The organism is Streptomyces sp. NPDC026659, assembly GCF_040638245.1.
Taxonomy (GTDB): Bacteria; Actinomycetota; Actinomycetes; order Streptomycetales; family Streptomycetaceae; genus Streptomyces.
Window position 1 is genome coordinate 1 of the sequence record NZ_JBEZXY010000013.1, and the last position, 112,676, is coordinate 112,676.

Below are 112,676 nucleotides of genomic sequence, written 5' to 3' on the forward strand. Positions count from 1 at the left end.
GGGTAGATGTCCTGGTACTTCTTCGGCGGGTTCTCGGCGTAGGCGATGGTGCCGTCGGGGCGGTGGTGGAACCACTGGGGGTGCTTCTCCACCCACGGGTGGTCCGGCGAGCACTGGAGGGCGAAATCGAGCGCGACTTCAAGGCCCAACTCGCGCGCACGGCCCACGAAGTGGTCGAAGTCCTCCAGCGTCCCCAGCTGCGGATGGATGCTGTCGTGGCCGCCCTCCGGCGAACCGATCGCCCACGGCACACCGACATCTTCCGGCGTCGCGGTGAGCGTGTTGTTGCGGCCCTTGCGGTGCGTGGTCCCGATCGGATGGATCGGCGGGAGGTAGACCACGTCGAAGCCCATCTCCGCGATGGCCTCCAAGCGCCGTTCGGCGGTGCGGAAGGTGCCGTGCGGCTGCTCGACCGTCCCCTCCGAGCGCGGGAAGAACTCGTACCAGGAGCCGTACAGCGCGCGCTCGCGCTCGACCAGCAGGGGCAGCGGATCGGACGCGGTCACCAACTCCCGCAGCGGATAACGCTCCAGGAGGTCCGCCACCTCGGCCGACAGGGCGCCCTTCAGCCGGTCGTCCACCCCGAGGGTGTCGTCGCCGAGGTCGCGGGCGGCCGCAAGGACCAGGTCGCGTTCCGCGCCCTTGGGGACTCCGGCGGCGGCGCGCTCGTACAGCTCGGCGCCCTCCTCCAGGACCAGGCCGGTGTCGATGCCCGCCGGGATCTTGATACCGGCCGCGTGCCGCCAGGTCGCCAGCGGATGACTCCACGCCTCGACCCGGTAGGTCCAGCGGCCCGTCATGTCCGGGGTGACCTCGGCACCCCACACGTCACTGCCGGGGGACAGCTCACGCATCGGCAGCCAAGGGCCGCGCCGGCCCTTGGGATTGCGCAGGACCACGTTGGCGCCCACCACGTCGTGCCCCTCGCGGAACACGGTGGCGGTCACCAGGAACGTCTCCCCGGTCACCGCCTTCGCCGGGCGCCTTCCGCATTCCACGGACGGCCGGACATCACGTACCGGTACGCGGCCGATGGCCGGAGTCCTGCGCATGGATCTCACCTCCGCCGTGCGCGAAGCCGGGCACACGGGCCCGGCTTCGCGATCCGATCCACAAGCCGGCTGCTGCCGTCCCGTGGGGAACGCCATGTACGGTGCCAGGTCAGGGCCGTGGCGCCGTGGAACGCCGCTCCGGGGACTGCGCGCGTCGCGCCGCCCTGTCCCCTCGCGGCCGGCCGTCCTGCTCGCGCAGATAGCCGGTCAGGGTGGAGCGCAGATACCGCTCGGCCGCGTCCGCGGCCTCCCTGGCGCACCGCTTTCCCATCAGCACGCACAGGGTGTAGCCCGAATCCTCGAAGGTGCCCCGGACCGTGCGGTCGTGGGGCGAGGCGAGCATCACGCGCTCCCACGCCCGGTAACGCCGCAACTGCCGGGCCACTTCGGCCTTGGCCGGTAGCAGCATGGCCCTTTTCACCTTTCCCGCTCTCGACCGGGCGCGGTCCCGAGGATCGGGTGGCACCGCGCACGGAAGCGCACGGCGCCATGACGTCGATCGAGGTTTTCACTCATGGTGCACGCGTACACACGCATCGTCCTGTTGGAGCTTCAACGACCCGGCCGTTCGTGACGCTCGTGTTGCACGAATGGCGTAGCCCCCGCACTGTGGGAGTGACTCAGAAGCGATCGGCGCTCACGCCACGTGACCGGGAATCCGTCCCGATCGGGGCGACGGGCGGGAGCTTCGCCGGTGAGGAGCAAGCGACGATGAAGGCAGTGCCCTGCTACTACCACCTCGACGTGGAAGTCGGCCCGGAACGGGTGGGACAGGTCAGCCGCATCCTGGCCGCCCATCTGCGCTACTGGGACCTCGAGAACCTCGTCGGTCCCGTCCGTCACGGCACCCGGTTGCTGCTGCGGGCGATCGACCGGCACGCCACGGACAAGGCCACCTCGATCGAGATGTGGTGGACCGGCCAGCATCTGATCACCGCCGTCGGCGGCGACGACCGGGAGCTGCGCCCCGACCAGGACCTGCGGGCCTGTCTCGCGGACCTCGCGGCGATGAGCGACGGCTGGGGGTGCTGCGCCACCGCGGGCGGCGGCAAGGTCATCTGGTTCTCCCAGCGCGCCCGCTCCGACCAGCGCGTCCCGCTGGTCGCCACCGCGCCGGTGCCCAGCCTGCGCCGGGTGCTGGACCTGCCGCGCGCGCTGCCCGTGGCCGCCCTCGCCGCCCCCGACACCCTGGCGGGCGCCCGGTGACGGCGCGCAAGTCCCGGAAAGGGGTGCCCGTGTGGAGCGGGCACCCCTATCCGTTGGGCGCCTCCTACGACGGGCAGGGCACGAACTTCGCGCTCTTCAGCGAGGTCGCCGAGCGCGTCGACCTCAGCCTCGTGGACGACGCCGGGCGCGAGACGCGCGTCCCGCTGCACGAGGTCGACGGCTTCGTCCGGCACGCCTACCTGCCCGGCGTCGGCCCCGGGCAGCGCTACGGCTACCGGGTGCACGGCCCCTGGCAGCCCTCGCTCGGCAACCGCTGCAACCCCGCCAAGCTGCTGCTCGACCCCTACGCCCGCGCCGTCGACGGCCAGACGGACAACGACGCCTCGCTCTACGAACGCGACCCCGAGGGACCGGACCCGGCCGACAGCGCCGGGCACTCGATGCTCGGCGTGGTCACCGACCCCTCCTTCGACTGGGGCGACGACCGGCCGCCGGACATCCCGTACTCCGAGTCCGTCATCTACGAGGCCCACGTACGCGGCCTGACCCGCACCCACCCCGAGGTCCCCGAGCGGCTGCGCGGCACCTACGCGGGCCTTGCCCACCCCGCCGTCACCGGGCACCTCACCTCGCTCGGCGTCACCGCGGTCGAGCTGATGCCGGTCCACCAGTTCGCGCAGGACGGCGTGCTGCGCGACCGGGGCCTCACCAACTACTGGGGCTACAACACCATCGGCTTCTTCGCCCCGCACAACGCCTACGCCGCCCTCGGCTCGCGCGGGCAGCAGGTCGACGAGTTCAAGGCCATGGTGAAGGCGCTGCACGCGGCCGGTCTCGAGGTCATCCTCGACGTGGTCTACAACCACACCGCCGAGGGCAACGAGAAGGGCCCCACCCTCTCCTTCCGGGGCATCGACAACGCCTCGTACTACCGCCTGGTCGACGGCGACTGGGCGCACTACTACGACACCACCGGCACCGGCAACAGCCTGCTGATGCGCCACCCCTACGTGCTCCAGCTCATCATGGACTCGCTGCGCTACTGGGTCACCGAGATGCACGTGGACGGCTTCCGCTTCGACCTCGCGGCCACGCTGGCCCGGCAGTTCCACGAGGTGGACCGGCTCTCGGCGTTCTTCGACCTGATCCAGCAGGACCCGGTGATCAGCCGCGTCAAGCTGATCGCCGAGCCGTGGGACCTGGGCGAGGGTGGTTACCAGGTCGGCAACTTCCCCCAGCTCTGGTCGGAGTGGAACGGCAAGTACCGTGACGCCGTACGGGACTTCTGGCGTGCCGAGCCCGGCTCGCTCGGGGAGTTCGCCTCCCGGCTCACCGGCTCCTCCGACCTCTACCAGGCCAGCAGGCGAAGACCCCGGGCCAGCGTCAACTTCGTCACCGCGCACGACGGTTTCACCCTGCGCGACCTCGTGTCGTACAACGACAAGCACAACGAGGCCAACGGCGAGGACAACCAGGACGGCGAGAGCGTCAACCGGTCCTGGAACTGCGGGGTCGAGGGCGAGACCGACGACGCCGGCGTGCTCGAACTGCGCGCCCGCCAGCAGCGCAATCTGCTGGCCACGCTGCTGCTGAGCCAGGGCATTCCGATGCTCGCCCACGGCGACGAACTCGGCCGCACCCAGGGGGGCAACAACAACGCCTACTGCCAGGACAACGAGGTCTCCTGGGTGGACTGGGACCTCGACGGCGAACAGCGGTCCCTGGCCGAGTTCACCCGCCGGATCATCGCCCTGCGCGCCGGGCACCCGGTGCTGCGCAGGCGCCGGTTCTTCCACGGCGAGACCCCGGCCAAGGCCGACCGGCGGCTGCCCGACCTGGTGTGGCTGCGGCCCGACGCGCGCGAGATGGCCGACCAGGACTGGCAGCGCGACGACGCGTACTCGGTGGGCGTGTTCCTCAACGGCGACGCCATCGCCGAACGCGACGCCTACGGACGGCGCGTGGTCGACGACTCCTTCCTGATCCTCCTCAACGGCTACTGGGAGCCGGTCGACTTCCGACTGCCCGGGGTGTCCTACGGCGAGCGCTGGACCACCCTGATCGACACCGCCGACCCCGACGGCGTGCCCGACGAACGCGAGCGCAAGGCGGGCAGCGGGCTCCGGGTCGAGGCCCGCAGCCTGATCCTGCTCTCCCGGCCCTCCCGGGGCGGCTGAAGCCCGCCCACACGTGTGAGGGGCGCCCACCGGCCGGTGGGCGCCCCTCACACGTGTGCGCGTCAGCCGCGCGGGTCGCGCGAGGTCACCGTGAACTGCGCCCCGTCCGGGTCGCGCAGCACGGCCTCGGTCGCCTGCTCGCTGAGCACGCTGCCGCCGTGCTTCTCGGCGCCGCGCGCACAGCGGGCCACGTCGGACACCGCGAAGTGCACCTGCCAGTGCGGCCGCACCGAGGGGTCGGGAGCCGCCTCCACCGCGCCCGAGTCGATACGCGCCACCACGTCGCCCTGGCTGCGCAGCACCACCTCGCCGCCCTCGTACTCGACCTCGCAGCAGCCCGGCGCCCCGGTCGCCCAGTCCAGCACCTCGCCGTAGAAGATCGCGGAGTCGAAGGCGTCGCGAGTGTGCAGCCGGATGAAGGTGGGGGCCGAGCGGCGCCAGGTCTCCCAGTTGGAGACCAGCTCGCCCTGCCAGACCCCGAAGGTGGCGCCGTCGCGGTCGGCGAGCAGGGCGGCCCGGCCCGGCGGGAAGGACAGCGGGCCCACCGCCGCCGTGCCGCCGCGCTCGCGCGCCCGGGACACCGCCACGTCGGCGTCCGGCACCGCGAAGTACGGCGTCCAGGCCACCGCCGTCTGCAACATCGAGGCCACCGCGGCGATGCCGGCCACCGGCACCCCGTTCGCCAGCGCGACCCGGAACCGGTCGCCCAGCTCCGCCTCGCGCCAGGTCCAGCCGAGCACGGCCGTGTAGAACTCCTCGGTGGCCTGCAGATCGCGGCTGGTCAGGCTCACCCAGCAGGGGGCGCCGAAGAAGGAATGCGTCGAGGGGGAGTCCTTCCGCTTCCTCGGTTCACCGCTGACGGCTGTGTCGTGATTCATGGCAGTCGCGTCCTGCTCTCGGGGCCGGGCGGCCACCGGTCCGCACCAGTGTCCGGCCGGACGGGGGTCGAATGCCTCCCGAGTACCCCGGCGCGGCCCGGCCAGGCAGGGGCGTACGGCACCGCCCCCGCACGGCTGCGCGGGACTGCCGTGCGGCAGCGGGTGGGTAGACCGAACGGGTGAAAGAAGAGGGTGACGGGGGAGCCCCGAAGGGGTGAATCACTCAGCCCGCTTCCGCGAGCAGTTCCTCGCGCAGCCGGTCGAAGCAGCCCGTGAGCAGCCGGGACACGTGCATCTGGGAGATGCCGAGCTGGTCGGCGATGCGGCTCTGGGTCATGCCCCGGAAGAACCGCAGGTAGAGGATGGTGCGCTCGCGCTCCGGCAGCGCGGCGAGGAACGGGGAGACGGCCACCCGGTCCACCACCAGGTCGAACCCCGGGTCCGGCTCTCCGAGGCAGTCACCGAGCGCGAAGCCCTCGGTCCCGGCCACCTCGGCGTCCAGCGAGAGCGCGGAGAAGCACTCCAGCGCCTCCATGCCGGTGCGTACCTCGTCCTCGGTGAGGCCGGTGCGCTGGGCGATCTCCTCGACGCCGGGGGCGCGGCCCGAGGTGGTCTGGGACAGCTCCTTCCACGCGACGCGGACCCGGTTGCGCAGGTCCTGGACCCGCCGGGGCACGTGCAGCGTCCACATGTGGTCGCGGAAGTGCCGCTTGATCTCGCCGGTGATGGTCGGGACCGCGTACGCCTCGAAGGCGCGGCCGCGCTCCGGGTCGTAGTGGTCGACCGCCTTCACCAGGCCGAGCGCCGCCACCTGGTAGAGATCCTCCAGGGACTCGCCGCGGCCGCGGAAGCGCACCGCGATCCGCTCGGCCATGGGCAGCCACAGCCGCACCAGCTCGTCCCTGAGTTCCCGGCGCCGTGGCCCGTCGGGCAGCCCGGCGAGCCGCTCGAAGGCTTCCGCCGTGTCCGGAGCGTCGTCATGGGGGTGGGTCTTCGTGCTGTCAGTGACAGCCATCGCGCGCACTTCTCTCAGCGGGGGCTGGGTCCACGGACGTGCCCTCTGCGGGGCACCGTTGGTTCGCCTTCCCGATGTCCGGCAAACCAAAACAAGTATGTACACAAGCCGCCAAACGGTGCGAAGTGCTTGACCTGTCTTTGACGTTCCTTACCTCTGCAACAGAGGTAATCTCCAGGAGTGGACGAGGAAAAAGGCGAGGAAAAGGGCGAACCCGACGCCTTCCCGGAAGAGCTGGCCGACACGCTGGTGCGCGTCCAGCGGCTGATCCGGCGACGGCTGCGCGGCCGACTCACCGAGCCCCGGCTGCGCGGCGCCGAGGTCGAGCTGCTGCGGCTGGTCGAGGAGCGGCCCGGCCTCGGAGTCTCGGACGCCGCCCGCGCCCTGCACCTGGCCGGGAACTCCGTGTCCACCCTGGTCAACCGGCTCGTCCGGGACGGCTACCTGCTCCGCGAGACCGACCCCGCCGACCGCCGCGCCGCCCGGCTGCGGCTCACCCCGGCCGCGTCGGAACGGCTCGGGGAGTGGCGCCGCCGCCGCGCCGAACTGGTCGGCCAGGAGGTGGCCCGTCTCGACGCCGACGACCGCGCGGCCCTGCGCGCCGCACTCCCCGCGCTGCGCAGGCTGGCCACCGCCCTGCACGAGGAGTCGGAGGACACCGGCACGGACCGGCGAACGCCGGGGAAAGCCGAGGAATCATGACGAGCGACGACCCGCCGCCCCCCGGCGCGGCCCTGACCTGCACCGGCCTGACCTACGCCTTCGGCGGCACCCGGGCCGTCGACGGGCTCGATCTGACCGTCCGCGAGGGCGAGGTGTTCGGGCTGCTCGGACCCAACGGAGCGGGCAAGACCACCGCCATCCGCTGTGTCACCACCCTGCTCCCGGTCCCGGCCGGTGCCGTCCGCGTCTTCGGGCACGACGCCGCCCGCGCGCGCATGGACGTGCGCCGCACCATCGGCTACGTCCCCCAGCGGCTCTCGGCCGACAGCGGACTGACCGGACGCGAGAACGTCGTCCTCTTCGCCCGCGTCTTCGACGTACCGCGCCGCGAGCGCGCCGGGCGCGTCGCCCACGCCCTGGCCGCCGTCGGCCTCACCGAGGCCGCCGACCGGCTCGCGGGCACCTACTCCGGTGGCATGGTCCGCCGCCTCGAACTCGCCCAGGCCCTGGTCAGCGAGCCCCGGCTGCTCATCCTCGACGAGCCCACCATCGGGCTCGACCCCATCGCCCGCACCGGCGTCTGGGAGCACATCGACTCCGTACGCGCCGCCACCGGCATGACCGTCCTGCTCACCACCCACTACATGGACGAGGCCGACCAGTACTGCGACCGGGTCGGCCTCATGCACCACGGCCGCGTCCGCGCCCTGGGCACCCCCGCCGAACTGCGCCGGGGCCTGGCCGAACGGCTGGGCACCGACACCGTGCCCACGCTGGAGGACGTCTTCCGGGACGTCGCCGGAAGCGGCCTGGACGACCGAACGGGAGGAGATTTCCGCGATGTCCGGAGCACCCGCCGCACCGCGCGCCGAGTCGGCTGACCGCGCCCCCGCGCCGAGCGGGCCACCCCGCCCGCGATCCGGCCTCCTGCTGCTGCCCGCCCGGGTCGCCGCGATGTGCGCCGTCGAACTGCAGAAACTGCGCCACGACCGCACCGAGCTGTACACGCGCGCCGTCCAGCCCGCCCTCTGGCTGCTGATCTTCGGCCAGACCTTCACCCGCATCCGGGCGATCCCCACCGGGGGCATCCCCTACATCGACTTCCTGGCGCCCGGCATCATCGCCCAGTCCGCGATGTTCATCGCGATCTTCTACGGCATCCAGATCATCTGGGAACGCGACGCGGGCACCCTGGACAAACTGCTCGTCACGCCCACCCCGCGCTCGGCGCTGATCACGGGCAAGGCGTTCGCGGCCGGGGTGAAGTCGCTGATCCAGGCCGTCGTCGTGATCGTGATCGCCGCCCTGCTCGGGGTCACCCTCACCTGGAACCCGCTGAAGCTGCTCGGGGTCGCCGTCGTCGTGGTCCTCGGTGCCGCGTTCTTCTCGTGTCTGTCCATGACCATCGCGGGCATCGTGCTCAGCCGCGACCGGCTGATGGGCTTCGGGCAGGCGATCACCATGCCGCTGTTCTTCGGCTCCAACGCGCTCTACCCCGTCTCGGTGATGCCGGGCTGGCTCCAGGCGGTCAGTCGGGTGAACCCGCTCAGCTATCAGGTGGACGCCCTGCGCGGGCTGCTGCTCGGCACCCCGGCCCACCTTCCGGCCGACTTCGGCGTGCTCGCGCTGGCCGCCGTCCTCGGGATCACGGCCGCCTCCTCGCTGCTCGGCCGGCTGGTGCGCTGACCGGAAACCGGGCCTGGACACGAGGCGTGTCGGCGCGGCCCGGACGTGATGTGCGGCACGCGGGCCGTATGGCATGGAACCCCCTCCCATGCCGTTCCTCCTGCGCACGGCTTGATCACCGATCAAACCGGGCGAACCGCCAGGCCACGCCGTATTCGGCTTATTTGACAGTGCGCTCGGCCCACAGATAAACAGCAGCTCCCGGATGGTCGAGAGGGGAACCGTGTACGAGCCGAACGTGGTCGGTGACTGGCAGGAGTACGACGACTTCGCCGGTCTGCGCGTCCGCGTCCACAGCCTGGAGCGAGCCGAACCGCCGCGCGGGCGGGACGACGCCGCCGCCGGGCTCACCTATTTCGGTCTCCGGGTGACCTTCGAGAACCGGGGCACGCGGTCCTACGGCGTGCAGCTGGAGGACGGTCAGATCGACGTCCGGGTCGGCCCCGACGGCGAGGGCGCCTTCATCGACTGGCGCAACTCGCAGTTCATCGAGGGCTTCGACGTGCACCCGTTGCGCCGGGCCACCGCCTTCCTCTGCGCGGCCGCTCCCGAGGCGGCACTCACCCATGTCGACGTGCAGGTCCAGCCGCGCGTGGACGAGGAGTGGGCCGACCGCCGTCTGTGGACCGGCGGTGTGGGAATCACCGAGACGCCGCCGGCCGCGGCCGCCGCGAGCGCCGGGGCCGGAAGCCTCGCGCACGAACTGGCCGCCTTCCTCAGGGACCAGGCCGAGCCCGGCAGCGCCTGAGAAGTCCGCGCGGAGGGGCGGTTCACCGGCAGCGGTGAACCGCCCCCGCTCTGTCAGGCGTTCGGGTCGAACGGAATCCCGGACGGCTTCGCCGCGGTGAGGTGCGAGGCGAAACTCGCCTCCTTCAGCGGGAAGTTGGCGCTACCGAAGTCGTACGAGCTGAGCTTGTCGCGCAGCCCGGGCGGGTAGCCGTTCCAGCCCACCAGCGGCGGGTACTGCCAGGTGTGCTTGTGGTTCTCCGGCGGCTCGTCGTTGGCGGTGCCCAGCCGGAAGCAGTGGGTGCTGATGCCGTCCTTGTGGTAGACGGCCTTGGGGTGCGTGCCCTCGAAGCGGACCTCGGAGACGGGGTGCACGGTGAACTTGCCGTGGTTGGACGTCGAGACGTACTTGACCTGGCCGTCCTGCACCCAGACCGCCACATGCTCCCAGTCGTTGCGGTGGCCGCCGAGGCTGACACCGGGCAGCGCCTGGTCCTTCTCGAAGTACAGGGTGTACAGATAGCCGCACCAGCCGTTGTTGCACTTGTAGCGCGAGTAGCTGTTGGTGTTGTCCAGGTCGGACGCGTCGTGGCAGTTGCCGTTGAGCGCGCCGGTCGGGTTCAGGCCCGGGTTGATCGTGCCGTCGGGGCCTATCGCCGGGGTGGAGTAGCAGCCGTCGGTGTCGTAGTCGAACGCGGGCTGGTACTTCAGCTCGTCGGCCTCGGCGTTCTGCGGCAGGGCCTGCGGCGGACCGCCGGCGGCGAAGGCGGGGGTGGCGAGCACGAGCGTGGCGGCGCCGGTGAGCGCGGCCAGCCATCTGCCGCGTCGCCGAGGGGACGTGAACGAAGCCACTGAGTCTCCAACTCGGTTGGGGGGTAAGGGAGTTCAGCATCCTGGCACATGTGTGCGCCCCCGTGTCACCCCGGGTGTCCCACCGGTGAACCCTGGCCGACGGATCACCTTCCGTCTCAGCCGTTGCCCTCCGGCACATCCGCCGCCGACTCCTCGGGCGTCAGATCCGGGCGCAGCCGCAGCCACGTCGGCTGACGCAGCAGGCCCGCGCGGGTGCGGGTGCTGTAGCCGACCTCGCCGACCAGCCGGGGCAGCACCCAGCGCGCCTCGGCGATCCTCGGCGCCGGGTCGAAGGGGCACTGCTCGCTCGTCAACTCGCCCAGCAACGCGGCGAGTTCGATGCGTTGCGCCTCGCTCCAGCCGGTGCCCACCCGGCCTGCGTACCGCAGCCGGCCGCCGTCGCGCTGCCCGAGGAGCACCGCCCCGGGCAGCCCCGTCAGGCGCCCCTTGCCGGGCAGCCAGCCGCCCACGATCACGTCCGCGCTCCGCTGGTTGCGGATCTTGATCCAGGCGCGGGAGCGCATCCCCGGCTCGTATGCCGAGTCCAGCCGCTTGCACACCAGCCCCTCCAGGCCGTGCTCCCGGGTCGCGCGCAGCGCCTCGGTGCCGTGCCCCACCAGCGCGCCCGGCACCGACCAGTGGGGCCCGTCGAGCGCCAGTGCCTCCAGCGCGGTCCGCCGCCGGGCGTACGGCGTGCGCAGCAGGGGTTCGCCCAGGAAGGGCACGTCGAACAGCACCAGATGGACCGGCACCTGTCCGGCCCGGCGGGCCGCCAGCGCGGGGGAGTGGGCGAGGCCCATCCGGCCCTGGAGCAACTGGAAGTCGGCCCGGCCCTGTTCGTCCAGGGCCAGCACCTCGCCGTCCAGCACGGCCGGGGTGGTGCCCAACGCCGTTCTCAGCGAGGCGAGTTCGGGATAGGCGGCGGTGATGTCCTCGCCCGAGCGGGCGCGCAGCAGCACACTTCCGTTGCCGGGCAGGTACACCATCACCCGCTGGCCGTCCTGCTTGGTCTCGTACGCCCACCGGTGGTCCTGCGCCGGGGGCGGCAGCGTGCCGGGAGTGGCGAGCATCGGCGCGACGAGGGGCAGGGTGGTCACGGCTGAAGATCTCGACCGCAGGACGCGCTTCCACGCACGTCAGGGCGGGGTTTCCCCCGAACGGCCCGCGCTCTCGGACCCCGCGCGGTGCCCCGTGATCCGCGCGGTGTGTACCGTGCAGTAATATCCGGCGTCAGGTCACCTGAGGAGGCACCGTGCCCCGGTCCGAACGCTCACCCCTGCTGCTGGCCGGTCTGCTGGCCGCCGCCGGGGTCGCCCACTTCGCCGCCCCGCGCCCGTTCGACGCGACCATCCCGAAGGCGCTGCCCGGCTCCCGCCGGGCCTGGACGTACGGCAGCGGAGCCGTCGAACTCGCCCTCGCCGCGGGCATCGCCGCGCGGCGCACCCGGCCCCTGGCCGCGAAGGCCGCCGCCGTGTTCTTCGTCGGGGTGTTCCCCGCCAACGTGAAGATGGCCGTGGACTGGCGGCACCGCCCGGCCCGACAGCGGGGCGCCGCCTTCGCCCGGCTGCCGCTCCAGGTGCCGCTGGTTCTCTGGGCCCGTGGTGTGGCCCGTACCGGGGAGGGGCGCGCATGAGCACCGAGATCAGGATCGGCGACACCGCCCCGGACTTCGCCCTCCCCGACGAGACCGGCGCCACCCGCCGTCTGAGCGAACTGCTCGCGGACGGCCCCGTGGTGCTCTTCTTCTACCCGGCCGCCCTCACCCCCGGCTGCACCGCCGAGGCCTGCCACTTCCGCGACCTCGCCGCCGAGTTCGCCGAAGCCGGGGCGCGTCCCGTCGGCATCAGCGGCGACGAGGTGGACCGGCAGCGGGAGTTCGCCGACAAGCACACCCTCGGGATGCCGCTGCTCTCCGACGCCGACGGCACCGTCCGCGAGGGCTTCGGCGTCAAGCGGGGCTTCACGCTCGCCCCCACCAAGCGGGCCACCTTCGTCATCGCGCCCGACCGCACCGTCCTGGAGGTCGTCCGCAGCGAACTGCGTATGAACACCCACGCGGACCGCGCCCTGGCCGCGCTACGGGCTGCCCGCGCCCAGGGATGACCGCATGCCGGCGCGAAGAGCATTGCCTCCGGCCGTCGCCACAATGCGCGTGATGCCCGCCGACTTTGATCTTTGTCGGCGGGCTGTCTCGCGAGGTCATCGAGCGGAACGGCGCTTCGGCGTTTTCTGGCGCCGAGAAAGAGAGGTGACGCCGCCTCAGATGGTCGGGGTGTCGTCGACAACCGGCCGGTGAATCTCAACGACCGGCTTCCACCCCGTGGTGAATTCGATGAAATCCGCACGGGTGGGGTAGGTGTCGATCGCGCGACGGTCACGCTTGGGGGTCTCGCCCCCCTTGCGTCCCCGGGGAACCTGCTCCTCGAAGATGTCGACCTTCACGTCGGGAACCTCCTTGAGGCCCTGGCGCCAGATCTGCACGACGTCGGCGCCGAACGCCTGCCGGGCCGCGGCGTAAAGGGCGCTGAGGGCCCCCTTGTCCCCACCGGGGACGAAGAGCGCCAGGTCCAGCACGACGCCGGCGGACTGGAGGACCTCGATGGTCACCGAGCCGTTCTCGTCGGCCAGGTAGATTCCGGCTTCATTCTCGTCGTCGGGAAGGCAGGAGACCTCTTCCTGGAATATGGTCCTCGCCGCGACCGAGCCACCCTCGAAATCCTCACCGGACTTGGTCAGAAAAGCAGGGACATAGCAGCCGGGAAGCTTGAGTTCTGCCGTGTCGGCGGAAACGAAGATCCTGTCCTTCATGCCGAGCTCCGTCACCTCTTCCAATGAGAGGCGGCGAGCGGCAATCTTCTCCGTGTTCACGATTTCCCTTTCACGTTGCTCTGTCCCTTTGAACGAGGACACTACCACGAAACCCTGAGGTCAACTGCCCTGTAATCGTTGGGTAAATGACCTCTGATGAGCTGCGCGGGAGGATGTCGAAGCGAGTCCCGCTCGGCCTGGAACGCGCGGTTGCATTTCGGTGCGTTGGGTGGCGTGGAGGAAGTAAGAGAGGGTTTACGGTAGATATCGCCCATAGTGTCTTCGGGGGGTGAGGCAAGGCTTTTCATTACCCCCGGGCGCTGTCGCCAGAACGGGTGTCCGGCTGACACGATCACCCTGGGACCACGGACGAAAACCAGGGAGCGCACACATGACGACGGACAGCGTGGTGGACCCGGCCAAGGGCGTGGAGGTCCTGCCCGTAGCCGGGCACATCGGGGCCGAGATCACCGGCGTGGACCTCGCCGAGCCGCTCGACGACGCGGTGGCGGAGCTGATCAGGGCGGCGGTGCTGCGCTGGAAGGTGGTGTTCTTCCGGGACCAGCACCTCGACCACGCCGCGCACATCGCCTTCGCCCGCCGCTTCGGCGAGCCGGTCGTCCTCGGCCGCCGGGGCAGCGCCTCGCCCGAGGGATTCCCCGAGGTGGAGACCACCGCCGACCGGCTGGAACTCGGCGGACGCTTCGGCATGGAGCACGACGAGTGGCTGCGCCGCCGCCGGCACACGCTGCTGCGCGGCTGGCACTGCGACCACGGCGCCCGCATCGACCCGCCCGCCGCCACCATCCTGCGCGCCGAGACCGTACCGCCCTACGGCGGCGACACCACCTGGGCCAACCTGGCCGCCGCCTACGCGGGCCTGTCCGCGCCGGTGCGCGCCTTCGTGGACGGCCTGCGCGCCGAACACCGGCTCGGCGTCGGCTACCAGCCCCGCCCCGGCGACGACGCCTACCTCCGCCGCCTCCTGGACCACCAGGTGGCCTCCGTGCACCCGCTGGTCCGCGTCCACCCGGAGACCGGCGAACGGGTGCTCTTCGTCAACGGCTACTACGTCGAGCAGATCGAGGGCGTCTCCCGCCCCGAGAGCGCGGCCCTGCTGGAGATGCTCCTGGAGCAGGTCGTACGGCCCGAGTACACCGTCCGCTTCCGCTGGGAGCCGGGCAGCGTCGCCTTCTGGGACAACCGGGCCACCGTGCACCTCGCGCCCGGCGACAACGCCCACCTCGGCCATCCCCGGATCATGCACCGGGTGATGCTCGCGGGCGACGTGCCGGTGGGGGTGGACGGGACGCCGTCCGAGGCGCTGACCGGCACGGAGCCCGGACGCTGGTGATCAGCCGCCGACGTGCCCGGGGTCGGGGCGCCCCAGCGCCGGACCGAGCTTCGTCGCCATGTCGGTCAGGATCTGCACGTAGTCCTCGCGCCGGAAGGTGAACGGCAGCGCGAACGCCACCTCGTCCACCTCGCGGAACGCGGCGTGCGCGTGCAGCCGCTCGGCGATCTCCTCGCTGGTGCCCACCAGGTCGGGCGCGAACAGCAGCCGCGCCGGGCCCTGCGGGGAGGTTGTGCGAGGCAGCCGGGCGGCGGCGAACTCGGCGTACCGCTCCCGCTGTTCGGCCGTCGCGGAGTCGGTCGGGATCACCACCAGACCCTGGGAGACCCGGGCCGCCTCCCCCTCGGGGTGCCGGGCGCGGAACTCCCGGATCTGGGCCAGCTGGATCGCCGCGAAGTCCGGCGCCCCGTCGGGGTCCTCGGCCTTGACGACGCTGCTGGTGAGCAGGTTCATGCCCTGCTCACCGGCCCAGCGCGCCGAGGCCAGGCTGCCGCCGCCGTACCACATGCGCCGGGCGAGACCGGGGGAGTGCGGCTGGACGACGTCGGAGTACTGCTCGAAGCCCTCGGCGCCCTTGAAGTCCGTGGCGGGCTCACCGGCGACGAGGTCGAGCAGCCGCCGCACCCGCCCGTACCCGAAGTCCTCCACCTCGGCGGAGACCGGATACAGCGCCTCCTTGACCTGGTCGTAGTGGATCGGCGGCCCCACACTGACCCCGGGATTGAGGCGCCCGCCGGACAGCACGTCCACCGTGGCCAGGTCCTCGGCGAGGCGCAGCGGGTTCTCCCACCCCAGCGGGATCACCGCCGTACCCAGTTCGATGCGCCGGGTGCGCTGCGAGGCGGCCGCCAGCACGGCCACCGGCGAGGAGATGCCGTACTGAAGATGCCGATGGCGCACCCAGGCGCTGTCGAACCCCAGTCGCTCGCCCAGTTCGATGATCTCCAGCGTGTCCGCGTGCCCCCGTCCCGGATTCGCCGCGTCGAACAGCCCGATCGTCAGAAACCCCAGCTTGCGCAGCGGACGCGACATCGACGCCACGGCCTCCTCCACCACTCGGACGGCACTCCGGACCCACTCGGCCGGGAACGAGCCCGATTCTCGCAGTCGAATGTGACAACCGTGTGATCGGATCCGGCGCACGCTCAGCCCGCGGACGCCTCCCGCAGGCCGCCGGCCACGCGGCGGTGGGCCCGGGTCAGCGACACGACCGTCAGCAGGAGGATCAGGTCAAGGAGGGCCACGGAGACCAGCGGCGGCAGCCAGACGGCGGCGAAGGCCGCCGGGACGCAGGCCGCGCCCGCCAGCAGACGTTCGGTCCAGGCGCCGCGCGCCGTGGCGCGGAAGAACCAGGCCGTGGCCGCCAGGTACAGGGCGAGGCCACCGAAGAGCAGCAGCGCCAGGGCGACCGAGCCGTGGCCCAGCGGATGCGCGACGACCAGCTCGCTGCCCACCGCCATCGCCACCAGCGCGGCCAGCACCACATACGCGCTGTTCACGCCCATCCGGACCGAGCGCAGCGGGTTGTCCGTGGTGGCGACGGCCGTACGGAACACGTCCTCGCCGCCGCCGAAGTACACCGACCACAGGCAGACCAGTGCGGTGAAGACACCGGCCCCCGCGAGAACGGTCGACCATTCCACCGGGGCGTCGGCCAGCGCCCGCCCGGCCGTCAGCACGGTCTCGCCCAGAACGATGATGAAGAACAGACGCAGCCGCTCCACCATGTGGTCCGCGTCGAAGCCCAGCTGACGGCTGCCCAGCACCCGGCCCGGCAGCGGATGCGCCAGCCAGGTCCCGGTCACGTCGATCAGCGCGGCCGCCGCCCACCACCACAGCCGGGGCCCGGACCCGACGCACGCCCCGACGATCCACAGCGGGGCCGCCACCGTGATCCACACCAAGGTCCGCCGGAAGTGCTCGCGCAGCCCCTCGCTGTGTCCGGCCGTCGCCGTCACCCCGGCCACGAAGAACAGGATCACCAGCAGCGGCACCATGAACGCCCACGCCCGGTCCGCGAACGCGGCCGGGATCGCCGCGTTCATGTAGAGCCCGAGCCCCATGACGATCAGCACCATCCACCGGGTGACCGCGCGGTCGATGTCGAGCAGCGTCGCCACCATACTGGTGTACGCCCAGGTCCCGAAGACCCCCACCAGCAGCACCGCCGTCTGTGCCGCCCCCCGCCAGGTGAGGTGCTCCAGCAGATGGTGGGAGAGCTGTGAGACCGCGAAGGCGAAGACGAGGTCGTAGAACAGCTCCAGCGGGGAGACCTCCCGCCGCAGCCGCAGCGACTCGGACACGCTCATCACTCTTTTCTCCTTGATTCGTTCTTCGCGCTTCACGGTGCCGGTGATCCCGGTGGTGTGCCGGTTCCGGCCGGTCACCAGGCATTTCCGCAAGAATGGCACGGCGCCCGGCCACAGCCGCGAAGCCCGCCCCGTCCGACCGCCCGACCCCGCGTCCCGCGCCCCGCGCTGCCACACTGGAGACATGAGCGGCGTCAGCGGCGACCCGAAGGAGCTCGGCACCTTTCTGCGGGCCCGGCGGGCCGAGCTGGACCCGGCGCAGGTGGGGCTGCCCGACACCGGTACCCCGCGCCGGGTGGCGGGACTGCGCCGCGAGGAGGTCGCCCGGCTGGCGTCGATCAGCACCGACTACTACACGCGGGTCGAGCAGGGCCGGATGCGGGCCTCGGCGCCCGTCCTCGACGCGCTCGCCCGTGCCCTGCGGCTCAGCGGTGACCAGCGGGCCTATCTGTTCGGGCTGGCCGGTCGGAGGCCGTTCGACCCGCCCCCGGGACCGGGCCGCGCCGTCACCCCGCACACCCGCAGACTGCTGGACCAGCTGACCGCGTCACCGGCTCTGGTCCTGTCCGGCACCATGGACGTGCTCGCGTGGAACCGGCTCGCCGCCGCCCTGCTCACCGACTTCGGCCGGCACCCCGAGCGCGACCGCAACTACGTCTGGCTGCTGTTCTCCGACCCCGAGATGCGCGCCCGCTACGACGACTGGCGCGCCGGGGCCCGCTCCTGCGTGGCGTATCTGCGGCTGCACACCGCGCGCCGCCCCGACGACCCCCGGCTGCGCGCGCTGCTGGCCCGGATGTCCGTCTACAGCGACTTCCAGCGCTGGTGGCAGGCGCGCGAGGTCGCCGTCCAGGGCACCGGGAGCAAGGTGTTCCGCCACCCCGTGGCCGGCATCCTCGTCCTCGACTGGGACACGCTGACCAGCTCCAACGCGCCCGACCAGCACATCATCGTCTGGACGGCCCGGCCGGGCAGCTCCTCCGAGGAGGCCCTGCGGCGCCTCGCCCAGTCCCCGGCCGCGCGCCGCGCCTGACCGTCGCCCCGTCCTCACCCGTCTTGCCATTTCTTTGACGAGTCGTCAAAGAGGCTTTACCGACAGAGGTTTGAGGATCACCAGCGTGTTACGGGCACTTTGCGAGCCCTAGGGAAAACCCTCGGTTGCCCTCGTCATGGATGACATGTCCTGGTCAGCGGTGCCATTCTCGCCCCGTACGCACATCCTTCCCACGCTCTTCACGCTTCACCTCTCGTCGCACAGCACGGTCCCGCACAGCTCAGCTCGCCCGGGCAGCACACCCGTCTGCCCGGTCTGTCACCGGCCGCGCCCCCGGCGGCCGCAGCAGGAGGAGTACGAGTGAGACGCCTTCCCCACGGACGCCTTTCCCGCAGAGGCGCCACGGTCGGAGCCGCCCTGGTCTCCACCGCGGCCTTCCTGGCCGTCGGCATCCAGGCGAACCCCGCGGCAGCCCGGCCCGCCGCCCCCCACCCCAGTCCGCTGCGCACCGGCGCTCTGGAGGCCAAGCTCAGTCCGGCCCAGCACGCCGCGCTCCTCGAGAGCGCCAAGGGCCGCACGACCGAGACCGCCCGCACCCTCGGCCTCGGCGCCAAGGAGAAGCTGGTCGTCCGGGACGTCGTCAAGGACAACGACGGTACCGTGCACACCCGTTACGAGCGGACCTACGACGGACTGCCGGTCCTCGGCGGCGACCTCGTGGTGCACACCCCGCCCGCCTCCCTGGCGGCGAACACCGTGAGCACCACGTTCAACAACAAGCGGACCATCGCGGTCGCCTCCACCACCGCGACCGTCACCAAGTCCGCCGCGCAGTCCACGGCGCTCAAGACCGCCAAGGCCCTGAAGGCGGACAAGCCCGCCGCCGACAGCGCGCGCAAGGTGATCTGGGCCGGTTCCGGCACTCCGACGCTCGCCTGGGAGTCCGTGATCACCGGCTTCCAGGACGACGGCACGCCGAGCAAGCTGCACGTCGTCACCGACGCCACCTCCGGCAAGGAGCTGTACCGATACCAGGCGATCCAGACCGGTATCGGCAACACCCAGTACAGCGGCCAGGTCACGCTGACCACCGCGCAGTCGGGCTCCAACTACACCCTCACCGACAGCACGCGCGGCGGCCACAAGACGTACAACCTCAACCACGGCACCTCCGGCACCGGCACCCTGTTCTCCCAGACCAACGACACCTGGGGCAACGGCACCACGTCCAACGCGGCCACGGCCGGCGCGGACGCGGCCTACGGCGCCCAGGAGACCTGGGACTTCTACAAGAACACGTTCGGCCGCAGCGGCATCAAGAACGACGGTGTCGGCGCCTACTCGCGCGCGCACTACGGCAACGCGTACGTGAACGCGTTCTGGGACGACTCCTGCTTCTGCATGACCTACGGCGACGGCTCGGGCAACAACGACCCGCTGACCTCGCTGGACGTCGCGGGCCACGAGATGAGCCACGGCGTCACCTCCAACACCGCCGGGCTCAACTACACCGGCGAGTCGGGCGGGTTGAACGAGGCCACCTCCGACATCTTCGGCACCGGTGTGGAGTTCTACGCGAACAACACCACCGACCCCGGTGACTACCTCATCGGCGAGAAGATCGACATCAACGGCGACGGCACCCCGCTGCGCTACATGGACAAGCCCAGCAAGGACGGCGCGTCCAAGGACAGTTGGTCCTCCAGCCTCGGCGGCCTGGACGTGCACTACTCCTCGGGCCCGGCGAACCACTTCTTCTACCTGCTCAGCGAGGGCAGCGGCACCAAGGTCATCAACGGTGTCACCTACAACAGCCCGACCTCCGACGGCGTTGCCGTCACCGGGATCGGCCGCGCCAAGGCGCTCCAGATCTGGTACAAGGCGCTGACGACGTACATGACGTCCAGCACCAACTACGCCGCTGCCCGCACCGCCGCCCTGAACGCGGCCACCGCGCTCTACGGCGCCAACTCGGCCGAGTACGCGGCCGTCGGCAACGCCTTCGCCGGGATCAACGTCGGCGGCCACATCAACCCGCCGGCGGACGGGGTGACCGTCACGAACCCGGGCAGCCAGTCCGCCACCGTGGGCACCGCGGTCAGCCTCCAGATACAGGCGAGCAGCACCAACAGCGGCGCGCTCAGCTACAGCGCCTCGGGGCTGCCGGCCGGGCTGTCCATCAACAGCTCCACTGGTCTGATCTCCGGCACGCCCACCACCGCGGGCACCTCCAGCACCACGGTCACGGTCACCGACTCGGCGGGCAAGACCGGCACGGCCGCCTTCTCCTGGACGGTCAGCGCCACCGGCGGCGGCTGCTCCGCGACCCAGCTCCTGGCCAACCCCGGCTTCGAGTCGGGCAACACGGGCTGGACGGCGAGCAGCGGCGTCATCACCACCGACAGCGGCCAGGCCAGCCACGGCGGTTCGTACAAGGCGTGGCTCGACGGCTACGGCTCCTCGCACACCGACACGCTGTCCCAGTCGGTGACGATCCCCTCGGGCTGCAAGGCGACGCTCACCTTCTGGCTGCACATCGACTCGGCGGAGACCACCACCAGCACGCAGTACGACAAGCTCACGCTGACCGCCGGTTCGACCACGCTGGCCACGTACTCGAACCTCAACAAGGCCACGGGGTACACCCAGAAGACCTTCGACCTGTCCTCGCTGGCGGGCCAGACGGTCGCCCTGAAGTTCAACGGGGTCGAGGACTCCTCGCTCCAGACCAGCTTCGTGGTGGACGACACCGCCCTCACGACGAGCTGACCCCCGCACACCGCGACGCGGCCCCCGTGCACGGAACTTCCGTGCACGGGGGCCGCGTCGTGTGCGGGTCGGGTGCGCTCAGCTCAGCGGGTCGAGCGTGAGGTACGCCGTCTGCGGGTTGCCGTCGTTGACCAGCGACTCGTGGTTGCCGACGTCGTCGAACGCGAAGGCGTACGCCTTGCCGTCGGCCATCTGCGCGTGAATGGCCTTGGCGTACTGGTTCGTCACCCCGTCCTGGTAGAAGCCGGCGTCCGAGGAGTCCGGCTGGTTGGGGTTGGTGAGCAGGGTGGAGCGGTTGTAACCGGCGCACAGAGTACGGGAGATGGGGCCCCGCACCTGGTCGTTGGGCGCGTCCAGCAGGTTGTGGCAGCCGAAGATGCTGCCCGCGTCCGGCTTCTGGAAGCTGGTCACGACCGCGCCGGAGGAATTGGTGAAGTTCATGACGTTGCCCGAAACCCGCCCGAAGTACTTGGTGTTGGGCTGGTCCGTGAACGGCGTGACGGTCAGGGTCTGCGAGGAGTACTTCTGCCAGACCCGGTTGACGTAGTCGTCCATCACGTTGGAGGGCAGCGCCCCGGTCTCCACGCCGTACAGCGGGGAGAGCGCGCGCAGTACGGTGCCGTCCGAGCGGGTCTGGACCAGGCCGGACCAGCCCGACTTGCCGCGCAGCGTGTTCAACACGTTCGTGTAGCCACCGGACTTGAGGTGGCCCGTGTTGACGGTCGACCCGTCGCCGCGCTTCACCCCGACCGCGTACGGCGCCGAGAACATGTCGACCTGCGTGCTGTTGAGCCACAGGCCGCCGTCGTTGAGCGTGTACTCGGACCAGCTGAACAGGGTGTCGCGGTTGGGGTCCGAGGGGTTCTGCACGGCCGGCTGGACCAGACCGCCGGTGGTGAGCCGGAAGTCCAGCTTCTTGCCGTAGGAGAAGTAGATCCGGCCGGAGAACTTCGGTATCCGGATCGTGGTGGTCTGGCCGGGGCCGGGCCCGGCGATCGACGCGTCGGGCGCGGGGGTCGGCGGGTTGCCGCCCGCGGGCCAGGCGTGGAAGCCACCGTTCGCGTCGGCCCAGCCCTGCCGTCCCGAGGACAGCTGGGTGCCCAGGTCGTAGATGTAGACCTGGTCACCCCGGCCCGAGTTGTTGGTGATCTGGAGCGGGATCGTGTCCGGCACCGCCGCACTGGCGTGCTCCGGCACCGAGAACACGACCACCCCGCCGACCATGGCGGCCACGGCCGCCGCGCTTGTCGCGAACCGCGGGATTCTTCGAGTCAACTCTCCACCTCCGTGTGGGGATCGGGGCGGAACGGAAATTGGTCCGTACCTGCATGAGAGCGCTCTCAGAGTGCGGGCGGAAGGGGGGACTGTCAATTACTCCGGCCGGACACGTTCCGTGATCATGTGCTCGTCGTCCCACTCGGGTACCGTCACGCCGCCGCTCTCCCAGTCCCGCCGGAGAACCGCGTACCCGACCGCGTCGTGGACCGAGCCGCCGGTGCCGGGCCACGCGTCGCGGTAGTGCGCCTCCTTGACGTACCCGCACCGCTGGAAGGCGCGCCGCATCGCCGCGTTGTCCTGCCGGGTGGTGCCCTCGATCCGCCGGACGCGCGGGCACTCCTCGAACAGATACCGTGTGAGCCAGGTCAGGGCGGTGCCGCCGATGCCTGTGGCGCGCCACCGGGACCGGACGCGCAGATCGAACAGGGGGGTGTCGTCGGCCAGATCCATCAGGCGGATCAGTCCCGCCGTGCTGTCGCCCGCCATGATCCAGAAGGCCCGGTTCTCCTCGCCGTCGTACCTGCCCGCGGAGATCCACCGCCGGACCTCGTCCCCGTCGGGCGCGGCCGAGGCGTGGAACGGCCAGGTGTCGCCGGTGAGGAAGTCCACGAGGGCGTCGGCCTCGGAGGGGGCGAAGCGGCGGAAGGTGAGGTCCATCGCAGCACCTTAGGGAGCGCGCGGGTGTGGCCGGTATCGAATTGTTCGCCGGGTGACGCCGCTTCAGAACGTGCGGTGCAGCAGGTCCAGCAGGGCCCGCCAGTGGCGTTCGTCCGCCTTCGCGTCGCGCTCCGCCTGATCCGGCTTCAGCGAGCCGACCAGCGGGCCGAGCCACCGCCGGATGGACGGGTCGGCGCCCGGGTCGATGTACTCCGGCAGCTTCACGACCGGGGCCGGGCCCGAGCGGTAGAACACGTTCGGCACCAGGACCGTGTACCCCTAGGGGGTGTCTCCCCGAGCTTCGCGGGCCCGCGACTCCCCCAGCCTCCGGCCGGGAGGTGCCCCCAGGCACGGCACCTCGCCGCACGGCCGAATCGCCCAAGTACGTCCAGTACGAGGGCGACTCGACCGCACGCCGAGGCACCGCACCAGACTCCGCGGGCTGATCCACGAAGCCCGGGGAGACACCCCCTAGGCGGCCGGCCGGTCCGCGATCTCCCGCAGCCGGGGCCGCCGCCCCACGTGCCCGGCCCGGCGCCTCACTCGAACAGCGACGCGTCCCCCGCGCCCCGGCGCACGATCTCCGGTTCCCCGCCGGAGAAGTCCACCACCGTGGTCGGCTCCGTGCCGCACTCCCCGGAGTCCACCACCGCGTCCACCACATGGTCGAGCCGGTCCTTGATCTCCCAGCCCTGCGTCGGCGGCTCCTCCTCGTCCGGCAGCAGCAGCGTGCTGGACACCAGCGGCTCGCCCAGCTCCGCAAGGAGTGCCTGCGTCACCACATGGTCCGGGATGCGCACGCCCACCGTCCGCTTCTTCGGATGCAGCAGCTTGCGCGGCACCTCGGGGGTGGCGGGCAGGATGAAGGTGTAACTCCCGGGCGTCGCCGCCTTGATCGCACGGAACACGTCGTTGTCGATCCGCACGAACTGCCCGAGCTGCGCGAAGTCCCGGCACATCAGCGTGAAATGGTGCCGGTCGTCCAGCTGACGGATGGAACGGATGCGCTCCATGCCGTCCTTGCTGCCCAGTTGGCAGCCCAGCGCGTAACAGGAGTCCGTGGGATACGCGATCAGCGCCCCCGACCGCACCGCGTCGGCGATCTGCGCGATGGCGCGCGGCTGCGGGTTCTCGGGATGCACGTCGTAGTACTTCGCCATCCGCCGAGCTTATGCCGTCCCCGTGTTCCGCGGGCGCACCCCGCCCGCGCGGTCCCGGCCGCGCCGTGTTCTGCGGCACACACAGGCGTCGTTCGCCCCCTCTTCGGGTAACGTCCACCGACGAAACCCGAGGTCAGCACCGATATGAGGAGCGCAGCGACGTGGCCGCCCGAGCAGCCGACGGCCCCCGGGAGCCGTACGGCCCCGACGCCCCCTGGGCGGAGCAACTGCTCGACCAGCTCCGCCCCGCCGTCCGCGACCCGCGCCGCGTCGTCGCCTGGCTCGCCCGGAGCGTCCACGCCTCGGTGAGCCTCCAGGACGAGCGCGGCACCGTCCTCGCGGGCGACCCCCTGCCGCTCGACCCCGGGCTCGTCGGCCGCGTCGCCCGGGGCGGTCTCTCCTCGGCCGCGCTGGAGGAGGGCGGCCGCCACATCCGGCTCACCACGACCACCGGCGCCGCCCTGGCCGTCGCCCGCACGGAGCGCTTCGACCGGCGCGCCGCCGACATCGTCCACCGCACCGCCACCGTTCTGGCCCTTCTGCTGCGCGAGGCCGAACTCGCCGACGCCGGACGCCGGTTGCGCCGCGCCTCGGCCGACCTGCGCCTGGCGATCCTGCAACTGCTGATGGTCGAGGAGGTCGTCTCCGCCCGCCGTGTCGCCGCCGGACTCTGGCCCGGACTGCTCGAACAGGACACCGCCCGCGTCTACGTCGTCGAGGCGTCCCCCGCCGAACGCGACGCCCTCGCCGAGGGCTGCGCCGAGGCCACCGAGGGCGGCGCGCTCGTCGTGCGCTGCCCCGCCATGGACGGCCACGTCATCGTCGTCAGCCCCGCGCCCGCCGCCGGACAGCGGCTGCGTGCCCTCCTCGGCGACCGCCCCGGCGTCTACCTCGGCGGCAGCACCCGTCAGCGCCTCGCCCGCACCGCCACCGCCTACGGCCAGGCCGTCAGCGCCCTCGCCGTCGCCCGCCACCGACCCGACCGCAGCGCCGTCTACGCCGAACGCACCCACCCCGAGCGGCTGTTGGACCCCATTGCCCTGCGCTCCTGGTCCGCCGCACTGCTTCGCCCGCTCGACACGCTGCCCCACCACATACGCGCCGAACTCCTCGCCACCACCCGGCTCGGCCTCGACTTCACCGCCGTCAACGCGGCCAAGGTGCTCGGCGTCAGCCGCAACACCGTCCGCGCCCGCATGGACCGCGTCGCCGCCCTGCTCGGCACCGACCTGACCGACCTCACCGCCCGCGCCGCCGTGCGCCTCGCCCTCGTCACCGAGGCCACGCACGGCCCGTACGACCCCGCCGCCGCACGGCCCCGCACGCCCGCCGGACTCGGCGGACTGCTCGGCTCGCCCTCGCTGCGCGACTGGGCCGACACCCTGCTCGGCCGCCTCGACGACGACGGCCGGGACCTGCGCGGCACCCTGCGCGCCTGGATCGCCGCCGGGGCCAACGCCGAACGCGCCGCCCGCGAACGGGGCGTCCACGCGCAGACCGTGCGCGAGCACGTCCGGGCCGCCGAACCCGTCCTGGAACGGCAGTTGCTGGCCGGCGGCACCGATCTGTACGAGGTGGTCCTCGCCCATCTGGCCTGCGGCGACCTCCAGTTGCCCCCGCACTGCGGTTCGAACGGGGATCAAGCGGACGCGGCTGTGCACAGGTGAGTGATTCCGGCCCCGGACCGGGCACGGACGCGATGGTCACCGGTGCGCGTCGCGCGTAGATTCGACGGTCGGCGGGGCACCACCGGGGCGGGGGACCGGTCGTGCCCCGCCCTCTTCTTCCCGTCCGGCTTTTTCCCGCCCGGGTTTCCGGTCGCTCAGTGCGCCGCGGGCTGCGCGGGCAGGTCGAAGACGTGCCCGGGGGAGATGATCCGCGTGATCGCCTCGCCGAACAGGGTGCTCGGCTCCTGGCCGTCGTGGTCGATGTCGGTGTTGAGCAGCACCACCAGCGTGGTCCGCGCCGAGGGCAGATAGACGGTCAGCGACTCGTACCCCGGCAGCGAACCGTTGTGCCCGATCCAGCCGCGTACGTCGAAGATGCCGAGCCCGTACCCCGCGCCCGGCACTCCCGTCGGCGGGGTCACCAGGCGCTGGCGCTGCGTGGACGCGTCGATCATCCGCCTGCCGTCGGGGAGTTCACCGGTCGCCACCGTGGGCGCCCACACGCGCAGATCGTCCAGCGTCGAGACCATCGCGCCCGCCGCCCAGCCCCAGGACGGGTTCCAGCCCGCCGTCTCCTCGACCTTCCCGTCGGCCGTCTGGTTCGTGTACCCCTGCGGATGCGGCTTCGGGAACTGGGCGCCGGACGGGAACGACGTACGGTTCATCCCGGCCGGGTCCAGGATGTGCTCCTGGATGTAGTCCCCGAGCTGCTGCCCGCTCCGCTGCTCCACGACCAGTCCGAGCAGGATCAGATTGGTGTTGGAGTAGTCGAACTTCTTCCCCGGCTGGAAGAGCACCGGGTGCTTGAAGGAGTAGTCCAGCAGCTCGCGCGGGGTGAAGGAGCGCTGCGGATCGGAGGTCAGCGCCTTGAAGAAGTCCGGGTCGTCCGAGTAGTTGTACAACCCGCTGCGCATTCCGGCCAGTTGCCGCAGGCTGATCCTGTCGCCGTTCGGGACGCCGCCGATGTACTTCGCGATCGGGTCGTCCAGCGAGACCTTTCCCTGGTCCACCAGCTGGAGCAGCGCGGTCACCGTGAAGGTCTTGGTCTCGCTGCCGATCCGCGTGTACAGGTCCGGGGCCATCCGGCGCCCGTCGCCCTTGTCGGCCACCCCGAAGGAGCGGACGTAACCGCCCTGGTCCGGCGTCCAGATGCCGACCGTCACGCCCGGCACATCCGCCTCGTCCATCACCTTGCGCACGGCACTGTCCAACTGGTCCGCGACCTCGGGAGTCAACTCGCGCACACCGCTGTCCGAGGGGGAGGGACTGGGCGCGGCGGCCGGTGCCGACACGGGAGCAACGGCTCCCGCCGGAGCGGCGGCGAGCGGAAGGGCGAGCGCCACGGCGGCCAGAGCGGCGGCGGCTCCCCGGCGCGGACGTACGGGCGAACGGGGCATGGGCTGCCTCCAAGCACGTGAGACGCGACCGTGCGGTGGGCGAGACGTCGACGACCCGGAACCCCCAGCATAGGAGCGCTCACCCGGCCGCGCCCGTCGGCACCGGCGCCAGCACCAGCACCGTGGCGTCGTCACGCACCTCGTACCCGAGCCGTCGTACGTCCGTCCACACCGCGCTCGGCAGCTCGGGCGCGCCGTGCCAGGACAGCGCGGCCATCCGCTCGGGCAGCGGATAGAAGGCGCCGTCGGCGTTGCGCGCCTCCCACAGCCCGTCGGAGGCGATCAGCAGCCGGTCGCCGGGCCGGAGGTCCACCGTCACCTCCTTCGGCGGATCGACCCCGACCAGACCGATGCCCAGCGGCGGCCCCGGCGTCACGGTCGTCTCCCAGGCGCGGCCCGAGCGCAGCAGCACCGGGGGCGGATGCCCGCACGCCACCACCCGCACCGACCGCATGTCGGCAGAGAACTCCAGCAGCACGGCCGTCGCGAACAGCTCCGCGTGCCGCACCCCGGCCGAGTCCACCGTGAGCCTGCGGTCCATCCGCGCGGCCACCGCCTCCAGGTCCGGCTGGTCCAGCGTCGCCTCGCGGAACGCGCCGAGCAGCGCCACCACCGTGGCGACCGCCTCCAGGCCGTGTCCCCGTACGTCCCCCATCACCGCGCGCACCCCGAACGGGCCGTCGCGCACGTCGTAGAAGTCCCCGCCCACCAGCGTCCCGCCCTGCGCGGCCCGCGAGAAACCCGCGCACGCGACCGTGCCGACCCGCTCCGGCAGCTCCGGCAGTACGGCCCGTTGCACCGCCTCGCCGATCGCGCGCTCGGTGCCGAGCTGGGCGTCGCGGTGGCTGCGCACGTAGGAGACGAACACACTCAGCAGGGCGACGAACACGATGGTGAGCAGATCGGTGTCGCCGGGCCGGTTCAGATGGGTCACCGGCAGGAGCAGTGCCATCACCACGAGGACACCCAGCAGGGCGGTCGCCAGCGGCCCGTACGACAGCACCGCGAGCGGCGGGATCGCGCCGAGCAGGAAACCCAGATCCTCCGCATGCGAGGTCACGAGCGTGGCCAGGGACACCGCGACCAGCAGCAGCACCGGGAGCACCCGCACCCAGCGCGGCGGCGGCGCACCCCGCAGCCAGCCGCGACGTTCCCGGCTCCGGCGCCCTGACCGGCCGCGCAACGATCTCACACGGCCACGCTACGCCGGGGCCGCCACCGGGGCCTTTTCCGCACACCCGGCCGGGGCAAGGGGCCTCCCGACCGGGGTCGCCCGGCCCGTCCCTCCCCGGCCGGGGCCGCCCGTCGGTCCGCCGTCCTCCGCTGCCTAGCGTGCCGGATCGGCGGTCAGTCTCGCCTGTGCCGCCGACAGGATCTCGGTGATCCTGAGTCCGAACGCCGCGTCGCAGGGATGCGGGCGGCCCGTGCGCGCCGACTCCCGGAGCGCGTCGACGGCGCGGGTGAGCGCGGGGACCGCGCCCTCCGAGCTGCGGGGGAGCAGGGAGACGCCCGCCTCGCCGCGCAGCTCCACGTCGGCGCCCGCCGCGGCGGGAGGTGCCGTCAGGCTCAGGGTGAGGGTGCTGGACGCGCCCGTCGCGTGGTCGAGCACCAGGTGGACGGTGTCCGAGGGACCGTGCACCGCCGACAGGACCTCGCGCACGTCACCGAGGACCGGCAGCAGCACCGACAGCGCGTGCGGGCCCACGTCCCACAGCGCCCCCTTCTCCCGCCGCCAGGGCGACGCCGCGAACGGGCTGCCGCTCGTGAACACCGCCCCCAGCCACTGCGCCCGCGCCGTGAACCAGCCCGACTCGGCGGCCTGTTCCTCGATCCACGCCTCCGGCTCCTTCTGGAACCGGGTGGTGAGGAACACCACCGAGGCGACCCCGGCCCGCTCCGCCGCCCCGGCCACCTCGCGCGCCTCGGCGACGTCCACCGCCAGCGGCTTGTCCAGGAGCAGATGGCAGCCCGCGCGGGCCGCCCGCACCGCGAGCCCCGCCTGTACCGACGGCGGCAGTGCCATCGCCACCGCGTCCACCTCGGCCAGCAGCTCGTCCACGTCCTCGTACGCCCGGACGCCGTACTCCCCGGCCAGCTCGGCGGCCGCCTCAGGGCGGCGCCCCCACACCCCGGCGAAGTCCACGGCCGTGTGGCCCGCGAGCGCGGGCGCGTGCGCCGCCCGCGCCCAGGGGCCCGTCCCCAGCAGTCCGATGCGCATGTCGGGTTCCTCTCCTTCGAGCCGGTCGTCACGGCGTCACGGCGCCATGTCCCTCTCCTCCTTGAGATACGTCCGCTCCGGCTCTTCGTCTCCGGCCAGCCAGTTCGCGATGGTCCGGGCGATCGGCTGACCGGTCTCCAGCTCCACGAAGCCGAACTGGCCCGACTGATTGCACTCCAGGAACCACCACACCCCGTCCGCGTCCTCCGCGAAGTCGAAGGCGCCGTAGGCGAGTTCCGCGCCGCGCAGATACCGGTGCACGCCCTCGGCCACCCGCGGCGGCACCTCGACGGGCAGCCACGGCGAGACCGACGGGGCGAACCGCACGTCCACATCGTCGGGATGGGCGTCCGGATCGGCGGGCTTGCGCGCCGCGAGCAGGCGGTTCCCGACGGCCGTCAGCCGGATGTCGGCCCGCTTGGCGACACGCTGCTGGAGCAGCGTCGGACCGTAGGCGACGGCCGTGAAGTCGGCGTCCGGCGCGACCCGGCTGGTCGGCACCGCACGCGGCGGCTCCTGCGGATGCGCCCCCGAGACCGGCTTGACCACCAGATCCGGGAAGCGCCCCGCGAACTCCCGTGCCGCATCGGGGTGGGTCGTGATCAGCGTGGCGGGCACGGCGAACCCGCTGCGCCGCGCGAGATGCAGCTGCCAGGGTTTGTACCGGGCGCGCCGGGCCGCGTCCGGATGGTTCATCCAGCGTGCCCCGGCGCACCGCAGCATCCCGTACAGCGCCTGGGTCGACTCCTCGGTCAGCCAGTCGGACGGCCGGGCAGCGCGGGCGGCCGCCCGGCCCGGCCGGCGCACCCACACGGAGCGCAGCGCGCCGATGCTCACCAGGCGGCCGCCGACGGACAGGTGCCCGTCGGCGGACCCACCCGTCAACTCGGCCGACAGCGCCACCCCGTTGGTGAGATCGGCGGGATCGAGCCGGACGACGGGTACGCCCGTCTCGCCGAGTCGGAGGACCACCATGTCCGCCGTCACGTCCTCGTCACTGGTGAGGATGAGCACGGTCATCGTCCGGGGCCCCGCGCTTCAGTCGTCGAAGTGGGTCTTGGAGCCCGCCGTGGAGGTGGTGGTCCCCAGGGCGTGCAGCGTCGCGTGATCGGTGGCGGCGATCCTTCCGTCCGGGAGGACGTTCAACTGGAGCCCGGCGTCGTACACGTACGGGGTGATGGCATCCAACTGCACAGCGGGTCGTGCGTAGTTGAGCGTGAACGGTTGCATGGTGGTCCTCCCTGATTCGTTCTTTCACGTCCTTATACGAATCGAACGATTGGTTGGTTTCCTCACACTCCGTGACCGGTGTCCGGAGGCGGTGCGGGCAGCGCCCTTCGGCGTCAGCCAGAAAGACGCCGGGGACGGGAAAGCGGCTGCGCCAAATCGCCGCGGGTTCGGCGGAGTTCAGATGCCCGCGCGTCGACTCGGCACGCCCGGACGCCGGTTCAGCCGGCCAGCGCGGTACGGGCCGCCGTCAGGGCCTGATCCGCGAAGGACCGGCCGAACAGCACCGCGTGCACCAGCAGCGGGAAGAGCTGATGTATGCCGACCCGGTGGCGCCAGCCGTCGGCGAGCGGGGCCGTCCGCTCGTACCCGGCGAGCACGCTGTCCCACTCGGGACAGCCGAACAGCGCCAGCATCGCGAGGTCGGTCTCGCGGTGCCCGCCGTGCGCGGCCGGGTCGATGAGACGGACCTCACCGTCCGCGCCCCAGAGCACGTTGCCCTGCCACAGGTCGCCGTGCAGCCGCGCGGGCGGCTCGGCGGGCCCGGCGAGTTCGGGCAGCCGCTCGCACACCGCCTCGACCACGGACGCCTCGCCCGGCCGGACCGTTCCCGAGTCCACCGCCGCGCGCAGATAGGGCAGCACCCGGTGCTCGGCGTACCAGCGCGGCCAGTCGTCGCCCGGGACGTTGCGCATGGGCGCACGGCCGATGAACGCCTCCCGGGGCCCGTCCGGCGGCGTCGCGCCGAACGCGGGTGCCCCGGAGGCGTGCAGCTCCGCCAGCGCCCGGCCGAAACGCAGCGCGGCTTCGGCATCCGGGCGCCCGGTCGGCACGTACTCGGTGACGAGCCAGCGCTCGTCGGCGCCGAGCACCCCGGGCACCCGTACCGCCCCGGCCGCGCCGAGCCAGCGCAGCCCGGCCGCCTCCGCGCGCACCGCGCCCGGGCCGTCACCGCGCTTGACCATCACCGCCGTACCGTCCTCGAGCATCACCACCGCGGGCGACCCGGACGGCGCCGGGCCGTTCACGGGACGGCGCCCGGTGAGCCGGGACGCCACCGCCCCTGGAGCCTCGCCTCGCTCGATCACGCCCACAGGGTACGACCCGTCAGAGGTGCCTCATGGGCGGAACTTCGCGCTTTACTACGACGAAATCCGGCCAAAATTGTGTCGGTGCGGCGAGGCCCTCCGCCTCCGGCGTGATCACCGTTGACCCGTCCGGGGGCGCTCGCGGCGTGTCGCTGGGACAGACGGGTGGAGAGGTGACCCGGCTGGGCGGCCTGGATCGCGCGCCGGGGCGCCCTGCTTGACGGTGGATCGTGTCGGGGCCGGGTCCTGACAGCCGATGAGGTATCCGCTGCCCGGCCACGGCGGAAGGACACCGATATGCGTTCTGCCCGCATTCTTCTCGCCACGGCGGCCGCCTCCGCCGCCTTCGCCCTCGCCACCCCCGGAGCCGCGCTCGCCGGGGACGACGGAGGCCGGGGCGACTCCTCGTACAACAAGCAGGACAGCGGCTCCGGCGGTGACCACGACAAGGGGTCCGGCAAGGGCTCCGGCGACAACCAGGACAAGGGCTCCGGCAACGGTTCCGGCAAGGACTCGGGCGGCGGCTACGGCGACGACGGCGGCTACGACGAGCCCCGAGGCGGCGTGCACACCGGCGGCGGCGCCCTCGCCTCCGTCCTGAGCAGCAGTGGCAGCAGCAGCGGAGACGACTGGAGCTCCAGCGGCAGTGGGAGCGGGAGCGGCGACAGCCGCTTCGACCCCGAGACCTACAAGGACAAGGGGGACAGCGGCAAGAGCGACTCCGGCGGCGGCAAGGGGGACGGCGGCAAGGGGGACAACGGCGACGAGCCGCGCGGCGGCATGCACACCGGTGGCGGCGGCCTCGCCGACGACTCCGGCATGTCGACGGGCGGCCTCGCGGTGCTCGTCGCGGGCGCGGCCGGGGCGTACGTGCTGCGGCGCCGGAAGGCCGCCGGTTCGGCCTCCTGACCGAGCCGCCTTCCCCGCCCCTGTCGTCGGACTCCCTACGCCCGCCCACCGCGGTCGACGGGAGTCCGGCGACAGGGCCCGGGGCCACGGCCGCCGGTACCCACCCGGTCCGGCGGCCGGCGCCCCGGTCCCGAACCGCGCTGCCGTGACCGAGTGAGGTGGTGTCCGATGGCAGCAGATCCCTCCCCGCGCCGGGCCGACGAACAGGCCGCCCGCGGGGGCCGGCTGACGTTGTGGGGCGTGGCGATCGTCGTCCTCGTGCTCAGCATGCTCGGCGGCCACCACGGCACCGGCACCGTCGCGGGCGGCACCCGCGCCGCCGGTACGGCGGCCGCCACCGGGCCGGCTGGCCCGGCGCTGCCCCGGTCCGCGCCGACCCGGCTGATCGTCCCGAAGATCGGGGTGAACGCCCCCTTCACCGCCCTCGTCCTCGGCTCCGACGGCCGCCTGGAGCCGCCGCCCGCCGACAACACCAACCTGGTCGGCTGGTACAGCAAGGGCGTCTCGCCCGGGGAGAAGGGGACCTCGGTCATCGCCGGGCACGTGGACACGAAGACCTCCGCCGCCGTCTTCGCGGGCCTCGAGGACCTGCTCCCGGGCGACCGGTTCACCGTCGAGCGGGCCGACGGACGCACCGCGCGGTTCGTCGTGGACAGCGCCGAGACCTTCGAGAAGGACGACTTCCCGAGCGACCGCGTGTACGACAACGCGGCCCGCCCCGAGGTGCGGCTCATCACCTGCGCGGGCGACTACGACCACACGGCCAAGGACTACACGGAGAACCTGGTGGTCTTCGCGCACTTGGTGTGACGCTCGGCGGGCGGCGGGCACGCTCAGTGTGCCTATGCCGCCGGCAGGCCGCCCGGGGCGAGGGCGAGCGCGGCGAACCGCTCGCCGATGCGCCGGTGGGCCGCCCCGTCCGGGTGCAGCCCGTCGGGCAGCGGCAGCTCCGCGAAGTCGTCCGCGCCGTACAGTTCGCGCCCGTCGAGAAGGTGCAAGTGGCGGTCCTCGGCGGCCCGTTGGCGCACGATGCGGGCCAGCTCCGCGCGGATCACGTTCAGGGTCAGCCCGCCCCGGTTCCGCTCCGCCGGGTCACCGGCCGCCCGGAACGCGAGCCGTCCCTCGCTCAGTGCGGTGAGGTCGGGCAGGGTCGGCCCCGGTGTGTCCTCGTGCATCGGGCACAGGATCGGCGAGACGACGAGCAGCGGCGTCTCGGGGTGGCCCTCGCGGATGGTGTCGAGGAAACCGTGCACGGCGGGCCCGAACGCGCGCAGCCGCATCAGATCGGTGTTGACCAGGTTGATGCCCAGCTTGACGCTGATCACGTCGGCGGGCGTGTCGCGCAGCGCGCGGGCGGTGAACGGGTCCAGCAGGGCGCTGCCGCCGAGACCGAGGTTGATCAGCTCCACCCCGCCGAGCGCGGCGGCGACGGCGGGCCAGGTGCCCGTCGGGGACGCGGCGTCCGAGCCGTGGCTGATCGAGCTGCCGTGGTGCAGCCACACCGGACGATCCCGCTCCCGTACGGGGGTGACGGGCGCGTCGGTGCGCAGCGCGACCAGTTCGGTGGTCTCGTTGTGCGGCAGCCAGATCTCCACGGCCTTGTCCTCGGGGGACAGCCCGGTGAAGCGGGCGGTGCCCACCGGGCCGGGGCGCTGCTCGGCGGTGCCGGCCGCCATGTCGATGAGCAGGGTGTTTCCGCCGGGGACGGAGGCGCTGCCCGCCGGGCGTCCGTCCACCAGCAGCTCGTACACGCCCTCGGGGCGCGGCGGCGCACCGGCGTAGACCCGCTTGGTGGGCACGGTGTCCAGCTCGACGGTGGTGGCCCGGGTGCGGAACACCAGCCGTACGCCCGCGGGTTGGGACTCCGCCATGTGCAACTGGGGGTCCGTGCACTGGGCGCGGGCCCGCGCGGGCAGCCGGTGGGGGAGCAACCCCCGCTCGGTGCGCTCCAGTTCGAGGGCGCCGCGTACGAGGTCGGCGGTGAGGGGGGTGGTGGTCAGGTCGTCGGACTCGGTGGTCATCGGTACTGCCTGTCGGAAGAGGGATCCATGGGTCGGGGCGCGGGGGACGCGGTCAAGTCGCTCAGGCGGAGGGCCAGTTGCGCAGCAGGGCATCGAGGGCGTCGAGGCTGCGGTCCCACGACTCCTGCGAGCCGGGGGAGCTGTGGCTGAACGCGCCCGCCGACTCCAGCCCGACCCAGCCGCTGAACACGCTGCCCAACAGCCGTACCGCGTGCGTCTGTTCGGGTTCGGGGAGGTCGTAGCCGCGCAGGATCGCCCGGGTCATCCGCGCGTGCCGTCCGCCCGCGCTCGCGGCGGCGTCCTCCGGGTCGAGCCGGTACGAGGCCGCCGCGAAGCGGCCGGGGTGGGCGCGGGCGTAGTCGCGGTAGGCGTTCGCGAAACCGGTCAGCGCGTCCTTGCCCGCCCGCCCCGCGAGCGCCTCGGAGGCACGGTCGGCCAGCTCCTCCAGCGCGAGCAGCGCGATCCGGGTCCGCAGGTCGTGGTTGCCCCGCACGTGCGAGTACAGGCTCGCCACCTTCACGTCGAACCGCCGGGCCAGCGCCGACACCGTGACCTGGTCGAACCCGGCCTCGTCGGCCAGCTCCGCCCCGGCCAGGACCAGCCGCTCCGTGCTCAGACCCGCACGCGCCATGGGACACCTCCTGGGAAGACAGGACGATTATGCGGGTGCCTAAAGGTGTTAGGCAAATGGGAATCTTCATTAGTTGGAGCTCTGTATGAGTGATGCGGACAGCACGACGGCCGCCGACCGGGGTTTCCGGTCGGCGGCCGTCGTGGGGGATCGCCGGTGCGAGCGCGGTCGGAGTGTCAGACCGTGGTCGCCGGGAACGTCGGGTACTCCACGCCCGACACGTGCTGGACGATCCGGACCACCTGGCAGGAGTAGCCGAACTCGTTGTCGTACCAGAGGTAGAGGATCGCGTTGTCCCCGTCGACCTTGAGGGCGCCGCCGTCGACGATCGAGGCGTGCCGCGAGCCGATGAAGTCGCTGGAGACCGCGTCGGGTGCCGTGGTGAAGTCGATCTGCCGCTTGAGCGGGGAGGTCAGCGACACCTCGCGCAGGTAGTCGTGCACCTCTTCACGGGTCGTCTCGCGGCCGAGCCGGAGGTTCAGGATCGCGATCGAGACGTCCGGCACCGGCACCCGGATGGAGCTGCCGGTGATCGGCGCCTTCAGGTCCGGCAGCGCCTTCGACACGGCGGACGCGGCACCGGTCTCGGTGATCACCATGTTGAGCGGCGCGGAACGGCCCCGGCGCTCTGCCTTGTGGTAATTGTCCAGCAGATTCTGGTCGTTGGTGAAGGAGTGGACCGTCTCCACATGGCCGCGCAGCACGCCGAACTCGTCGTCCATCGCCTTCAGCGGCGGCACGATGGCGTTGGTGGTGCACGAGGCGCAGGACAGGACGCGCTCGTCCGGCTTGATCGTGTCGTGGTTGACGCCGTGCACGATGTTCGGCACGTCACCCTTGCCGGGCGCGGTCAGGACGACCTTGTCGATGCCGGGCCGCAGATGCTTCGACAGACCCTCGCGGTCGCGCCAGTTGCCGGTGTTATCGATGAGGATGGCGTTCCGGATGCCGTACTCGGTGTAGTCCACGGCCGACGGGTCGTCCGCGTAGATCACCTGGATCGTGTTGCCGTTCGCGATGATCGTGCCCGCGTCCTCGTCCACGGTGATGGTGCCCTGGAACTGGCCGTGGATGGAGTCGCGGCGCAGCAGCGAGGCGCGCTTGACCAGGTCGCCGCCCGCCCGGGCGCCACCGCCGCGCACCACGACCGCGCGCAGCCGCAGCCCGTTGCCCGACCCGGCCTTCTCGATCAGCAGCCGGGCGACGAGCCGGCCGATGCGGCCGAAGCCGTAGAGCACCACGTCACGCGGCTCGCGGCGCTCGATCCTGTCGGCGCCGGTGGCCCCGGCGACCGTCTCGGCGGTGAACTCCGCCACGCTCAGTCCCCGGTCGTCCGCCTGGTACAGCGCGGCGAGCATCCCGAGGTCGATCTGGGACGGCCCGAGGTCGAGGCCGGCCAGTGCCTGGAGGAACGGCATGGTCTCGGTGACCGACAGCTCCGCGCCCGCGATCTGCCGGGCGAAACGGTGCGTCTTGAGGATGCTGACCACCGACTTGTTCACCAGGGAGCGGCTGTGCAGCAGGACGGTCACGTCCCGCTCGCGGTGCAGCTTCCCGATGATCGGGATCATCGACTCCGCGATCTCCTCGCGGTTCTTCCAGTTCGTGAACGAGTCGTCGTTGACAGTCACAGATCTATCTTTCGAGCTAGGCGGCGCTCATATGGTGAGCACACCCTACTTCTACCTGTTCACGGCGCTGCCGGGGGGTGGCGTTCGCGCGCGGAGACCCGGCATCAGGCCCCGAATCCCCGGTCGCCGCCCCTGAAACCGGGCCGCCGTTCCTGAATCAGGGTGGAACAGCGGGCGACACCCGGGCCGCGCGTTGCACCGCCCCTGCCCCGTGACCATGGTCGGTGCGTGATCACGTCCTCCGTGCCCCGGCCCGAGCCGGTCGCCCCCGTCCGCCCTCCGCGCACCCGCCCCCTGCGCGCCCGCGCGCTGCCCGGCGCCGTCCGCGCCCGGATGCCTGACGGCGCCCTCACCGCCCTCGCGCTGTTCACCGGCGTCCGGCTGGCCGGGACCGCCGCCGTGATCATCGGCAACCTCCTCGCGGGCCGCCCCCCGGTCCACGATCTCGCCCACGCCTGGGACGCCCGCTGGTATCTGCACATCGCCGAGCACGGCTACGGGAACCTCATCTGGATCACCCCGACCGGCGGCGTCCAGAGCGACTGGGCCTTCTTCCCGCTCTACCCCGTGCTGATCAGGGCCGTCACCGAGGTTCTCCCGCTCCCCCCCGGCGCCGCCGCTCTGCTGATCTCCTGGACCGCCGCCCTCGTCGCCGCCCTCGGCGTCTACCGCGTCGGCCATCTGCTGCACGGCCGCGCCGTCGCCACCGCGCTGGTCGGGCTGTGGGCCGTCCTGCCGCACGCCGTCGAGCTGACCATCGCCTACACCGAGTCGCTCTTCGCCGCACTCGCCGCCTGGTCCCTGTACTGCGTACTGCGCCGCCGCTGGCTGTGGGCGGGCACGCTCGCCCTGTTCGCCGGGCTCGCCCGGCCCACCGGCTTCGCCGTGGCGGCCGCGGTCTGCGTCGCCGCCGGACACGAGGTCCTGCGCCGTCACGGCCGGGTGCCACCCGCACTCTGGACCGGCGTCGCACTCTCCCCGCTGGGCTGGCTCGGCTACGTCCTCTGGGTCGGTTTGCGCACCGGCGACGTGCCCGGTGGCTACTTCACCGTGCAGAGCGCCTGGGGCTCCCGCTTCGACCTCGGCGCGGGCGCCGTCCGCTTCCTCGGCGCCCTCTTCGCGCACGGCGGGAAATTCGTCTACCCGATGGCCCTGCTCGTCGTCGTGATCTCGCTCGTCCTGTTCGGGCTGCTCTGTCTGGACCGTGCGCCGCTGGTTCTCGTGGTCTTCAGCGCCGTCCTCGTCCTCCTCGTGGTCTGCGGCTCCGGCTCCTTCTCCTCCAAGCCGCGCTTCCTGCTCCCGGCCTTCCCGCTGCTCATCCCGCCCGCCCGGGCGCTGGCCCGCGCCTGGGGCCCCCGCCGTGCCCAGGTCCTGCTGATCGGCGGCGCCCTGGCCGCCGTCTCCCTGGTCTGCGGCGCGTACGTCATCGTGGTGGCCCACGCCCCGCTGTGACCCTGTGACCCTGTGACCCGTACGGCCGACACGGCCGGGCGCGATCGACGGCGCCGGTGCGAGGACCGCGATCGGGGGTAGGAGGGCAGGCCCGAGGAGCCGAGGAGAGGAACGCCATGACCACGTACGTCATCACCGTGCCCGGTACCTTCACCGACGGGATCGAGCCCGACGCCCGCGCGCGGCTCGGCCACGCGCTGCGCCCGGCCGACCCGCACACCACCACCATGGGCAGCGACGAGGACCTCGACGCCCTCACCGTCAACGAGGACGACACCTTCACCCTCCGCCTGACCGTCGAGGCGGACAGCGGCCCGCACGCCGAGCAGGAGGCCCGGAGCCTCGCCGGTGCGGCCCTGCGCGCCGCCGGACTCGACGAGCGGACCGCGCCGCTCGGGCCCGCCGTGATCACGGGCATCGATTCACAGGTGCACTGACCGGCCTTACCGGGTATTCACCCCATGAGACGACAAGACACCAGGAAATCACTCAAAAGGTGGTCCCGGTGTCTCCGCCCAGCCGGAAGTGACCGATGTTCCGCAAGCGCTCCACGGACGACGGCGACGAACTGCTGGCCCGACTCGGCTCGCTCACCGCGCAGGCGCGCGAGCGCGCGGAGCTGCAGCGCACCCAGGTCGAGCTGGCCATCGCCCTGCAACGCGGCATGCTGCCCCGCGACCTGCCCCGCCTCCCGGGACTCCATCTGGCGGTGCGCTACGCCCCCGCCTACCAGGGCCTGAACGTCGGCGGCGACTGGTACGACGCCTTCGCCATGCCCGACGGCCGGATCGGCCTGTCCATCGGCGACGTCCAGGGCCACAACATCGAGGCCGCCGCCTTCATGGGCCAGGTACGGGCCGCCCTGCGCGCCCTCGCCTCCGTCACCAGCGAACCCGGCGAGCTCCTCGCCCGCACCAACGACCTGCTGCTCACCCTCGGCAGCGACCTCTTCGCCACCTGCACCTTCCTGCGCCTGGACCCCGCCACCGGCGTCCTGGAGAGCGCACGGGCCGGACACATCCCCTTCGTCTGGGCCACGGCCGACGGCAAGTCCGGCATCGTCCACGACCTGGGCGGACCGCCGCTCGGCATCCAGAGCGGCATGGAGTACCGCGTCACCCGGCACCGGCTGACCACCGGGGGAGTGTTCGTCCTGCTCACCGACGGCGTGGTGGAGGGCCCCTCGCTCAGCATCGACGAGGGGCTCGACCAGGTCGTACGGCTCGCGGGCATCGCCGCCGTCGCCGGCCTGGAGGTGCACGCGCTCGCCGCGGCCGTGATCAAGGGCGCGGAGAACATCGGGCACGAGGACGACGCCGCCGTGCTCGTCGTCGGCCACGACGGCCCGGACAGCGCCGCGTAGGGACGGCCGCCTCGGCGTGCGGGGCGGTTGCCCCGCCGTGCAGGGTGGCTGCCGCGCGGACGGACGGGCCCATCCGGCCCCGCCGTTTCAGCCGTAGGGCCGGTCGGCGCGCCTCTCGCGTGGCCGGGGGCGCGGCACCGGTGTGAGAGTGCTGATGTGGTGGCATTCCTGGACGCGCGCCGGGCGGCCGGCCCGGCCCTCCAGACGCTGGCCGTCGCCGCCTGCTACTTCGCGGCGGGCTGGCTCGGACTCATGCGCCCCCTCGTCGTGGACGGCGTCGTCGTCACCCCCATCTGGCCGCCGACCGGCGTCTCCGTCGCCGCCCTGCTCATCCTCGGACTGCGCTGCTGGCCGGGGATCACCCTCGGGGCGGTCCTGATCGTCGCCTACCTCGGCATCCCCGCGCCGTACTCGCTCGGCTACCTGCTGGGCAACACGGCCGCACCCCTGTGCGCGGCAGTGCTGCTGCGCCGTACCGGATTCCGCACCGACCTGAGCCGGCTGCGCGACGGCGTCGCCCTGGTGTTCATCGGCGCGCTGGGTGCCATGCTGATCAGCGCCACCATCGGCGTCGGCCTGCTCGTGGTCACCGACGCGCTGCCCCCGCACTCGTTCCTGACCGTCTGGCTCGCCTGGTGGGTGGGCGACGCGATGGGCGTCCTGCTCGTCACGCCGCTGCTGCTTCTGCTCCGCCAGGCACGCAGGCCCCCGACCACGCGCTGGAAGGAGGCCCTGGCCCTCGCCGTGGCCGCGTGCTGCGTCGTGCCCCTGGCCGTCTACAGCTCGTTCAGCCTGCTGTTCCTCGTCTACCCGGTCATCATCTGGGGCGCGCTGCGGTTCGAACTGGCCGGCAGCGTGGGCTGCGCGCTGCTCACCTCCGTGCTGGCCGCCCGCGCCGCCACCGAGGGCACCGGGGCGTTCGCCGAGCTGAGCCGCGTCGAGGTCATGGCCAAGCTCCAGGGCTTCAACGGCACGATGGCGCTGACCGCGCTCCTGCTGTCCGCCGTGATCACCGAGCAGCGCCACACCCGGCGCTCCGTCGAGCACGCCTGCCAGGAACTGGTCGAGGTGCTGGAACACCTCACCACCGGCGACGGCCCGCCGCCGAGACCCGCGCCCCACACCCCCTACGCCCCGGACCGGCCCACACCGCCCGGCGGGGGGCCGTGACGGGGGCTCCTCAGCGCTTGGGCGGGGTCGTAAGGGGGAGCGTGGCGGTCACCTGCTTGCCCCCGTGCAGCGGTGTGACCTCCAGCGCGGCGCACAGTAGGGTCACCAGCCGCAGCCCGTGGCCGCCGATCCGTCCGGGGTCGGGCGGCTGGGGGCGGGGCGGATCGGGGGAGCCGTCCGTGACGCCGATGCGCAGCGTGCTCCCGTCCGGGGACAGCTCCAGCAGCAGCGTGAATGGTCCCGCCGCGTGCTTGAACGCGTTGGTCACCAACTCGCTGACCACCAGCTGGGCGTCCTGCACCACCCGGCGGGCCGGTACCGGCCGCACCCGGGCCAGCAGGCCGCCGACCGCCTCCCGCGCCTCGGAGAGCGAGGGCACACCGGCGTCCCACTCCCGCTTCACGCGCGGCGGCGCTGCCGCGCCGGTCCGCGCGGGCAACCGTGTCCCCGTCGTCGTCTGCGTCCTGAAGGGGAGGTCCATGGGTCGTCGCCCTTCTCCTCAGGGGCCGCCCCCGATCCCTTCCTCGCGATCACGGAGGGCCGTGCCGTCCCTGTTGCGGTTACCCGCTGTTCCGCCGGACAAGAGCATCCGGCCACCAATCGCCCGATCGCACATCCGTCCCAGGTCAGCGCCGGTGCGCGCGGCGGCGGACCTGGCCGGGAACCACACACGGAACCGCACACACGAGCGGGCCCGGAGCCCCCTGAGGGGGAACTCCGGACCCGCCCGGCACCGGTGCGGTGCGGTGTGGCGCCGGTTCAGTGTTTGAACGTGTCCTTCGCCTTCTCCTTGGCCTGGCGGGCGTCCCCGCGCGCGCCTTCCAAACGGCCCTCGGCCTCCATCTTCTCGTTGCCGACGGCACGGCCCATCGTCTCCTTGAGCTTGCCCTTGGCCTGTTCCGCCTTGGCCTTGGCCTTCTGGTCGCCAGCCATGGGGTTCACATCCCAACGTCTCTCGGGTCCGCTGTCCCCCTCCGCCTGTCCGCTGCGCCCGGGTCCAAACACGCCCGGCACTCCCGCCTCGGCGGCACCGTCACGCAGCCGGAGTTCCGGGCTCCCGGCGTTGCCGACGGCGCCGGACCACATGGCGTACGACCAGGGCGGCGACCACCACGGCCACTCCGATCAGCACATAGCGCTGGTAGCGGACGATCTCGTCGTACACCGTCGTGATGTGGCTGCCCGCCACATAGGCGACCGTGCACCACAGGCCCACCCACAGGGCCGCGCCGAGTGCGTTGAAGGCGAGGAAGCGCGGCCAGGGCATCCGTGTGGTGCCCGCGATCACCCCGTTGGCCTGGCGCAGCCCCTCGACGAACCGGGCCACGGTGACGATCTTGCCGCCGTGCCGCTGGAAGAACGCCTCGGCGGCCTGGAAACGCTTGGGCGTCAGGAAGACGTACTTGCCCCAGCGCTCCACGAAGACCCGGCCACCGGTACGGCCGATCAGATAGCCGATGTTGTCCCCGAGCACGGCCGCGACGAACGCGATGGCCGCCACGGCCACGATGTTCAGCTCGCCCGCGCCCGCGTAGACGCCTGCCGCCAGCAGAATCGTCTCGCCGGGTGCGGGCACCCCGAAGTCCTCCAGGAAGACGACGGCACCCACCGCCCAGTAGCCGTAGTGGCCGAGCAGCGGGGCCAGATCGGCCAGCGGGCCGGGCAACGGAGGCGCCATGCCCCAACGGTACGCCGCACCGCCCCACTCGCCCGCACTGACCTGCGGTAAGGCCGCTGAGGAGCCTTGCCGCAGGTCTCCGTGGACGCCAGGGGTGTCGTCCCTAGGCGCGGCCGACCGGGTCCGCCGCGGGCTCCGCGGCCTCGGCCGCCTCCGCCGGCACCTGCGCCTGCGCCGGTCGTGCGCGTCGCCACCGGGTCAGCCGCAGCGCCACCACGTCGGTGTAGCGGGCGGTCAGCGGGCCGACGACGACCAGGATCAGCACATACGCCGTGGCCAGTGGGCCGAGCCGGGAATCGATCCCCGAGGTGACGGCGAGACCGGCGATGACGATGGAGAACTCCCCCCGCGCCACCAGCATGCCGCCAGCCCGCCACCGGCCGCGTACGGACACCCCCGCTCTCCGCGCCGCCCAGTAGCCGGTGGCGATCTTGGTGAGGGCGGTGACGACGGCCAGCGCGAGCGCGGGCAGCAGCACCGGCGGAATGCTGGCCGGGTCGGTGTGCAGGCCGAAGAACACGAAGAACACGGCCGCGAACAGGTCTCGCAGCGGCGCCAGCAGATTGTGGGCGCCCTCGGCGACCTCGCCGGAGAGCGCGATGCCCACCAGGAAGGCGCCCACCGCGGCCGACACCTGGAGCTTCTGCGCCACGCCCGCGACCAGCAGGGTCAGGCCCAGCACGACCAGCAGCAGCTTCTCCGGGTCGTCGCTGGAGACGAACCGGGAGATGACGCGGCCGTAGCGCACCGCGACCAGCAGGACGAGACCGGCGACGCCGAGCGCCACGGCGAGCGTGACGCTGCCCGCCGCGAGGCCGGTCCCGGCCAGCAGCGCGGTGATCACCGGCAGATAGACCGCCATCGACAGGTCCTCGAGGACGAGGATGCTGAGGATCACCGGGGTCTCACGGTTGCCGAGGCGCCCCAGGTCGCCGAGAACCTTGGCGATGACGCCGGAGGACGAGATCCAGGTGATGCCCGCGAGGACCACGGCGGCGATGGGGCCCCAGCCGAGTATCAGGGCCATCGCGGCGCCGGGCAGCGCGTTGAGCGCGGCGTCCACCAGCCCCGCCGGGTACTGCGTCCGCAGGTTGGAGACGAGATCGCCCGCCGTGTACTCCAGGCCCAGCATGAGCAGCAGCAGGATCACGCCGATCTCGGCGCCGATCGCGACGAACTCCTCGCTCGCGCCGAGCGGCAGCAGACCGCCCTCCCCGAAGGCGAGGCCCGCCAGCAGATAGAGGGGGATGGGCGAGAAGCGCAGCCGGGCGGCGAGGCGGCCGAGCAGCCCGAGGGCCAGGATGATGGCGCCGAACTCGATCAGGAAGACCGCGGAGGAGTGCATCCCGATCACTCCCTGCCGAGGACGGCGGCGGCCGCGTCGACGCCCTCGCGGGTGCCGATCACGATGAGCGTGTCCCCGCCGGCCAGCCGGAAGCCGGGGCCGGGGGAGGGGATGGCGTCCGCGCGGCGCAGCACCGCCACGATCGACACGCCGGTCTCGGTGCGCATCCGGGTCTCGCCGAGCAGCCGCCCGTTCCAGTGCGAGACCGAGGACAGCGAGATCCCCTCCGCCACCAGGCCCAGTTCGGTCGTGGACAGCAGGCTCGGGCTGTGGTGCGTCGGCTTCAGCGCCCCCGCGAGGGCGTCCGCCTCCGCGCCGGTCAGCTGGACCGAGAGCGCGCAGGCGTCGGGGTCGTCCTCGCGGTAGGCACTGAGGGTGCGTGACCCGTCCCGGTGGGCCACCACCGACAGGCGGCGCCGTTCCTTGGTGGTGAGGTCGTACCGCACGCCGATTCCCGGCAGTGGTGTCCTACTCGTGCGTGCGGCGCCCATGGCGACCCCCCTGACTGACTTGACTGTCTCTTGAGTTGGCCATTACCGGCACCTTACCTTGACGGTGCATGGCCACACGGAGAAACGGGCTGGTCAGGGGGTGTATCTACGTATTCGTCCCCCTGTTTCGGAGGTCGACCGACCACCGAAACAGGGGGATGGTGAAACGCCTGGGGCGCGGGGAGCCGGAGAGGCTCAGCCGCCTATGGTGCCCAGCCGGGCCTCCCGCCACAGGTCGATGCCGCCGTCGGTGGCGTACTTGTCGATCTCGGCCAGTTCCTCGGCGCTGAACTCGAGGTTCTCCAGCGCCGCCACGTTCTGCTCCAGCTGCTCCACCCGCGAGGCGCCGATGACCAGCGAGGTCACGCGCTCGTCCCGCAGCGCCCAGGCCAGCGCCATCTGCGCCAGGGTCTGTCCGCGCCGGGCCGCGATGTCGTTCAGGGCGCGCAGCCGGCCCCGCATCTCCGCGGTCAGCCAGGCCGGGTCGAAGGACTTGCCCTGCGCGGCCCGCGAGTCCTGCGGCACCCCGTCGAGGTAGCGGCCGGTCAGCAGGCCCTGCGCCAGCGCGGTGAAGCCGATGACGCCGAAGCCCTCCTCCTCGGCCGCCTCCAGCAGGCCGTCCGTCTCGATCCAGCGGTTGAGCATGCTGTACGACGGCTGGTGGATCAGCATCGGCGTGCCCAGCTCACGGAGGATGGCCGCGGCCTGCCGGGTGCGCTCGGCGTCGTAGGAGGAGATGCCCACATAGAGCGCCTTGCCCTGGCGGACGGCCGTGTCGAGCGCCCCCATGGTCTCCTCGAGCGGGGTGCTGGCGTCCAGCCGGTGGGAGTAGAAGATGTCCACATAGTCCAGGCCCATACGCTTCAGCGACTGGTCCAGGGAGGCCAGCACATACTTCCGCGAGCCACCGCCCTGACCGTAGGGTCCGGGCCACATGTCCCAGCCCGCCTTGGTGGAGATCACCATCTCGTCGCGGTACGGCGCGAGGTCCTGCTTCATCAGCCGACCGAAGTTGATCTCCGCCGAGCCGTAGGGCGGGCCGTAGTTGTTCGCCAGGTCGTGGTGGGTGATCCCGAGGTCGAAGGCGCGCAGCGCGATCTCGCGCTGGGACTCGAAGGGGCGGTCGTCGCCGAAGTTGTGCCAGTAGCCCAGGGACAGCAGGGGGAGGTCCAGCCCCGAGCGGCCGGTGCGCCGGTAGCGCATGGTGCCGTCGTAACGAGCGGGGTCCGCGACGTGGTTCATCGGGTGTTCTCCGGGTGGTGCCGTAGGGGGTGCCCCGAGACAAAAAGGGGCTGGTCCACCCTGCGCCTTCAAGATTCGGAAGTCCAACCGCCGTCTGTCATGGAATTGAGCGCCCCGGCTTCTTAATCACCTGTCGGGCTGCATTACCGGTGTGCGGTGAGGCGGGCTGCATCACCCATGTGCGGTCGGCCCAGCATTTCCCATCCGCGAGTGTGCGGTTCCCCCATGTGCCTGTTGTCGGTGTGACGTGTGCGGCCCGGGGCACCAGGATGAGGCACAGGGCAATGACCCGGTGCCGCCGGGGTGCGCGCACAACGGCAGTACCGGTGGTGAAGGGAGCGGCACGTGAGCGATGCGATGTCCGACGGTCAACGACCGCACGGGACGGGAACGAAGGCATCGCAGGCCGTCATGGCGCTGCCGCACCAGGTCCGTGAGGAGCTGACCCGCAGACTGCGCCGCAACCGGGGCGCCTTCGGCAAGGAGGACGTCCAGGTTGTCGAGCCGCCCCTGCTGAAGCGGGCCGTCGGCGCCTCGGCGCTCGGCAACTGCATGGAGTGGTTCGACTTCGGCGTCTACAGCTATCTCGCCGCCACCATCGGCAAGGTCTTCTTCCCCGGTGCCTCCCCGGGCGCGCAGGTCATCTCCTCGTTCGCCACCTTCGCCGCCGCGTTCGTCGTACGGCCCCTCGGCGGCCTCTTCTTCGGCCCGCTGGGCGACCGGCTCGGGCGGCAGAAGGTGCTGGCCACCACCATGATCATGATGGCCCTCGGCACCTTCGCCATCGGCGTCATCCCCGGTTACGCCTCGATCGGCATCGCCGCGCCGATCCTGCTCCTGGTGGCCCGCATGGTGCAGGGCTTCTCCACCGGAGGGGAGTACGGCGGCGCGACCACCTTCGTCGCCGAGTACTCACCCGACCGCAGGCGCGGGTTCCTCTCCAGCTGGCTCGACTTCGGCACCTTCGTCGGCTACGCCCTCGGCTCGGCCCTGGTGACGGCGCTCAACCTGTGGCTCACCGACGCCCAGATGCTCTCCTGGGGCTGGCGCATCCCGTTCCTGGTCGCCGGGCCGCTCGGTGTCATCGGCCTCTACATGCGGCTCAAGCTGGAGGAGTCCCCGGCCTTCCAGCAGCAGCTGGACGAACACGAGAAGAGCCTGGCGCAGGAGTCGGCGGGCAGCGAGTTCAAGGACATCATCCAGCGGCACTGGCGCGGACTGCTCATCTGCATGGGCCTGGTCCTGCTCTACAACGTCACCAACTACATGGTCACCGGCTATCTGCCGACCTACCAGACCGAGACGCTGAAACGTTCCAGCAGCTCCGCCGACGTCCTCGTGCTCATCGGCATGGTGTGGATCGTCATCCTCATCACCTTCCTCGGCCGCCTCAGCGACCGGGTGGGCCGACGCCCGCTGTACGGCTGGGCGGCGGCCGCGATGATCATCCTCGCCATCCCGGCGTTCCTGCTGATCAAGGCCCACGGGACCTGGCCGCCGATCCTCGGCGTGCTCATCCTCGCCACCCTGCTCGCCTGCTTCGCCGCCCCCAGCGCGGCCACCCTGCCCGCCCTGTTCCCCACCGCCGTCCGCTACGCGGCCATGGGCATCGGCTTCAACTTCGCCGTCGCGGCCTTCGGCGGTACGACCCCGCTGGTCACCGCCGCGCTGGTCGACATCACGGGCGACGATCTGATGCCCGCGTACTACCTGATGCTGGCGGGCTTCATCGGCCTCGTGACGGTCAAGTTCCTCCCCGAGACCGCGCAGGTGCCGCTCAACGGCTCCCGGCCGATGGTCGGCTCCCGGGAGGAACGGCGCGAGCTGATCACGACGTCGAAGGAGCTGTACGCGCTCGCGCAGGAGCGGGCGGGGACGGGGCGGGGCTGACGGCGGGGGCGGTTTCTGCGGTTGTTCAGGCTCCCGACGGCGTGGCGGCCCTGAGCCGCCACCCCTGTCCGCCGCAGTCGTGCCGCAACGGCGGGAAGCGGTGGCCCTTCACGTCGGTGCTGTACTCGTGCGCCCGGGCGCAGTCGCACTCGTAGATCCCGGAGGCGGGGACGACGTCTCCCGGGTGGTACAGCTGGGCAGCGGTCTCGTCACTCATGATTTCTGTGTACAGCGACCCGTGGGACGGCGCGAGCGGAGCGGTGTGCCGTGAGGCCGGCCCCAGACCCGCCAGCAGTTGTCCGAGCACGCGCGCCGCGTCCCGCCGACGGTCCGGCCGGGCGGACCACACGGCGGGCAGAACCACTCCGGCGAAGGCGCTCAGGAGGGTCAAGGACAGCAACAGCGCGGGCAGTTCGGCGGAAAGCCGGGACATGGGCTCGTCTCCTTCTTGATGCGGTGGCACGTGGCGTGTCCCAATGACCCTGGCAACAAGGGGACTTTCTGTCCGGGAACGCGGAAGTATGCGAAACAGCTGAGGCGTTGACGCAGGCCGGACCGCACACGTCCGGTCGTCCGCGCCGAAGCGGGCCGAAGACACGGAGGTGTGCGGTGGGGGAGACGTCCGGCGCGGTGGCGGACTTCTGCGGACTGCTCCGACGGCTGGTCCGTGGTTGCGGAGTCCCGCAGAGCGACCTGGCACGGGCCCTGCACCGCAGCGAGCCGACGGTCTCGGCACTCCTCAACGCGCGACGCGCCACGCCACCCTCCTGGGACGACGTGCTCGGCGTGGTGGAGTACTGCCGCACGCGCGGCGGTCCTCGCCCGCCCGCCGGACTGACCTTCGACCGGGGCTGGTGGCGGCTGCGGCTGGAGGAGGTCGAGGCGAACGTCGCCGCAGTTCCCGTACCGCGGGCCGGGAGGCAGCGCCCCGCGAACCACCCTTCCGCCGCGCCGCCACCGCCCGTCGAGGTCGCCCCCGACTTCGCCGGGGCGGTCGAGATCCTGGTCGGCGGACGCCCGGCCTTCCACGGTCTGGCCGAAGAGATCCTGGAACCGCTGCGGCTGACCGGCGGCACAGCGGCCGACCTGCGCCCAGTGCTGGAGGGGTTCGCGGAACGGGTCCGGTCGAGCCACGGCACCGCCCGCACCGCCCTGCTGTGCGCGGCCGACCTGGCGGTCCTCGTGACCGCGTTCTGCCAGGCCGTCGCGCAGTACGGCATCGTGTACGAGCCCGAGCTGGACGCGACGCGCGACGGTGCGCCCACCGCCGACATCGTGACCGAGCTGGAACACGTCACCCTCGGCTCCGTGAGGGTAGGCACCCCGGACGAACGCCGCCACGAGATCGAGACGACCTACTCGTACGCGGCCGACCTCGTCCATGGAACCGGCGCCCGTGACATCGACCCCGGAGACCTGGCCCGGACCGCCTGGCGCCGCTACGAGACCCTGCTCGACCACGTCCTCTGGGACTGCCCCGAGCTCCGCCTCACCTCCCGTACCGAGGACCCGCCCGAGGCCGTGGAGCAGCCGACCTCCGCCGACCGGAAACTTCCCACAGCGCTCACCGCCCTGGCCGACCTGCTGGAACAGTTCGCCGACGGTGGCAAAGCACCCGACCACCATCGTCATCTCCTACGCGCGCCCCTCGCGGCCGGCGAAGCGGTGGGGCCGCGCATCCCCACCCTCGGGGCCGGTTACGTCGACCCCGCCTTCCGTGTCGCCTCGTACACCGGCTCCCACGGCTTGTCCCGCGACGACTGGTGGCTCCGTATGCCGCTGCGGGACGACCTCGCGGAGTTTCTGGCGGCGTACCTGCTGACCGATGACGCCACACATGGCCCCCTGGTGGTCCTCGGCCACCCCGGTAGCGGCAAGTCCCTCCTCACGAAACTGATCGCCGCCCACCTCCCGGCCTCGGAGTTCTTCTGTCTTCGCGTCGAACTCCGCCATCTGTCGGCGGACTTGGACGTGCGGGACCAGATCGAGGAAGCCCTGTGGCGCTCGACCGGCCGCCGCACCTCCTGGGCCGAGGTCACGGGCCCCGACTCCGGCGTCGTCCGGGTCGTGCTCCTGGACGGCTTCGACGAACTGCTCCAGGCTGCCGCGGACCAGGCCGACCGACAGCGCCACCACGACTACCTGCTGGGAGTGGAACGCTTTCAACGCGACGAGACCGACCATGGCCGACCGACCGCTGTCGTCGTCACCAGCCGCACGGTGGTGGCCGATCAGGCTCGAACTCCCTCCAGCGGCGCGGTGATCCGCCTGGAACCGTTCGACGATGCCCGTGTCGCACACTGGCTGCGGACGTGGAACGCCACGAACCGCCGGTACTTCCTCGACACAGGTCTGCGCCCGTTGGCACCGGAGACGCTCCGACCGCACCGCGAACTCGCCGCCCAGCCACTGCTGTTGATGATGCTGGCCCTGTACGACGCCTCGGACAACGTGCTCTCGCGGCAGGAGGGCGCCGGGATCGACCGGCTGGGGCTGTACGAAAGGCTGTTGGCGGAGTTCGTCCGCCGCCAGGTCGGCAAGCACCAAGGCGCACGACCGACCTGGACGGAAGCAGCCGTCGAGCGTGAGCTGCAACGCCTCTCGGTCATCGCGATCGGCATGTTCAACCGCCGCAAGCAGAGCATCACCGCGCACGAGGCGGAAGACGATCTGGCCGTCCTCCTTGGCGGTGAGGTTCCCGAATCCTCCTCGCTGCTGTTCGGCCGCTTCTTCTTCATCCACGAGTCCCAGGCGGTCGTGACGCACACGGAACTGCGTTCCTACGAATTCCTGCACGCCACCTTCGGGGAGTACCTCCTCACCCGCCTGATCACCGACGAGCTGCACTGCCTTCTGATCGGCGGCGACGACACCGACGACGGCCGTCTCCACGCGTTGCTCTCCCACGTACCGCTGAGCGACCGCGCGGAGGCCCTGGCCGACGTCGGGGAGTTGCTCGCCCCGCTGCCTTCCCAACACCGTTCCGAACTGGTGGAGTTACTGGGCCTTCTCTTCCGGCGGACTGTCGAGGACGACTCCCGCCGCACCCACGTCCTCTACCATCCGGCCCCGCCCCACCGCACCCGACAGGACGCGGTGTACACCGCGAACCTGCTGCTCCTGGCCGCCCGGGCGGCAAACCCCCTGCCGCTCTCCCGGATCGTCGGCGGCGACGCCACCATGGACCGCTGGCAACGTCAGACCCACCTGTGGCGTTCACAGTTCGGGGAGGCATCCTGGACCGCCTTCATCACCTCGCTCCGCGTCCAGCCCGCCGACCGTGACGCACGCGACCTCGCCGTCCTGCCCGGCACCGAGCCCGCCGCGCTCGACCCGGCCTGGGGGCTCGACCTGATCCACCTCGAAAAACCTACGGGCACCGCACGCATCGTCGAGCAACAGCCGCTCCCCACACGCCTGCACGCCCTCGCGGCCTTCACCTGGGACACCGACCTCCAGTGTCTGCTCCAAGCCGTGGCACCCCTGCTCGACCGCGTACCGGACGCCTTCACCACGTACCGCTTCGACGGCGACAACAGCATCTCCGCGGCCCACGACCTGATCGCCCTCCTCTGCCGCCCCGACCCACGGACACCGTACGGACTGCACCCGGACATCCTCGACGGCCTACGGGAACTACCCGGAGACAACCGGGCCCTCGCCGTCGACCTCGTAGCCCGTCATCTCCGCGACGCTGCAAGGGACTTGCCGCCCGAAACCGCCGTCGCCCTGCTGGACGCCCTGACCTCGCCCCAGCACACCGGGTCCGGAGAGGTCGCCGCCCGGACCTGGCTGGTGCTGGCCGACTGCCTCGCGCGGCTGGCCGCCCGCCGGGATGTCTCCCACGCGGAACTCCGCCGGATCACCAGCAGGTTCCGTCGCGAGGCGCCCGCGCTGGACAATGACGGAACGGCCGAACTGAGACTGGAGAGCCTGCTCGAGGAGGCGAGCACCACGCACCTCTGGCGAGGCGCCCACCGGGCCGACACCGAGACGACCCTCGCCGCCGCCCTCACCCTCCACGACCACATCCCGGAGGACCGCCGCCCGCCCACGCTCGTGATCGGCCTGCTCCGTCTCGCCCGCGATCTCGGGGCCGACGACTGGCTGGCCGTGCACGCCGAGCGCCTGCTCCTGACCCTGGACCAGGACGGGCTGTGGCAGCTGAGGCCCACGGACGTCGACTGGATGCGCCCCGTCGTGCGGGACCGGGGGCTCCGCGCGGAGCTGGACCGCGTCGTCGCGGCCTGGCGGTGACGGGAAGGTCAAGCCCACACCACTCGACCGGGGTGCGGGGCAGAACGACTTCGGGGGGCGGGTCGTTGGGTCTTAGGCAGGTGGATGTTGTGTCTCCGATGGGATGTGCCGGTGGTGTCGAGTTCGCTGCGGGAGCTGATCAGGAGTAGGTTGGATCGGTTTGGCTGGTCCTATGGCGATGTGGCCCGGCGCGGAGGCATCTCACGCTCCACGGTGCATCACCTGGCGACGGCAGCCCGGCTCGCGCGGATGCCGCAGGAGGCGACGCTGGAGGGTCTGGCCCGGGGCCTCGGCGTTCCGGTGGAGCCGCTGCGGCGCGCGGCGGCCGAGGCGGCGGGCGTCAGCCTCTACTACGAGTCGGTGCCCGAACAGGCCGACCCCGAGGTGGAGATCCTCATCGCGAGCGTGTGCCGGCTCAGCGCGGCGGACCGACGGCATGTGGCGGTCCTGGTGGAATCCCTGCTGACGGCGGGAGCGGAAGAAGGGGAAGAGGAGGGAGGGGCGGAAGGGGCGGAGGAAGCGGGGTAGCCGACGGTCCCGTGGTGCGCGGGCCGGTGATCCAGCCGATGACCGTCTGGACGGTGGCGGCGTCCAGTTCCGCGATGTCGAAGACGGCCTGGATGTCGGTGGCACCGAGCGGGGCGCGCAGGGTGTCGAGCGCGCTGTAGAGGCGGATGCGATGGGCCTGCGGTCCGGCGTTGTCCGACACAGGGTGAACGGGGAGGTACGGGCGCGCTGTACCGAGCGGGGCTGCTGCTGTGTTCATACCTGTCCGTCAGGGGTTGGGGGCGGCGGTGCGGCCGGTCCTGCCGTGGATGCGGGCCTGCCGCATGAGATGTTCGACGGTGCCGTGGCTGACCGTGACGCCGTAGCGGTCGTGGAGTTCCTGGTGGATGCGGCGGTAGCCATAAGACGCGCCCGACTCGTGATGGATCGTCAGAATCAGCTGGGTGAGCCAGGCGTGGCGCAGGGCGCGGGGTGACGGCGGTCGCTTCCGGTAGGCGTAGTAGCCGGACTCGGAGACACCGAGCAGAGCGACGAGTCTGCTGATCGGGTGTCCGTGCGCGGCTACTTGAGAGACGACCGCGTAGCGCCTTTTGGGGGCATCGCGTCTTTCAGGGCCTCGATCGTTCTGCGGTGCATGAGGATCTCCCGCTCCAGCTCCGCGATGCGGCTGCGGGTCTGCGCCGCCTCGGGCCGCGGGATGCGGGTCCTGCGCCAGCGGTAGACGGTCTGCGGCGAGATCCGCAGACGTTGCGCGATCTCCCTGGCGGGACGCCCTTGCGAGAGGAGGTCCATGGCGAGGTCGCGCAGCTCGGGGTGGTGTGGGCTCACTGGGTCACGTCTCCGGTGTCGGGGTTCATGCCGGTCGCCCGGTAACTCGTACGGGCGGAGCCTGACTTCTCTTCCGGTTCGGGTTGTGCGGGGGCCGACATCCGCCCGGCGGTACGGGCGGTTCCCGCCGGGGGCGCGGGGCCCGGCACCGCGTGCGCGGCCGCCGGGCCCCGCTCGGGCCGGCCGGGGTCAGCGCATGTGGCGGTGCATGGTCACGGTGGGCGCGAAGTTGGTGCGCGGGTCACGCGCGTCGCCCCGCGGGGCACGCGCCGTCTCGCGGTCGAGGATGACCTTGACCTGCTGCGCGAGCGCGTCCGCCCGCTCCCTGATCCGGGCGATGGGCAGACGCGAGGTGTGCAGCGCCTCCACCTGCCGCTCGATACCGGCGAGTTCGGACCGCGACGCCTTGCTGAGATGGAACTCGCGCGGAGTGGCCACCACGAACTGGTAGGCCGCCGACAGGGTTTCGCAGCCCGCGCAGTGCTCGTTCAACGCCCGGCTGAGGTTGGTGGCGTTGATGAGCCGGGCGTTGCTGCCCGCCGTCGTCACGATCTGGAAGGACAGCGCGACCGAACGGCACGGGGCGTCGGCCGAGCAGCCCGCCGAGACGGCGGTGGCACGGTTGTTGGCGGTGACGGCGACCGTCGGGCCGTACTCGTGGATACGGAAACTCTCGTCGAAGTCGTACATGTGGGTCCTGTCGGCACGGGAGTTGGCGAGGTCCACCGCGACCGCCGCCCGGCCGGCCGTACCGCTCGGGGCGGTGGGCGCGGTCGGGAGGGTGACGGCGGTGGCGGGAACGGTGGCGGTGGCGGCCAGCGCGGCGGTGGCCGCCACGCCGATTCCGGCCATCCGGCTCCTGAGAAAGCCGGTGTATGGCTTGCGGTGTTTCATGACTGGCTCCTGTGGTGGGGGCGGTGTCCGTCCGTGGGCTCGGTCGGGCTCGCCGGGGCGGACGTGGGCGGGACGGTGGTCGGAAGGGGCGGCGCCGACGCGGACTCGGAGGGGTCCGGCTCGTCCGAGGAGGACGGCGAGGGCCGGTCCGGCGGCGCGGTCGTGGGACGGGCCGAGGCGGAGCGCGGCGGCTCGTCCGGCGTCGCGGTCGCGGTGACCGGCGGTACGGCGCGCCGCGCGGGGCGGCTGGGGGCGACGGTCGTACGGCGCGGCAGCGGGCGTACGGCGGAAGGAGTGGCCGACGGCCACGACACGGGGGGCGAAGGGGAGACGGAAGGCTCGGGCGTCGGCTGCGGGGGCCGGGTCGTGGGCGCGGCCGGTTGCAGGACCGGCGTGACCGGCGCCGCCGCCGGGAGCGGCCGGGGTGTGAGCCCCTGCCACCACGCGAACGTCAGACCGAGGATGCCCACGCCGACCGAGGCCGCCAGGACCAGGCGCTTCGCGGGCCGGTCCTGGGTCGACCGGAGCGCGGCACGTGCCAGACGGACTCCGATCCGGCAGGCCAGATAGATGCCGCCGGCCAGCGGGCACAGCAGCATCAGCGTGCCGATGACACCCACGACCCCGGCGCCCGGACGACCGTCGGCGAAGGCGGCGTAGGTGCCGTCGCACTGGTGGGCGAGACTGCGTACCGCGGTGGTCAGCAGCCGGGGCAGGTTCCACAGGACGTACGCCGTCTCGGCGGCCAGCACCGGGATCACGGCCAGGACCCAGGCGGTGACCGTGATCCGCGCGGGGCGGTTGAGATCGTGTGCCCCGGAGCCCGTACGACGGCGGCGGCCCGGCACCATGTCCAGCAGGACCGGCTTGATCCTGCCGAACAGGTCCGGCACGCCCGCGAGGTCACCCAGGATGTAGTAGCCGTCCAGCCGGACGATCGGCATCAGCTGCTCGAGGACCTCGAAGTGCGTGAGGTACAGGGCCGCGAGGAAGACGGGCTGCCCGGTCAGGGCGTAGCCGGCCGCCAGCACCAGCATGAAGACGGCGTTGAAGTACACCCCGCCCAGGCCGGTGCGCAGCCGGCCGGCCCGGCCCGCCCGGTACACGTCGGTCACGTCCGTGTACATCGACGGCCAGATCAGGAAGATGCCGCAGCCGATCTTCCCCGGTGCAGCGCCGCTGTAGCGGCAGGCCGAGGCGTGCCCGAACTCGTGGAAGAGCAGCGATGCCACGGTGAGCACGAACAGCGTGATCATCCACACCGGCTGCTCCAGGACCCGCAGCAGCGGGGTGATCGCGCCGTGGACGGCGAACAGCCAGACGTCGACCGCGGCCACCCCGGCCAGCACCAGCGCGACCATCGGCGGCCGGTGCAGCCACGCCAACGCGGAGGCGATCCGCGCCACTTGCTCCTCGCGGAAGATCACCCGGTGGCCGCGCAGCGCCAGCATCAGATCGGAGCGCGGAAGCTTGGCCTCCTGCTCCTGGCCGGGGCCGGGGAGGGTGACCCCGAGCGGGGTGAGCCGCCGCTCCACCAGATACATGACGTTCTGCGCGGTGACCTCGGCGCCGTAGCGGCCGCTGACCCGGTGGGACACGGCCTCGGCGGTGCGTACACCGTCGACGGACCCGACGACCAGGTACAGCAGCCGGGACAGCATCAGCATCTGGCCGTCCGCCCGCCGCACCATGTACTTGCGCTCGGTGAACCCCGATCCCCGGTATTCACCGAGCAGTTCGAGACCCGGGCTGGGGTGGGGGACATGGAGGGCGGCGGTTTCGGGGTCGGGCACCGGGTCCGCCGTCGGCGTCGTCACGGTCGGCTCCGCCGGCTCCGCCGCGAACTCCTGGCCGTGGTTCAGGCTCTGATCCTGCTCGTCGTCCCGGTCCTCGCTCCGGTCCTCGCTCCGGTCCTCGCTCCGGTCCTGGACCTGGTCCGGGCCGGGACGGGGAGCGGGTACCCGCACCCTGCCCATGAGCGGGTCGTCTCCGGACGGCGTCATGGTGATCTCCACTGCGGGGGAAGTCGATGGGGCGCGTGAGCCGGTACTCCGCGCCCGGGGGGTGATGCCCGAACGGTTCTCCTCCGCGGCCGTACCCGGGGGGGCAGGCGCGAAGGAGAACCGTTTACGCAGGGGCAGAGCCCGCTGCTGTCGAGCAGCACTCGGGAGGGCGGTGCGAGGACGGGCCGGGCAGATCCGTTTCCTCGCACCGCCCGGCTTGTTACTGGTGGACGCTGATGCCCTGAGCGGCCGAGGACTGGGCCACGGCGAGCGGCGAGTACTGGTTCACCGCGGCGGACTCGTTGTGGGCGTCGATGGTCGCGACCTTCTTGGTCACGCTCGTCAGCTTGGTGAGGTTGAACGAGAACCGGCCCAGCGCCTCGCGGGACGGAAGCAGTTCGGCGGTCTCGGCCTCGAGCTGGTCGATGTTCATCTGGATGCACCTTTCATCGTTGAACGGATGTGTATGTGAAAGGAGTTGGCTCGTTGGGGACGCATGGGTGTCCCCGCCTGTCCTGTCACTCCGCTCCCCGGCGTCCGCCGCCGCGCCGGCCCGCCCAGGGGGTAGCGGGCGAGCCGGCGGACAGCGGCGGACGAACCGGTTCGCGGCCCTGCTTCCCCCGTGACCGGGCCATAAGGAGCCCGGTCACGGGGGTCTGAACGGCGAGCCTGCGAGAAGGGAACGCGCAGTAATACAGCCAACTCGCTGTCCAGAGTCTCTGGACGTTTCGTCCGGAGGCGTCGGACAGTAGCCGAAAGGGATCTGACAGTGCAAATCCTCTATATCGGACATAGTTTCAAAATAGACACTCTGTTCCCTTGGGTGGCGGGAGGCTGTGCGGGTGGGTGGCGAGAGCCGCGCCGGCGCCTCCGCCACGCCGACGCGTCGATCGCTGGAGCACGCGCGGTTCGCCCGTGAGGCAACGGAAGTGACGGGTCGTCGGACGACCGTGGACGTACCTCGAAAGACATAGGGCGGTATCAACGCACCCCCATATCGGCGACCATTTGTTTTCTCGATGCGGTACTCCGTGACAGGCGGGGCGGTGAAGTGGCCGCATTCACCCCGACGATCGCCGTTGGTCAACTCCGATGAAACGGTCGGGGCTTCCGCAAATTCACCTGCTCGGACGCTGGGTGTCGAATCGTCAGGGGTGTGGAGGCAATTCCCCCGAACCCGCCGCTGAGCTGCTGATTCCGTACCCATGTCAAAGCGCCTCGCGAAGAATGGGCGCTCGTGAGGCTTGCCTGAGGCGCGAGAAAGGTGATGTAGCGTCAGCCGCATCAACAGGGCCGAACCCGAAACCCTGATGTCCGAAAGGAATTTAGGTGAAGACCTTCGCTAAGGCGGTGGCCGGAGCAGTCTTGACGGCCGGCGTTGTCGTGGTGCCGCTCTCGACGCAGGCGGCCGCCGCTCCGATCTCCGCCGCCTCGACCCCGGTGGCGTCGGCGTACCGCACGCTGCCCGCGCAGAACCACGACCACTGGCGGAACGACGACTACCGCCACGGTCGTTACTACTACAACGGCCGCGACTGCCGTCGCTACGACGACTGGCGCCGGTACGACGACCGGCGCCGCCACTGCGACGACCGCAACGGCTGGGACCGCTACGACAACTACCGGGACTGCTTCCCGCGCTGGCGCCGGTAGTCCGGAGAAGACCCGCGCCGCCCGCCACCGGAAGGACCGGTGGCGGGCGGCGCCGTCATGCGGGAAACGTTTGCGCTTGTGAGCGCGTGGCAGGCCGAATCGTCAGTCGACCCGCACCTCGAACACGGACAGGACATCTCCGTCCGTCGTCACGAATCTGTCGGGAACTCCCGTCCCCCACCCCGCCGTCACTTTCTCGAACACGCTGAATTCCGCCGCGTCCAGAACGGCGCGGGCCGCATTGATCAAATCAGTATTGATCAAATCCGTCCGCTGTGATCCGGTAGCCGCCGGAAACGACTGTTCCGAGATCAACACCACCGGCTCACCAGTACTGCCGCGGACCACCGCCGTCACCGAAGCTCCGTGCACGAACAGCACGAGCAACCCCTCTCGCCGGAACGGAAATTCCCGAACCATCGATCCCGGCAACGCAAGAGAATAGCCAACAGGTGGCCGGAAACAGAGCAAACGGCGCAACAGCCCCCCGATAAAACACATAAGCGATTCCGCTTGTGGTCATGAGTGGCTCACGCGCCCGTCTCTCCCTCAGGGCGTCGGGGCGGCGTCACGCGGTCCTCGCCGAAGAGATGCCGCACGGGCGGGTGGTGGTGGCGCGGACATGGGGGAGGGCGTGCACGCGGGCGCTCTGCCGGTCGCCTGGGGTGATGGCTTCGTGCAAACCCCGGTGCTCGGCGAGGGGTTCGGACCACTTCGTGTTCCGCCGGGTGAGCGGGCGCAGTCGGCCGTCGACCGGTTCCATGAGCGAGACGAGGGGGTTGTTGCCCGCTGTCGCCCGAATACGGTCGTGCAAGCGGGTGTTGACGTCCGTGATCGCCCCAAGCTCCTTGCCGGGCAACGGACATGGGGCCGCCCCACACCGTGTCGGTGGTGCGGGGCGGCTCGGACCGGGGCGCGGGTGTCAGCCCGTGGGGGCGGTGGCGAGGCGGCGCAGTTCCCTCTTGTCGGGCTTGCCCACGTCGGTCAGGGGCAGCTCGGACGGGAAGGTGATGCGGGCGGGCTCGTACATCGCGCCGCGTGCCGCGCGGACCATCGCGCGCAGCTCGTCCGCGCCGGTGGTGGCGCCGGGGGCGAGCAGCACGGCGGCGTGGACCTGCTCCATGCGGTCCTCGTCGCGGACACCGAACACCGCGCTCTGCCCGACGTCCGGGTGGCTGTTGAGCAGGTCTTCGAGCTCGGTGGTGTACACATGGCCGCCGACCACGACGATCATGTCCTTGATGCGGTCCACGACGGTGAGGTAGCCGTCGTCGTCGCGGAAGCCGATGTCACCGGTGTGCAGCCAGCCGTCCTTCAGGACCTCGGCGGTCAGTTCGGGCTGCTTCCAGTAGCCCTCCATCGCCATGGCGGAGCGCACGCAGATCTCGCCGTGCTCGCCGTTGGGCAGTGCGGTGCCGTCCTCGTCGCGGATCTCCACGTCGACGCCGGGCACGATCCGTCCGGCGGTGCGCAGCCGCTCGGGGCGGTCCGGGTCGTGGTCGGCGGGGGAGAGGATGCTGATGATGCCGGCCTCGTTCTGGCCGTAGCCCTGCATCAGGACCGGACCCAGGCGCCGCACCGCCTCGGCGATCCGGGTGGGGGACGCCTGGCAGCCGCCGTACACCACCTGGCGCAGCGAAGAGGTGTCGGTGCGCTCCATGTGTGCGTGGTCCAGGAGCTGGTACAGCAGGGGCGGCAGCAGCCACATGTGGGTGATGCGCTCGCGCTCGATGGTGTCGAGCACCTCGCCGGGATCGAAGTCGTCGAGCAGGACGACGGTGCCGCCGGTCTCCAGCACACCGTCGGCGAGCATTGCGGCCGCGTGCGCGATGGTGGTGACGATGAGCTGCCGGGGCGGTGTGCTGCCGTCGTCGTCCGGACGCGCGGTACGCAGCTCCTGCACCTGCCGGTAGGTGGTGCATATCCCCTTGGGGTGACCGGTGGTGCCGCCGGTGTGCCGGATGGCGCAGACGGCGTCGGGCGCGGCCTGGCTGGGGAAGGGCTCGGGGGACTGGAGGGCGGCCAGGGCGAGAAGGTCCTGGTCGTCGGGTGCGTCCTGATCGGTGCCGGCCGGTCCGAGGGTGAGCACCGACTTCACGTCGACGGCCTCGACGATCTCCTCCGCTCGGCCGCTCATCCGAGGATCGACCACGAGCGCCCGGGTCTCCACGTCACGCACGATGGCGGCCTGTACGTCCGCCGAGAGCTTGCCGTACAGGTGATTGACCTGCGCGCCGATCAGGTTCGCGGCGTACCGCAGCGCGATCGCCTCGGGCAGGTTGCCACTGAGCAGGGTGACGGTCTGTCCCCGCTCGATTCCCTGCGCCTGAAGCGCCCACGCCATCCGGTGCACGAGGTCGTGGAACTCCCCGGCGGTGATACGGCGACCACCGTGCACGAGCGCTTCCCTGCCGGGTTCGGCCCGCAGGCCCTCGAGGATGTCCTCCACATGGCTGCGGAAGCGGGGGGCGACATCGGACATGTGCTGGACCTCCTGAACCGACCCGTCGGCTGGACGTGCCGGTCTTTGTGACTGTTCTCTGTGGGGGGACGGGAGCGGGACCCGCACGACTACCATCGCGCCACCCTGCTCCACGTGTGGTGATGGCCCCTGACCTGCAAAAAGGTTGCCTGGGCCGACCAAGATCGACTTTATGCCGCGGGGGTGGGACGGGGCCAGCCGAGTGGAAGGCCGACGTCGGTATTCGGCCCGGCGCGGGGAGACGGGAACGAGTCACGGGGCGTCGAGGGAACGGCTGTTCGCAACCTCTGCCGGAGACGGGGTGCGGTTCGAGTGGCCGGAATCATGCGATGGGGCTGGGCTGGTTTCCGTGATCGGATGCCTGTCATCGTGAGCGTGCGGCTACCGGCTGCCCGGCTACCCGGGGGTCCGGCTGCCCGGGGGTCCGGCTGTTCGGCTGTTCGGAATCGAGGGAGTGCTGGTCAAGCCCATTCGACATGTGCTGCACGTCGCCGAGTTGACCTCGCGGGAATCGGCTGAACTGGGGCGCGAGACGATGACCCGGTTCAACACCTCCGGTCCAGAACTGCAGTTGGCCATGGGCAGGGCGGGCCGCTCGATACCCTCGCGGGCATGTTCTTCGACTGGTACGACGCCGCGGCCCGGGACGCACCGACAACGGCGCGGTTGGTGGAGGTGCTGAACCGCGCGGAGTACGTCGTGATCGTCGAGGCATCGCCCGACGAGGTGGACGCCGCCGACCGGGCACGGACCGTGGTGACCGGTGCGGAGATCGCCGACTTGGCCCGGCGGCTGGCCATCGTGGACGGCGGGAACGGCGACCGGTGCCGGTGTGCGGGCCGGCCGACGATCATGGTGTACGACTCGGACGGCGAGCGGCTCGCCTGCTGGACGCTTCACCACCAAACCGGCCTGCGGAGCGTCGGCGCGTTCGACGCCGACCTGCGGGACGGTCCGGCGCTCACGGAATGGCTCGCCGAGCGAGGTCTGACCGGATCGCGGGATGCCCAGGCGGAGTCGGCTGTTCAACGGGCAGAGAGCGAACGACGCCGGATGCGCTGGGTACATGCGGCGCCGGCCGGTCTCTCCGACGCGGCCGCGGACGTGGCCCGACTGCCGGGTCGCGAAGCCTCGCCGGACAGCGCGCCCGGCGCCGAGGACCGCCTCGCCGCTCTGACCCGCCACCACTACCCCGAGGGGATCGAGCGGGCTCGCGCCCTGCTGGCCTGGGCCGGGACAGCCGCCAGGGAGTCGACCGGCGGACTGCTGTGGTACGACCTGACGGTGCAGCGGCAGCTGTTCGCCGAGCACCCCGACCACGTCGTCGCCGCGCTGGTGACCCAGGTCCCGAGCCGGGCCCAACTCGACGGCGCGGCCCAGCTCTTCGGCTCCCTCGAATGGACCAGGGAACACGGCAGGGGATTGCCCGAGCCGCTGAGATCGACGCTCATCGAACACATCCGGGCGAGCGGCACCGATTCCATGCGGTTCCGGTTGCGCCACGGGTATTACGGTGCCGAAGGAGAAGCCCCTTGAACAGCCCTTTCCGGCCCGGCCGGACGGTCGTACGACGGGACGTACACCACAGCGGCCGGGTACGCCACGTATGGAGCGAGCACGCGTTGCGTGTCCTCGCCGACACCGGAGACGCCCTGGAAACGGGCTGCGCGCCGGGAGCGGAGACCAGGTGGCCCGCGCTGTACGTCAAGTCCCTTGTGGAGGGCGATCGTTCCCAGCGCACCAGTGCGTTCGACGCTCTGGCGGCCGGGACTTGGGAGCAGACCCCCGGCCGCTGGCGGGAGACCGAGCTGCGGGCCTGGAAGCCGGCCACCTCCTGGTTCAGCGTCAACGCCTTCTACACCGGGGCCGGGCTGCGGAACTGGTACGTGAACTTCGAACGCCCCATGCTCCGCACCCCCGACGGATTCGACACCTTCGATCTCGCCGTGGACCTTCTCGTCACCCCCGACCTCGCCCACTGGGAATGGAAGGACGAGGACGAGTACGCCCACGCCCGCAGGCTCGGCCTCATCACCGATGCCGACCACCGCGCCGTCGACGCGGCACGCGGCGAGGTTGTGGCGATGCTCGGGGAACGGGCGGGGCCGTTCGCGGAAGCGGTGACCTGGTCGACGTGGCGATGGAACCGGACCTGGCCGATTCCGTGCCTGCCGCGGCGGACGGAGGCGTGAAGGGACCCGATTCCGGCTGACCACCGGAAACGCCCCGTCCTGCCCTTCCTTTGCTGATCGCGGTCGGTGCCGGGTTCCGAGTGCCCGAGGGTGCGGCCTTGACAGTCTGCATATCGCTTATCGATAGTATCGATAAGCGATATGCAGACCTTGAGCTACGGGGGGAACCGTGGGTGCGAAGTCCTGGTGGAACCGGACCGACAACCGGCTGCTGGAGGCCGTTCTGGGCCTGGCCGTTCTACTCGTCGGCGTCTTCGGAGTGCTGATCCCGGTCCTCGGGGTGGTTGGCCTGATCGACCCCGTCGAGACCCGTGACGTCGAGCTCGAGGCCACGACCCGGGTGCCCGGCACGCTGAAAACCGCCGCGGCGGACTGGGGCATGACCTTCACCGGCACCCACCGGGCCGAACTCGGCTTCAGCCACCCGGACTTCGGTCAGCGCCTGCTGCTCGCGCTGCCGGAGATCGTCGGCAGTCTGCTCCTGCTCCTCGTTCTGGTCCTTCTCTTCCGGATCGCCAGGACCCTGAGGGACGGCGATGTCTTCGTGCCGAAGAACGCCCGCCGGCTGAGCGCCATAGGGCTCACGGTGCTGGTGCAGGCCGTCCTTTCTCCCGTACTGCCGGCGCTGACCACGGCGCTTCTGGTGCGCGCCAGCGGTGTGACCGACGAGATCCCCTTCGCCTTCACCTTCTCCGGCAAATACCTCCTGCTCGCCCTCCTCGTCCTCGCCCTGGGCGAGGTCTTCCGGCAGGGCACGAAACTCCGCGCCGATACCGAGGGACTTGTCTGATGCCACCGGAGGACGAACACCGGGTCAAGGTCCACCTCGACCGGCTGCTGGCCGAGCGCGGCATGACCCTGTCCCAACTGGCGGCCAGGGTCGACGTGACGGTCGTCAACCTGTCCGTCCTCAAGAACGACCGCGCGAAGGCGATCCGCTTCTCCACCCTCACCGCGATCTGCCGCGAACTGAACTGCCAGCCCGGCGACCTGCTCAGCATCCGCGAGGACTGAACCGCCCACCGCGGTAACCACGCTTCCTGGACAAGGGACTACTCATGAAGACGACCTCTGGCCGGCGTCCGGCACGGTCCGGTGCGATCGCGGTGTGTGCCGCCACCCTCGCGGCGTGCGGGATGACCTCGCGCTCCTACAGCGTGTCGGCGGTTCCGGGAGGTGAAAGCGCCGCGTGCACCACTGTGGTGAACAACTCCCCCCACGAACTGGGCGGCCGCGAGCGCACCGAATCCGACGTGAAGGGGACGGCCGTGTGGGGAGACGGAGATGTGATCCTCCGCTGCGGAAGAATCTCGAACGTCCCGGAGCCAGCCCCCTGTTCGTCGGTCAACGGGGTCGACTGGGTCGTGAACGCGGCGAACACCCACGACGGCACGAAGACAGTGCTGACCTACGGACGTACTCCCGCGGCCGAGATCACGCTGTCGGAACGCATCAAGAACAAGGACGCCGTCATCGGCGAGATGTCCGGGATCGTGGCGGGGCTGCCAGAACAGAAGACGTGCGCGCGGCGGGGCTGAGGGCCGGCGCAGGAACCGCCCCCGTTCCCGGCGTGAGGGGAACGGGGGCGGTCGGCGAGGCGTGAGGAATGCGCCGCAGGCTGATTCGGGTGGCTAGCTGATGGACTTGATGCTGCCCCAGCCGCCGCTGCCGACCTGGATGCTCGGGCCGTCGATCGGGCCGTGGATGTCGGAGCCGCCCTTGTAGAACTTCAGGGTGCCGTCGCCCGCGGTGGCCCACATGTCGGCGACCCCGTTGCGGTCGGCGTCGGCGGCACCGGCGATCAGCGGCCGGTTGGTGACGGTGTAGCCGGTACCGAACTCGGTGCGGTCGCTGAAGGTGCCGTTGGGCTGGCCGAGGTAGTTGTACAGGATGCCGTCGCGGGTGTCCCGGGCGAGGAGGTCGACGCGGCCGTCCTTGTCGGCGTCGCCATGGGCGGTCAGGGTCATGACATCCCAGCCGCTGCTGCCGATGAGAACGGGCGCGCCCACGGACGGGGTCGTCCCGGAAGTGCCCGGGTACCGGTACAGCTTGTTGTCGTAGGTGGCGAGGAGATCGGGCTTCCCGTCGAGCGTGGTGTCGCCGATGCCGACGATGCGGGCGGTGGTGGACAGAGTGCCGATCTTGATCGCCGTCGCGAGCGTGCCGTCGCCGCGGTTGGGGTAGACGCGCAGTTCGCCGCCGACGACGGCGACGATGTCCTCCATGCCGTCACCGTTCCAGTCGCCGCGGTGCGTCACCGAGGCGCCGGTCCAGCCACCGGAGCCGATCTGCACCCTTGCCCCCAGAGCGCCGGTGCCGGTGCCGGGGTAGAGGAAGAGCTTCCCGGTGTTGTCGACGGCGACGAGGTCGGGCTTGTTGTCGCCGTTCATGTCACCCGGCACCGGCGTGACGATGCCGGTGATCCAGGCGCGTACGTCGTCGACGCGGGTGGCGACGGCGCCCGTGCGCGTTTCGGTGGCGGGGGTGCCCAGGCAGCCGCCCTGCCAGGACCTGCTCGCCACGCCGACCAGTTCCTGCGTCTGGCCGTTGGTGCGCAGGACCGGACCACCGGCGTCGCCCTGGCAGATCAACGCGTCGCCCGCCGGGGTCAGGGCGATGTCCGTGGAGCTGTCCCCGGTGGCGGTGAACGCGCCGGTGTGCAGGGTGTCAGGGACCCAGGTGGTCTTCGTCCGGCCGAAACCGGCGGCCGTGACGGCCTCGTCGGCCGAAACCGGCGTGGTGGCGAGGGCGACCGGCTTCACACCGGCGACACCGGCGTTGAGCTTGACCAGGACGAGATCGCGGTCGGGCGCGGGCACGAGTTCGATCGCGGTGCGTACGGCGCCGGTCGAGGTCTGGTTCAGGTCGGTGCGGCCGACGGTGACGGTGGTGGCGGCGGAGGGCGCGCCGGCCGCGGGGTGGCCGGTGGGGTCGAAACAGGAACCCGAGGTGAGCACCCAGCGCTGGGAGACGAGAACCCCGGAGCAGGAGTGCTCGGAGTCACCGACGACGATGCGGGCGGTGAAGTTCTGACTCGCGTCGGCGGCCGGGCCTTCCAGGGCCTGGGCCGGGGAGCCGAACAGGCTCAGACCCACGGCCCCGATGAGGGCCGAAACCTGGGTGCTTCTTCGGAACTGAGACATACGCGGTTCTCCAGAAAGGTGAACAGAAATATGAACAGAAAGGTGAAGGCGAGGAGGAGTCGGTGCGCTGGAAGATGCCTTCCCGGCGAGAATTGCCGGGTGGCCCGATGCCACGCAATGACGTACGAGTAATCACAACGCCCATGGCAAAAATCCCCCCGGCCCTGATTACAGCTTCAACCTAGGTGGATGTCTACCCGGATAAATCGGGCCCAAGTTCCGATGGGCGTCAAAGGCGCCCATCGGGGAGCGCCTGTGGCGCATTTGTGGCAGGAATTCGGCGAGGTTTGATTGGTGTGCGGATCGGTTGCAGGAAATGGGTAACGAACCGGAAACGATCACGTCTCCGAAGCGGGCCCGGAAACGAGAGGCCCCCCACCGCCGAAGCGGTGAGGGGCCCACGGTCCCGTCGCCTACAACTCCTTGATCCGGATGTCCCGGTAGGAGATCACGTCCGACGTGCTGTGCACCTGCAGGCCGATGTAGCCCGTCGCGTAGCGGCGCCCGTCCGTGCCCGGGTCACCCGCACGCGGCGGGGTGAAGACCTGGCCGCCGACGTTGTCGAACTCGTTGATGACGACGCCGTTGCGCAGGACCGTGAAGTGCTGGCCCTCCGCGCGGATCTCGTAGTCGTTCCAGGTGCCCTTCGGGGTGACGCCCGCGCCGCCGAGGCCCACGCGGTCGAAGCCGTAGACCGAGCCGGTCTTGTACATGTCGCCGGTGGGGCTGTCGAGGATCTGGATCTCGTGGCCGTAGTTGATGGCGACCCACTCGGGGCGGGACTCCTCGGGGTGGTTGTGGACGTTGGGGAAGCGGATGAAGACACCGCCGTTGGCGTTGCCCGTGCCCGGCGCGTCGTCGCGGAAGCGGAGTTTCAGCGAGAAGTCGCCGTACTTGCGCTCCGGGAACCACAGCATGCCCATGCCCGGCACGGTCGTGCTGCTGGTGATGGCGCCGTCGGCGGAGAGGGAGAACTGGCCGCCGCCGACCTGCTCCCACTTGGACAGGGACGCCTCCGTGCCGTCGAACAGGTCGCGGTACCCGGTCGTCTGACCCGGCTTGCCGATCTTCGACTGCTTGGCGGCCTTGGTGATCCTGTTGAACTCGCGCTGGTCGATGACACTGTCGGCCAGGAGCCCGTCGAGCACGCTGTCGACGTGCTTGAGGAACAGGGCCTGCGACGACCAGTCCTTCTCGTCCTCGATCAGCTCGTTGATCGTGCACCGGCTGCGGGTCATCCGGTTCGGCACACCCGAGTCGACGGTGCCCACGATGACCGTCAGCCGCTCGTCGTACTCGGGACAGGCCGGCGCCGGAACGCCACCGCCCTGCGCGATGGTGAAGGTGACGTTCTTGGCGGCCGAGGTGTTGCCCGCCTTGTCCGTCGCCCGGTAGGCGAGCGTGTGGAAGCCGAGCCGGTCCACGATCACGGCGGCCGAGTACTCCAGGTACGGGCCCCCGTCCAGGGAGTACTCGACACGGGCCACTCCGGACGCGGAGTCCGAGGCGGTGACCGTCACCTTCGCGCTCGTGACGTACGCGCCGTTGGAGTTCCTCGTTCCGCTCAGCGCGACGGAGGTCTCCGGCGCCGTCGTGTCCTGCGCGGGCGGCGCCACGACGGTGAAGGCCACGGACTTCGCGGCCGCCGCGTTGCCCGCCCTGTCGGTCGCCCGGTAGCGCACGGTGTGCGTACCCACCTCGTGCACCATCACCGGCGCGGTGTACGGCTGCCAGGCACCGTCCGCACCGAGCGCGTACTCGATGGTGTTGACGCCCGATCCGGTGTCGGAAGCCGTCACGGTGACCGTGGCCATCGTCAGATAGTCGCCGTTGGCGTCCCTCTCGCCGCTCACCGTCGCGGAGGTCTCCGGCGCGGTCGTGTCGTCGGTCGGCGGAGCGACCACGCTGAAGGCCACGGACTTCGCGGCCGCCACGTTGCCCGCCTGGTCGGTGGCTCGGTAGCGCAGGGTGTGCGAGCCGACCTGGTCGACGACGACCGGCGCGGTGTACGCCTGCCACGGGCCGTCCTCGCCGACCGCGTACTCGATCGACTTCACGCCGGACGCGTCGTCGGACGCGGACACCGTCACCGTGGCCGAGCCGACATAGGCGCCGTCGGCGTTCTTCTGCCCCTCGACCTTCGCCGAGGCGGTCGGCGCCGTGGTGTCGTCGCCGCCGGGTTCGGTCACCGTCAGGATGCCCTGCATCTGGCCGTGGCCGGGGATGCTGCAGAAGTAGCGGTAGCGGCCGGGCGTCAGCGTCACGTCGACGGTGTGCTTGCCGCCGCTGTCGTCACCGGGGTTGGCCAGGATGTTGACCGGGACGTCGTGGTTGTACTCGGGGTCCGACACGTCGAAGGTCAGCGTGTGCGGCATACCGATGTCGTTGCCGGTCGCGGCGCTGTTCTCGAAGACGAGGGTCGCCGGACCGGCCACCGCCGTCGTCGGGAAACGCGTGTACTGGTCGGTGCGTGAACTCGTCGTCCACGTCAGGATTTGCGCCGCCGCCGCTGCCGGGCGGTCGCCGTCACGTCCGTACGCGGTCGTCGAGGTGAGCCCCAGCATCAGTAACAGCGCGCCCACCAGCGCGGTGTACAGGCGGAGAGGTCGATGTCTCACTGTGCCGCCTTCCTGGCCAGATCCTTCGCGGCGGGAGTGGCCGCGCCGCCGGTGTACGTCACGCGCCACAGCGCGGACTGGGAGTCGGAGGTGAAGAAGCCGCGGCCGTAGTCCAGGACGTAGAGCGAACCGTCCGGCGCGAACTTCCAGTCCATGAGGTTGCGGATGCCGCCCTGACCGACCGGGACGATCTTCTTCAGCGACTCCGCCGTGACGGGCAGACCGCCCTTGCCGACGGTCTTCGGGTCGGTGAGGACCGCGTGGCGCGGGTTGTCGGCGTCGTAGAAGTCACCGACGAACCACTTGCCGTCCCAGTACTGCGGCCACGCCTCCGCACCCGCCGTCGCCGCGTCGTAGCGGTAGACCGGGCCGTCCATCGTGGCCTGGCCGCCGCCCTTGAGCCACGGCAGGAGATAGGTGGCCTCCTCGTTCTTGTAACTGGGCACGCCCGCGGAGTTGCGCGGGAAGTCGGGGGCGCCGCCCTGCGGGGAGTACCAGATGGTGTTGCCCGTGATGGGCGGCAGGTTCACCAGGCCGTCGTTGTTCGGGGACTCGTTCTTCGGGGCGTTGCAGTCGTACCAGCCCAGCGGCTTACTCGGGTCCGGCAGATTGCGGTCGCGGTAGGGCTGCTTGTTGCCCATGCAGAACGGCCAGCCGTGGTTGCCCGCCTTGGTGATCGCGGCGAACGTGTCGTACTTCGCCGGACCCCATGTGGTGCTCGGCGCGCCCGCGTCGGGGCCGACCCAGCCCGCGTAGAGGATGTCGGTCTTCTTGTCGACGGAGATCCGCGCCGGGTTGCGGACGCCCATCACGTAGATCTCGCCCCGGGTCTTGCCGCCGCCCTCGTCCTGCTCCTTGCCGGTGAAGAGGTTGCCCTCGGGCAGCGTGTACGTGCCGTCCGGCTCCGGGTGGATGCGCAGGATCTTGCCGTTGAGGTTGTTCGTGTTGCCCGCCGTGCGGCGGGCGTCGGCGAAGGACAGGCCCTTGTAGTTGGGCTGCGGGTTGTTGCCCGAGTAACCGTCGCTGAACCCGGAGGAGTTGTTGTCACCGGTGGCGATGTAGAGGTTGCCCTTGGAGTCCCAGGCCATCCCGCCGCCCGCGTGGCAGCAACTGTGCACCTGCACGGGCCACTTGAGCAGCACCTTCTCCGACGCCAGGTCCAGCTTGTTCGTGGCGCGGTCCAACGTGAAGCGGGAGACGCGGCGTTCGGCGATCTGCTTGTCGCGGTCGAGGCCGGAGTGCGGGGTGTAGTGCAGATACACCCAGCCGTTGGACTCGAAGCCGGGGTCCAGTTCGATGCCGAGCAACCCCTCCTCGACCTTGGTCAGTTCGTCGCCGCCGCCCTTGTTGCCGAAGACGGTCAGCGCGCCCGCGAGCGTCACCTTCTTCGTCGCGGGGTCGTAGACGTGGATCTGGCCGATGCCCTTGCCGATGTCGGGGTTGTTCCAGTCGGTGACGACCGGAGCGCCGTTCACACCGCCGCCCCGGCCGATGTACAGCACCCGTCCGTCGGGCGCGACGACCATGCCGTGCGGCTCGCCGATCTGGTCCTGCTGACCGGGCTGGTTCGGCTGAGTGACGCGCACCGCCGAGTAGTTGGCGTCGATGGTCGCCTTGCAGTCGGCGCGCGAGAGCCGGGTGGTCCACAGCAGCGCGCCCCGCAGATGGTCGCGGAAGTCGGTCTCCGCGAACGACTCGACCGTGCCGCCCATTCCGGTGTAGAAGGACCGGCCGCCGGCGTAGTCCCGGCACCAGGAGACCGGGTGGTCCACGCCGTTGGCACCGGACCCCGGCTGGTAGCTGCTCTCCCGCACCTTGGCGACGGTGTGCACCTTGCCGGTCGGGTTGCTCGCCCAGTTGAACCACGTGTCGGGCCGCTTCCACTCCAGCGGCAGGTCCTTCGTGGCCGGATGACTCCGGTCGGGGACCTCGACGACGGCGCGCTGTACGGCAGTTGGGCTCGCGCTCGCGGGACGGGCGCCGATCAGGCCGGTGAACCAGTCGGAGTACGGCTCCGTCCTGGCCGCGTCGTGGATGCCGAGGAAGCCGCCGCCCGCGTTGAGGTAAGCCTCGAGACCGGCCTCCTGCTCGGGATCGAGGACGTCTCCGCCCCCGGTCAGGAAGACCACGGCGTTGAAGGTGCCCAACCGCTTGTCGTTGGTGAAGACCGAGGCGTCGTCCGTGGCCACGGTCTTGAAGCGCTGTTCGGCGGGGCCGGTCAGGCCGATGGATTCGATGGCCTCGATGCCCGCGTCCACGGTCGGCGACTCCTCGGTGGCCGAGGCGTGGAACACGAGGACTTTGACGTTCTTGCCACCCGGCGGCGACGGCAGCGCCGACGCCTTCGGGTCCGGTAACGGCCTGGCCATGGCGGCCGTACCACCGCTCAGCAGCGATGCCGCCAGGGCCCCGGCCATCAGCGCCGCGGCCGCTCCGCGCCGGGATCTCGACCGGTGATGCGGTGCGCTCTGCATGGGTCACCCACCCTCCGTGGTCTCAGCAACAGCGCCAGAAACTAGACGCCTTTCAACGACCCGCCAATAGCTACGGACGGAATCTCACCAACTTTGTCCTGGGTGTGGATAAACGGGGGTCGCGGCTCTACCGTGGCCGCCGTCCCCACGGGCATCCCCGATCCCCGCCCGTCTCCTCACGACACTGGAGAGACCGGAATGGCTCTGGACAGAAGGACGTTCGGGCGACGTGTGCTGGCCGGTGGCGTGGTCGCCGCGACCGGTGCGGCAACGTTGTCGATGGCCTCGGCCCCCTCCGCCGCGGAACCGTCACCGCCCACGGCGCCGGCCGGCGGCCAGGTGCGCCACCTCAAGCTCTACGCCGAGAAACTGCCGGGCGGGCAGCTCGGATACGGCCTGGAGAAGGGCAAGGCCACCGTGCCGGGCCCGCTCATCGAGCTGGTCGAGGGCGACACCCTGCACATCGAGTTCGAGAACACGACCGACGCCGACGCCAGTCTCCACGTCCACGGCGTGGACTACGACATCGCCAACGACGGTACCCGGATGACGGGCAGCCACGTCGAACCCGGCGGCACCCGCACCTACACCTGGCGCACCCACGCACCGGGACGGCGCAAGGACGGCACCTGGCAGCCGGGCAGCGCCGGTTACTGGCACTACCACGACCACGTCGTGGGCACCGACCACGGGACCGGCGGCATCCGCAAGGGTCTGTACGGCCCGGTGGTCGTGCGCAGGAAGGGCGACATCCTGCCGGACAAGCAGTTCACGATCGTCTTCAACGACATGACGATCAACAACAGGGCGGCGGGGGAGACCCCGAACTTCGAGGCCACGGTGGGCGACCGCGTCGAGATCGTCATGATCACGCACGGCGAGTACTACCACACCTTCCACATGCACGGTCACCGCTGGGCCGACAACCGCACGGGCCTGCTGACCGGCCCCGACGACCCCAGCCGCGTGATCGACAACAAGATCACCGGACCGGCGGACTCCTTCGGCTTCCAGGTCATCGCGGGCGAACACGTCGGCGCGGGCGCCTGGATGTACCACTGCCATGTGCAGAGCCACTCCGACATGGGGATGGCCGGCCTGTTCCTGGTGGCGAAGCCGGACGGGACCGTGCCGGGCCACACGGGACACCACACCGCCGCGCGGCACGAGCACTGATGTCCGCACGCGGCTTTGTCCTGTGAGTGGAGAAAGTGGGTACGAATTCCTGCGCTACTTCTTCCCAGTCCCGGCAGCCGCTGCTACGTTCCCCCCGAAAGAACGCGACGGACGGCCGAATCGGGGCGGGAGGGAATCGTGAGACGCATGACGGCACGACCCGCCAACGCCCACCAGGCCAGGCTGCTGCGCCTGTTGCGCGACCATGGTCCCAACTCGCGTGCGCAGCTGGGCGATCAGGTTGAGCTGTCGCGGTCCAAGCTGGCCGTGGAGGTGGACCGTCTCCTGCAGACGGGGCTGATCGTGGCCGACGGACTCGCCGCCTCGCGCGGCGGGCGCCGTTCCCACAATCTGCGGCTCGCCCCGAGCCTGCGCTTCCTCGGCATCGACATCGGCGCGACCTCGGTCGACGTCGCCGTCACCAACGCCGAACTGGAGGTGCTGGGCCACCTCAACCAGCCCCTGGACGTACGCGAGGGCCCGGTCGTGGTCTTCGAGCACGTCCTCGCCATGGCGGCGAAGCTGAGATCCTCCGGACTGGCGGAGGGGTTCGACGGCGCCGGGATCGGCGTCCCGGGCCCGGTCCGCTTCCCGGAAGGGGTGCCCGTCGCCCCGCCGATCATGCCCGGCTGGGACGGCTTCCCCGTGCGGGAGGCGCTCAGCCAGGAACTCGGCTGCCCCGTCATGGTCGACAACGACGTCAACCTGATGGCGATGGGCGAGCAGCAGGCAGGCGTCGCCCGCTCGGTCGGCGACTTCCTCTGTGTCAAGATCGGCACCGGCATCGGCTGCGGCATCGTCGTCGGCGGCGAGGTCTACCGGGGGGCCACGGGCAGCGCGGGCGACATCGGGCACATCCAGGCCGTGCCCGACGGACACCCCTGTGCCTGCGGCAACCGCGGCTGCCTGGAAGCCCACTTCAGCGGAGCGGCGCTCGCCCGCGACGCGATGGAGGCGGCCGGGCAGGGCCTGTCGGCCGAGCTGGCCGCACGGCTGGAGGCGCAAGGCACCCTGAGCGCCGTCGACATCGCCGCCGCGGCCGCCGCGGGTGACACCGTCTCGCTCGACCTCATCCGGGAGGGCGGCACCCGCACCGGCCAGGTCATCGCGGGCCTGGTCAGCTTCTTCAACCCCGGTCTCGTGGTGATCGGCGGCGGGGTGACCGGCCTCGGCCACACCCTGCTCGCCGCGATCCGCACCCAGGTCTACCGCCAGTCGCTGCCGCTCGCGACCGGCAACCTGCCCATCGTCCTGGGCGAGTTGGGCCAGAACGCCGGAGTCATCGGCGCGGCCCGCCTCATCAGCGACCACCTGTTCTCCCCAGCGTGACCGCCGCCGTCCGGCACCTGACCGCCGGACGGCCCGCAGGAACAGCGCCACGGAAAGTGCCGCGCAAGCACGGCCCCGCACACCCCGCGCAAGCATCGTCTGCCGCACAGCGCCCCGCACTTCGCACAGCGCACGTCCGTACCGCGTACCACCCGCTCTGCCCCGGTCCGCCCGACCCGTCGGCGCACCGCCCTGAAACAGGCCCGCACGCCCGCCGAGGGGAACCCACATGGCATCGGAACCACCCCTGCTCAGCATGACCGGCATCACCAAGGCGTTCCCCGGAGTCCGGGCGCTCGACGGCGTCGACCTCGACGTGCAGGAGGGCGAGGTCCACTGCCTGCTCGGCCAGAACGGCGCGGGCAAGTCCACGCTCATCAAGGTCCTGGCCGGAGCCCACCAGCCCGACACCGGCGTCATCCGCTGGCGCGGCGACCCCGTCGTCCTCCGCTCGCCGATGGCCGCCATGCGCCTCGGCATCGCCACCATCTACCAGGAACTCGACCTGGTGGAACACCTGTCGGTCGCCGAGAACGTCCACCTCGGCCACGAGCCCACCACCGCCGGATTCGTCGTACGGGGTCGCACCGCACGCGCGAACACAGCCGCTCTCCTGCGCCGCTTGGGGCACCCCGAGATCGAACCCGCGCGCCTGGTGGGGGAGTTGTCCGCCGCCCAGCAGCAGATCGTCTCCATGGCACGGGCGTTGTCCCACGACGTACGGCTCATCGTGATGGACGAACCGTCCGCCGCGCTCGACCCCGACGAGGTGGACAACCTCTTCCGCGTGGTCGCCGGACTCACCGCCGAGGGCGTCGCCGTCGTTTACATCTCGCACCGCCTGGACGAGATCCGCCGCATCGGCGACCGCGTGACCGTGCTGAAGGACGGCCGGGCCGTGGCCCGCGGGCTGCCCGCGAAGACGACCCCGACCCGCGAGGTCGTCACCCTCATGACGGGTCGGGACGTCGAGTACGTCTTCCCCGACCGGCCTGCCGAACCCCCTTCCGGAGAGCCGGTGTTGCAGGTCCGCGGGCTCGCCCGCAGCGGTGAGTTCGCCCCGTTCGACCTGGAGGTGCGGCCGGGCGAGATCGTCGGAATAGCCGGGCTCGTCGGTTCCGGCCGGTCCGAGATCCTGGAGACGGTCTACGGCGCCCGCAGGCCCGACACCGGCCAGGTCCTGGTCGGCGGCCGCCCGGTCCGCCCCGGCAGCGTGCGCGCGGCCGTGCGGGCGGGCATCGGCCTCGCCCCCGAGGAACGCAAGGCCCAGGCCCTGCTTATGCTGGAGTCCGTCACCCGCAACGTCTCGGTGTCCACCCTCTCCCGGTTCGCGCGCGGAGGCTGGATCGACCGGAACGCCGAGCGGAGTGCCGCGCGCGCCGCTACCCGCGAACTCTCCCTGCGCCCCGACAACCCCGCCGTCCCCGTGCGCACCCTCTCCGGCGGCAACCAGCAGAAGGCCGTCCTCGCCCGCTGGCTGCTGCGCGGCTGCCGCGTGCTGCTGCTCGACGAGCCCACCCGGGGCGTCGACGTCGGCGCCCGCGCCGAGCTGTACGCCGTGGTGTGCCGCCTCGCCGACGAGGGCCTCGCCGTCCTGCTGGTCTCCAGCGAGGTCCCCGAGGTGCTCGGCCTCGCCGACCGCGTCCTGGTGCTGCGCGAGGGCCGCGTCGTCCACACGGCGCCCGCCCGCGAACTCGACGAGCACCGTGTCCTCGACCTCGTCATGGAAGGAAGCCCGGCGTCATGACGCAGCCCGCCTCCCCGCCCCGGACCGGCACCGGCAAGGTGCCCGCGGCCGCCCCGCCCCCCGCCTGGCGCGCGCTCGCGGCCCGCGCCGACGTCCGCACCCTCTCCCTGCTCGGGGTCCTCGCCGTCCTGATCGTGATCGGCGGGGTCACCAAGCCGGACGAGTTCCTCGACACGCGCAACCTCCAACTCGTCCTCACCCAGGCATCGGTGATCGGTGTCGTCACCGTCGGCATGACCTTCGTCATCACCTCCGGCGGCATCGACCTGTCCGTCGGCGCGATCGTCGCCCTCGCCTCGGTGTGGGCGACGACGGTGGCGACCCAGGACTTCGGGTTCGCGGGTATCCTCTTCACGGCGGTGATCGTCGGCGTGGGCTGCGGCCTGGTCAACGGACTGCTCGTCGCCTACGGCGGCCTGGTCCCGTTCATCGCCACGCTCGCCATGCTGGCCTCGGCGCGCGGACTGGCCCTCCAGATCACCGACGGGCGCACGCAGATCGTCACCGTCGACCCGGTCCTGAGCCTCGGCGAGCGCGACGCCTACGTCCTCGGCATCCCTCCGCTGGTCCTGGTCTTCGCCGTCGTCACCGTCATCGGCTGGCTGGTGCTCAACCGCACCACCTTCGGCCGCCGCACCGTCGCCGTCGGCGGCAACGCCGAGGCCGCCCGGCTCGCCGGCATCGACGTACGCCGCCAGCGCCTCTACCTCTATCTGCTGTCCGGGCTGTGCTGCGGGATCGCCGCCTTCCTGCTGATCATCCTGTCCGGCTCCGGCCAGAACACCAACGGCAACCTCTACGAGCTGGACGCCATCGCCGCCGCGATCATCGGCGGCACGCTGCTCACCGGGGGACGCGGCACCATCACCGGCTCCGTGCTCGGCGTCCTGATCTTCACCACGATCACCGACATCTTCGCCCTGAACAACCTCCAGACCGACGTCCAGCAGATCGCCAAGGGCGCGATCATCGTCGCCGCCGTGCTGGTCCAGCGCCGGACCGCTACCTCGACCTGAGCACGTCCGCGGCCCGAGCACCCCCGAAGCCCGGCCCGAGCACATCCGAGCCCCGAGAAAGGTTCACCGCCATGTCGCACCTCCCCAGTCGCAGAGGACTGCTGTTCGGGAGCGCCGCCGTCTCCGCGGGCGTCGTGCTCGCCGGGTGTACGAGCAACGAGTCCAAGGACGAGAAGACCGGCGCGAACGACCAGCCGGTCGCCGACGACAAGCCCGGCAAGCGCGTCACCATCGGCTTCGCCGGTCCGCAGGCCGACCACGGCTGGCTCAACGCCATCAACGACAACGCCAAGAGCCGCGCCGGGAAGTACTCCGACGTCACGCTGGAGATCACCGAGGGCTCCAACGACACCGCCGCGCAGATCGGCCAGATCGAGACCCTCATCAACAAGAAGGTCGACGTGCTGGTGGTGCTGCCCGCCGACGGCAAGGCCCTTACCCAGGTCGGGCTGAAGGCGATGCGCGCGGGCATCCCGGTCGTCAACCTCGACCGGGTCTTCAACAGCCCCCAGGCGTACCGCTGCTGGATCGGCGGCGACAACTACGGCATGGGCCTCAACGCCGGTCACTACATCGGCGAGAAGCTCAAGGGGAAGACGAACGCCCGCGTGGTCGAGCTGGCCGGGCTCGACAACCTGGAGCTGACCCAGCAGCGGACCAAGGGCTTCGACGACGCGCTCAAGAACTACCCGAACATCAAGAAGGTCGCGCGCCAGGCAGCCGAGTTCACCGTCGAGTCCGGACAGGCCAAGATGGCCCAACTCCTCCAGGCGCAGCCCAAGTTCGACGCCCTCTGGAACCACGACGACGACCAGGGCGTGGGCGCGCTGCGCGCCATCGAGCAGGCCGGACGCGACGACTTCCTGATGGTCGGCGGCGCCGGTGCGCTCGCCGCGTTCCAGGCGATCAAGCGGGGCGACAGCGTGCTCAAGGCGACCGTCCTCTACCCGCCGACGATGGCCGCCTCCGCGATCGACCTCGCCCGCGCCCTCGGCCAGAACAAGGGCATCGGCGGCCTCGCCGAGTTCGAGATCCCCGCCTCCCTCACCCTCTACTCGGCCGTCGTCGACAAGGACAACGTCGACCAGTACATGCCCACCGGCTTCCGGTGACGGGGCCCTTGCCGCACCCGCACGGCACCACCCCGTACGAGGACGAGGAGAGGACCCACCGCATGGCACAGCCGCAGCAGTCAGCAGGGGCGCAGGCCACCGGCCCGGACCGGCCGGAGGGGGACGAGGGCCGCGCGGAGACGGACGAGGACCGTCCGTCCGGGGACGAGGGCCGCCCGGAGACGGACGAGGACCGCCCCGCCGCCGGCAAACCGCCGCTGCGCGTCGGCATGGTCGGCTACGCCTTCATGGGCGCCGCCCACTCCCAGGGCTGGCGCACCGCGGGCCGCGTCTTCGACCTGCCCCGCCGCCCGGTCCTGTCCGTGCTCTGCGGCCGCGACGGCGCGGCCGCCCGCGCCGCCGCCGACCGGCACGGCTGGGCGGCGACCGAGACCGACTGGCGCGCCCTGATCGCCCGCGACGACGTCGACCTCGTCGACATCTGCACCCCCGGCGACAGTCACGCCGAGATCGCGGTCGCCGCCCTCGCCGCGGGCAAGCACGTGCTGTGCGAGAAGCCCCTCGCCAACACGGTCGAGGAGGCGGAGGCGATGGCCCGTGCGGCCGAAGAGGCGTACGAACGCGGCCAGTTGGCGATGGTCGGCTTCAACTACCGCCGCGTTCCCGCCGTCGCCCTCGCCCGGCGGATGATCACCGAGGGACGGCTCGGCCCCCTGCGGCACGTCCGGGTGGCGTACCTCCAGGACTGGCTGGTGGACCCGGAGTTCCCGCTGACCTGGCGGCTGCGCAAGGAGGCGGCCGGATCGGGCGCGCTCGGCGATCTGGGCGCGCACATCGTCGACGTCGCCCAGTACCTCGCGGGTGAGACGCTCTCCGGGGTCTCGGCCCTCACCGAGACCTTCGTACGACAGCGGCCGTTGCCGAGCGCGCCCACCAGCGGCCTGGCCGCCGTCAACGCAGCCGGGACCGGTCAGGTCACCGTGGACGACGCCGCCGTGTTCACCGCCCGCTTCCCCTCCGGCGCCCTCGCCTCCTTCGAGGCCACCCGCTACGCCACCGGCCGCAAAAACGCCCTGCGCCTCGAACTCAACGGCGAGCGCGGCTCGTTGGCCTTCGACCTGGAACGGCTCAACGAGCTGCAGTACCACGACGCGACCGAGGGCGGCACGCACGCGGGCTTCCGCCGCATCCTCGTCACCGAGCCCGACCACCCCTACCTGGACGCCTGGTGGCCGCCGGGGCACGGACTCGGCTACGAGCACACCTTCGTCCACCAGGTCCGCGACCTCGTGCACGCCATCGCCGAGGGCCGCAGGCCCGAGCCGTCCTTCGCCGAAGGACTCCAGGTGCAGCGCGTGCTCGCCGCCGTCGAGGAGAGCGCGGCGAAGAACTCCGTCTACACCCCGATCGCGGTCTGAGGAGGGCCCCGCCATGCCCCGCACCTTCACCCTGTTCACCGGCCAGTGGGCCGACCTCCCGCTGGAGGAGGTCTGCCGACTCGCCCGCGACTTCGGCTACGACGGCCTCGAACTCGCCTGCTGGGGGGACCACTTCGAGGTCGACAAGGCGCTCGCCGACCCGTCGTACGTGGAGTCGCGCCATCAACTCCTCGACAAGTACGGCCTGAAGTGCTGGGCGATCTCCAACCACCTTGTCGGACAGGCCGTCTGCGACGCCATCATCGACGAACGCCACCAGGCCATCCTGCCCGCCCGGATCTGGGGCGACGGCGACGCCGAGGGCGTACGGAGGCGGGCCGCCGCCGAGATCGCGGACACCGCCCGCGCCGCCGCGGCCTTCGGCGTCGACACCGTGATCGGCTTCACCGGCTCGGCCATCTGGCACCTCGTCGCCATGTTCCCGCCCGCGTCCGAGGCGATGATCGAGCGCGGCTACGACGACTTCGCCGAGCGCTGGAACCCGATCCTCGACGTGTTCGACACGGAGGGCGTGCGCTTCGCCCACGAGGTCCACCCCAGCGAGATCGCCTACGACTACTGGACAACGCAGCGCGCACTGGCCGCAGTCGACCACCGTGCCGCCTTCGGCCTCAACTTCGACCCCTCCCACTTCGTGTGGCAGGACCTCGACCCGGTCGGCTTCCTCTGGGACTTCCGCGACCGGATCTACCACGTCGACTGCAAGGAGGCCCGCAAGCGCCTCGACGGCCGCAACGGGCGCCTCGGCTCCCATCTGCCCTGGGGCGACCCGCGCCGAGGCTGGGACTTCGTCTCCGCCGGACACGGCGACGTGCCCTGGGAGGACGTCTTCCGGATGCTGCGGTCCATCGACTACCGGGGTCCGATCTCCGTGGAGTGGGAGGACGCCGGCATGGACCGGCTCCAGGGCGCCCCCGAGGCCCTGACCCGCCTCAAGGCGTACGACTTCGACCCGCCGTCGGCCTCCTTCGACGCGGCCTTCGGCAACTGACCCCCACGGGCTCCCCGCCCCAGCAACTCCCCGTTCCGACCGGGATGACGGCGCATCCCGGCGCACCCGCACCCGCCCGTACGACCCGCCCCATCTGGAGGCACACGTGCACGGGAACGACCGCCCCACAGGTACCCCCACCCGGCCGCCACGGCTGCGTACCGCCCTGGCCCTGTCCGTCGCGGCGCTGCTCATCGGCGCCGCCCCCGCCCTCACCGCACCCGGCGCCGCCGTCGCCGCCCCCGCCGACCGGGGTGGCACGGTGGCCGCCGAGGACTTCCAGCAGGTCGCGCTCGCCCAGGGCGCGGCGGAGGTCGGCGAGCCCATGAGCCTCGCCGTCCTGCCCGACCGCTCGGTCCTGCACACCTCCCGCGACGGCGAACTCCGCCTCACCGACGCCACCGGCACCACCCGGACCGCGGGCAGACTCGCCGTCTACTCCCACGACGAGGAAGGACTCCAGGGCGTCGGTGTGGACCCGCACTTCACCGACAACCGGTTCGTCTACCTCTACTACGCGCCCCCGCTGAACACCCCGCCCGGCGACGCCCCCGAGACCGGAACCGCCGCCGACTTCGCCCCCTTCGACGGCGTCAACCGCCTCTCCCGCTTCGTCCTGAAGACCGACGGCACCCTCGACACCGCCAGCGAGAAGAAGATCCTGGACGTGCCGACCTCGCGCGGCATCTGCTGCCACGTCGGCGGGGACATCGACTTCGACAAGGACGGCAACCTCTACCTGTCGACCGGCGACGACTCCAACCCCTTCCAGTCCGACGGCTTCACCCCCATCGACGAACGCGCCGACCGCAACCCCGCCTTCGACGCCCAGCGCACCTCCGGCAACACCAACGACCTGCGCGGCAAGATCCTGCGGATCAAGGTCAACGAGGACGGCTCCTACGCGATCCCGGACGGCAACCTCTTCGCCCCCGGCACCGCGAAGACACGCCCCGAGATCTACGCCATGGGCTTCCGCAACCCGTTCCGCTTCAGCGTCGACAAGCCGACCGGCATCCTCTACGTCGGTGACTACGGCCCCGACGCCGGTGCCGCCGACCCCGCCCGAGGCCCCGGCGGCCAGGTCGAGTTCGCCCGCGTGACCGGCCCCGGCAACTTCGGCTGGCCGTACTGCACCGGCAAGAACGACGCCTACGTGGACTACGACTTCGGCACGAAGACCTCCGGCGCGGCCTTCGACTGCGCCGCCCCGAAGAACACCTCCCCCCACAACACGGGCCTGACCGACCTGCCTCCGGCACAGCCCGCCTGGATTCCCTACGACGGCGCGTCCGTACCGGAGTTCGGCGACGGCTCCGAGTCCCCGATGGGCGGCCCCGTCTACCACTACGACCCCGCGCTCGACTCCCCGGTGAAGTTCCCCGAGGCGTACGACGGGAACTTCTTCGCCGGTGAGTTCGGCCGCCGCTGGATCAAGCGCATCGACACCGGCGCCGACGGAACCGTGCGGTCGATCAACGCCTTCCCCTGGACCGGCACCCAGGTGATGGACATGGCCTTCGGCCCCGACGGCGCCCTGTACGTCCTGGACTACGGCACCGCCTGGTTCGGCGGCGACGAGAACTCGGCCCTGTACCGCATCGAGAACGCCACCGACGGCCACTCTCCCGTCGCCAAGGCCGCCGCCGACAGGACCTCCGGACAGGCCGCGCTGAAGGTCCGCTTCTCCTCGGCCGGCACCACCGACCAGGACGGCGACACCCTCACCCACCACTGGGACTTCGGCGACGGCAGCAGTTCCAGCGCCGCGAACCCCACGCACACGTACCGCAAGAACGGCACCTACACCGCGACCCTGACCGCCGAGGACTCCTCCGGCCGCACCGGCAGCGCCGCCGTACGCATCGTCGTCGGCAACACCGCGCCCACCGTGACGCTGCAACTCCCGCAGGACGGACAGCTGTTCAGCTTCGGTGACGCCGTGCCGTTCACCGTGAGGGTCACCGACCCCGAGGACGGCAGGAACATCGACTGCGCCAAGGTCACCGTCCACTTCGTCCTCGGCCACGACACCCACGGCCACCCGCTGACCTCCGCCCAGGGCTGCTCGGGCACCATCCAGACCAGCGCGGACGGCGGCCACGACGAGGACGAGAACATCTTCGGCGTGTTCGACGCGGAGTACACCGACAACGGAGGCGGCGGCCAGGCCCCGCTCACCACCCACGACCAGAACGTCGCCCAGCCCCGCCACCGCCAGGCCGAGCACTTCACCGACTCCTCGGGCATCACCCTCCAGTCCAAGGACACCGCGCACGGTGGCAAGACGGTCGGCGACATCCACAACGGCGACTGGATCTCCTTCACGCCCTACGCGCTGGGCAACGCCAAGAAGATCACCGCACGGATCTCCTCCGGCGGTACGGGCGGCACGCTCGAGGTCCGCGCCGGATCGGCCACGGGCACCCTGCTCGGCAAGGCCACCGTGCCGGTGACGGGCAGCTGGGAGACCTTCCAGGACGTGAGCGCCGACCTGTCCCGCGCGCCGAGGAGCACGACCACGCTCTACCTGGTCTTCAAGGGCGGCACCGGCGCCCTCTTCGACGTGGACGACTTCACCTTCACCACCGGCTGAGCGGAGGTCACCCCCATGCGCACCACACGTACGCGCACCACACGTCTGCTCACCACACGTCTGCTCACCACGGCGGCCGTGGGAGCCGCGCTGCTGCTCGGCAGCGTCACCGGCCCGGCCACCGCGCGCCCCACGGACAGCGGACGGGTCCTGGTCTTCTCCAAGACCGCCGGATTCCGCCACGACTCCATCCCCGACGGCATCGAGGCCGTGCGGCAGCTCGGCGCGACGGACGGCCTCACGGTCGACGCCACCGAGGACGCGGGCGCCTTCACCGCCCGCAACCTGCGCCGCTACGACGCCGTCGTGTTCCTCTCCACCACCGGCGACGTCCTGAACCCCGCCCAGCAGCGGGCCTTCGAGGGCTACATCCGCCAGGGCGGCGGCTACCTGGGCGTCCACGCGGCCGCCGACACCGAGTACGACTGGCCGTTCTACGGCGGTCTCGCCGGGGCGTACTTCCAGTCGCACCCGGCGATCCAGCCCGCCACGGTCGTGGTCGAGGACCACGCCCACCCCTCGACCGCCCACCTGCCCGCCCGGTGGGAGCGCACCGACGAGTGGTACAACTACCGCTCCGACCCGCGCGACCGGGCCCATGTCCTGGCCTCGCTGGACGAGTCCACGTACTCCGGCGGCACCATGAACGGCGACCACCCCATCGCCTGGTGCCAGGAGTACCAGGGCGGCCGCGCCTTCTACACCGGCGGCGGCCACACCAAGGAGTCCTACGCCGACCCCGCCTTCCGCGCCCACCTGCTGGGCGGCCTGCGCTGGGCGACCGGCGCCGCACAGGCCGACTGCCGCCCGGAGAACGGCTACCGCCCCCTCTTCGACGGCACTGCGGCCTCCTTGGAGAACTGGCAGCAGGCCGGGCCCGGCTCCTTCACCCTGGCCGACGACGGCACGCTGACCTCGACCGGCGGCATGGGCCTGCTCTGGTACGCCGCCTCGGGCCTCTCGTCGTACTCCCTGAAACTCGACTGGAAGGTCACCGGTGACGGCAACTCCGGCGTGTTCGTGGGCTTCCCGCCCTCGGACGACCCCTGGTCCGCCGTCGACAACGGCTACGAGGTCCAGATCGACGCCACCGACGTCCCGGAGAAGACCACCGGGGCCGTGTACGGCTTCCAGTCCGCCGACCTGGCGGCACGGGACCGCGCGCTGAACCCGCCGGGGGAGTGGAACACGTACGAGATCCGGGTGGAGGGCGAACGCCTCCGCGTCTGGCTCAACGGCGTGCGGATCAACGACTTCACCAACACCGACCCGGCCCGCAGCCTGCGGGACGGACACATCGGCCTCCAGAACCACGGGGCCGGTGACCAGGTGTCGTTCCGTGACGTCCGGATCAAGGAACTGCCCGCTCAGGGCCGCTGACCGGCGGCGGGCGGGAGGCGCCGTACTCCCGCCCGCCGTCCCCCCCACCTCATCGCTGCCCGAGCGCGTCCGCGCCCGACAAGGAGGCCGACCATGTCCGCGTCCCGTTCCCGAGGCCCCGCCGGAGTGTGGTTCATCGGCGCCCGAGGCTCCGTCGCGACCACCGTCGTCGCGGGCTGCGCCGCGATCACCGCAGGGCTGCACCCGCCCACCGGCATGGTCACCGAGACCGCCCTGTTCACCGGCTGCGACCTGCCCGAACTGCCCTCCCTCGTTTTCGGCGGCCACGACACCCTCAATTGCCCGCTGCCCAAACGGGCCGAGGAACTCGCGGCCGGCGGCGTGCTGCCACCCGGCCTCCCCGCGGCCGTCGCCGCCGAACTCGCCGCCGCCGACCGCGAGATCGTCCCGGGCGGCCCGCTCCCGGACGACGACCGCGACGAGCAGCGGCTGATCGACGCCTTCGCCGCCGACATCCGCGACTTCACCGCCCGCCGCGCGCCCGCCGGGACCGTCGTCGTCAACGTGGCCTCCACCGAGCCCGCCGCCGACGGCGACACCCTCCCGCCGAGCTCGCTCTACGCGGCCGCCGCCCTGCGCGCGGGCTGCCCCTACGTCAACTTCACCCCCTCCACCGGCCTCCACCACCCGGCACTGGCGTCGGTTGCGGCGGAGAGCGGCCTGCCGTACGCGGGCCGGGACGGCAAGACCGGCCAGACCCTCCTGCGCTCAGTACTCGGGCCGATGTTCGCGCAGCGCGCCCTCGCGGTACGGGCCTGGTCCGGCACCAACCTGCTCGGCGGCGGCGACGGCGCCGCCCTGGCCGACCCCGCCGCTGCTGCCGCCAAGAACGCGGGCAAGGAACGCGTCCTCACCGACACCCTCGGCACACCGGTGCAGGGCCAGGTGCACATCGACGACGTGCCCGCCCTCGGCGACTGGAAGACCGCCTGGGACCACATCGCCTTCGACGGCTTCCTCGGCACCCGCATGGTCCTCCAGACCATCTGGCAGGGCTGCGACTCGGCGCTGGCCGCTCCGCTGGTGCTCGACCTGGCCCGGCTGGCGCTGCGGGCCCGGGAGGCGGGGCTGTCGGGCCCGCTCGGGGAACTGGGCTTCTATTTCAAGGACCCGGTGGGGGAAGGGCCTTCGGCTCTGGGCGAGCAGTACGCGGCGCTCGCACGCTTCGCCGACCGGCTGCGCGCCGACGCCGGGCACGCGGGGGAGGGGCGGTGATCGGCGACGGGGGTGTGGGCGGACCGGTGAGGCCCGGGTCGCCTGCGCGGCTTGCGGGCGGATCGGGGGCGCTTGGCGGAGCTGCGGCGGGCGGAGGCGGCGGGAGTACGTCCGGGAAGGCTGAGGTAGAAGGGGCGCACGGGGGGCTCGTGGGGACGAGGGCCGGAATCGGGGGCGGCGCGGGAATGCCCGAGGGAGTCCCGGCGTCCGGGCCCGAGGCTCTGCGCGGGACGGGATTGCCCGGCGCCGCCCCTGCCGATGAGGACCGTCCTGTCGTTCCGGAGTCCCCACATCCCCGCCAGGGCACGGGGAGCCGCTTCGCCGTCTGGGCCGAACTCCTCCGTCTGCCCGCCCTGTTCACCGTCCCCGGCGACCTCCTGGCCGGAAGCGCCACCGCCCCCGGCCGCCCCGGCCCCCGCGTCCTGTGGGCCATCGGTTCCTCCCTTTGCCTGTACGAGGCGGGCATGGCCCTCAACGACTGGGCCGACCGCGCCGAGGACGCCGTCGAACGCCCGCACCGCCCCCTGCCCTCGGGCCGCATCCGCCCCGCTGCCGCCCTCACCGCGGCCTGCGCCCTGACCGCCACGGGCCTCGCCCTCGCCGCACGGTCCGGCCGCCCCGCGCTCGCCGTCGCCGCGCCCCTGGCGGCGACCGTCTGGGCATACGACCTCGGCCTCAAGCGCACCCCAGCGGGCCCCGCCGCGATGGCGACGGCCCGCGCCCTCGACCTCCTGCTCGGCGCCGCCGCCACCTCGGGCCGCGTCCGGTCCGCACTTCCCTCCGCCGCCCTCCTCGGCACGCACACGCTCGCGCTCACCGCGGTCTCCCGCCACGAGACGGAGGGCGGAGCCCCACTGGCGCCCTTGACCGCACTCGCCACCACCGGCGTCCTGACGCGTCTGCTGAGCCGAAAGTCCACATGGGATCAACAGCCTTTGAATGTAGGCAAGTTGCACTCATTCCGGTCATCTGCCCCCGCTACCCTGCCCGCCGCCTGCGCCCTCGCCTACGCCGCCACCGCCGCCCGCCCCTACCTCCACGCCACCCTCAACCCCTCACCTCCGCTCACCCAACGCGCCGTCGGCGGAGGCATCCGCGCCACCATCCCCCTCCAAGCCGCACTCTGCGCCCGCTCCTCCGCGCCGTTCAGCGCAGTGATCACTGCGGCCCTGGCCCCCCTTGCCGCACGGTTCGCGAAGAAGGTGAGCGTGACATGAGGCCCGTGATCCGGCCGCGCACCGGGGGCGAGCGGGTCGCCACTCCCGCCGACCGTGCCGTCCTCTGCCTTCTCCGCGGCAGCAGCGGCTTTGCCGATCTCGTTCCGGTCACCGTATCGCCGTCCCCGCCCACCGTCCGCATCGCGAAGAAGGTGAGCACCGCATGACCTCCGCGACCCGGCCCCGTACCGGCGACCAGCGGCCCACTGCCCCCGCCGCCCCCGCCGCCCTCCGCTTCGGCTACGGCACCAACGGCCTGGCCGACCTCCGCCTCGACGATGCCCTCGCCCTCCTCGCCGACCTCGGCTACGACGGCGTCGGCCTGACTCTCGACCACATGCATCTGGACCCGCTCGCCCCGGACCTGGCCGCCCGCACCCGGCGGCTCGCCCACCGCCTGGCCGCGCTCGACCTGGAGGTCACCGTGGAGACCGGGGCCCGCTATGTCCTCGACCCGCGCCGCAAACACGGCCCCTCCCTCCTCGCCCCCGACCCCGCCGACCGGGCACGCCGTGCCGACCTGCTGATCCGCGCCGTTCAGGTGGCCGCCGACCTCGGCGCCCACGCCGTGCACTGCTTCAGCGGCACGCTCCCGCCCGGTACGGACGAGGACACGGCCTGGGACCGGCTGGCCGGGGCGCTGACCCCGGTCCTGGAAGCCGCCACCGCCGCCGACGTTCCCCTCGCCGTCGAACCCGAGCCCGGCCACCTGCTCGCCACCCTTGCCGACTTCCACCACCTCCGCGACCTCCTCGGCGACCCCGCTCACCTCGGCCTCACGCTCGACATCGGCCACTGCCAGTGCCTCGAACCCCTCTCTCCCGCCGACTGCGTTCGCGCCGCCGCTCCCTGGCTACGCCACGTCCAGATCGAGGACATGCGGCGCGGCCGACACGAACACCTGCCTTTCGGGGATGGTGAGATCGACTTCCCCGCCGTCCTCGCGGCCCTCGCCGCCACCTCCTACCGGGGCCTCACCGTGGTCGAACTGCCCCGCCACTCCCACGCCGGCCCCCACTTCGCCGAGATCTCCCTGCCCTTCCTCCAGGCGGCCGCACCCGCCGGCGAAGGGAGCAACGCATGACCACCTCCTCCCACACCACCCCGACGCCCGACAGCGCGCCCGTCGAGGCAAGCCCGCCGTCTCCGTTCCAAGACCTACGGACCCACCTCGCACCTCCCGCCCGTGACTGGCTGGACCGCGCCCTGGAGGAAGCCGCCGATCCCGCCGCGCCCCAAGCCTCCCTGTCCGCCTGGGAGTTGCGCCTCGCCGAGGCCGGTCGGCGATGTGGTCCCGCGTACGCCGACACCGCCCGGACACTCCTCCTGCACGTGGCCCGTCCCGCCCCGGCCGACCTTGCCCGCCTCTACCACCGGGGCACCGCCGACGAACGCCGTGCCGTCCTGCTCGCGCTGGCCGACCTCGTACCGGGCCCCGACGCCCTTCCGCTCGTCGAGGACGCGCTGCGCACCAACGACACCCGGCTCCTGGCCGCCGCCGTCGGTCCCTACGCCGCCCGCCATCTGGAGCCGCACCTGTGGCGGCACGCCGTCCTGAAGTGTCTGTTCACCGGCGTACCCGTCGCCCGCGTCGCCCAGCTCGCCGCGCGTGCCCGAGGTGACGGTGAACTCGCCCGTATGCTCGCCGACTTCGCCGCCGAGCGCACCGCAGCGGGCCGCCCCGTCCCCGAGGACCTGCACCACGTCCTGGCCCTGACCGAGCCCGGCCCGCCGCCGCACTCCACGGACGACCGCGACCCCCACCGCAAGGAGTCCTGATGCGCCTCTTCGACCCCCACATCCACATGACCTCCCGCACCACCGACGACTACGAGGCCATGCACGCCGCAGGCGTCCGCGCCGTGGTCGAGCCCTCCTTCTGGCTCGGCCAGCCCCGCACCTCGGCCGCCTCCTTCCTCGACTACTTCGACTCCCTCCTGGGCTGGGAGCCCTTCCGCGCCGCCCAGTACGGCATCGCCCACCACTGCACCCTCGCTCTCAACCCCAAGGAGGCCAACGACCCCCGCTGCACCCCCGTCCTCGACGAACTGCCCCGCTATCTCGTCAAGGACCGGGTCGTCGCCGTCGGCGAGATCGGCTACGACTCGATGACCTCCGCCGAGGACACCGCGCTCGCCACCCAGCTCCAGCTCGCCGCCGAGCACGGCCTGCCCGCCCTCGTCCACACCCCCCACCGGGACAAGCTCACCGGCCTGCGCCGCACCCTCGACGCCGTCCGGGAGTCCGCGCTCGACCCCGAACGCGTCCTGGTCGACCACCTCAACGAGACCACCGTCAAGGAGGCCAAGGACAGCGGCTGCTGGCTCGGCTTCTCCGTCTATCCCGACACGAAGATGGACGAGGAACGGATGGTCGCGATCCTCCGCACCTACGGCCCCGAACAGGTCCTGGTCAACTCCGCCGCCGACTGGGGCAGAAGCGACCCCCTGAAGACCCGCAGGGTGGCCGACCTGATGCTGAAGGAGGGCTTCACCGAGGACGACGTCGACCTCGTCCTGTGGCGCAACCCCGTCGCCTTCTACGGCCTCAGCGGGCGGTTGGACCTGGACGTCACCGCGACCGGGCCCACCCACGAGGGCAACTCCATCCTGCGCGGCGTCCCCCGGGACACGACGCCCCACGCCGCCGACGCTGCCCACGCCGCCCCCACCATCGACGCCGCCCCCACCGTCGTACCCGCCGGGGAGGAGTGACCCGTGCGCTTCCGTCACCCCGACGGCTCCCTCGTCCACCTCGCCTACTGCACCAACGTCCACCCCGCCGAGACCCTCGACTCCGTGGTCGCCCAGCTGCGCGACCACTGCGAACCCGTCCGCCGCCGTCTCGGCCGTGACCGTCTCGGCATCGGCCTCTGGCTCGCCAAGGACGCCGCCCTCGCCCTGGAGAACGACCCCTGCGCCGTCGGCGCCCTCCGCGCCGAGGTCGACCGGCGCGGCCTGGAGGTCGTCACCCTCAACGGCTTCCCCTACGAGGGTTTCGGCTCCCAGCAGGTCAAGTACCGCGTCTACAAGCCCGACTGGGCCGACCCCGAACGGCTCCGCCACACCACCGCCCTGGCCCGCATCCTCGCCGGACTCCTCCCCGACGACATCCCCGAGGGCAGCATCTCCACCCTGCCCCTCGCCTGGCGCACCGTCGCCGATCCGGCCCGCATGGAAACCGCCCGCGCCGCGCTGCGCACCCTCGGCGAACGCCTCGACGCCTTGGCCGACATGACCGGCCGTTCCATCCGGGTCGGCGTCGAACCCGAACCCGGCTGTGTCATCGAGACCACGGCCGACGCCCTCACCCCCCTCACCGACATCGCGCACCCCCGCATCGGCATCTGCGTCGACACCTGCCACCTCGCCACCTCCTTCGAAGATCCGCACACCGCCCTGGACGCCCTTGCCCACGCCGGCGTCCCGGTCGTCAAATCCCAGCTCTCCGCCGCACTCCACGCCGAGCACCCGCACCGCCCGGAGGTCCGCGAGGCCCTCGCCGCCTTCGTCGAGCCCCGTTTCCTGCACCAGACCCGCACGCTCACCGCGACCGGACGACGCGGCACCGACGACCTCGGCGAGGCGCTGCAGGACGGCTCCCTGCCCGACACCGCGCCGTGGCGCACCCACGTCCACGTCCCCCTGCACGCGGCCCCCGCCGCGCCCCTCACCTCCACCCTTCCCGTCCTCAGCGCCGCCCTGACCCGCCTTGTCGGCGGCCCGCACCCGCTCACCCGCCACCTGGAGGTCGAGACCTACACCTGGCAGGCCCTCCCCGCCACGCTCAGGCCCCGCACCCGCGCCCAGCTCGCCGACGGCATCGCCTCCGAACTCGCCCTCGCCCGCGACCTGCTCACCGACCTCGGTCTGAAGGAGCTGCCGTGACCGACCGACCGGCGCCCCCGCCGAGGCCTGAGACTCACCGACCGGCGCCCCGGCCGGTGCCCGAAACCCACCGACCCGCGACCCCGCCTGAGCCCGCGCCCCACCGACCGACGGCGCCGCCACAGCCCGCGTCGGGTCGGCTGACCCCCCTGCTCGTCCTGGACGTCGTCGGCCTCACCCCTCGTCTCCTTCAGCGCATGCCCCGCCTCCGCGAACTCGCCGCCCAGGGCTCCCGCGCCCACCTCGGCACCGTCCTGCCCGCCGTCACCTGCGCCGCCCAGTCCACCTTCCTGACCGGCGTCATGCCCTCCGAACACGGCATCGTCGGCAACGGCTGGTACTTCCGCGAGCTGGGCGACGTATTGCTGTGGCGCCAGCACAACGGCCTGGTGGCCGGGGACAAGCTCTGGGACGCCGCCCGTCGTGCCCACCCCGGCTACACCGTGGCCAACATCTGCTGGTGGTACGCCATGGGCGCCGACACCGACATCACCGTCACCCCCCGTCCCGTCTACTACGCCGACGGCCGCAAGGAACCCGACTGTTACACCCGGCCTCCCGATCTGCACGACGAACTCACCGCGAAGTTCGGCACGTTCCCTCTCTTCCAGTTCTGGGGGCCCGGCGCCGGCCTCGCCTCCAGTCGCTGGATCATCGACGCGACCCGCCACATCCAGCGCACCCGCCACCCCGACCTGACCCTCTGCTACCTCCCGCACCTCGACTACGACCTCCAGCGCTACGGTCCCGACGACCCGCGCGCCCTGACCGCGGCCGCCGACCTGGACACCGCGGTCGTACCGCTCCTGGACGACGCCCGCGCCGAAGGCCGTACCGTCGTCGTCCTCTCGGAGTACGGCATCACCCGGGCCGACCGCCCCGTCGACATCAACCGCGCCCTGCGCCGCGCCGGGCTGCTGGAGGTGCACACACAGGACGGGATGGAATACCTGGACCCGATGGCGTCCCGTGCCTTCGCGGTCGCCGACCACCAGATCGCCCACGTCTACGTGCGCGGCCCCGAGGACCTCGACGCCACCTGGGCCGCCCTCGCCGACCTGCCCGGCATCGCTCAACTCCTGGACGACGAAGGCAAGAAGGCCCACCACCTCGACCACCCGCGCTCCGGCGAGCTCGTTGCCGTGGCGGAGCCGGACGCCTGGTTCACGTACTACTACTGGCTCGACGACGCCAGGGCGCCCGACTTCGCGCGGCTGGTGGAGATCCACCGCAAACCCGGCTACGACCCGGTCGAACTCTTCATGGACCCCCTCGACCCCTACGTCAAGGTCAAGGCTGCGGCCGCACTGGCCCGCAAAAAGCTCGGCATGCGCTACCGGATGGCGGTCGTACCCCTCGACCCGTCACCTATTCGGGGCAGCCACGGACGCCTTCCCGCGAGCGACGACGACGGTCCGCTCCTCATCTGCTCCACCCCCCGTGCCGTGGGCGACCGCCTCGCGGCCACCGATGTGAAACCACTCCTGCTCAGACTCGCAGGCCTCACCTGACGACCCGTCATCGGATCTGTCCTGTGCACCTGGTCCCCAGTGAAGCACTCACCACCGACAACGCCCGCCCACACCCAGGAGTTCCCGCATGAGCCGCATTTCGCACAATGACCCCGAACTCGCCCACCGTCTCTCCAGAAGGGGCATGCTGGGCGTTGCCGCGGGCGCCACGGCCGCCGCGCTGCTGGGAGCCGCCGCCGGACCGGCCTCGGCGTCCACCACCGCACCGGCGGCGTCCGCCGTCGGCCGGGGCCGTCCCGTCCTGCCTCCCGGCCGCCTCGGCATCCAGCTCTACAGCCTGCGCGACAAGGTCGGCACCCTCGGCTTCGCGCCCGTTTTCGCCGAGCTGGAGCAGTACGGCTACGACGAGATCGAGTTCGCCGGCTACACCCAGGGCTCGGCCGGCCCCATCACCCTCGCCCGCCTCAAGCGCCTCGCCAGGGACCACGGCCTGACCCCGATCGGCAGCCACGTCGGCTACTACTCCGACGACCCGAACGCCTACACCTTCGCCCAGAACCTCAACCAGGTCCTCGACGACGCCCAGGCCCTCGGCCTCAAGCACATCGGCACCGCGTCCGGCCCCTTCCGCTACGGCTCGACCGTCGACGCCTGGAAGCGCGCCGCCCAGGAGTTCAACGCCTACGGCGCCGCGGCCAGGGCGCGCGGCATGAAGTTCTACCAGCACAACCACTCCGACGAGTTCGCCTTCGCCGCCGACAACCCCAAGGTCCGCCTCTACGACGTCCTGCTCGCCGAGACCGACCCCGACCTCGTGTACCTGGAGATGGACATCTACTGGGCCTACGCAGGGCAGTTCCGCTTCTCCAAGCGCCCCGACGGCACCCCGGCCCCCTTCGAACCCCTCGACTACGTCCTCGCCCACCCCCACCGCTACCCCCTCTTCCACGTCAAGGACGGCGTGAGCGACCCCTCGAACGAGTTCGGCTACCGCATGACGGACGTCGGCGACGGCGACATCGACTACCAGCGCTTCATCTCCGCCGTCACCCGTCTGCGCGGCGGACGCCAGTCCCACCACTGGCAGGCCGAACACGACAACCCGACCGACTCCTTCCGCTTCGCGCGCCGCTCCAGTGAATACCTGCACTCGCTGCGCGAGAAGTGCTGACCGACGCACCTCACCGGAGGACCACTTGTCGGCAGGCAGGACGGCTACCGGAGCGTCCGGTGTCGCCCGCCTGCCGACGCGAGAATCAAGGTCGATGCGTCCTGGACGCGGATGGTGGAGGCGGAGGAGTCGTCCTGACCTATCCCCAACGTGTCCGCTCACGTGCCCAGTCCAGGGCAGCTTCACCCTGAGCACGCTGGAAGCCCCGCACCGTCGGCAGCCCCGGCGGCGGGGGCTGGGCGGACTGGTGAAGGAAATAGCCGGCCATGGCGATGAGTACGGTGGTCACGTCCTCGCGGTCGGCGCCGCGAGCGCGGAGATGCTGATCGAGAACACTCATCGCCTCCGGGGTGCCATGCATGATCACGCTCGGGCCCATCGCCACGACGTCGAACCACGAGGCGCCGACCGCGGCCCACGGCCAGTCGACCACCATGACGCGGTCATCGGTCAGCAGGATGTTGTCCGCACGCAGATCACCATGGATCAAGGCACTCCCGGCCGCGGCGGCGCTCCAGACGGTTTCCCGAGCGACCAGGCGTCCCAGATTGCGCCGCGCCCAGGGGTCGAGCCACGCCAGGTCGTCCGCCCCCTGCGTGGCAGCCGCGGAAAGCCGACGCCAGCCCTGGAACTTCTCACCGAAACGGGCGGCAACCGTCGGCGCCTCGATCGGCGATGGATCGAGCAGCACGGACAACTCGGCAGCGGCCGCGAGGACACGGTGGAGCTCGTCCATCTGCCACGGCTGAGCCGGTGCTTCACCCTCCACGTCTTCGAGGACCAGGGCGACCCACCCCTCGATGTCGAAGGCCATCAGCAGTGACGGCACTGGAGCCGTGTCCGGGAATGCCGCAGTGATCCTGGCCTCCGCCCGGTGCAGGTCAGGAGTCTCGGGGTTGGGCTCAGGACCCACCGCCTTCACGAAGACCCGCCGACCATCGGCGAGGCGCACGCGAGCGGCAACACCGGGCGAGAAGCCGCCGGCCTGGGTCACGGCGTCCTCCACAGGGGAGCCCAGGGCTGTCTCGACCCGGCCCCTCACCCTGGAGGGAACAGCCCACCAGTCCACGCGCTCGCCTGCGGCCACAGGAGCTCCGGTGGTCCCGGTGCTTGCTCGTCTCGCCATGGGCACATGATCGAGGTGGGGCGGTAGGGGAGCAACGAGGTTTCCACTGCAGAGAAGCACGGTTCGAGCTGGTCTTCAGGACAGGACTCAAGCAACGGTTGCGACGTGTCAGATCAGACTGAGCTGTTCTCCGGGCGGTCTCGGCATGAGCACGTTCCGCAGGCCGCGGACATTCGCTCGCCAGGGACCACCATCGGATTCGTCCCAGAGATCCATCAGCTCGGACGGTGCGGTCATGACCCGGTCGAGTGCCTGAAGGGCGAGGTCGTGCAGGCCGGTGAGGTCGGGGAGCGGCTCTTCCGGCCCGTAGACGGGATCGGTGGGCTCGCCTCCGGGGCGTTGTGCGGCTACGAGGGCCGCTGCGGCGATGGCTTCTTCGGATTCGGGCGCTTCGAGGTATCCCACGGTGTCGATCACCCGTATGAGGGTGTCGCGGATGATGCCCGCGCGAGTATCCGCGGCGGCCTCGTCGAGGGTGCCTGCGAAGTCCGCGGCGGTGTCGTTGTCGAAAGGCCCGACGTCCCAAGTGCCCATGTCGTTCTCCTGCATCGTGGCGGTCGTGGGCATCTTGACAGCAGGCACTGACATGAGCGCTGCTCTGACGGGAGCAGTCCCCAGCCCTACGCCGAACCAGGGCGATTCACGGACGCCACCGAAACCGCCCCGCCCGACTGCCGACCCGGGGGAAACGGCGTTCAACAGGCCACGCTCGGCATCGCCCTGTCGTACGACCTCGCGCTCAGGAGATGAGCTGGTTGCGTCGAACGGTGAAGGTGTCCCGGCCGTCCGGCGTCGTCACCCCGTCCGGTGAGGTGGAGACCGTCACGGTGTCGCCGTCGGCCGTCGCCTCGACGTCGTCCCGGATCACGCACGCCACCGCGACCTCCACCGGGTAGACCGAGTCGGGGGTCAGCTCGGCGAACCGCGCGAAGACCGGGCTCTTGTCGGTCAAGGACCAGAGCTGTCCCGCAGCGTCGGCGAACCGCACCTCGACGATGCCGGGAAACGGCTCGTCATCGACCCAACGAACCGCCTCACAGCGCAACTCGGGCACTCAGCCTCCCGTACTGGATCCGGATGGCAGCGGCAGGGAGCGCCAGTCAACTCGCCAGACTCGGAATGCTGTTGGCACGCGAGAAACTCCAGTCTCAACGACCTGGCCCTCACCGACAAGACCGTCTTCTACGCCCGCGCGACAACACCCTGCCGGGCATCATGGCCCGGGGCACCAAGACCTGCCAAGGCATGAACGAATGGCACGTCGAGGACTAGACAGGCGCGCGCATCAGCCTGCGAACCGTGCGCGACCGAGCCGTGGATGCCGGGCTGTTGTAGTGCTGACGAAACTCGGTTGAACGACCGTTGTGTGGTCATGACAGGCTTGCGCGGTGATTATCGATCTGTCACCCCGTTCTCTGGCATGGGCCGATGCGGATCCCGCCCGGCATCCGTTCGACAGCGCGTCGGCGGCGCGGGTGGTGCGGTTGCTCGGGCCCGCGGGGCGGGTGCCCGGCTGCCCCGATGTCTCCTCCGGGGCAGCCGCGATGGGCGCCTGGGCCTGGGACGAGGGCCGGCCGTGGGCCGACGCCGTGTCGCACGCGCTCGTCGAGCAGTACGGCCGCTGGACCGTGGGCTGGCGCTGGGGGCACGACGAAGGGGATTTCGACGGAGGACCGGTCGGGAACTGGTGCTGTCCCCGGGATTCGATCACCACGCCGGAGGAGACGCTCGACCGTGTCGTCGCGGCACTGTGCGAGTGGCGGGAGTGGCTGGAGAGTCTCGCCAGATGGTTCGACGCGTACCCGTTGGACCTGGCCGACGTCGACGAGCAGCGGATTCTGTGGGAGCGGTCCGCGCGCAACCTGATCCTGCACGTGACCGACCGCACCGGCTGTGGGAGCGGTTGGTACGGACACTGCCATCAGGTGCTCCACTGGTTCCTCAGCCGCTGGGGAGTCGCGCCCGAGCGCGCGAGGGAGCTGGTCGACGACGCGATCGGCGGCCGGTTCGAGAGCTGGACCGGCCCCGACCCGGTGCTGGTGGAGGACGTCGCGGAACGGCTCGCGCTGTCGCTGCGGCCGGACGACTCCGTACGGCCCGCCGACGGGCCCGCACCGGATCACCTCGAACAGTGGCTCACCGTACGTTGGACCGTGCCGTGGCACGAGGCTCCCGACGGTGGCGGGGACGGGCCGGTGACCCCGTCGCGCGATGGCGCGGCGGAAGACATCCGCCGCTTCGACGCGGTCCTGGACCCCGCCCGCGCACAGGGCCTGCTCGCGGCCCTGGACCTGCTGCGGGCCGACGCGTCGCGCGGTGCCTCCCTCGACTTCGGACTGCTCCGGAGCTGGCAGCAACACGTCCTGGATACAACGAAGTTGCCGCAGTTTCGCGAGCTGCCGGCCTTCGCCAAGCAGGGGCGGGAACGGTACGGAATCGGCCCGGACACCCGCGCCCGCCTCGATACCTGCCTGGCCGAGAGCGCCCCGGACGCGACGCGGCCCCTTTCCCTCACGGCCAGGGCCGCCCGCGCCTACCTCGACGTCTGCTTCTTCCATCCCTTCGACGACGGCAACGCCCGGTCCGCCTTCCTCACCCTCGTGTTCGTCCTCGCCCGCGAAGGCGTCGCGCTGGACGAGGTCGGCCTGTTGCGCCGCGTCACCTTCCGGGCCGACGCACCCGAGGACGCGGTGATTCTGGCCCGGTACATCGGTACCCACCTCGCGGAGAGCAGGCGCAACGCCGCCGCTCCCGACGCGTAGCGGGTGGGCGCGGGCATCAGGCGGACCGGTGCGGGCGCACGTACGCCGTCCACGTGACGCCCGCGCAGACGGCGTACGCCGCGAGGAAGGCGACGTACGCGGCGTCGCCGTTGCCCACGGACAGGAAGGACTGGCGGAAGGCGATGTTGACCAGTACGCCGCCGAAGGCCCCGACCGCGCCGGCGAAGCCGATGAGGGCCGACGCGCGGGCCTCCGAGTCCTGGCCGGTCCGTGCGGCGGCGTGGCACAGGGTCGGGATCATCTTGTACGTCGAGCCGTTGCCCAGGCCGCTGAGGACGAACAGGGCGGTGAACGCCGTCACGAACAGCGGCAGGGAGTGGGCCCGGGAGGCGCCCAGTGCCAGCAGGGCACCGCCCGCCATCGCGGCGAAGGTCGCCAGGGTCACCCGGGCCCCGCCGAAGCGGTCGGCGAGCCGTCCGCCGATGGGTCGTACGAGGGAGCCGAGCAGCGGGCCGAGGAAGGTCAGGTATGCGGCGCTCAGCGGGGTGGTGAACGTGTCGGCGAACTGCACCTGGAGCACCTGCCCGAAGGCGAACGAGAAGCCGATGAACGAGCCGAACGTGCCGATGTAGAGCAGGGACACGAGCCAGGTGTGCCGCCACGCGAGCAGCGCGCGCAGCCGGCCGGGGGGCCGGGGCAGGCGCAGGTCGTCCATCCGGAGGGCGGCGCACACCGCGGCGGCGACGACGAGCGGCACGTAGAGCAGCACCAGCACCCGGGGGTGACCGGCTCCGACGGTGGCGAGGACGGCGAGACCGGCGAGCTGCACGGCCGGGACGCCCAGGTTGCCGCCGCCCGCGTTGACGCCGAGGGCCCAGCCCTTGAGGCGCTGCGGGTACAACGCGTTGACGTTCGCCATGGAGGAGGCGAAGTTGCCGCCGCCGACCCCCGCGAGGCAGGCGGTGAGCAGCAGAGTGCCGTACGGGGTGCCGGGCTCCAACACGAAGGCGGTCGTCACGGCGGGGACGAGCAGGAGCAGTGCGCTGACCACCGTCCAGGTGCGGCCGCCGAAGACGGCGACGGCGTGGGCGTACGGGACGCGCAGGAGGGCGCCGAGTGCGGTGGGCAGGGCGGTCAGCAGGAACTTGCCGGCCGGGTCGATGCCGTACTCGGGGCCGAGGAAGAGGACGAGGACCGACCACAGGCTCCAGACGGAGAAGCCGACATGCTCGGCGAGGACGGACCACAGCAGGTTGCGGCGGGCGGTGCGGGAGCCCTCCGCCTCCCAGAAGACGGGGTCCTCGGGGCGCCAGTCGGTGAGTTCGCGGCGGGGGCCGGGGAGCAGGCGGGGAAGGGCGGCCGGTGCGTCGACCGCGAGCGGCCGCGGTGAGCCGGCGGGGTGGGTGCTGGTCGTGGGCATGGTCAACTGCCTTCTGTGGAAGGGGATGTGGCGGTTCAGGTTCCGGCCGTGGTGGTGCGCACCCGCCAGACGGGCAGCCGGGCGGGCGTCCCGTCGGGTGCGGTCGCCTCGTCGAGACAGCTGCCGGTGGTCAGGTCGAAGACCTGCTTGTACATGGGCGACGCGACGACGGGCGTGGTGCCCCGACTGCCCAGCAGGCCACGGGACATGACCTGCGCGCCGCTGAACGGGTCGCGGTTGCCGACCGCGTGGAGGTGCCCGGCGCGGTCGCGGAAGAGGGCGACCTGCTCGCCGCCGAGGAGCACGGCCACGCCACGGCCGGGGACGAGGTCGGCGTACGGCAGCACGGGGACCCATCGGGTGCCGTCGTGGACCTCGACGACGGTGCCGTCGTGCCCGGCGGCCGGGGCGAGTTGGGCGGCCGTGACGGCCGGGGGAGCGGTGGCGACGGTCATCGGCCTGCCTCCTGAACGGATCGGGTGTTCGGGGCGGCGGTGAGGACGAGGTCCCGCGAGCCCGCCGGGCTCCGCAGCAGACGCCCGCGCTCGCCCGGCCGAGCGGGACGGATCTGCCCGCGCTCGGTCACGAAGGTGACGGTGGGGTCGGGTACGTCCGGGGCGTTGGCGAAGGAGGTGAAGCGGCGCAGCCGGTCGGGGTCCTCCAGGACGGCGGCCCACTCGTCGGTGTAGTCCGCGACATGACGGGCCATCAGGGTGTCCAGGTCGGCCGCGATGCCCAGCGAGTCGTCCAGTACGACGGCGCGCAGATGATCCAGGCCGCCCTCCAGCCGCTCCAGCCAAGGCGCCGTGCGCTCCAAGCGGTCGGCGGTGCGGATGTAGAACATCAGGAACCGGTCGATGGTGCGGATCAGCGTCGCCTTGTCCAAGTCGGTGGCGAGCAGGTCCGCGTGGCGCGGGGTGGTGCCGCCGTTGCCGCCGACGTAGAGGTTCCAGCCGGTGGAGGTGGCGATGATCCCGAAGTCCTTGGACTGCGCCTCCGCGCACTCGCGGGCGCAGCCGGAGACGGCGGACTTCAGCTTGTGCGGGGCGCGCAGCCCCCGGTAGCGCAGCTCCAGTTCGATGGCGAGCGCGGTGGAGTCCTGTACGCCGTACCGGCACCAGGTCTGCCCCACACAGGACTTCACGGTGCGCAGCGCCTTGCCGTAGGCGTGCCCGGACTCGAAACCGGCGTCGACCAAGCGGCGCCACACGGCGGGGAGTTGGTCGACTCGGGCCCCGAAGAGGTCGATGCGCTGCCCGCCGGTGATCTTGGTGTAGAGGCCGAAGTCGCGGGCCACCTCCCCGATGACGATGAGCTGCTCCGGGGTGATTTCGCCGCCCGGCACGCGCGGCACGACCGAATAGGAGCCGTTGCGCTGGATGTTGGCGAGGTGGTGGTCGTTGGTGTCCTGGAGCGCGGCCTGTTCGCCGTCCAGGACATGGCCGTTGCCCAGGCTGGCCAGGATCGAGGCGACGACGGGCTTGCAGACCTCGCAGCCCTCGCCGGTGCCGTGACCGTCGAGAAGCGTGGTGAAGTCGGTGATCCCCCGAACGCGGACGATCTCGTACAGCTCGGCGCGGGTGTGGGCGAAGTGCTCGCACAGATCGCGGGACACCTCGGCGCCGGACGCGGCCAGCTCGTCCCGGACCACGGTGGTGAGAGCCTTCAGACAACTGCCGCATCCGGTACCGGCCTTGGTGCACTTCTTGACCCCGGCGACATCGGTGAGCCCCTGCTCCCGTACGGCGGCACGGACGGCGCCCCCGGTGACGTGGTGGCAGGAGCAGAGCACCGCGTCGTCGGGCAACTCCGGTGTGGCCCCGCCACCTTCCACAGGCGGCAGCACCAACTGCTCCGGCGGCACGGTCAGCGGCTTCCCGGCGAGCGCGAGGGGCCGCAGCAGGCCGTACGCCTCGGTGTCGCCCACCAGGACCCCACCGAGGAGAGCGCCGTCGGCGCCGATGACGAGCTTCTTGTAGACACCGGAGCGGCTGTCGGTGAAGGTGACGTCCAGCGCGCCGTCGGCGGTGCCGTGCGGGTCGCCGAAACTGGCCACGTCCACGCCGAGCAGCTTGAGCTTGGTGGACAGGTCGGCGCCGGTGAAGGCCCCCTCCTCGAAGCACAATTGACGCGCGGCGGTCTCCGCCATCGCATAGCCGGGAGCCACCAGGCCGTACACCCGGCCGTCGACCGCCTGGGCGCACTCGCCGATGGCCCACACATGCGGGTCGGCGGTACGGCAGGAGGCGTCGACGGTGATGCCGCCGCGCTCGCCCACCGACAGGCCGCAGTCACGGGCCAGTTGATCACGCGCGCGGACACCGGCCGAGAACACCACGAGATCGGCGGGGAGTTCCGTACCGTCCGACAGTCGAGCCGCCCGGACACGTCCATCGGCGCCCGCGTCGACGGCGGACGTGCCCGCGCCGGTGTGCACGCGTACGCCCAGCTCCTCGATCTTGCGCCGCAGCACCGCGCCGCCGCCCTCGTCGACCTGGAGGGCCATCAGCCGAGGGGCGAACTCCACCACGTGCGTGTCCAGTCCGAGGGCGCGCAGGGCACCGGCCGCCTCCAGACCGAGCAGTCCGCCGCCGACCACGATCCCGGTACGGGCGCGCGCCGAGTCCTCCCGGATGGCGCGCACGTCTTCGAGCGTGCGGTACACATGGCAGCCGGGGAGATCGTGGCCGGGCACCGGTGGCACGAAGGGGTACGAGCCGGTGGCCAGCACCAGCGCGTCGTAGCGCAGGACGCGGCCGGAGGCGCTGGTGACGGTGCGGGCGGCGCGGTCGACGGCGGTCGCGGGGTCGCCGAGGTGCAGGGTGATGCCGTGCCGCACCATGAACCCGTCGGGCACCAGGCCCAGTTCCTCGGCGCTGGTGCCGGAGAACCAGCTCGTCAGGTGGACGCGGTCGTAGGCGGGCCGGGGCTCCTCGGCGAGGACGGTGACATGCCAGGCGTCGCCGCCGGGCTGCTCGTACAGCGCCTCCAGGAAGCGCTGGCCGACCATGCCATGGCCGACGAGCACCAGCTCCTTCGGGGGCCGGGCGGTGGGGGCGGTCATGTGCGGGACTCCTCGACGGTTCGGGCGGACGGGACGCGTGGCGGGACGGTGAGCAGGGACAACGGGTCCGGCCCTACAGGCCGGCCGGAGAGACAGGCGCGGGTGAGGGTGCCCGCGGTGGCGAGGTCGCCGACGAGGATCGCGCCGGTGATCCGGTCGCCGCGCAGCACGAGCTTCTTGTAGGCGCCCCGGGTGGCATCCCCGATGCGCAGCACGTCGGCGCCCTCCTCGTCGGCGTCGCCGCACGCGCCGAACGCGGCGTACTCCACGGGGCCCGCGGTGAGACGGCTCATCGGCCGGGAGCCGGTGTAGCGGGCCCCGGGATCGGCACCGGAGAGACGCGCGGCGAGCACGTCGGCCTGCTCCCAGGCCGTTGTGGCGAGGCCGTGGGTCGTGGCGCGGTGTTCGGCGCAGTCCCCGACCGCGTAGGTGTGTGGGGCGCAGGCGAGGGTGTCGTCGACGAGGACGCCGCGCCGTACGGGCAGTCCGGCGGCGCGCGCGAGGCCGATACGGGGACGTACCCCGCAGGCCAGGACCACGAGGTCGGCGTCGAGACGGCGGCCGCTCGCCAGGGTGACGCCGGTGCCGCCGTCCAGGGACAGGGCGCGCTCGGAGGGGTGGACCGTGACGCCGAGGCGGCCCAGTGTGATGCGCAGGGCGGCGCCCGCGCGACTGTCGAGGTGGCGTTCGACCAGGTGGGGGCCCTGGTGGACGATCTCCACCAGCAGACCGCGAGCCGCGAGAGCGTGGGCGACACCGACGCCGAGTACCCCGCCGCCGATCACCACGGCCCGCCTGGCGGTGGCGGCATCACGGGTGAGGCGGGCGCAGTCGGCGAGGGAGCGCAGGACGTGCACGCTGTCCTCTGCGTCGGCGAGGTCGTCCAGCGGCGGCAGTACAGGCTCGGCGCCGGTGGCGAGGACCAGGTCGTCGTAGGTCTCACGCTTGCCGTCGGCGAGAGTGAGGGTACGGCCCCGGACGTCCACGGCGACCACCTCGGTCCCGGTACGCACCCGTGCGTCCCCGATGGGCAGCGCGAGAGAGTCGAGGTGGTGACGCCCGGCGAGGACATCGACCAAAAGGGCTCGGTTGTAAGGGACTTCGGGCTCGGCGCCGTAGAGGACGGTCTCCGTGGGCCCGGCGTGGACGTGGAGCTGCTGGGCGAGGCGCGCGGCGGCCATCCCGGCGCCGACCACGGCGATACGGCGGGCGTTCACGCGGTGACCGCGACCGGTGCGGCGGGTGCGAGGGGTGCGCAGACCCGGGGGAGTACCGCCTTCTCGACCCGCACCGCGCACACCTTGAACTCCGGCATCCGGGAAACCGGGTCCAGCGCCGGGTTGGTCAGCAGGTTGGCGCGTCCGTCGCCGGGCCAGTGGAACGGCATGAACACCGTGTCCGGCCGGATCGTGGAGACGACACGGGCTGGGGCGGTGACGGTGCCCCGTCGGCTGGTGACGGTGAGCAGGTCACCGTCGCGGACACCGAGCCCGGCCGCGAGATCGGGGTGCAGCTCGACGTACGGTCCGGGCGCGGCGACGGCGAGTTCCGGCACCCGGCGGGTCTGGGCGCCGCTCTGGTAGTGGCTGACGACGCGCCCGGTGGTCAGGTACAGCGGATACGCGTCGTCGGGTTCCTCGGCGGCGGGCCGGTGGGAGGGCGCGGTGAAGCGGGCCCGGCCGTCGGGGTGGGCGAAGCGGTTGAGGAACAGGCGCGGGGTGCCGGGGTGGCCGGGCGCCGGGCAGGGCCAGAAGACACCGTCCTCGGCCGCGATACGGTCGTAGGAGATGCCGGAGTAGTCGGCGGGCGCCCCGGCGGTGGCCCGGCGCAGTTCGGCGAAGACGTCCTCGGGAGCGTCGGGGAACCCCGTCGCGTGGCCGAGGCGTTGGGCCAGTCCGCGCAGTACGGCCAGGTCGCTGCGGACGCCTGGCGGCGGCGTGACGGCGGCCCGGCGCAGCAGGACGCGGCCCTCCAGGTTGGTGAGGGTGCCGGTCTCCTCGGCCCACTGGGTCACCGGCAGGACCACATCGGCCAGCAACGCCGTCTCCGACAACACGACGTCGCACACCGCGAGATGGTCCAGGGCGGCCAGCCTGCGCGTGATGCGGGCGGCGTCCGGAGCGGAGACGACGGGGTTGGACCCCATCACGAGCAGTGCGCGGACCCCGCCGGGCCGGCCGAGGGAGTCCAGCAGCTCGTACGCCGACGGACCCGAGTGCGGCAGGGCGTCGGGGTCCACGCCCCAGACGGCGGCGACCTGCGCCCGCGCCTCGGGGTCCTCCAGGGAGCGGTAGCCGGGCAACTGGTCGGACTTCTGGCCGTGTTCACGGCCGCCCTGGCCGTTGCCCTGTCCGGTGAGGCATCCGTAGCCGCTCAGCGGCCTTCCGGCCCGGCCGGTGGCCAGACACAGGTCGATCCAGGCGCCGACGGTCGCGGTGCCCTTGCTCTGCTGCTCCGGCCCGCGCGCGGTGAGCACCATGGAGTGCGGGGTGCGCGTGAACAGGGCTATGGCCTCGCGCAGTTGGGGGACCGGGACGCCGGTCAGCGCCTCCACGCGCTCGGGCCAGTGGGCCATCGCGGCGGCGCGGGCGTCGGCCCAGCCGCTGGTGCGGGCGGCGATGAACTCCTCGTCCAAGTGGCCCTCGGCGATGGCGAGATGGAGCAGGCCGAGGGCCAGGGCCAGGTCGGTGCCGGGGAGGGGCTGGAGATGGAGGTCGGCCAGTTCGGCGGTACGCGTGAGGCGCGGGTCGACGACCACCAAAGTGCCGCCGTTCTCCCGCAGTTCGCGCAGGTAGCGCACGGCGGGCGGCATCGTCTCGGCCGGGTTGGCGCCGACCAGGATCACACAGCCGGTACGGGCCACGTCCGCGAGCGGGAAGGGCAGCCCCCGGTCCAGACCGAAGGCGGCGCGCGAGGCGGCGGCAGCGGAGGACATGCAGAAGCGGCCGTTGTAGTCGATCGAGCGGGTGCGCAGCGCGACCCGGGCGAACTTGCCCAGCAGATAAGCCTTTTCGTTGGTGAGACCGCCACCGCCGAACACCCCTGCCGCGTCCCGACCATGGACGTCGGCGGTGACGGCCATCGCCGACGCGACCCGGTCCAGCGCCTCCTCCCAGGACGCCTCGCGCAGCCCGTCCGCGTCGCGCACCAGGGGAGCGGTCAGCCGTACGCCGGGCGCCAGCAGCGCGGCCGAGGTCTGCCCCTTCCCGCACAACGCGCCCCGGTTCACCGGGAATTCGTCGCGCCCGGTGACCTCGGGCACCCCTTCGGTGGTGCGCAGGCGCATGCCGCACTGGAGGGAGCAGTACGGGCAGTGAGTGTCGGTCATGGCAACGAGGCTGGCCCGCCGCCGTTTCACGCGGCGCTCGGCCGCGTTGCCCGCGCGGTACGGGACGCGCACACCCCTGCCGGGGCGGTGTGCGGGGGAGGACATCTTCCGTAACGCGCGATCCCGTTGCGGTAACCGTGACGTGACCGCCGGGCAACGGCTCTGAAATCGCGCCCCCGGAGCCTCGGTGCATGAAGGCCGGTACCAGGGAGACGGCCGCCGCGCTCACCGGGTTCACGGTGGGCGTCACGGCGGCACGCAGGCGTGAAGAGCTGACGGCGCTGCTGCGGCGGCGCGGGGCGCGGGTGACCGAGGCGCCCGCGCTGCGCATCGTGCCGCTGGAGGACGACGCGGCGCTCCGCGCGGCCACCGAGCGGTGTCTGGCGGCCCCGCTGGACTACGTGGTCGCGACCACGGGCGTCGGCTGGCGCGGCTGGATGAGCGCCGCCGAGGGCTGGGGGTACGGCGCCGCGCTCACCGCCGCCTGCCGGAACGCCGCCGTGCTCTCACGCGGCCCGAAGGCGACCGGCGCGGTCCGGGCCTGCGGCACGACGGAGGCCTATTCCCCCGCCTCGGAGGCGGTGGACGAACTGCGTACCTGGCTGCTGGCCAGGGACCTGACGGGCCGCCGGATCGCGGTGCAGGAACACGGCGCCCCCCTCCCGGGCCTCACGGCGGCACTGCGGGAACGGGGCGCGGAGGTGGTGGAGGTACCCGTGTACCGGTGGGCGCCACCCCACGACCCCGAGCCGGTACGACGGCTCGCGGAGGCCACCGCGCGCGGCGACGTGCACGCGCTCCTGTTCACCTCCGCACCGGCCATCACCTCCTTCCTGGAGTACGCGGAGACGGCGGGCCGCTACGACGCGGTGGTGGAGCGGCTGCGAGGCGACGTACTCGCCCTGTGCGTCGGCCCGGTGTGCGCCCGGCCGCTCCTGGAAGTGGGCGCGGAACCGGTGTGGCCCGAGCGCGGCCGGCTGGGCGCCATGGTCCACCTGCTCACCGCCGCACTGCCCACCCGCGACCGGCACCTGATCCCGGCCGGCGACCGGACGCTCGTCCTCCAGGGCAACGCCCTGCTCCTGGACGGCGACGACGAGGGTGCGACGGAGGCGGTGTGGCTGACGCCCGGTTCGGCACGGGTCCTGCGGGCGCTGGCCGAGCGGCCCGGCTGGGTGGTCGGCCGCCGCGAACTCCTGCGCCGGGTGTGGCCGGGCCAAGGGGCGGACGAGCACGCGGTGGAGGCGGCGGTGACACGACTGCGGGCCGCTCTGGGGCCCTATGCCGGGCTGGTCCGCACGGTTCCCAAACGCGGGTACCGCCTGGCGACGGAGCCCGCCGCCCGCCCGACCGGGGGTACGCGGTGAGCGCGGCGCCCGCCCTGCTGGCGGTGGCCCACGGCACCCGCGACGCGGCAGGGGTGCGTACGGTACGCGCCCTGCTGGACGAGGTGCGCCGGGCGCGGCCCGGACTGCGCGTGGAGGTGGCATGGCTGGGCCTGGTCGAACCCTCGGTCCCGCGCGCACTGGCGGCACTGCCCGGCCCCGCCGTCGCCGTACCCCTGCTCCTGGCCAGGGGCTACCACGTACGGAGCGACCTCCCGGCCCTGCTGGCGGACGCTGCCCCCGGTCACGTCCGCGTGGCCCCGGCCCTCGGACCCTCCCCCTTGCTGGCCCGCGCCCTCGCGGCCCGCCTGTCCGAGGCGGGACGCCCGGCGGGCCGCGCACCGGTGGTGCTGGCCGCCGCCGGTTCCTCCGACCCACGGGCCCGCGCCGACACGGCGGAATCGGCCCGCCTGCTGGCCACCTGCCTGGGCGCACCGGTGACGGTCGCCTTCGCCGCCGGGGAAGGTCCCTCACCTGCCGAAGCCGTCGCCGCCTGGCATGCGGCGGGCCACCCGGACGTCGCCCTGGCGACCCACCTCCTGGCCCCGGGCCACTTCGCCCACCGCCTCACCGCCACCGGAGCCCGCTGGACGGCGGCGCCCTTGGGCGCGCAGCGGTGGGTGACGGAGCTGGTGCTGCGACGCTACGACGAGGCGGGGTGCGGTGGGCGAGGGCGCCCCGCCCGCCGGGCGGCCCTGCTCCGCGCGCCGTAGATTGAGGCCGACACCGCTGGGAGGACAGACATGCGGCACACCGTCACGGTCGCGGGCCCCGCGGCGCCCGATGTGGTCTGGGAGCGGTACGCGCGGTACGACCGATGGGCCCACTGGGCACCGCATCTGCGTGCCGTCGAGACGGACGGCGACGTCATCCGGCCGGGCGCGCGGGGCGTGGTCCAGGTAGCGGGCCTGCTGCGCGGCCGCTTCACGGTCACGGAGGTCGACCGGTCGCACGGCACCTGGACCTGGCAACTGATCTTCCTGGGCATCCCCGTACAGGTGGGGCACACGCTGTCAGCTCACGGGACGGGCACGCGAGTCGTCGTGGAACTGACGGCCGCCTGCCCGGTGCCGCTGCTCTACGCCCCCATGGTCCACTGGGCGCTGCACCGCCTCACCCGCGTCTGAACCGAACGGCCGCGCGGGGTCCGCCCAGCCCTCAGTCCCACCAGAACGTCCAGTGACGGCTGCCCACCAGAGCCTCCTCCGCGTAGAGGCGCAAGGTCTCGTACCCCTGCCAGACGTTGTCGGGGCAGAAGGCGAAGTGTTCCACCGCGACCGCGAGGGCTTCGTCCACCGTCTGCGGGGGTGCCGCCACGGACAGGTCCAGACGGTTGTGGGAGAGGGCTGTCACCCGGACGCCGAAACGGTCCTCCCATGATCGGAGAACGGCGCACAGGCGGGCCACGTCGCTCTCGTGGTTGACCGGTCCCGTCCAGCCGATCGCTGCCGGAAGATCCGCGGAGCGGACCGCGGGGGCCAGGGCGAGGCGAGGGCTCGAGAGCCGGTGCTCCACGAGCGCGGCGGCCACCTCCGCGGCGATCGCGTCCGGATCCGCCGCCACGTGCCGTCTTGGGGCCGGGCCGGGCCAGTCGCCGGTGTACGGGGCGATGGTTTCGCCCTCGTCGTCTTCGTCGTCTTCGTCGTCCTCCTCGGTGTCCGCCACCGCGGCGTGCCAGAACTCCTTGAGGACGCCCTCGGCGTCATGGTCGCCCGGGGCCGACATCATGCCGGGGTCCAGCTCCGTGTTCCACCAGCCCGCGATGTCCGCATCGCCGTCGAGGAGAACGGGCTGAAGTCCCTTTCCGGCGCAAGCCGCCGCGTACTGGCCCCAGGCGGCCGGACCGGCGATCCCGTCGGCAACCCAGAGCAGCGGCTCGTGCCACGGTCCCGACTCCGTCTCGGTGACGAGCGATCCCGGCGGCAGGCTGAGACCCAACGTCCCACCACCGTCCGTGAGTTCGGCCGACAACAGGGACAGGGGGTTCGCATCCATCGACATGACGCCGAAGGTAGCGGCACCCACTGACACCGCCCTGTTGTCCACCGCTGGGTGCCGGATGCCCCAGCCGCTGAGTGCGAGAGGATGCGCATCCGACCCTCACAGGAGAGAGACCGACGGTGACCGAATTGGGCGCAGTTGACCTGATCAACCTGGAAGACGCAGACGGCAGTCGCTGTGTCGTCCGAGTGACCGGCCGCTTCCAGCCGGGGGTGCTGACCGGCCACGACATCCTGCGGGCCGACGTCCTGACCTCCACCGAATTCGTTGACGCCCGGCTTGAACTCTTCCTCTCCCAAGAGGATTTGACCGTCTGGCAGCACGACCTGACCCGCCTCGCGCCGGGCACGGGCGTGAGCATCGGTGGCGACCGCGGACTGAGCCTGGCCATCCACATGCACGAGGACCGCTCCCTGTCCGTGACCGTCGACGACCCCGACCGCCTCTCCACAATGCTCTGTATCCAGCCGGGGGAAACCTGGATACAGGAGCATCACCAGCGGCTTGAGCGCGTTCGGGAAGCATGGGCGAGCGAAGTCGTGGAGACGGCTCCCATGGCCTACGCATGGAGTCCCGGCCGCAATCGTTGAATCACGTCGTCCGTGATCAACATGAGGGGGGGCGGGCGCCCAGAGGGGGCGGCGGGCGGCGCATGCGGGCCGGTGGGCTAGATTCATGATCGCCTTCGCAAACCCGCCCCCAGCCCGAGGAACCGATCGTGTCCCAACTACCGTCCACCGGCGGCCTCAACGCCTCGCACACCCCGCAGCAGATACGACGCAACCGCCTGATCTTCCTCGCGGTGCTCCTTGTCCTCGCGGGCCTCGTGACGTTCTCCGCCCTGGGTCCGTACGACACCAAGGACCAGTCCGCGAAGCTCAAGCCCGGTGACTGTTTCCAGAACACCGGCACGGACAAGAACGCGAAGGCCGAGAAGCTCGACTGCACCGACCCGCATGCCGACTACAAGGTCCTCAAGATGGACAAGGAAGCGGTCGTCGACACTTTCGCGTGCTCGGACGTCCCGGACACGACCGGCTCGCTGACGCAGGTGGCCGCCAAAGAGTGGTTCGTCGTCTGTTTCAAGGAGAACGACGAGAAGGGCAAGAAGTAGCCGGGGGAGCGGGAGGCCCCGGTTCGTGGGACCAGGAGGCAGCCCTGGGCCGCTCCTTCGGCGACGTCGCCGTGGTGAGTACCACGGCGACATCGCCGCGTCGGCTCCGCGCCGAGGTCACGAGACCGTCCTACTCAGGACTCGAGGGTGAGGGCGTCTTCGCGCGGTTTTGCGCGGAGCGCGAAGCGGTACGAAGGCACCTGCACCTTGCGCGGTGGATCAGACGAAGGTGACGTCCCAGTGGACGCCACCGCGCCTGGGGGTTTCGTAGACGTACTCGAGGGAGATACCGGCGAGCTTGCCGTACCAGCGGGGGTCGGTGCCGCGCGGCTTGCCCTTCTTCTGGGTGTTCTTGATCCACTTGGTGACGCAGGCGCCCTCATTGCGGGTGCGCAGGTCGAGCTTGTATCCCAGGGCATGGGAGCGGGGCCCCGGAGCGTGGCCGCGTTCGGTGCCGCCGGTGATGGTGATCGTGCAGCGGCTGTTCTTCTTGAGGGCGATGACTCCCTGGATGGTGCGGGTGCGTACGCCTTCGAGGGAGGTGTTGCCGACGGGGCGCTTGATGCCGGCGGCGGCGAGCTGGGCGAGAGCCTGTCGGTTGGTCAGTCGGCCGTTGCTGGCGGGTGTGTGGGAAGTGGGATTGCCGGTGCCGACGACGAGCTGTTTGGCGGGGGCCGTCGTAGCGTACGCCGACGACGAGGCTCCGGGCAGGACGAGGATGCTGGTGAGCGCAGCACCGAGTGTCACGGCCTTGATCATGTTTCGCATGGCTTGCTCAACGATCGTGGGCGCGGTCAATGACACGCGGACGACACCGGTTCATCCCGATGAGTGCCAACGCGCACCGCGCTGACGCGGACCTCTTCGCAAGAAGTCGGTGTGCAGCGCATCGGCGCCCACCCATCCAGTAGCTGACGAGCAGACGGCCTACCGCGCCGGATGTGCGGCCGACCTCCGGCGCGCGGACTGACCCGCACGCGTCAGTGGAAGAAGTGATGCGCCCAGGACGCGAACTGCAACCAGTCGAAGGTGAATTGATGGACCGTCTGTGTCATTTCCTCCAGGTTGTGGGGGCCGCCGCACTCCCGGACGAGTTGTGGCGCGATGCTTCTGAGAACCTTCCAGATCAGGGACGTGGGGGAGGTCTTGGATATGCGGACGCCGGGGGGTGTCTTGGGGGCTGCGCTGAGCGAGTGGTCCTTGCGTCGGCTCCAGCACGTCGTGGGGGTCTGGTGCAGGCTCCTAGGACGGGCTGTTGCAGGAAGGGGTAGTAGCGCGGAGCCCCGGCAGAAGTGGTGTGCCGTTCCGCCGGGGCGAGCTGGGTGGCGGCTCGGGGAGCCGGTGGCCGTTCATCGAGCCGTACCTGCTGGCCATGGCTTTCAGTGGGCCGGGCACCAACGGTTCCCAGGTCCTCCTCACCGTCGGCGAGTCCACCTAGTGCCGCAACAGGCAACGTTCGCCCCGTCGCGACGCCCGGCACGCACTCTCCCCGCACCGGCCGAAAGCCCGAGTACGCCCAGTACGAGGGCTTCCGGCCGGCACGCCGAGAGCACGCACCGGACGCCGCTCCTTGACGGGCAAACGTTGCCTGCCGCGGCACTAGCCCATCGGGAAGCACACCTTTGCCGACGAGGATGCCGGCGACGTGAGCCGACGAGTCGTCGACACGATCGCCACGGCGGAGTCCCCGCGCCCGGCCGTCCCGGCGAGGATGTGGTCATCGAGAAGGAAGCTGTTGAGATCCGCTGATGGGGCCGACCGGCGGGTCACCTGCGGCGCCGGACCCCTGATGGTCGGCCGGCACCTCTGGAACGTGTCAACCCGTCCGCTCAGTCCACCCGCACCACGAACTTCCCCCGCACCCCACCCGCCTCCAGCGCCCGGTGGGCATCGGCGATGGCCGTCAGGGGATACGCGGTGTCCACCACGGGACGCAGGTCGCCCCGGAGCACATGCTGGGCGATGTCGTCCAGCAGACCTCGCTGCGGATTGCCGCTGAAGAAGCGGACCCGGCTGCGGCCGTGCACGGCGCTCGCGGCGATGGAGGCGAGCGAGGCGACAGGGCGGGACAGGTCGAAGGCGATGGTGACCATGCGGCCGCCGGGGCGCAACAGGCGCCGGTAAGCGGGAAGTTGGGTACCCACCGTGTCCAGTACGACGTCGAATCGGCCCAACTCGTGCGGCCGGACGGTGCGATGGTCCACCGCCTCGTCGGCACCCAGCTCGCGGACGAAGTCGAGGTTCGCGGCGCGGGCCAGACCGGTGACGTGGGCGCCGTGTGCCTTGGCCAGTTGGACGGCGATGTTGCCGACGCCGCCCGCAGCTCCGCGTACGAGGAGCCGTTCGCCGGGGCGGAGCCGTGCCTTGTCGCGCAGGGCGGTGACGGCGGTGGTGCCCACCGGGAGCGCGGCGGCCTCCACCAGGTCCAGGCCGTCCGGCACCAGTCCGATGCGGTCCGCGGGCACCGCGACGTACTCGGCGGCGCTGCCGAACCCCGAGGTACGGCCCATCACGCCCCACACCCGGTCGCCCACCGCGATTCCGGTCGTACCGTTGCCGAGCGCGGCGACCTCGCCGGTGAAGTCGAGGCCCGTGCGCTGCGGGAACCGGCGGCCGGTCAGGAGGCGCACCTTTCCGGCGCGGGCGGCGAGTTCACCGCCGTTGACGCTGAACGCCCGTACCCGTACGAGCACTTGACCCGGGCCCGGCGCGGGCCGCTCGGCCTCGCCGACGCGCAGCACCTCGGGGCCGCCGTAGCGGTCGACGAATACGGCCCTCATGGTCTTCTCCTCTGCTGGTACCGGGTTGTGGGTGCGGGTCCGTCGGGGGGCATCCCGGTGGCCTTTTCCCGAGGTTAGGCTGGCAAACGGACGGCATCGTCCGTTTACGCGGAGGTGAGAGACAGTGACCGGGGATTCCTCTCGGATGACGGCCCCGGGCGTGGGCCGGTACGCGGTGGCCGACCCCGCCGAGGGGGAGGGGCTGCGGCTGGACGCCCGCCGCAACCGCCGCCGCATCCTGGCCGCCGCCCGCGAGGTCTTCGCCGAGCACGGCATCGACGCCCCGATGGCGACGGTGGCCCGCCGGGCCGGGGTGGGCGTGGCGACGCTGTACCGCCACTTTCCGACCCGGGACGACCTGGTCAAGGGCGCCTTCGCGCACCAAATGGCAGCGTGTGCGGGGGTGTTCGCGGAGGCGGTGGCCGACCCGGACGCGGGGCGCGGCTTCCGTCGTCTGGTGGTGGAACTGTGCCGTCTCCAGCGCGAGGAGCGCGGCTTCCCGGCGGCGTTTCTCGCGGCCTTCCCGGACCGCGCCCGGGAACACGCCGAGGCGCGTTCCGAGGCCGAGCAGGCCCTGTCCATCCTGATCCGCAGAGCGCAGGCCGCGGGCGCCCTCCGCCCCGACTTCCACGTCTCCGACCTGGCCGTCGTCCTGCTGTCCCATGGCGGCCTGGTCGCCGCCGTCCCCGACGACCCGGCGGCATCGGCGCGCCTGGTCGCCTACCTCCTCGACTCCTTCCGCCCGGCCCCGCAGCACGGCCCCCTGCCTCCACCGGGCGAGCTGAACCTGGCGGGCCTGCCGGTCACGGCGACGGCGCCGGGTTCCGGCTGAAGGAGAGCGTGCGAGTTGCCACAACTCGATCCGCCCAGTCAGCCGCCATTCGAGATACGTGGCCATGCTCGGAGCGACCCACGTGCTGCTGTCGTCTTCGTGGCTCCAGGCGAAGACGGCCACCGGACCTTTGGCCTCGACGATGTCGACGGCGACGTCGAGATCCGGTACGCCGAGGAACTCCACAGCCCGCTCCTGCCCCACGCCCAGCAGATCCGCGTGCACCACCTCGGCCCGGACGAACCCCGGCGTCTGAGCGGCGGCATCGGCACCCGGCTCGGCGCTGCCGACCGGCACCCCGGCTCCCCTTCCCCGCTGGTGCGACCGGTCCCGCCTGCATAGCGTGATCGCATGACCACAGAAACGGACCGGCCCGCTCTCGACGACCGGCGGTGGAAAGCACTCGGGGTCTGTCTGACCGCGGGCTTCATCTCCCTGCTCGACGTCTCGATCGTGAACGTGGCGCTGCCTTCCATGGAGCGCGGTCTGGGTGCCTCCGAAGCCACCCAGTCCTGGGTGGTGTCCGGGTACGCCCTCGCCTTCGGGCTCGCGCTCGCACCGGCGGGACGCCTGGGTGACCTGCGGGGGCGCCGCCAGGCGCTGCTGATCGGCCTCGGCGTGTTCACGGCCGCGTCCATGGCGTGCGGTCTCGCCCCCGGTCCCGCCTGGCTGGTGGTGTTCCGCATGATCCAGGGCGCGGCCGCCGGTGTGGTCGCACCGCAGACCTCGGGGCTGATCCAGCAGATGTTCCAAGGCGCCGAACGGGCCCGGGCCTTCGGTTTCCACGGCAGCGTCATCGCCGTGTCCACCGCCGTGGGCCCGCTCGTGGGCGGACTGCTGCTCCACGCGTCCGGCACGGACGACGGCTGGCGCTGGGTGTTCTTCGTCAACGTGCCCATCGGCGTGGCCGCCCTCGTCGCCGGGCACCGGCTGCTGCCCCGCCTCCCGGTGCCGAGCGGGCGACGGGAGAAGTTCGATCCGGTCGGCGTACTGCTCCTCGGCGCGGGCGTGCTCGCCCTGCTGCTTCCCCTGGTCCAGGAACAGCAATGGCAGGGACGGACGAAGTGGCTGCTGCTCCCGGTGGGCGCACTGCTGCTGGGCGCCTTCTGGATGTGGGAGAGGAACCGGGACCGCCGGGGCGACGCTCCGCTGGTCGA

106 protein-coding genes and 1 pseudogene (1 of these 107 running past the window's edge) are annotated in these 112,676 nt (G+C 71.6%); 56 read left to right on the plus strand and 51 right to left on the minus strand.

Annotated features, from left to right (window positions below; genetic code table 11):
- The coding region (locus AB0E91_RS27775; RefSeq protein ID WP_361787488.1) for a maltotransferase domain-containing protein at positions 1 to 1,052 on the minus strand (1,052 nt) is incomplete at its 3' end.
- A gap of 109 nt (positions 1,053 to 1,161) precedes the next feature.
- On the minus strand, positions 1,162 to 1,461 hold the full coding sequence (locus AB0E91_RS27780) for a DUF5133 domain-containing protein (RefSeq protein ID WP_018546029.1): 300 nt from the start codon (positions 1,459 to 1,461) through the stop codon (positions 1,162 to 1,164).
- Positions 1,462 to 1,763: 302 nt separating this feature from the next.
- Here AB0E91_RS27780 and AB0E91_RS27785 point away from each other — a divergent pair, with 302 nt between their 5' ends.
- Together AB0E91_RS27785 and glgX are read left to right on the plus strand one after the other, a co-directional pair.
- Complete coding sequence (locus tag AB0E91_RS27785) at positions 1,764 to 2,258, plus strand: pep a2 (RefSeq protein WP_361787490.1); 495 nt, start codon at positions 1,764 to 1,766, stop codon at positions 2,256 to 2,258.
- A complete protein-coding gene (gene glgX / locus AB0E91_RS27790) occupies positions 2,255 to 4,396 on the plus strand; it encodes a glycogen debranching protein GlgX (protein WP_361787492.1) in 2,142 nt (713 codons plus the stop codon). The genes AB0E91_RS27785 and glgX overlap by 4 nt, the downstream gene beginning before the upstream one ends.
- Positions 4,397 to 4,458: 62 nt before the next feature.
- On the opposite strand, the gene AB0E91_RS27795 is transcribed toward glgX, so the two are convergent.
- Both AB0E91_RS27795 and AB0E91_RS27800 read right to left on the minus strand, forming a co-directional pair.
- Positions 4,459 to 5,274 carry a VOC family protein gene (locus AB0E91_RS27795; RefSeq protein ID WP_361787494.1) on the minus strand — a complete coding sequence of 272 codons (816 nt, stop codon included), beginning with the start codon at positions 5,272 to 5,274 and terminating at the stop codon, positions 4,459 to 4,461.
- A gap of 223 nt (positions 5,275 to 5,497) precedes the next feature.
- Positions 5,498 to 6,289 carry an RNA polymerase sigma factor SigF gene (locus tag AB0E91_RS27800; protein WP_361787496.1) on the minus strand — a complete coding sequence of 264 codons (792 nt, stop codon included), beginning with the start codon at positions 6,287 to 6,289 and terminating at the stop codon, positions 5,498 to 5,500.
- A 180-nt stretch (positions 6,290 to 6,469) separates the two neighbouring features.
- Here AB0E91_RS27800 and AB0E91_RS27805 point away from each other — a divergent pair, with 180 nt between their 5' ends.
- From AB0E91_RS27805 to AB0E91_RS27820, 4 genes are all read left to right on the plus strand, one after another.
- A complete protein-coding gene (locus AB0E91_RS27805; RefSeq protein WP_361787498.1) occupies positions 6,470 to 6,991 on the plus strand; it encodes a MarR family transcriptional regulator in 522 nt (173 codons plus the stop codon).
- Positions 6,988 to 7,833, plus strand: coding sequence for an ATP-binding cassette domain-containing protein (locus AB0E91_RS27810; RefSeq protein WP_361787500.1), 846 nt, complete (start codon positions 6,988 to 6,990; stop codon positions 7,831 to 7,833). Before AB0E91_RS27805 ends, AB0E91_RS27810 begins: the two co-directional genes overlap by 4 nt.
- Positions 7,793 to 8,638, plus strand: a complete 846-nt coding sequence (locus AB0E91_RS27815) for an ABC transporter permease (protein ID WP_361787502.1) — start codon at positions 7,793 to 7,795, stop codon at positions 8,636 to 8,638. The genes AB0E91_RS27810 and AB0E91_RS27815 overlap by 41 nt, the downstream gene beginning before the upstream one ends.
- Positions 8,639 to 8,861: 223 nt before the next feature.
- A complete protein-coding gene (locus AB0E91_RS27820) occupies positions 8,862 to 9,386 on the plus strand; it encodes a hypothetical protein (protein ID WP_361787803.1) in 525 nt (174 codons plus the stop codon).
- A 53-nt stretch (positions 9,387 to 9,439) separates the two neighbouring features.
- Here AB0E91_RS27820 and AB0E91_RS27825 read toward each other — a convergent pair whose 3' ends face one another.
- Together AB0E91_RS27825 and AB0E91_RS27830 are read right to left on the minus strand one after the other, a co-directional pair.
- Positions 9,440 to 10,216, minus strand: a complete 777-nt coding sequence (locus tag AB0E91_RS27825; RefSeq protein ID WP_361787504.1) for an NPP1 family protein — start codon at positions 10,214 to 10,216, stop codon at positions 9,440 to 9,442.
- A 116-nt stretch (positions 10,217 to 10,332) separates the two neighbouring features.
- Positions 10,333 to 11,286 (minus strand): ATP-dependent DNA ligase, encoded by a 954-nt coding sequence (locus AB0E91_RS27830; RefSeq protein ID WP_361787805.1) that lies wholly within the window; start codon positions 11,284 to 11,286, stop codon positions 10,333 to 10,335.
- Positions 11,287 to 11,468: 182 nt separating this feature from the next.
- Between AB0E91_RS27830 and AB0E91_RS27835 the strand changes: the two genes are divergently transcribed.
- Complete coding sequence (locus AB0E91_RS27835) at positions 11,469 to 11,849, plus strand: hypothetical protein (RefSeq protein WP_361787506.1); 381 nt, start codon at positions 11,469 to 11,471, stop codon at positions 11,847 to 11,849.
- Positions 11,846 to 12,319 carry a peroxiredoxin gene (locus tag AB0E91_RS27840; RefSeq protein ID WP_361787508.1) on the plus strand — a complete coding sequence of 158 codons (474 nt, stop codon included), beginning with the start codon at positions 11,846 to 11,848 and terminating at the stop codon, positions 12,317 to 12,319. Before AB0E91_RS27835 ends, AB0E91_RS27840 begins: the two co-directional genes overlap by 4 nt.
- A 156-nt stretch (positions 12,320 to 12,475) precedes the next feature.
- On the opposite strand, the gene AB0E91_RS27845 is transcribed toward AB0E91_RS27840, so the two are convergent.
- Positions 12,476 to 13,084 (minus strand): hypothetical protein, encoded by a 609-nt coding sequence (locus tag AB0E91_RS27845; RefSeq protein ID WP_361787510.1) that lies wholly within the window; start codon positions 13,082 to 13,084, stop codon positions 12,476 to 12,478.
- Positions 13,085 to 13,415: 331 nt separating this feature from the next.
- On the opposite strand from AB0E91_RS27845, the gene AB0E91_RS27850 reads away from it, so the two are divergent.
- Complete coding sequence (locus tag AB0E91_RS27850; RefSeq protein ID WP_361787512.1) at positions 13,416 to 14,378, plus strand: TauD/TfdA family dioxygenase; 963 nt, start codon at positions 13,416 to 13,418, stop codon at positions 14,376 to 14,378.
- Here the strand turns inward: AB0E91_RS27850 and AB0E91_RS27855 are convergent, their stop codons facing one another.
- The gene (locus tag AB0E91_RS27855) at positions 14,379 to 15,419 is read right to left on the minus strand and encodes an LLM class flavin-dependent oxidoreductase (RefSeq protein ID WP_361787514.1); all 1,041 of its coding nucleotides are present in this window, start codon (positions 15,417 to 15,419) and stop codon (positions 14,379 to 14,381) included. It abuts the gene before it with no gap.
- A gap of 104 nt (positions 15,420 to 15,523) precedes the next feature.
- Positions 15,524 to 16,687 (minus strand): low temperature requirement protein A, encoded by a 1,164-nt coding sequence (locus tag AB0E91_RS27860; RefSeq protein WP_361787516.1) that lies wholly within the window; start codon positions 16,685 to 16,687, stop codon positions 15,524 to 15,526.
- A gap of 184 nt (positions 16,688 to 16,871) precedes the next feature.
- Here AB0E91_RS27860 and AB0E91_RS27865 point away from each other — a divergent pair, with 184 nt between their 5' ends.
- Both AB0E91_RS27865 and AB0E91_RS27870 read left to right on the plus strand, forming a co-directional pair.
- On the plus strand, positions 16,872 to 17,720 hold the full coding sequence (locus AB0E91_RS27865; protein WP_361787518.1) for a helix-turn-helix transcriptional regulator: 849 nt from the start codon (positions 16,872 to 16,874) through the stop codon (positions 17,718 to 17,720).
- A gap of 321 nt (positions 17,721 to 18,041) precedes the next feature.
- Entirely contained in the window at positions 18,042 to 20,450 is a 2,409-nt protein-coding gene (locus AB0E91_RS27870; RefSeq protein WP_361787520.1) for a M4 family metallopeptidase, read from the plus strand.
- A gap of 78 nt (positions 20,451 to 20,528) precedes the next feature.
- Here AB0E91_RS27870 and AB0E91_RS27875 read toward each other — a convergent pair whose 3' ends face one another.
- The 4 genes and pseudogenes from AB0E91_RS27875 to AB0E91_RS27890 form a co-directional block, all read right to left on the minus strand.
- On the minus strand, positions 20,529 to 21,674 hold the full coding sequence (locus AB0E91_RS27875) for a glycoside hydrolase family 64 protein (RefSeq protein WP_361110076.1): 1,146 nt from the start codon (positions 21,672 to 21,674) through the stop codon (positions 20,529 to 20,531).
- A gap of 147 nt (positions 21,675 to 21,821) precedes the next feature.
- Positions 21,822 to 22,385, minus strand: a complete 564-nt coding sequence (locus AB0E91_RS27880) for a GNAT family N-acetyltransferase (protein ID WP_361787522.1) — start codon at positions 22,383 to 22,385, stop codon at positions 21,822 to 21,824.
- A gap of 114 nt (positions 22,386 to 22,499) precedes the next feature.
- A pseudogene (locus tag AB0E91_RS27885) lies at positions 22,500 to 22,664 on the minus strand (dienelactone hydrolase family protein); the annotation flags it as partial.
- 260 nt (positions 22,665 to 22,924) lie between these two features.
- Entirely contained in the window at positions 22,925 to 23,545 is a 621-nt protein-coding gene (locus AB0E91_RS27890; RefSeq protein WP_161181126.1) for an L-threonylcarbamoyladenylate synthase, read from the minus strand.
- Between the two features lie 161 nt (positions 23,546 to 23,706).
- Here AB0E91_RS27890 and AB0E91_RS27895 point away from each other — a divergent pair, with 161 nt between their 5' ends.
- Positions 23,707 to 25,212 (plus strand): helix-turn-helix domain-containing protein, encoded by a 1,506-nt coding sequence (locus tag AB0E91_RS27895; RefSeq protein ID WP_361787524.1) that lies wholly within the window; start codon positions 23,707 to 23,709, stop codon positions 25,210 to 25,212.
- A gap of 155 nt (positions 25,213 to 25,367) precedes the next feature.
- Here AB0E91_RS27895 and AB0E91_RS27900 read toward each other — a convergent pair whose 3' ends face one another.
- From AB0E91_RS27900 to AB0E91_RS27925, 6 genes are all read right to left on the minus strand, one after another.
- Complete coding sequence (locus AB0E91_RS27900) at positions 25,368 to 26,609, minus strand: serine hydrolase domain-containing protein (RefSeq protein ID WP_361787526.1); 1,242 nt, start codon at positions 26,607 to 26,609, stop codon at positions 25,368 to 25,370.
- Between the two features lie 79 nt (positions 26,610 to 26,688).
- The gene (locus AB0E91_RS27905; protein WP_361787528.1) at positions 26,689 to 27,801 is read right to left on the minus strand and encodes a PP2C family protein-serine/threonine phosphatase; all 1,113 of its coding nucleotides are present in this window, start codon (positions 27,799 to 27,801) and stop codon (positions 26,689 to 26,691) included.
- A 135-nt stretch (positions 27,802 to 27,936) separates the two neighbouring features.
- Complete coding sequence (locus AB0E91_RS27910; protein ID WP_361787530.1) at positions 27,937 to 28,827, minus strand: Gfo/Idh/MocA family oxidoreductase; 891 nt, start codon at positions 28,825 to 28,827, stop codon at positions 27,937 to 27,939.
- A gap of 36 nt (positions 28,828 to 28,863) precedes the next feature.
- Complete coding sequence (tgmB, locus tag AB0E91_RS27915) at positions 28,864 to 29,847, minus strand: ATP-grasp ribosomal peptide maturase (protein ID WP_361787532.1); 984 nt, start codon at positions 29,845 to 29,847, stop codon at positions 28,864 to 28,866.
- 18 nt (positions 29,848 to 29,865) lie between these two features.
- On the minus strand, positions 29,866 to 30,057 hold the full coding sequence (gene tgmA / locus AB0E91_RS27920) for a putative ATP-grasp-modified RiPP (RefSeq protein WP_361787534.1): 192 nt from the start codon (positions 30,055 to 30,057) through the stop codon (positions 29,866 to 29,868).
- 218 nt (positions 30,058 to 30,275) lie between these two features.
- Positions 30,276 to 31,112 (minus strand): fructosamine kinase family protein, encoded by an 837-nt coding sequence (locus tag AB0E91_RS27925; RefSeq protein WP_361787807.1) that lies wholly within the window; start codon positions 31,110 to 31,112, stop codon positions 30,276 to 30,278.
- A 327-nt stretch (positions 31,113 to 31,439) separates the two neighbouring features.
- Between AB0E91_RS27925 and AB0E91_RS27930 the strand changes: the two genes are divergently transcribed.
- The gene (locus AB0E91_RS27930) at positions 31,440 to 32,051 is read left to right on the plus strand and encodes a hypothetical protein (protein ID WP_361787536.1); all 612 of its coding nucleotides are present in this window, start codon (positions 31,440 to 31,442) and stop codon (positions 32,049 to 32,051) included.
- A 168-nt stretch (positions 32,052 to 32,219) separates the two neighbouring features.
- Positions 32,220 to 32,861: a class F sortase gene (locus AB0E91_RS27935; RefSeq protein ID WP_361787538.1), complete on the plus strand. Its 642-nt coding sequence runs from the start codon at positions 32,220 to 32,222 to the stop codon at positions 32,859 to 32,861.
- A 32-nt stretch (positions 32,862 to 32,893) separates the two neighbouring features.
- Here AB0E91_RS27935 and AB0E91_RS27940 read toward each other — a convergent pair whose 3' ends face one another.
- From AB0E91_RS27940 to AB0E91_RS27950, 3 genes are all read right to left on the minus strand, one after another.
- Entirely contained in the window at positions 32,894 to 34,072 is a 1,179-nt protein-coding gene (locus tag AB0E91_RS27940; protein ID WP_361787539.1) for a GDSL-type esterase/lipase family protein, read from the minus strand.
- A gap of 61 nt (positions 34,073 to 34,133) precedes the next feature.
- Positions 34,134 to 34,703, minus strand: coding sequence for a WHG domain-containing protein (locus tag AB0E91_RS27945; protein ID WP_361787540.1), 570 nt, complete (start codon positions 34,701 to 34,703; stop codon positions 34,134 to 34,136).
- 176 nt (positions 34,704 to 34,879) lie between these two features.
- Complete coding sequence (locus tag AB0E91_RS27950) at positions 34,880 to 36,334, minus strand: glyceraldehyde-3-phosphate dehydrogenase (RefSeq protein WP_361787541.1); 1,455 nt, start codon at positions 36,332 to 36,334, stop codon at positions 34,880 to 34,882.
- A gap of 228 nt (positions 36,335 to 36,562) precedes the next feature.
- On the opposite strand from AB0E91_RS27950, the gene AB0E91_RS27955 reads away from it, so the two are divergent.
- The 4 genes from AB0E91_RS27955 (at position 36,563) to AB0E91_RS27970 (ending at position 40,319) form a co-directional block, all read left to right on the plus strand.
- Positions 36,563 to 37,786: a hypothetical protein gene (locus tag AB0E91_RS27955; RefSeq protein WP_361787543.1), complete on the plus strand. Its 1,224-nt coding sequence runs from the start codon at positions 36,563 to 36,565 to the stop codon at positions 37,784 to 37,786.
- A 116-nt stretch (positions 37,787 to 37,902) separates the two neighbouring features.
- Positions 37,903 to 38,223 carry a hypothetical protein gene (locus AB0E91_RS27960; RefSeq protein WP_361787545.1) on the plus strand — a complete coding sequence of 107 codons (321 nt, stop codon included), beginning with the start codon at positions 37,903 to 37,905 and terminating at the stop codon, positions 38,221 to 38,223.
- Positions 38,224 to 38,318: 95 nt separating this feature from the next.
- On the plus strand, positions 38,319 to 39,149 hold the full coding sequence (locus AB0E91_RS27965; protein WP_361787547.1) for a PP2C family protein-serine/threonine phosphatase: 831 nt from the start codon (positions 38,319 to 38,321) through the stop codon (positions 39,147 to 39,149).
- Positions 39,150 to 39,305: 156 nt separating this feature from the next.
- Positions 39,306 to 40,319: an MASE1 domain-containing protein gene (locus AB0E91_RS27970; RefSeq protein WP_361787549.1), complete on the plus strand. Its 1,014-nt coding sequence runs from the start codon at positions 39,306 to 39,308 to the stop codon at positions 40,317 to 40,319.
- Between the two features lie 10 nt (positions 40,320 to 40,329).
- On the opposite strand, the gene AB0E91_RS27975 is transcribed toward AB0E91_RS27970, so the two are convergent.
- From AB0E91_RS27975 to mgrA, 6 genes are all read right to left on the minus strand, one after another.
- Entirely contained in the window at positions 40,330 to 40,800 is a 471-nt protein-coding gene (locus AB0E91_RS27975) for an ATP-binding protein (RefSeq protein ID WP_361787551.1), read from the minus strand.
- Positions 40,801 to 41,078: 278 nt separating this feature from the next.
- The gene (locus AB0E91_RS27980; protein WP_361787553.1) at positions 41,079 to 41,252 is read right to left on the minus strand and encodes a CsbD family protein; all 174 of its coding nucleotides are present in this window, start codon (positions 41,250 to 41,252) and stop codon (positions 41,079 to 41,081) included.
- 100 nt (positions 41,253 to 41,352) lie between these two features.
- Positions 41,353 to 41,997, minus strand: coding sequence for a DedA family protein (locus AB0E91_RS27985; RefSeq protein WP_361787555.1), 645 nt, complete (start codon positions 41,995 to 41,997; stop codon positions 41,353 to 41,355).
- Positions 41,998 to 42,100: 103 nt separating this feature from the next.
- Positions 42,101 to 43,342 (minus strand): cation:proton antiporter, encoded by a 1,242-nt coding sequence (locus AB0E91_RS27990; RefSeq protein WP_361787557.1) that lies wholly within the window; start codon positions 43,340 to 43,342, stop codon positions 42,101 to 42,103.
- Positions 43,343 to 43,347: 5 nt separating this feature from the next.
- A complete protein-coding gene (locus AB0E91_RS27995; RefSeq protein WP_361787559.1) occupies positions 43,348 to 43,833 on the minus strand; it encodes a TrkA C-terminal domain-containing protein in 486 nt (161 codons plus the stop codon).
- A gap of 195 nt (positions 43,834 to 44,028) precedes the next feature.
- Entirely contained in the window at positions 44,029 to 45,075 is a 1,047-nt protein-coding gene (gene mgrA / locus AB0E91_RS28000) for an L-glyceraldehyde 3-phosphate reductase (protein WP_361787561.1), read from the minus strand.
- Positions 45,076 to 45,432: 357 nt separating this feature from the next.
- Here mgrA and AB0E91_RS28005 point away from each other — a divergent pair, with 357 nt between their 5' ends.
- Positions 45,433 to 46,965, plus strand: a complete 1,533-nt coding sequence (locus AB0E91_RS28005) for an MFS transporter (protein WP_361787809.1) — start codon at positions 45,433 to 45,435, stop codon at positions 46,963 to 46,965.
- Between the two features lie 25 nt (positions 46,966 to 46,990).
- On the opposite strand, the gene AB0E91_RS28010 is transcribed toward AB0E91_RS28005, so the two are convergent.
- Complete coding sequence (locus AB0E91_RS28010; protein ID WP_361787563.1) at positions 46,991 to 47,398, minus strand: hypothetical protein; 408 nt, start codon at positions 47,396 to 47,398, stop codon at positions 46,991 to 46,993.
- Positions 47,399 to 47,574: 176 nt separating this feature from the next.
- Here AB0E91_RS28010 and AB0E91_RS28015 point away from each other — a divergent pair, with 176 nt between their 5' ends.
- From AB0E91_RS28015 to AB0E91_RS28025, 3 genes are all read left to right on the plus strand, one after another.
- Entirely contained in the window at positions 47,575 to 51,222 is a 3,648-nt protein-coding gene (locus AB0E91_RS28015; RefSeq protein WP_361787565.1) for a helix-turn-helix domain-containing protein, read from the plus strand.
- A gap of 84 nt (positions 51,223 to 51,306) precedes the next feature.
- Positions 51,307 to 51,750 carry a helix-turn-helix transcriptional regulator gene (locus AB0E91_RS28020; RefSeq protein ID WP_361787567.1) on the plus strand — a complete coding sequence of 148 codons (444 nt, stop codon included), beginning with the start codon at positions 51,307 to 51,309 and terminating at the stop codon, positions 51,748 to 51,750.
- A gap of 14 nt (positions 51,751 to 51,764) precedes the next feature.
- The gene (locus tag AB0E91_RS28025) at positions 51,765 to 51,890 is read left to right on the plus strand and encodes a hypothetical protein (RefSeq protein ID WP_272919049.1); all 126 of its coding nucleotides are present in this window, start codon (positions 51,765 to 51,767) and stop codon (positions 51,888 to 51,890) included.
- 107 nt (positions 51,891 to 51,997) lie between these two features.
- Here AB0E91_RS28025 and AB0E91_RS28030 read toward each other — a convergent pair whose 3' ends face one another.
- From AB0E91_RS28030 to AB0E91_RS28050, 5 genes are all read right to left on the minus strand, one after another.
- Positions 51,998 to 52,273: an IS3 family transposase gene (locus tag AB0E91_RS28030; RefSeq protein WP_361787811.1), complete on the minus strand. Its 276-nt coding sequence runs from the start codon at positions 52,271 to 52,273 to the stop codon at positions 51,998 to 52,000.
- A 17-nt stretch (positions 52,274 to 52,290) separates the two neighbouring features.
- Complete coding sequence (locus tag AB0E91_RS28035; RefSeq protein WP_361108311.1) at positions 52,291 to 52,557, minus strand: helix-turn-helix domain-containing protein; 267 nt, start codon at positions 52,555 to 52,557, stop codon at positions 52,291 to 52,293.
- Positions 52,558 to 52,746: 189 nt separating this feature from the next.
- Complete coding sequence (locus tag AB0E91_RS28040; RefSeq protein ID WP_361787569.1) at positions 52,747 to 53,409, minus strand: hypothetical protein; 663 nt, start codon at positions 53,407 to 53,409, stop codon at positions 52,747 to 52,749.
- Positions 53,410 to 53,447: 38 nt separating this feature from the next.
- The gene (locus AB0E91_RS28045; RefSeq protein ID WP_361787571.1) at positions 53,448 to 55,454 is read right to left on the minus strand and encodes a hypothetical protein; all 2,007 of its coding nucleotides are present in this window, start codon (positions 55,452 to 55,454) and stop codon (positions 53,448 to 53,450) included.
- 220 nt (positions 55,455 to 55,674) lie between these two features.
- Entirely contained in the window at positions 55,675 to 55,887 is a 213-nt protein-coding gene (locus AB0E91_RS28050) for a hypothetical protein (protein ID WP_161183038.1), read from the minus strand.
- A gap of 896 nt (positions 55,888 to 56,783) precedes the next feature.
- Here AB0E91_RS28050 and AB0E91_RS28055 point away from each other — a divergent pair.
- A complete protein-coding gene (locus AB0E91_RS28055; RefSeq protein WP_361787573.1) occupies positions 56,784 to 57,107 on the plus strand; it encodes a hypothetical protein in 324 nt (107 codons plus the stop codon).
- A gap of 102 nt (positions 57,108 to 57,209) precedes the next feature.
- Here the strand turns inward: AB0E91_RS28055 and AB0E91_RS28060 are convergent, their stop codons facing one another.
- From AB0E91_RS28060 to AB0E91_RS28070, 3 genes are all read right to left on the minus strand, one after another.
- The gene (locus tag AB0E91_RS28060; RefSeq protein WP_361787575.1) at positions 57,210 to 57,488 is read right to left on the minus strand and encodes a hypothetical protein; all 279 of its coding nucleotides are present in this window, start codon (positions 57,486 to 57,488) and stop codon (positions 57,210 to 57,212) included.
- Between the two features lie 187 nt (positions 57,489 to 57,675).
- Complete coding sequence (locus AB0E91_RS28065) at positions 57,676 to 57,921, minus strand: hypothetical protein (protein WP_361787577.1); 246 nt, start codon at positions 57,919 to 57,921, stop codon at positions 57,676 to 57,678.
- 108 nt (positions 57,922 to 58,029) lie between these two features.
- Complete coding sequence (locus AB0E91_RS28070) at positions 58,030 to 59,589, minus strand: AMP-binding protein (RefSeq protein ID WP_361787579.1); 1,560 nt, start codon at positions 59,587 to 59,589, stop codon at positions 58,030 to 58,032.
- Between the two features lie 612 nt (positions 59,590 to 60,201).
- Here AB0E91_RS28070 and AB0E91_RS28075 point away from each other — a divergent pair.
- From AB0E91_RS28075 to AB0E91_RS28095, 5 genes are all read left to right on the plus strand, one after another.
- Complete coding sequence (locus tag AB0E91_RS28075; RefSeq protein ID WP_361787581.1) at positions 60,202 to 61,125, plus strand: hypothetical protein; 924 nt, start codon at positions 60,202 to 60,204, stop codon at positions 61,123 to 61,125.
- Positions 61,122 to 61,781, plus strand: coding sequence for a DUF402 domain-containing protein (locus AB0E91_RS28080; protein ID WP_361787583.1), 660 nt, complete (start codon positions 61,122 to 61,124; stop codon positions 61,779 to 61,781). The genes AB0E91_RS28075 and AB0E91_RS28080 overlap by 4 nt, the downstream gene beginning before the upstream one ends.
- 169 nt (positions 61,782 to 61,950) lie before the next feature.
- On the plus strand, positions 61,951 to 62,571 hold the full coding sequence (locus AB0E91_RS28085) for a DUF2975 domain-containing protein (RefSeq protein WP_361787585.1): 621 nt from the start codon (positions 61,951 to 61,953) through the stop codon (positions 62,569 to 62,571).
- The gene (locus tag AB0E91_RS28090; protein ID WP_161183029.1) at positions 62,571 to 62,795 is read left to right on the plus strand and encodes a helix-turn-helix transcriptional regulator; all 225 of its coding nucleotides are present in this window, start codon (positions 62,571 to 62,573) and stop codon (positions 62,793 to 62,795) included. Before AB0E91_RS28085 ends, AB0E91_RS28090 begins: the two co-directional genes overlap by 1 nt.
- 44 nt (positions 62,796 to 62,839) lie before the next feature.
- Complete coding sequence (locus AB0E91_RS28095) at positions 62,840 to 63,319, plus strand: DUF3515 family protein (RefSeq protein WP_361787587.1); 480 nt, start codon at positions 62,840 to 62,842, stop codon at positions 63,317 to 63,319.
- A gap of 93 nt (positions 63,320 to 63,412) precedes the next feature.
- Here AB0E91_RS28095 and AB0E91_RS28100 read toward each other — a convergent pair whose 3' ends face one another.
- The 3 genes from AB0E91_RS28100 to AB0E91_RS28110 form a co-directional block, all read right to left on the minus strand.
- Entirely contained in the window at positions 63,413 to 64,924 is a 1,512-nt protein-coding gene (locus AB0E91_RS28100; protein WP_361787589.1) for a trypsin-like serine protease, read from the minus strand.
- A gap of 413 nt (positions 64,925 to 65,337) precedes the next feature.
- The gene (locus AB0E91_RS28105; protein ID WP_361787813.1) at positions 65,338 to 67,488 is read right to left on the minus strand and encodes a family 16 glycoside hydrolase; all 2,151 of its coding nucleotides are present in this window, start codon (positions 67,486 to 67,488) and stop codon (positions 65,338 to 65,340) included.
- A gap of 50 nt (positions 67,489 to 67,538) precedes the next feature.
- Positions 67,539 to 70,016: a ThuA domain-containing protein gene (locus AB0E91_RS28110; RefSeq protein WP_361787591.1), complete on the minus strand. Its 2,478-nt coding sequence runs from the start codon at positions 70,014 to 70,016 to the stop codon at positions 67,539 to 67,541.
- A gap of 204 nt (positions 70,017 to 70,220) precedes the next feature.
- Here AB0E91_RS28110 and AB0E91_RS28115 point away from each other — a divergent pair, with 204 nt between their 5' ends.
- From AB0E91_RS28115 to AB0E91_RS28200, 18 genes are all read left to right on the plus strand, one after another.
- Positions 70,221 to 71,192: a multicopper oxidase domain-containing protein gene (locus AB0E91_RS28115; protein ID WP_361787815.1), complete on the plus strand. Its 972-nt coding sequence runs from the start codon at positions 70,221 to 70,223 to the stop codon at positions 71,190 to 71,192.
- Between the two features lie 147 nt (positions 71,193 to 71,339).
- On the plus strand, positions 71,340 to 72,521 hold the full coding sequence (locus AB0E91_RS28120; RefSeq protein WP_361787593.1) for an ROK family transcriptional regulator: 1,182 nt from the start codon (positions 71,340 to 71,342) through the stop codon (positions 72,519 to 72,521).
- A 229-nt stretch (positions 72,522 to 72,750) separates the two neighbouring features.
- Entirely contained in the window at positions 72,751 to 74,268 is a 1,518-nt protein-coding gene (locus AB0E91_RS28125; protein WP_361787595.1) for a sugar ABC transporter ATP-binding protein, read from the plus strand.
- Positions 74,265 to 75,284: an ABC transporter permease gene (locus AB0E91_RS28130; protein ID WP_361787597.1), complete on the plus strand. Its 1,020-nt coding sequence runs from the start codon at positions 74,265 to 74,267 to the stop codon at positions 75,282 to 75,284. Before AB0E91_RS28125 ends, AB0E91_RS28130 begins: the two co-directional genes overlap by 4 nt.
- A 71-nt stretch (positions 75,285 to 75,355) precedes the next feature.
- Positions 75,356 to 76,396: a substrate-binding domain-containing protein gene (locus AB0E91_RS28135; protein ID WP_361787599.1), complete on the plus strand. Its 1,041-nt coding sequence runs from the start codon at positions 75,356 to 75,358 to the stop codon at positions 76,394 to 76,396.
- Between the two features lie 62 nt (positions 76,397 to 76,458).
- Positions 76,459 to 77,775, plus strand: coding sequence for a Gfo/Idh/MocA family oxidoreductase (locus tag AB0E91_RS28140; protein ID WP_361787601.1), 1,317 nt, complete (start codon positions 76,459 to 76,461; stop codon positions 77,773 to 77,775).
- A gap of 13 nt (positions 77,776 to 77,788) precedes the next feature.
- Positions 77,789 to 78,787: a sugar phosphate isomerase/epimerase family protein gene (locus tag AB0E91_RS28145; protein ID WP_361787603.1), complete on the plus strand. Its 999-nt coding sequence runs from the start codon at positions 77,789 to 77,791 to the stop codon at positions 78,785 to 78,787.
- A 106-nt stretch (positions 78,788 to 78,893) separates the two neighbouring features.
- On the plus strand, positions 78,894 to 81,383 hold the full coding sequence (locus tag AB0E91_RS28150) for a PQQ-dependent sugar dehydrogenase (RefSeq protein WP_361787605.1): 2,490 nt from the start codon (positions 78,894 to 78,896) through the stop codon (positions 81,381 to 81,383).
- Between the two features lie 15 nt (positions 81,384 to 81,398).
- Positions 81,399 to 82,763 (plus strand): ThuA domain-containing protein, encoded by a 1,365-nt coding sequence (locus tag AB0E91_RS28155; protein ID WP_361787607.1) that lies wholly within the window; start codon positions 81,399 to 81,401, stop codon positions 82,761 to 82,763.
- A 93-nt stretch (positions 82,764 to 82,856) separates the two neighbouring features.
- Complete coding sequence (locus AB0E91_RS28160; protein ID WP_361787609.1) at positions 82,857 to 83,999, plus strand: inositol-3-phosphate synthase; 1,143 nt, start codon at positions 82,857 to 82,859, stop codon at positions 83,997 to 83,999.
- 185 nt (positions 84,000 to 84,184) lie between these two features.
- Positions 84,185 to 85,216 (plus strand): SCO3242 family prenyltransferase, encoded by a 1,032-nt coding sequence (locus AB0E91_RS28165; RefSeq protein ID WP_361787611.1) that lies wholly within the window; start codon positions 84,185 to 84,187, stop codon positions 85,214 to 85,216.
- On the plus strand, positions 85,213 to 85,383 hold the full coding sequence (locus tag AB0E91_RS28170; protein ID WP_361787613.1) for a hypothetical protein: 171 nt from the start codon (positions 85,213 to 85,215) through the stop codon (positions 85,381 to 85,383). Before AB0E91_RS28165 ends, AB0E91_RS28170 begins: the two co-directional genes overlap by 4 nt.
- Positions 85,380 to 86,300, plus strand: coding sequence for a sugar phosphate isomerase/epimerase family protein (locus AB0E91_RS28175; RefSeq protein WP_361787615.1), 921 nt, complete (start codon positions 85,380 to 85,382; stop codon positions 86,298 to 86,300). The genes AB0E91_RS28170 and AB0E91_RS28175 overlap by 4 nt, the downstream gene beginning before the upstream one ends.
- Entirely contained in the window at positions 86,297 to 86,995 is a 699-nt protein-coding gene (locus tag AB0E91_RS28180; protein ID WP_361787617.1) for an EboA domain-containing protein, read from the plus strand. The genes AB0E91_RS28175 and AB0E91_RS28180 overlap by 4 nt, the downstream gene beginning before the upstream one ends.
- The gene (locus tag AB0E91_RS28185) at positions 86,995 to 87,930 is read left to right on the plus strand and encodes a TatD family hydrolase (protein ID WP_361787619.1); all 936 of its coding nucleotides are present in this window, start codon (positions 86,995 to 86,997) and stop codon (positions 87,928 to 87,930) included. The genes AB0E91_RS28180 and AB0E91_RS28185 overlap by 1 nt, the downstream gene beginning before the upstream one ends.
- Before the next feature lie 3 nt (positions 87,931 to 87,933).
- Entirely contained in the window at positions 87,934 to 89,103 is a 1,170-nt protein-coding gene (gene eboE, locus AB0E91_RS28190; protein ID WP_361787621.1) for a metabolite traffic protein EboE, read from the plus strand.
- 197 nt (positions 89,104 to 89,300) lie between these two features.
- Positions 89,301 to 90,614, plus strand: a complete 1,314-nt coding sequence (locus AB0E91_RS28195) for a nucleotide pyrophosphatase/phosphodiesterase family protein (RefSeq protein WP_361787623.1) — start codon at positions 89,301 to 89,303, stop codon at positions 90,612 to 90,614.
- Between the two features lie 88 nt (positions 90,615 to 90,702).
- A complete protein-coding gene (locus AB0E91_RS28200; protein ID WP_361787625.1) occupies positions 90,703 to 91,746 on the plus strand; it encodes a sugar phosphate isomerase/epimerase in 1,044 nt (347 codons plus the stop codon).
- Between the two features lie 139 nt (positions 91,747 to 91,885).
- Here the strand turns inward: AB0E91_RS28200 and AB0E91_RS28205 are convergent, their stop codons facing one another.
- From AB0E91_RS28205 to AB0E91_RS28215, 3 genes are all read right to left on the minus strand, one after another.
- Positions 91,886 to 92,740 (minus strand): phosphotransferase, encoded by an 855-nt coding sequence (locus AB0E91_RS28205; protein ID WP_361787627.1) that lies wholly within the window; start codon positions 92,738 to 92,740, stop codon positions 91,886 to 91,888.
- A 240-nt stretch (positions 92,741 to 92,980) separates the two neighbouring features.
- Positions 92,981 to 93,406, minus strand: a complete 426-nt coding sequence (locus AB0E91_RS28210) for a DUF4259 domain-containing protein (RefSeq protein WP_361787817.1) — start codon at positions 93,404 to 93,406, stop codon at positions 92,981 to 92,983.
- 205 nt (positions 93,407 to 93,611) lie between these two features.
- Positions 93,612 to 93,824: a hypothetical protein gene (locus tag AB0E91_RS28215; RefSeq protein WP_361787629.1), complete on the minus strand. Its 213-nt coding sequence runs from the start codon at positions 93,822 to 93,824 to the stop codon at positions 93,612 to 93,614.
- Positions 93,825 to 94,260: 436 nt separating this feature from the next.
- Here AB0E91_RS28215 and AB0E91_RS28220 point away from each other — a divergent pair, with 436 nt between their 5' ends.
- Positions 94,261 to 95,634, plus strand: coding sequence for a Fic family protein (locus AB0E91_RS28220; RefSeq protein ID WP_361787631.1), 1,374 nt, complete (start codon positions 94,261 to 94,263; stop codon positions 95,632 to 95,634).
- 16 nt (positions 95,635 to 95,650) lie between these two features.
- Here AB0E91_RS28220 and AB0E91_RS28225 read toward each other — a convergent pair whose 3' ends face one another.
- The 5 genes from AB0E91_RS28225 to AB0E91_RS28245 are packed head-to-tail and all read right to left on the minus strand — an operon-like array spanning position 95,651 to position 103,407.
- On the minus strand, positions 95,651 to 97,015 hold the full coding sequence (locus AB0E91_RS28225) for a nitrate/nitrite transporter (RefSeq protein ID WP_361787633.1): 1,365 nt from the start codon (positions 97,013 to 97,015) through the stop codon (positions 95,651 to 95,653).
- 35 nt (positions 97,016 to 97,050) lie between these two features.
- A complete protein-coding gene (locus AB0E91_RS28230) occupies positions 97,051 to 97,470 on the minus strand; it encodes a nitrite reductase (NAD(P)H) small subunit (RefSeq protein WP_361787635.1) in 420 nt (139 codons plus the stop codon).
- A complete protein-coding gene (gene nirB / locus AB0E91_RS28235; RefSeq protein ID WP_361787637.1) occupies positions 97,467 to 100,079 on the minus strand; it encodes a nitrite reductase large subunit NirB in 2,613 nt (870 codons plus the stop codon). Before nirB ends, AB0E91_RS28230 begins: the two co-directional genes overlap by 4 nt.
- Positions 100,076 to 101,296 (minus strand): FAD-dependent oxidoreductase, encoded by a 1,221-nt coding sequence (locus AB0E91_RS28240; protein WP_361787639.1) that lies wholly within the window; start codon positions 101,294 to 101,296, stop codon positions 100,076 to 100,078. The genes nirB and AB0E91_RS28240 overlap by 4 nt, the downstream gene beginning before the upstream one ends.
- Positions 101,293 to 103,407 carry a molybdopterin oxidoreductase family protein gene (locus tag AB0E91_RS28245; protein WP_361787641.1) on the minus strand — a complete coding sequence of 705 codons (2,115 nt, stop codon included), beginning with the start codon at positions 103,405 to 103,407 and terminating at the stop codon, positions 101,293 to 101,295. The genes AB0E91_RS28240 and AB0E91_RS28245 overlap by 4 nt, the downstream gene beginning before the upstream one ends.
- Before the next feature lie 191 nt (positions 103,408 to 103,598).
- On the opposite strand from AB0E91_RS28245, the gene AB0E91_RS28250 reads away from it, so the two are divergent.
- From AB0E91_RS28250 to AB0E91_RS28260, 3 genes are read left to right on the plus strand one after another with little or no spacing between them, the layout of a single operon-like run.
- On the plus strand, positions 103,599 to 104,774 hold the full coding sequence (locus tag AB0E91_RS28250; RefSeq protein WP_361787643.1) for a uroporphyrinogen-III synthase: 1,176 nt from the start codon (positions 103,599 to 103,601) through the stop codon (positions 104,772 to 104,774).
- A complete protein-coding gene (locus AB0E91_RS28255; protein WP_361787645.1) occupies positions 104,771 to 105,505 on the plus strand; it encodes a CbiX/SirB N-terminal domain-containing protein in 735 nt (244 codons plus the stop codon). The genes AB0E91_RS28250 and AB0E91_RS28255 overlap by 4 nt, the downstream gene beginning before the upstream one ends.
- A gap of 30 nt (positions 105,506 to 105,535) precedes the next feature.
- A complete protein-coding gene (locus tag AB0E91_RS28260; RefSeq protein WP_361787647.1) occupies positions 105,536 to 105,919 on the plus strand; it encodes an SRPBCC family protein in 384 nt (127 codons plus the stop codon).
- A gap of 31 nt (positions 105,920 to 105,950) precedes the next feature.
- Here the strand turns inward: AB0E91_RS28260 and AB0E91_RS28265 are convergent, their stop codons facing one another.
- Positions 105,951 to 106,793, minus strand: a complete 843-nt coding sequence (locus AB0E91_RS28265) for a DUF4253 domain-containing protein (RefSeq protein ID WP_361787649.1) — start codon at positions 106,791 to 106,793, stop codon at positions 105,951 to 105,953.
- 119 nt (positions 106,794 to 106,912) lie between these two features.
- On the opposite strand from AB0E91_RS28265, the gene AB0E91_RS28270 reads away from it, so the two are divergent.
- Positions 106,913 to 107,383: a DUF5959 family protein gene (locus tag AB0E91_RS28270; RefSeq protein ID WP_361787651.1), complete on the plus strand. Its 471-nt coding sequence runs from the start codon at positions 106,913 to 106,915 to the stop codon at positions 107,381 to 107,383.
- Between the two features lie 128 nt (positions 107,384 to 107,511).
- Positions 107,512 to 107,907: a hypothetical protein gene (locus AB0E91_RS28275; RefSeq protein WP_361787653.1), complete on the plus strand. Its 396-nt coding sequence runs from the start codon at positions 107,512 to 107,514 to the stop codon at positions 107,905 to 107,907.
- A gap of 219 nt (positions 107,908 to 108,126) precedes the next feature.
- Here AB0E91_RS28275 and AB0E91_RS28280 read toward each other — a convergent pair whose 3' ends face one another.
- Positions 108,127 to 108,654, minus strand: a complete 528-nt coding sequence (locus AB0E91_RS28280) for a hypothetical protein (protein ID WP_361787655.1) — start codon at positions 108,652 to 108,654, stop codon at positions 108,127 to 108,129.
- A gap of 550 nt (positions 108,655 to 109,204) precedes the next feature.
- Here AB0E91_RS28280 and AB0E91_RS28285 point away from each other — a divergent pair.
- Positions 109,205 to 109,345 carry a hypothetical protein gene (locus AB0E91_RS28285; protein ID WP_361787657.1) on the plus strand — a complete coding sequence of 47 codons (141 nt, stop codon included), beginning with the start codon at positions 109,205 to 109,207 and terminating at the stop codon, positions 109,343 to 109,345.
- Positions 109,346 to 109,736: 391 nt separating this feature from the next.
- Here the strand turns inward: AB0E91_RS28285 and AB0E91_RS28290 are convergent, their stop codons facing one another.
- Positions 109,737 to 110,687: an NAD(P)-dependent alcohol dehydrogenase gene (locus AB0E91_RS28290; protein WP_361787659.1), complete on the minus strand. Its 951-nt coding sequence runs from the start codon at positions 110,685 to 110,687 to the stop codon at positions 109,737 to 109,739.
- Positions 110,688 to 110,832: 145 nt separating this feature from the next.
- Between AB0E91_RS28290 and AB0E91_RS28295 the strand changes: the two genes are divergently transcribed.
- The 3 genes from AB0E91_RS28295 to AB0E91_RS28305 form a co-directional block, all read left to right on the plus strand.
- Complete coding sequence (locus tag AB0E91_RS28295) at positions 110,833 to 111,519, plus strand: helix-turn-helix domain-containing protein (RefSeq protein WP_361787661.1); 687 nt, start codon at positions 110,833 to 110,835, stop codon at positions 111,517 to 111,519.
- A 99-nt stretch (positions 111,520 to 111,618) separates the two neighbouring features.
- On the plus strand, positions 111,619 to 111,861 hold the full coding sequence (locus AB0E91_RS28300) for a hypothetical protein (RefSeq protein WP_361787663.1): 243 nt from the start codon (positions 111,619 to 111,621) through the stop codon (positions 111,859 to 111,861).
- Between the two features lie 9 nt (positions 111,862 to 111,870).
- On the plus strand, positions 111,871 to 112,676 hold the 5' portion of the coding sequence (locus AB0E91_RS28305; protein WP_361787665.1) for an MFS transporter. Its footprint extends 697 nt past the window's final position; the window shows 806 of its 1,503 coding nt (coding positions 1–806); it begins with the start codon at positions 111,871 to 111,873; the stop codon falls past the right edge of the window.

Excerpts from the sequence above, each read along its gene's own strand:
- AB0E91_RS27780 (WP_018546029.1), bottom strand. The coding sequence starts at position 1,461 with ATGCTGCTACCGGCCAAGGCCGAAGTGGCCCGGCAGTTGCGGCGTTAC.
- AB0E91_RS27785 (WP_361787490.1), top strand. The coding sequence starts at position 1,764 with ATGAAGGCAGTGCCCTGCTACTACCACCTCGACGTGGAAGTCGGCCCG.
- AB0E91_RS27795 (WP_361787494.1), bottom strand. The coding sequence starts at position 5,274 with ATGAATCACGACACAGCCGTCAGCGGTGAACCGAGGAAGCGGAAGGAC.
- AB0E91_RS27800 (WP_361787496.1), bottom strand. The coding sequence starts at position 6,289 with ATGGCTGTCACTGACAGCACGAAGACCCACCCCCATGACGACGCTCCG.
- AB0E91_RS27810 (WP_361787500.1), top strand. The coding sequence starts at position 6,988 with ATGACGAGCGACGACCCGCCGCCCCCCGGCGCGGCCCTGACCTGCACC.
- AB0E91_RS27815 (WP_361787502.1), top strand. The coding sequence starts at position 7,793 with ATGTCCGGAGCACCCGCCGCACCGCGCGCCGAGTCGGCTGACCGCGCC.
- AB0E91_RS27830 (WP_361787805.1), bottom strand. The coding sequence starts at position 11,286 with ATGCTCGCCACTCCCGGCACGCTGCCGCCCCCGGCGCAGGACCACCGG.
- AB0E91_RS27840 (WP_361787508.1), top strand. The coding sequence starts at position 11,846 with ATGAGCACCGAGATCAGGATCGGCGACACCGCCCCGGACTTCGCCCTC.
- AB0E91_RS27850 (WP_361787512.1), top strand. The coding sequence starts at position 13,416 with ATGACGACGGACAGCGTGGTGGACCCGGCCAAGGGCGTGGAGGTCCTG.
- AB0E91_RS27860 (WP_361787516.1), bottom strand. The coding sequence starts at position 16,687 with ATGAGCGTGTCCGAGTCGCTGCGGCTGCGGCGGGAGGTCTCCCCGCTG.
- AB0E91_RS27865 (WP_361787518.1), top strand. The coding sequence starts at position 16,872 with ATGAGCGGCGTCAGCGGCGACCCGAAGGAGCTCGGCACCTTTCTGCGG.
- AB0E91_RS27875 (WP_361110076.1), bottom strand. The coding sequence starts at position 21,674 with ATGGTCGGCGGGGTGGTCGTGTTCTCGGTGCCGGAGCACGCCAGTGCG.
- AB0E91_RS27880 (WP_361787522.1), bottom strand. The coding sequence starts at position 22,385 with ATGGACCTCACCTTCCGCCGCTTCGCCCCCTCCGAGGCCGACGCCCTC.
- AB0E91_RS27890 (WP_161181126.1), bottom strand. The coding sequence starts at position 23,545 with ATGGCGAAGTACTACGACGTGCATCCCGAGAACCCGCAGCCGCGCGCC.
- AB0E91_RS27900 (WP_361787526.1), bottom strand. The coding sequence starts at position 26,609 with ATGCCCCGTTCGCCCGTACGTCCGCGCCGGGGAGCCGCCGCCGCTCTG.
- AB0E91_RS27910 (WP_361787530.1), bottom strand. The coding sequence starts at position 28,827 with ATGCGCATCGGACTGCTGGGGACGGGCCCCTGGGCGCGGGCGGCGCAC.
- tgmB (WP_361787532.1), bottom strand. The coding sequence starts at position 29,847 with ATGACCGTGCTCATCCTCACCAGTGACGAGGACGTGACGGCGGACATG.
- tgmA (WP_361787534.1), bottom strand. The coding sequence starts at position 30,057 with ATGCAACCGTTCACGCTCAACTACGCACGACCCGCTGTGCAGTTGGAT.
- AB0E91_RS27930 (WP_361787536.1), top strand. The coding sequence starts at position 31,440 with ATGCGTTCTGCCCGCATTCTTCTCGCCACGGCGGCCGCCTCCGCCGCC.
- AB0E91_RS27935 (WP_361787538.1), top strand. The coding sequence starts at position 32,220 with ATGGCAGCAGATCCCTCCCCGCGCCGGGCCGACGAACAGGCCGCCCGC.
- AB0E91_RS27940 (WP_361787539.1), bottom strand. The coding sequence starts at position 34,072 with ATGACCACCGAGTCCGACGACCTGACCACCACCCCCCTCACCGCCGAC.
- AB0E91_RS27945 (WP_361787540.1), bottom strand. The coding sequence starts at position 34,703 with ATGGCGCGTGCGGGTCTGAGCACGGAGCGGCTGGTCCTGGCCGGGGCG.
- AB0E91_RS27960 (WP_361787545.1), top strand. The coding sequence starts at position 37,903 with ATGACCACGTACGTCATCACCGTGCCCGGTACCTTCACCGACGGGATC.
- AB0E91_RS27965 (WP_361787547.1), top strand. The coding sequence starts at position 38,319 with ATGTTCCGCAAGCGCTCCACGGACGACGGCGACGAACTGCTGGCCCGA.
- AB0E91_RS27975 (WP_361787551.1), bottom strand. The coding sequence starts at position 40,800 with ATGGACCTCCCCTTCAGGACGCAGACGACGACGGGGACACGGTTGCCC.
- AB0E91_RS27980 (WP_361787553.1), bottom strand. The coding sequence starts at position 41,252 with ATGGCTGGCGACCAGAAGGCCAAGGCCAAGGCGGAACAGGCCAAGGGC.
- AB0E91_RS27985 (WP_361787555.1), bottom strand. The coding sequence starts at position 41,997 with ATGGCGCCTCCGTTGCCCGGCCCGCTGGCCGATCTGGCCCCGCTGCTC.
- AB0E91_RS27990 (WP_361787557.1), bottom strand. The coding sequence starts at position 43,342 with ATGCACTCCTCCGCGGTCTTCCTGATCGAGTTCGGCGCCATCATCCTG.
- AB0E91_RS27995 (WP_361787559.1), bottom strand. The coding sequence starts at position 43,833 with ATGGGCGCCGCACGCACGAGTAGGACACCACTGCCGGGAATCGGCGTG.
- mgrA (WP_361787561.1), bottom strand. The coding sequence starts at position 45,075 with ATGAACCACGTCGCGGACCCCGCTCGTTACGACGGCACCATGCGCTAC.
- AB0E91_RS28005 (WP_361787809.1), top strand. The coding sequence starts at position 45,433 with ATGTCCGACGGTCAACGACCGCACGGGACGGGAACGAAGGCATCGCAG.
- AB0E91_RS28010 (WP_361787563.1), bottom strand. The coding sequence starts at position 47,398 with ATGTCCCGGCTTTCCGCCGAACTGCCCGCGCTGTTGCTGTCCTTGACC.
- AB0E91_RS28020 (WP_361787567.1), top strand. The coding sequence starts at position 51,307 with ATGTTGTGTCTCCGATGGGATGTGCCGGTGGTGTCGAGTTCGCTGCGG.
- AB0E91_RS28040 (WP_361787569.1), bottom strand. The coding sequence starts at position 53,409 with ATGGCCGGAATCGGCGTGGCGGCCACCGCCGCGCTGGCCGCCACCGCC.
- AB0E91_RS28045 (WP_361787571.1), bottom strand. The coding sequence starts at position 55,454 with ATGACGCCGTCCGGAGACGACCCGCTCATGGGCAGGGTGCGGGTACCC.
- AB0E91_RS28050 (WP_161183038.1), bottom strand. The coding sequence starts at position 55,887 with ATGAACATCGACCAGCTCGAGGCCGAGACCGCCGAACTGCTTCCGTCC.
- AB0E91_RS28070 (WP_361787579.1), bottom strand. The coding sequence starts at position 59,589 with ATGTCCGATGTCGCCCCCCGCTTCCGCAGCCATGTGGAGGACATCCTC.
- AB0E91_RS28075 (WP_361787581.1), top strand. The coding sequence starts at position 60,202 with ATGTTCTTCGACTGGTACGACGCCGCGGCCCGGGACGCACCGACAACG.
- AB0E91_RS28090 (WP_161183029.1), top strand. The coding sequence starts at position 62,571 with ATGCCACCGGAGGACGAACACCGGGTCAAGGTCCACCTCGACCGGCTG.
- AB0E91_RS28095 (WP_361787587.1), top strand. The coding sequence starts at position 62,840 with ATGAAGACGACCTCTGGCCGGCGTCCGGCACGGTCCGGTGCGATCGCG.
- AB0E91_RS28100 (WP_361787589.1), bottom strand. The coding sequence starts at position 64,924 with ATGTCTCAGTTCCGAAGAAGCACCCAGGTTTCGGCCCTCATCGGGGCC.
- AB0E91_RS28105 (WP_361787813.1), bottom strand. The coding sequence starts at position 67,488 with ATGCTGGGGCTCACCTCGACGACCGCGTACGGACGTGACGGCGACCGC.
- AB0E91_RS28110 (WP_361787591.1), bottom strand. The coding sequence starts at position 70,016 with ATGCAGAGCGCACCGCATCACCGGTCGAGATCCCGGCGCGGAGCGGCC.
- AB0E91_RS28120 (WP_361787593.1), top strand. The coding sequence starts at position 71,340 with ATGACGGCACGACCCGCCAACGCCCACCAGGCCAGGCTGCTGCGCCTG.
- AB0E91_RS28125 (WP_361787595.1), top strand. The coding sequence starts at position 72,751 with ATGGCATCGGAACCACCCCTGCTCAGCATGACCGGCATCACCAAGGCG.
- AB0E91_RS28130 (WP_361787597.1), top strand. The coding sequence starts at position 74,265 with ATGACGCAGCCCGCCTCCCCGCCCCGGACCGGCACCGGCAAGGTGCCC.
- AB0E91_RS28135 (WP_361787599.1), top strand. The coding sequence starts at position 75,356 with ATGTCGCACCTCCCCAGTCGCAGAGGACTGCTGTTCGGGAGCGCCGCC.
- AB0E91_RS28140 (WP_361787601.1), top strand. The coding sequence starts at position 76,459 with ATGGCACAGCCGCAGCAGTCAGCAGGGGCGCAGGCCACCGGCCCGGAC.
- AB0E91_RS28145 (WP_361787603.1), top strand. The coding sequence starts at position 77,789 with ATGCCCCGCACCTTCACCCTGTTCACCGGCCAGTGGGCCGACCTCCCG.
- AB0E91_RS28155 (WP_361787607.1), top strand. The coding sequence starts at position 81,399 with ATGCGCACCACACGTACGCGCACCACACGTCTGCTCACCACACGTCTG.
- AB0E91_RS28160 (WP_361787609.1), top strand. The coding sequence starts at position 82,857 with ATGTCCGCGTCCCGTTCCCGAGGCCCCGCCGGAGTGTGGTTCATCGGC.
- AB0E91_RS28165 (WP_361787611.1), top strand. The coding sequence starts at position 84,185 with ATGCCCGAGGGAGTCCCGGCGTCCGGGCCCGAGGCTCTGCGCGGGACG.
- AB0E91_RS28170 (WP_361787613.1), top strand. The coding sequence starts at position 85,213 with ATGAGGCCCGTGATCCGGCCGCGCACCGGGGGCGAGCGGGTCGCCACT.
- AB0E91_RS28175 (WP_361787615.1), top strand. The coding sequence starts at position 85,380 with ATGACCTCCGCGACCCGGCCCCGTACCGGCGACCAGCGGCCCACTGCC.
- AB0E91_RS28180 (WP_361787617.1), top strand. The coding sequence starts at position 86,297 with ATGACCACCTCCTCCCACACCACCCCGACGCCCGACAGCGCGCCCGTC.
- AB0E91_RS28185 (WP_361787619.1), top strand. The coding sequence starts at position 86,995 with ATGCGCCTCTTCGACCCCCACATCCACATGACCTCCCGCACCACCGAC.
- AB0E91_RS28195 (WP_361787623.1), top strand. The coding sequence starts at position 89,301 with ATGCCCCGCCTCCGCGAACTCGCCGCCCAGGGCTCCCGCGCCCACCTC.
- AB0E91_RS28200 (WP_361787625.1), top strand. The coding sequence starts at position 90,703 with ATGAGCCGCATTTCGCACAATGACCCCGAACTCGCCCACCGTCTCTCC.
- AB0E91_RS28210 (WP_361787817.1), bottom strand. The coding sequence starts at position 93,406 with ATGGGCACTTGGGACGTCGGGCCTTTCGACAACGACACCGCCGCGGAC.
- AB0E91_RS28225 (WP_361787633.1), bottom strand. The coding sequence starts at position 97,015 with ATGCCCACGACCAGCACCCACCCCGCCGGCTCACCGCGGCCGCTCGCG.
- AB0E91_RS28230 (WP_361787635.1), bottom strand. The coding sequence starts at position 97,470 with ATGACCGTCGCCACCGCTCCCCCGGCCGTCACGGCCGCCCAACTCGCC.
- nirB (WP_361787637.1), bottom strand. The coding sequence starts at position 100,079 with ATGACCGCCCCCACCGCCCGGCCCCCGAAGGAGCTGGTGCTCGTCGGC.
- AB0E91_RS28245 (WP_361787641.1), bottom strand. The coding sequence starts at position 103,407 with ATGACCGACACTCACTGCCCGTACTGCTCCCTCCAGTGCGGCATGCGC.
- AB0E91_RS28250 (WP_361787643.1), top strand. The coding sequence starts at position 103,599 with ATGAAGGCCGGTACCAGGGAGACGGCCGCCGCGCTCACCGGGTTCACG.
- AB0E91_RS28260 (WP_361787647.1), top strand. The coding sequence starts at position 105,536 with ATGCGGCACACCGTCACGGTCGCGGGCCCCGCGGCGCCCGATGTGGTC.
- AB0E91_RS28265 (WP_361787649.1), bottom strand. The coding sequence starts at position 106,793 with ATGTCGATGGATGCGAACCCCCTGTCCCTGTTGTCGGCCGAACTCACG.
- AB0E91_RS28290 (WP_361787659.1), bottom strand. The coding sequence starts at position 110,687 with ATGAGGGCCGTATTCGTCGACCGCTACGGCGGCCCCGAGGTGCTGCGC.
- AB0E91_RS28295 (WP_361787661.1), top strand. The coding sequence starts at position 110,833 with ATGACGGCCCCGGGCGTGGGCCGGTACGCGGTGGCCGACCCCGCCGAG.